Source organism: Pseudomonas sp. 382, from assembly GCF_002759075.1.
Lineage (GTDB): Bacteria > Pseudomonadota > Gammaproteobacteria > Pseudomonadales > Pseudomonadaceae > Aquipseudomonas > Aquipseudomonas vlassakiae.
Genome location: NZ_PEMX01000005.1, coordinates 172,240 through 261,396, shown reverse-complemented (window position 1 = coordinate 261,396; position 89,157 = coordinate 172,240). Strand labels below are relative to the sequence as shown.

Annotated in this window: 82 protein-coding genes and 1 pseudogene (1 of these 83 only partly in view); 43 read left to right on the top strand and 40 right to left on the bottom strand. The window is 63.2% G+C overall.

The window, feature by feature from the left end:
• From CQW31_RS09140 to CQW31_RS09115, 6 genes are all read left to right on the top strand, one after another.
• On the top strand, positions 1-99 hold a 99-nt coding region (locus tag CQW31_RS09140; RefSeq protein WP_143524211.1), incomplete at its 5' end, for an IS3 family transposase.
• A gap of 421 nt (positions 100-520) precedes the next feature.
• On the top strand, positions 521-2,194 hold the full coding sequence (gene leuA / locus CQW31_RS09135) for a 2-isopropylmalate synthase (protein ID WP_099814337.1): 1,674 nt from the start codon (positions 521-523) through the stop codon (positions 2,192-2,194).
• Positions 2,195-2,359: 165 nt separating this feature from the next.
• Positions 2,360-3,298, top strand: a complete 939-nt coding sequence (locus CQW31_RS09130; protein WP_054886226.1) for a DUF6384 family protein — start codon at positions 2,360-2,362, stop codon at positions 3,296-3,298.
• A 4-nt stretch (positions 3,299-3,302) separates the two neighbouring features.
• Complete coding sequence (locus CQW31_RS09125) at positions 3,303-4,700, top strand: hypothetical protein (RefSeq protein ID WP_099814336.1); 1,398 nt, start codon at positions 3,303-3,305, stop codon at positions 4,698-4,700.
• 36 nt (positions 4,701-4,736) lie between these two features.
• Complete coding sequence (locus CQW31_RS09120) at positions 4,737-5,879, top strand: merozoite surface protein 3b (RefSeq protein ID WP_099814335.1); 1,143 nt, start codon at positions 4,737-4,739, stop codon at positions 5,877-5,879.
• The gene (locus CQW31_RS09115; RefSeq protein ID WP_054886223.1) at positions 5,876-6,238 is read left to right on the top strand and encodes a DUF6384 family protein; all 363 of its coding nucleotides are present in this window, start codon (positions 5,876-5,878) and stop codon (positions 6,236-6,238) included. The genes CQW31_RS09120 and CQW31_RS09115 overlap by 4 nt, the downstream gene beginning before the upstream one ends.
• A gap of 62 nt (positions 6,239-6,300) precedes the next feature.
• Here CQW31_RS09115 and CQW31_RS09110 read toward each other — a convergent pair whose 3' ends face one another.
• From CQW31_RS09110 to zwf, 3 genes are read right to left on the bottom strand one after another with little or no spacing between them, the layout of a single operon-like run.
• Positions 6,301-6,981: a bifunctional 4-hydroxy-2-oxoglutarate aldolase/2-dehydro-3-deoxy-phosphogluconate aldolase gene (locus CQW31_RS09110; RefSeq protein ID WP_054886222.1), complete on the bottom strand. Its 681-nt coding sequence runs from the start codon at positions 6,979-6,981 to the stop codon at positions 6,301-6,303.
• A 17-nt stretch (positions 6,982-6,998) separates the two neighbouring features.
• On the bottom strand, positions 6,999-7,712 hold the full coding sequence (pgl, locus tag CQW31_RS09105) for a 6-phosphogluconolactonase (RefSeq protein WP_099814334.1): 714 nt from the start codon (positions 7,710-7,712) through the stop codon (positions 6,999-7,001).
• On the bottom strand, positions 7,699-9,168 hold the full coding sequence (zwf, locus tag CQW31_RS09100; RefSeq protein WP_054886220.1) for a glucose-6-phosphate dehydrogenase: 1,470 nt from the start codon (positions 9,166-9,168) through the stop codon (positions 7,699-7,701). Before zwf ends, pgl begins: the two co-directional genes overlap by 14 nt.
• 211 nt (positions 9,169-9,379) lie before the next feature.
• Here zwf and hexR point away from each other — a divergent pair, with 211 nt between their 5' ends.
• Positions 9,380-10,243, top strand: a complete 864-nt coding sequence (gene hexR, locus CQW31_RS09095; RefSeq protein WP_176510233.1) for a DNA-binding transcriptional regulator HexR — start codon at positions 9,380-9,382, stop codon at positions 10,241-10,243.
• Here hexR and CQW31_RS09090 read toward each other — a convergent pair.
• The 11 genes from CQW31_RS09090 to edd all read right to left on the bottom strand — a co-directional run bounded on the left by CQW31_RS09090 (position 10,236) and on the right by edd (position 23,529).
• Positions 10,236-11,090 carry a D-hexose-6-phosphate mutarotase gene (locus tag CQW31_RS09090; RefSeq protein ID WP_099814333.1) on the bottom strand — a complete coding sequence of 285 codons (855 nt, stop codon included), beginning with the start codon at positions 11,088-11,090 and terminating at the stop codon, positions 10,236-10,238. The genes hexR and CQW31_RS09090 overlap by 8 nt on opposite strands.
• A gap of 117 nt (positions 11,091-11,207) precedes the next feature.
• Complete coding sequence (locus tag CQW31_RS09085) at positions 11,208-12,551, bottom strand: carbohydrate porin (protein WP_099814332.1); 1,344 nt, start codon at positions 12,549-12,551, stop codon at positions 11,208-11,210.
• 41 nt (positions 12,552-12,592) lie between these two features.
• A complete protein-coding gene (locus tag CQW31_RS09080) occupies positions 12,593-13,747 on the bottom strand; it encodes an ABC transporter ATP-binding protein (RefSeq protein ID WP_099814331.1) in 1,155 nt (384 codons plus the stop codon).
• Positions 13,748-13,750: 3 nt separating this feature from the next.
• Positions 13,751-14,596, bottom strand: coding sequence for a carbohydrate ABC transporter permease (locus tag CQW31_RS09075; RefSeq protein ID WP_054886215.1), 846 nt, complete (start codon positions 14,594-14,596; stop codon positions 13,751-13,753).
• Entirely contained in the window at positions 14,589-15,497 is a 909-nt protein-coding gene (locus CQW31_RS09070; RefSeq protein WP_054886214.1) for a carbohydrate ABC transporter permease, read from the bottom strand. The genes CQW31_RS09075 and CQW31_RS09070 overlap by 8 nt, the downstream gene beginning before the upstream one ends.
• Positions 15,498-15,693: 196 nt before the next feature.
• Positions 15,694-16,980 carry an ABC transporter substrate-binding protein gene (locus CQW31_RS09065; RefSeq protein ID WP_099814330.1) on the bottom strand — a complete coding sequence of 429 codons (1,287 nt, stop codon included), beginning with the start codon at positions 16,978-16,980 and terminating at the stop codon, positions 15,694-15,696.
• Between the two features lie 103 nt (positions 16,981-17,083).
• Positions 17,084-18,334, bottom strand: a complete 1,251-nt coding sequence (locus CQW31_RS09060) for an AGE family epimerase/isomerase (protein ID WP_099814329.1) — start codon at positions 18,332-18,334, stop codon at positions 17,084-17,086.
• A gap of 101 nt (positions 18,335-18,435) precedes the next feature.
• Entirely contained in the window at positions 18,436-19,890 is a 1,455-nt protein-coding gene (locus tag CQW31_RS09055) for an ATP-binding protein (RefSeq protein WP_099814328.1), read from the bottom strand.
• Positions 19,871-20,596 (bottom strand): two-component system response regulator GltR, encoded by a 726-nt coding sequence (gene gltR, locus CQW31_RS09050; RefSeq protein WP_099814327.1) that lies wholly within the window; start codon positions 20,594-20,596, stop codon positions 19,871-19,873. Before gltR ends, CQW31_RS09055 begins: the two co-directional genes overlap by 20 nt.
• Before the next feature lie 150 nt (positions 20,597-20,746).
• Positions 20,747-21,706 carry a glucokinase gene (locus tag CQW31_RS09045; RefSeq protein ID WP_054885994.1) on the bottom strand — a complete coding sequence of 320 codons (960 nt, stop codon included), beginning with the start codon at positions 21,704-21,706 and terminating at the stop codon, positions 20,747-20,749.
• Positions 21,703-23,529, bottom strand: coding sequence for a phosphogluconate dehydratase (gene edd, locus CQW31_RS09040; protein WP_099814326.1), 1,827 nt, complete (start codon positions 23,527-23,529; stop codon positions 21,703-21,705). The genes CQW31_RS09045 and edd overlap by 4 nt, the downstream gene beginning before the upstream one ends.
• Positions 23,530-23,794: 265 nt before the next feature.
• Here edd and gap point away from each other — a divergent pair, with 265 nt between their 5' ends.
• The 6 genes from gap to CQW31_RS08995 all read left to right on the top strand — a co-directional run bounded on the left by gap (position 23,795) and on the right by CQW31_RS08995 (position 30,770).
• Positions 23,795-24,796, top strand: a complete 1,002-nt coding sequence (gene gap, locus CQW31_RS09035) for a type I glyceraldehyde-3-phosphate dehydrogenase (protein ID WP_099814325.1) — start codon at positions 23,795-23,797, stop codon at positions 24,794-24,796.
• A gap of 418 nt (positions 24,797-25,214) precedes the next feature.
• Positions 25,215-25,727 (top strand): RNA polymerase sigma factor, encoded by a 513-nt coding sequence (locus tag CQW31_RS09020; RefSeq protein ID WP_054885991.1) that lies wholly within the window; start codon positions 25,215-25,217, stop codon positions 25,725-25,727.
• A gap of 90 nt (positions 25,728-25,817) precedes the next feature.
• The gene (locus CQW31_RS09015) at positions 25,818-26,780 is read left to right on the top strand and encodes a FecR domain-containing protein (protein ID WP_099814324.1); all 963 of its coding nucleotides are present in this window, start codon (positions 25,818-25,820) and stop codon (positions 26,778-26,780) included.
• A gap of 125 nt (positions 26,781-26,905) precedes the next feature.
• The gene (locus tag CQW31_RS09010; protein ID WP_099814323.1) at positions 26,906-29,491 is read left to right on the top strand and encodes a TonB-dependent receptor; all 2,586 of its coding nucleotides are present in this window, start codon (positions 26,906-26,908) and stop codon (positions 29,489-29,491) included.
• A gap of 219 nt (positions 29,492-29,710) precedes the next feature.
• Positions 29,711-30,304, top strand: a complete 594-nt coding sequence (locus CQW31_RS09000) for a biliverdin-producing heme oxygenase (RefSeq protein ID WP_054885988.1) — start codon at positions 29,711-29,713, stop codon at positions 30,302-30,304.
• A gap of 52 nt (positions 30,305-30,356) precedes the next feature.
• Positions 30,357-30,770 (top strand): YbaN family protein, encoded by a 414-nt coding sequence (locus CQW31_RS08995; protein WP_054885987.1) that lies wholly within the window; start codon positions 30,357-30,359, stop codon positions 30,768-30,770.
• Here the strand turns inward: CQW31_RS08995 and arcD (CQW31_RS08990) are convergent.
• Positions 30,750-32,177 carry an arginine-ornithine antiporter gene (gene arcD / locus CQW31_RS08990; protein WP_054885986.1) on the bottom strand — a complete coding sequence of 476 codons (1,428 nt, stop codon included), beginning with the start codon at positions 32,175-32,177 and terminating at the stop codon, positions 30,750-30,752. The two genes, CQW31_RS08995 and arcD (CQW31_RS08990), sit on opposite strands and share 21 nt — an antisense overlap.
• A gap of 432 nt (positions 32,178-32,609) precedes the next feature.
• Here arcD (CQW31_RS08990) and arcD (CQW31_RS08985) point away from each other — a divergent pair, with 432 nt between their 5' ends.
• From arcD (CQW31_RS08985) to CQW31_RS08930, 12 genes are all read left to right on the top strand, one after another.
• Entirely contained in the window at positions 32,610-34,037 is a 1,428-nt protein-coding gene (gene arcD, locus CQW31_RS08985) for an arginine-ornithine antiporter (RefSeq protein ID WP_054885985.1), read from the top strand.
• Positions 34,038-34,070: 33 nt separating this feature from the next.
• Complete coding sequence (arcA, locus tag CQW31_RS08980) at positions 34,071-35,324, top strand: arginine deiminase (RefSeq protein WP_054885984.1); 1,254 nt, start codon at positions 34,071-34,073, stop codon at positions 35,322-35,324.
• A 69-nt stretch (positions 35,325-35,393) separates the two neighbouring features.
• A complete protein-coding gene (locus CQW31_RS08975) occupies positions 35,394-36,404 on the top strand; it encodes an ornithine carbamoyltransferase (RefSeq protein WP_054885983.1) in 1,011 nt (336 codons plus the stop codon).
• Between the two features lie 178 nt (positions 36,405-36,582).
• Positions 36,583-37,512, top strand: a complete 930-nt coding sequence (arcC, locus tag CQW31_RS08970) for a carbamate kinase (protein WP_054885982.1) — start codon at positions 36,583-36,585, stop codon at positions 37,510-37,512.
• Between the two features lie 53 nt (positions 37,513-37,565).
• Positions 37,566-37,934: a DUF5064 family protein gene (locus CQW31_RS08965; protein WP_054885981.1), complete on the top strand. Its 369-nt coding sequence runs from the start codon at positions 37,566-37,568 to the stop codon at positions 37,932-37,934.
• Between the two features lie 82 nt (positions 37,935-38,016).
• Complete coding sequence (locus CQW31_RS08960; protein ID WP_099814340.1) at positions 38,017-39,525, top strand: sigma-54-dependent transcriptional regulator; 1,509 nt, start codon at positions 38,017-38,019, stop codon at positions 39,523-39,525.
• A 273-nt stretch (positions 39,526-39,798) separates the two neighbouring features.
• Positions 39,799-40,182: a glycine cleavage system protein GcvH gene (gene gcvH, locus CQW31_RS08955; RefSeq protein ID WP_054885980.1), complete on the top strand. Its 384-nt coding sequence runs from the start codon at positions 39,799-39,801 to the stop codon at positions 40,180-40,182.
• 11 nt (positions 40,183-40,193) lie between these two features.
• Positions 40,194-43,049 carry an aminomethyl-transferring glycine dehydrogenase gene (gcvP, locus tag CQW31_RS08950; RefSeq protein ID WP_099814322.1) on the top strand — a complete coding sequence of 952 codons (2,856 nt, stop codon included), beginning with the start codon at positions 40,194-40,196 and terminating at the stop codon, positions 43,047-43,049.
• Positions 43,050-43,195: 146 nt separating this feature from the next.
• Entirely contained in the window at positions 43,196-44,572 is a 1,377-nt protein-coding gene (locus CQW31_RS08945; protein WP_099814321.1) for an L-serine ammonia-lyase, read from the top strand.
• Between the two features lie 26 nt (positions 44,573-44,598).
• The gene (gcvT, locus tag CQW31_RS08940; RefSeq protein ID WP_099814320.1) at positions 44,599-45,720 is read left to right on the top strand and encodes a glycine cleavage system aminomethyltransferase GcvT; all 1,122 of its coding nucleotides are present in this window, start codon (positions 44,599-44,601) and stop codon (positions 45,718-45,720) included.
• 357 nt (positions 45,721-46,077) lie between these two features.
• Entirely contained in the window at positions 46,078-46,290 is a 213-nt protein-coding gene (locus tag CQW31_RS08935; RefSeq protein WP_003257941.1) for a cold-shock protein, read from the top strand.
• A gap of 91 nt (positions 46,291-46,381) precedes the next feature.
• The gene (locus tag CQW31_RS08930; protein ID WP_099814319.1) at positions 46,382-46,870 is read left to right on the top strand and encodes an RDD family protein; all 489 of its coding nucleotides are present in this window, start codon (positions 46,382-46,384) and stop codon (positions 46,868-46,870) included.
• 48 nt (positions 46,871-46,918) lie between these two features.
• On the opposite strand, the gene lptG is transcribed toward CQW31_RS08930, so the two are convergent.
• Together lptG and lptF are read right to left on the bottom strand one after the other, a co-directional pair.
• The gene (lptG, locus tag CQW31_RS08925) at positions 46,919-47,980 is read right to left on the bottom strand and encodes an LPS export ABC transporter permease LptG (protein ID WP_054885974.1); all 1,062 of its coding nucleotides are present in this window, start codon (positions 47,978-47,980) and stop codon (positions 46,919-46,921) included.
• Positions 47,973-49,088, bottom strand: a complete 1,116-nt coding sequence (gene lptF / locus CQW31_RS08920; protein ID WP_099814318.1) for an LPS export ABC transporter permease LptF — start codon at positions 49,086-49,088, stop codon at positions 47,973-47,975. The genes lptG and lptF overlap by 8 nt, the downstream gene beginning before the upstream one ends.
• Positions 49,089-49,377: 289 nt before the next feature.
• On the opposite strand from lptF, the gene CQW31_RS08910 reads away from it, so the two are divergent.
• The 5 genes from CQW31_RS08910 (at position 49,378) to rlmF (ending at position 55,915) form a co-directional block, all read left to right on the top strand.
• Entirely contained in the window at positions 49,378-50,871 is a 1,494-nt protein-coding gene (locus CQW31_RS08910; RefSeq protein WP_099814317.1) for a leucyl aminopeptidase, read from the top strand.
• Between the two features lie 50 nt (positions 50,872-50,921).
• Positions 50,922-51,350, top strand: coding sequence for a DNA polymerase III subunit chi (locus CQW31_RS08905; RefSeq protein ID WP_054885971.1), 429 nt, complete (start codon positions 50,922-50,924; stop codon positions 51,348-51,350).
• 5 nt (positions 51,351-51,355) lie between these two features.
• Positions 51,356-51,727, top strand: a complete 372-nt coding sequence (locus tag CQW31_RS08900; RefSeq protein ID WP_054885970.1) for a hypothetical protein — start codon at positions 51,356-51,358, stop codon at positions 51,725-51,727.
• Between the two features lie 209 nt (positions 51,728-51,936).
• Positions 51,937-54,783 carry a valine--tRNA ligase gene (locus CQW31_RS08895; protein ID WP_099814316.1) on the top strand — a complete coding sequence of 949 codons (2,847 nt, stop codon included), beginning with the start codon at positions 51,937-51,939 and terminating at the stop codon, positions 54,781-54,783.
• Between the two features lie 178 nt (positions 54,784-54,961).
• Entirely contained in the window at positions 54,962-55,915 is a 954-nt protein-coding gene (gene rlmF / locus CQW31_RS08890) for a 23S rRNA (adenine(1618)-N(6))-methyltransferase RlmF (RefSeq protein ID WP_099814315.1), read from the top strand.
• A gap of 51 nt (positions 55,916-55,966) precedes the next feature.
• Here rlmF and CQW31_RS08885 read toward each other — a convergent pair whose 3' ends face one another.
• The gene (locus tag CQW31_RS08885; protein WP_027920195.1) at positions 55,967-56,248 is read right to left on the bottom strand and encodes an HU family DNA-binding protein; all 282 of its coding nucleotides are present in this window, start codon (positions 56,246-56,248) and stop codon (positions 55,967-55,969) included.
• 391 nt (positions 56,249-56,639) lie between these two features.
• Here CQW31_RS08885 and yejK point away from each other — a divergent pair, with 391 nt between their 5' ends.
• Positions 56,640-57,647 (top strand): nucleoid-associated protein YejK, encoded by a 1,008-nt coding sequence (yejK, locus tag CQW31_RS08880; RefSeq protein ID WP_054885967.1) that lies wholly within the window; start codon positions 56,640-56,642, stop codon positions 57,645-57,647.
• On the opposite strand, the gene CQW31_RS08875 is transcribed toward yejK, so the two are convergent.
• From CQW31_RS08875 to CQW31_RS08860, 4 genes are all read right to left on the bottom strand, one after another.
• On the bottom strand, positions 57,648-57,941 hold the full coding sequence (locus CQW31_RS08875; RefSeq protein ID WP_054885966.1) for a GIY-YIG nuclease family protein: 294 nt from the start codon (positions 57,939-57,941) through the stop codon (positions 57,648-57,650). It abuts the gene before it with no gap.
• A gap of 18 nt (positions 57,942-57,959) precedes the next feature.
• On the bottom strand, positions 57,960-58,430 hold the full coding sequence (locus tag CQW31_RS08870) for a nuclear transport factor 2 family protein (RefSeq protein WP_099814314.1): 471 nt from the start codon (positions 58,428-58,430) through the stop codon (positions 57,960-57,962).
• Between the two features lie 177 nt (positions 58,431-58,607).
• The gene (locus tag CQW31_RS08865; protein WP_054885964.1) at positions 58,608-59,888 is read right to left on the bottom strand and encodes an MFS transporter; all 1,281 of its coding nucleotides are present in this window, start codon (positions 59,886-59,888) and stop codon (positions 58,608-58,610) included.
• Positions 59,889-59,901: 13 nt separating this feature from the next.
• Positions 59,902-60,552 carry a FadR/GntR family transcriptional regulator gene (locus CQW31_RS08860; RefSeq protein ID WP_054885963.1) on the bottom strand — a complete coding sequence of 217 codons (651 nt, stop codon included), beginning with the start codon at positions 60,550-60,552 and terminating at the stop codon, positions 59,902-59,904.
• Between the two features lie 157 nt (positions 60,553-60,709).
• On the opposite strand from CQW31_RS08860, the pseudogene CQW31_RS08855 reads away from it, so the two are divergent.
• A pseudogene (locus CQW31_RS08855) lies at positions 60,710-61,681 on the top strand (alkaline phosphatase family protein); the annotation flags it as partial.
• 85 nt (positions 61,682-61,766) lie between these two features.
• Here CQW31_RS08855 and hisC read toward each other — a convergent pair.
• The 10 genes from hisC to CQW31_RS08805 form a co-directional block, all read right to left on the bottom strand.
• Positions 61,767-62,816, bottom strand: a complete 1,050-nt coding sequence (gene hisC, locus CQW31_RS08850; protein WP_099814313.1) for a histidinol-phosphate transaminase — start codon at positions 62,814-62,816, stop codon at positions 61,767-61,769.
• Between the two features lie 2 nt (positions 62,817-62,818).
• Positions 62,819-64,144 carry a histidinol dehydrogenase gene (hisD, locus tag CQW31_RS08845; protein ID WP_054885961.1) on the bottom strand — a complete coding sequence of 442 codons (1,326 nt, stop codon included), beginning with the start codon at positions 64,142-64,144 and terminating at the stop codon, positions 62,819-62,821.
• A 134-nt stretch (positions 64,145-64,278) separates the two neighbouring features.
• Positions 64,279-64,914 carry an ATP phosphoribosyltransferase gene (gene hisG / locus CQW31_RS08840; protein ID WP_054885960.1) on the bottom strand — a complete coding sequence of 212 codons (636 nt, stop codon included), beginning with the start codon at positions 64,912-64,914 and terminating at the stop codon, positions 64,279-64,281.
• Between the two features lie 161 nt (positions 64,915-65,075).
• Positions 65,076-66,341 (bottom strand): UDP-N-acetylglucosamine 1-carboxyvinyltransferase, encoded by a 1,266-nt coding sequence (gene murA, locus CQW31_RS08835; protein WP_054885959.1) that lies wholly within the window; start codon positions 66,339-66,341, stop codon positions 65,076-65,078.
• Positions 66,342-66,364: 23 nt separating this feature from the next.
• Positions 66,365-66,604 carry a BolA family protein gene (locus tag CQW31_RS08830; RefSeq protein WP_003255121.1) on the bottom strand — a complete coding sequence of 80 codons (240 nt, stop codon included), beginning with the start codon at positions 66,602-66,604 and terminating at the stop codon, positions 66,365-66,367.
• Positions 66,605-66,722: 118 nt separating this feature from the next.
• Positions 66,723-67,025, bottom strand: a complete 303-nt coding sequence (locus CQW31_RS08825) for a lipid asymmetry maintenance protein MlaB (protein WP_054885958.1) — start codon at positions 67,023-67,025, stop codon at positions 66,723-66,725.
• Complete coding sequence (locus CQW31_RS08820) at positions 67,022-67,669, bottom strand: phospholipid-binding protein MlaC (RefSeq protein ID WP_054885957.1); 648 nt, start codon at positions 67,667-67,669, stop codon at positions 67,022-67,024. The genes CQW31_RS08825 and CQW31_RS08820 overlap by 4 nt, the downstream gene beginning before the upstream one ends.
• Positions 67,670-67,678: 9 nt before the next feature.
• Positions 67,679-68,164: an outer membrane lipid asymmetry maintenance protein MlaD gene (gene mlaD / locus CQW31_RS08815; protein ID WP_054885956.1), complete on the bottom strand. Its 486-nt coding sequence runs from the start codon at positions 68,162-68,164 to the stop codon at positions 67,679-67,681.
• The gene (gene mlaE, locus CQW31_RS08810) at positions 68,164-68,961 is read right to left on the bottom strand and encodes a lipid asymmetry maintenance ABC transporter permease subunit MlaE (protein ID WP_054885955.1); all 798 of its coding nucleotides are present in this window, start codon (positions 68,959-68,961) and stop codon (positions 68,164-68,166) included. Before mlaE ends, mlaD begins: the two co-directional genes overlap by 1 nt.
• A complete protein-coding gene (locus CQW31_RS08805) occupies positions 68,961-69,770 on the bottom strand; it encodes an ATP-binding cassette domain-containing protein (protein WP_043213285.1) in 810 nt (269 codons plus the stop codon). Before CQW31_RS08805 ends, mlaE begins: the two co-directional genes overlap by 1 nt.
• A 246-nt stretch (positions 69,771-70,016) precedes the next feature.
• Between CQW31_RS08805 and CQW31_RS08800 the strand changes: the two genes are divergently transcribed.
• From CQW31_RS08800 to CQW31_RS08755, 10 genes are all read left to right on the top strand, one after another.
• Positions 70,017-70,991 (top strand): SIS domain-containing protein, encoded by a 975-nt coding sequence (locus tag CQW31_RS08800; RefSeq protein ID WP_054885954.1) that lies wholly within the window; start codon positions 70,017-70,019, stop codon positions 70,989-70,991.
• 14 nt (positions 70,992-71,005) lie between these two features.
• A complete protein-coding gene (locus CQW31_RS08795) occupies positions 71,006-71,530 on the top strand; it encodes an HAD family hydrolase (protein ID WP_054885953.1) in 525 nt (174 codons plus the stop codon).
• Between the two features lie 8 nt (positions 71,531-71,538).
• A complete protein-coding gene (gene lptC / locus CQW31_RS08790) occupies positions 71,539-72,111 on the top strand; it encodes an LPS export ABC transporter periplasmic protein LptC (RefSeq protein ID WP_054885952.1) in 573 nt (190 codons plus the stop codon).
• Complete coding sequence (gene lptA / locus CQW31_RS08785; RefSeq protein WP_027595608.1) at positions 72,098-72,622, top strand: lipopolysaccharide transport periplasmic protein LptA; 525 nt, start codon at positions 72,098-72,100, stop codon at positions 72,620-72,622. The genes lptC and lptA overlap by 14 nt, the downstream gene beginning before the upstream one ends.
• Positions 72,623-73,348 carry an LPS export ABC transporter ATP-binding protein gene (gene lptB / locus CQW31_RS08780; protein WP_060511298.1) on the top strand — a complete coding sequence of 242 codons (726 nt, stop codon included), beginning with the start codon at positions 72,623-72,625 and terminating at the stop codon, positions 73,346-73,348.
• Between the two features lie 176 nt (positions 73,349-73,524).
• Positions 73,525-75,018, top strand: a complete 1,494-nt coding sequence (locus CQW31_RS08775) for an RNA polymerase factor sigma-54 (RefSeq protein ID WP_099814312.1) — start codon at positions 73,525-73,527, stop codon at positions 75,016-75,018.
• Positions 75,019-75,096: 78 nt separating this feature from the next.
• A complete protein-coding gene (gene hpf / locus CQW31_RS08770; protein ID WP_003255135.1) occupies positions 75,097-75,405 on the top strand; it encodes a ribosome hibernation-promoting factor, HPF/YfiA family in 309 nt (102 codons plus the stop codon).
• Positions 75,406-75,417: 12 nt separating this feature from the next.
• Entirely contained in the window at positions 75,418-75,882 is a 465-nt protein-coding gene (ptsN, locus tag CQW31_RS08765) for a PTS IIA-like nitrogen regulatory protein PtsN (RefSeq protein WP_085673595.1), read from the top strand.
• A gap of 2 nt (positions 75,883-75,884) precedes the next feature.
• Positions 75,885-76,739, top strand: a complete 855-nt coding sequence (rapZ, locus tag CQW31_RS08760; RefSeq protein ID WP_099814311.1) for an RNase adapter RapZ — start codon at positions 75,885-75,887, stop codon at positions 76,737-76,739.
• A gap of 20 nt (positions 76,740-76,759) precedes the next feature.
• Positions 76,760-77,032, top strand: coding sequence for an HPr family phosphocarrier protein (locus tag CQW31_RS08755; protein WP_054885947.1), 273 nt, complete (start codon positions 76,760-76,762; stop codon positions 77,030-77,032).
• A 199-nt stretch (positions 77,033-77,231) separates the two neighbouring features.
• Here the strand turns inward: CQW31_RS08755 and CQW31_RS08750 are convergent, their stop codons facing one another.
• From CQW31_RS08750 to pmbA, 3 genes are all read right to left on the bottom strand, one after another.
• Entirely contained in the window at positions 77,232-78,608 is a 1,377-nt protein-coding gene (locus CQW31_RS08750) for a lyase family protein (RefSeq protein WP_054885946.1), read from the bottom strand.
• Positions 78,601-79,002 (bottom strand): FagA protein, encoded by a 402-nt coding sequence (locus tag CQW31_RS08745; RefSeq protein ID WP_082433612.1) that lies wholly within the window; start codon positions 79,000-79,002, stop codon positions 78,601-78,603. Before CQW31_RS08745 ends, CQW31_RS08750 begins: the two co-directional genes overlap by 8 nt.
• A 128-nt stretch (positions 79,003-79,130) precedes the next feature.
• On the bottom strand, positions 79,131-80,477 hold the full coding sequence (pmbA, locus tag CQW31_RS08740; RefSeq protein ID WP_099814310.1) for a metalloprotease PmbA: 1,347 nt from the start codon (positions 80,475-80,477) through the stop codon (positions 79,131-79,133).
• Between the two features lie 109 nt (positions 80,478-80,586).
• Between pmbA and yjgA the strand changes: the two genes are divergently transcribed.
• Positions 80,587-81,108: a ribosome biogenesis factor YjgA gene (gene yjgA, locus CQW31_RS08735; protein WP_027920225.1), complete on the top strand. Its 522-nt coding sequence runs from the start codon at positions 80,587-80,589 to the stop codon at positions 81,106-81,108.
• Between the two features lie 148 nt (positions 81,109-81,256).
• Here the strand turns inward: yjgA and tldD are convergent, their stop codons facing one another.
• The 5 genes from tldD to CQW31_RS08710 all read right to left on the bottom strand — a co-directional run.
• The gene (gene tldD / locus CQW31_RS08730) at positions 81,257-82,696 is read right to left on the bottom strand and encodes a metalloprotease TldD (RefSeq protein WP_054885944.1); all 1,440 of its coding nucleotides are present in this window, start codon (positions 82,694-82,696) and stop codon (positions 81,257-81,259) included.
• Positions 82,697-82,698: 2 nt separating this feature from the next.
• Positions 82,699-83,550, bottom strand: coding sequence for a carbon-nitrogen hydrolase family protein (locus CQW31_RS08725; protein WP_054885943.1), 852 nt, complete (start codon positions 83,548-83,550; stop codon positions 82,699-82,701).
• Between the two features lie 14 nt (positions 83,551-83,564).
• The gene (locus CQW31_RS08720; protein ID WP_099814309.1) at positions 83,565-87,380 is read right to left on the bottom strand and encodes a YhdP family protein; all 3,816 of its coding nucleotides are present in this window, start codon (positions 87,378-87,380) and stop codon (positions 83,565-83,567) included.
• Positions 87,381-87,462: 82 nt separating this feature from the next.
• On the bottom strand, positions 87,463-88,920 hold the full coding sequence (rng, locus tag CQW31_RS08715) for a ribonuclease G (protein ID WP_054887195.1): 1,458 nt from the start codon (positions 88,918-88,920) through the stop codon (positions 87,463-87,465).
• A 54-nt stretch (positions 88,921-88,974) separates the two neighbouring features.
• A protein-coding gene (locus CQW31_RS08710) for a nucleoside triphosphate pyrophosphatase (RefSeq protein WP_054887194.1) crosses the window boundary here: on the bottom strand, positions 88,975-89,157 show its final stretch. 417 nt of this gene lie beyond the right edge of the window; 183 of the gene's 600 nt are visible here — the last part of the coding sequence; its start codon lies off the right edge, out of view — the gene reads right to left on this strand; its stop codon occupies positions 88,975-88,977.

Genomic DNA, 89,157 nt, shown 5'->3' with positions numbered 1-89,157 from the left:
GGCCTGGACGAGTACATCCGCTACTACAACCATGACCGCATCAAACTGAAGCTCAATGGCCTGAGCCCTGTTGAGTACAGGGCTCAGGCTGCAGCATAGAACTGTCCAACTTTTAGGGGGCAGTCCAGGGTATCGCGCCGCTCCCGAAGGCTGCGCAATACCTGTGGGAGCGGGCGAGCCCGCGAAGGGGCCAGCACTGACACTCACACATTCCGCGTGTTGCGCCATGGAAAAATACTGCGCAAGCGTCAATAAGTACTCATAAACTTCCAGCTATAAAATCTCGCCATTGCGCTTTTTTTAAGCATTTCTCTCAATTTTTTCCCAACGCTTGCCATCCCCCAACCCACTGGTTAGGGTTGAGGGCATGAAAACCTTCAGCACCCTCATCCTGCTCCGACAACACCGCAGCCTCTGCCTGGTCAGCGCCCGACTACCAGGTTGATCGCATCGCCTCGCCTGTTCATCTCGTTATCGCTCGGCAGGCCCGATCTCGGCCGCACACAAAAGGATTGCTTCCATGACCATGCTCAAAGACCCATCGAAGAAATACCGCGCTTTCCCGACCATCGACCTGCCTGACCGTACCTGGCCGTCGAAGACCATCACCCAGGCGCCAATCTGGTGCAGTTCGGACCTGCGTGATGGCAACCAGTCGCTGATCGAGCCGATGGACTCGGAGAAGAAGCTGCGCTTCTGGAAGACCCTGGTGCAGGTCGGTGTGAAGGAAATCGAAGCCTCGTTCCCGTCGGCCTCGCAGACCGACTTCGACTTCGTGCGCATGCTCATCGAAGACGGCCACATCCCGGACGACACCACCATCCAGGTGCTCACCCAGGCCCGTGAAGACCTGATCGCCCGCACCTTCGAGTCGCTGCGCGGGGCGAAGAAGGCCATCGTCCACCTGTACAACGCCACCAGCCCGTCGTTCCGCCGCATCGTCTTCAACCAGGACAAGCAGGGCGTGAAGGACATCGCGGTGAACGCGGCCAAGCTGTTCGTCAAATATGCCGCCCAGCAGCCAGAAACCCAGTGGACCTTCCAATACTCGCCAGAAACCTTCAGCGCCACCGAGATGGAGTTCGCCAAGGAAGTCTGTGATGCGGTGATCGAGGTTTGGAACCCGACCCCCGAGCACAAGATCATCCTCAACCTGCCGGCCACCGTGGAAGTGTCCACGCCGAACATCTACGCCGACCAGATCGAGTGGTTCTGCCGCAACGTCAGCCGGCGCGACAGCGTGATCATCAGCCTGCACTGCCACAACGACCGTGGCACCGGCATCGCCGCCACCGAACTGGGCCTGATGGCCGGCGCCGACCGTGCCGAAGGCTGCCTGTTCGGCAACGGCGAACGTACCGGTAACGTTGACCTGGTGACCCTGGCGCTGAACCTCTACACCCAAGGCATCGACCCGCTGCTGGACTTCTCCGACATCGACGGCGTGCGCAAGGTGGTCGAAGAGTGCAACCAGCTGCCAGTACACCCACGCCACCCGTACGTCGGCGACCTGGTCCACACCGCATTCTCTGGCTCGCACCAGGACGCCATCCGCAAGGGCTTCGCCAAGCAGCAGGAAGGCGAGCTGTGGGAAGTGCCATACCTGCCGATCGACCCGGCCGACATCGGCCGCAGCTACGAGGCGGTGATCCGCGTCAACAGCCAGTCGGGCAAAGGCGGCATCACCTACCTGCTCGAGCAGGAATACGGCATCAGCCTGCCACGTCGCATGCAGATCGAGTTCAGCCAGGTGGTGCAAGGTGAAACCGACCGCCTGGGCCTGGAAATGACCGCCCAGCAGATCTACAGCCTGCTGCACAAGGAATACCTCCAGGCCAATGCCCCCTACGCACTGGTCAGCCACCGCCTGCAGGAAGAAAACGGCCACAGCGCAGTGGAAGTGGAAGTCGCCGGTGAAGGCGAAACCACCCTGCACTGGCGCGGCAAGGGCAACGGCGCCCTGGAAGCCCTGGTCGCCGGCTTGCCGGTATCGGTGGAGATCATGGACTACAACGAGCATGCCATCGGTGCCGGTACCAACGCCAAGGCGGCGGCCTACATCGAACTGCGCGTGGCCGGCGGCCGTCCGGTGCACGGCGTGGGTATCGACGAGAACATCACCACTGCCAGCTTCAAGGCCCTGTTCAGTGCGCTGAACCGCTCGCTGAGCCAGCAGGAAGCCAAGGCCGCATAAGCAGCCCCCGGCAAACCAGGCCCGCATCCTCGATGCGGGCTTTTTTTGCCTGTTTGCCAGCGTCCAGAGGCTGGCCACTGTTTTGCCTTGCGGTTTGGGTATACTGCGCCAGCCCTCTTCAACTCATGCAAGGAGCACCATGAGCCGCCGCCAGGAATGTACCCGATGAGCGTCCCGCTGAGCGAACAGATCGGGGCCATGGGCCTCGTCGACCAGCTGCGTCATCGCGAGATGGAAATCCAGGAACACCTGGACCTGCCCCGGCGTCGCGCCGAAGTGGCCGAGCGGATCCGCAGCTATTACCAGAACAATGGCATCGCCTTCGAAGACGCGATGATCGAAGAAGGCGTACGCCTGTTCTTCTCGCGCCGCCTGGTGTTCGAGGCCCCCACGCTGAACCTGGCCCAGCGCCTGCTGGTACGCCTGAACATGGCGCGCGGCACGCTGCTGAAGATCACCGCAATCGGCGCCGTGACAGTGGCCCTGCTGCTGGGCCTGAACTGGTCAGAGAACATCCGCGCGCAAAGAGAAACCGCGCAATTGGCAACGCACAGCCAGGCCCTGCAGCACCGGCAACAACAGATGCTTGAGCGCCTGAAGGCAGTGACACTGCCCGCTGAGGATCGCCAGGCTCTGACGGGCTGGGCCGTACAGGCCGGGAAAGACATCGCCAGCCAGAAGTTCAAAGTGGCAGAAAACACGCTCGGTGTGCTGGATGACTACCTGGACTACGCCGCCGAGCCTCTGACCCTCTCACTGGTCGACCGCCCCGGCGTCAAGTCCGGCGTGGAACGCTGCTACGAAGCGGCCGGCTGCAGCGCGAACAGCCTGCGAGGCAAAAGCTGGTACCTGATCGTCGAGGCCCTGGACGCCACCGGCAAGCCAACCCAGGTGCCAGTGACCAGCGTCGAGGACGGCAAGACCCGCTGGGCCGACCAGTTCGGCGTGCGGGTCAGCCATGACGAGTACCAGAAGCTGCGCCAGGACAAGCTTGACGATGGCCATATCAGCCAACGGGTCATCGGCGACAAGCCCGCCAACACCCTGGCCCTGCGCTTTACCCAGCGCACCAGCTCAAACCCCGACATGATCCTGCAATGGTGACGCCATGACCCCGACCGCCCTCGCCAAAGCACTTGAGAAGAACTCGCGCCAGGCCGAAAAGCACCTGCGCCAGGCCGAGGAGGCCTTGTATGCCGAGGCCGACCAGGAAACCCGACTCGAACACCTGATCGCGTCGAAACTGAGCGAAATCGCCGGCCTGCACCTGGAAGCCAACCCCGCGCAAGACCAACACACCCGGCAACTGCTCGAACAGCGTGAGCTGGAGCGTACGGCACTCGGCCAGCAACTCGAGCAGGTCGAACGGTCCATCGCCAGCAGCCTGGCGAAACAGCAGGCAATACGCCAGAACCTCGGCCAGCTGGATGCCAAGGCCCAGGCCCTGCTGGAAGAGGACCCGGCACATCGCCGTTTGCTCGAGCAGCTGGACGCCGCCGACCTGGCCGAACGGCAAGCCCAGGCCGGCTACACGGAAATCCGTGACGAATGCGCCAGCAAGCTGCAAGTCTACGCCACCCACCCCCTCTACTGCTTCCTCAAGGCACGCCAGTACGGTACCGAGCAGTACCGCCCCAAGCTTTTCCAGCGTGCACTGGACGACTACCTGGCCCGCAAGGTGGACTTTCGCGTCAACCACGCCAACGAGCAGATCCTCCTGGCCATGCAAGCCCGCAACGAGACCCTTGCCCAGACCCTCGGCGAGGCGCGCCAGCAGTTGCATGCACAACACCAGCAACAACTGGACAAGGCGCGCGAGAGCCTCGGCATGCAGGCGTCGATGACCCAGGAGCAAGACCTCGACACGTTGCTTGGCGAGGCCAAGGCCCAGGCCAGTGCGCTGCATGCGCAGCTGGCCGCCTTCAACGAGCAGCGTGACCCGCACCTGCAGCAGCTGCGCCAGGCGATCGCCAAGCGGCTCAAGGAGCGGCCTCTGGCCGAACTGATCGTCGAGGCGGCCAAGACCCCTGACCAGCGTGACGATGAACTGGTCGGCGATCTGCAATTGCTGCACGCCCGCCTGCGGGAACTGCAGCAGCGCCTGAGGGCCGCACGCGACGAGGCCGCCGACCAGCGCCGCCTCTACGAGCGCGCCAAGACCCTCGAGTACGCACTGCGTGACGACCATTACCGCGATCCGAGTAACGAATACGAGCTGCCCCAGCCAATCGAGCAGGTGCTGGCGGGCTATATGCAAGGCCAGTTCGACACGTACGCCGTGCAGAAGCTCCTCGACGAAAACCGCCAGTATGTGCCGCTGCACCGCCGCGGCGATGCCAGGAACCACCAGTGGGGCAGCGCATCGATTTATACCTCGGGCGACTTCGCTGGTTCGCGCAGCTCGTCCGGTAGTACTTTCCACACCTCGAGCAGTTCAGGTGGCGGGGGTTTCAAAACCACCCACAGCTCAGGTGGCAGCGGCTTCGGCACTACCGACAGTTTCTGACGCACTCCCCAGACAACCACTCAGGCAAGGACACCCATGAGCCAATACCTCCAACGCGCCCTCGACGGCCTGCGCCAACTCGGTATCTCCTTCAGCCAGCCAACCCAACCGGCCCCGGTGCTGGTACTGCTGGACAAGGTCGCGCACTACGACGAGCAACGCGTCACCGGCATTGCCGCAGTGCTGCAACAGGCGACGCTGTTCAACCAGACCGTGCGCGAACAGATCGCCGGCATGGACATCTCGCACCGCTACATGAACATCACCGACAGCTTCACCTCGATCCGCGAGGATGCAGCCGCGATGGCCTCGTGGATGGACGACGGGCGCCTGGACACCGTCGAACGCCTGAAGATGGCCTGGATGAACATGCGCCGCGGCTCTATCCCGAGCCGTTTCGAGGACATCCGCAAACATTACCTGGACGTGTGCGAAGCCGCCAGTGACCAGGTCACCCGGGAAGGCCTGATCCTTGAGTCGTACATGGACTTCCGCCTGGCCATGAAGACTGCCGAGGTCGACGCCCAGCAGGTGCTGACCCTCGCCGGGCAGTCGCTGCAGCAGCGCACCCAGGCCCTGGATGCCGCCAACGCCGCCGTGGCCGCCGCCGAAGGGCAGGAACCGGCCCAGCGCGCAGCCCTTGAGCTGGCCCGCGACGAGGCGGTACGCGCGCTGCAGAATGAAGACAAGAGCTACCAGATCGTCAAGGACATCGCCGACGACCTGCGGGTCGGCTACAACACCGCCGAGATGGTGTTCGCCCGCATCAGCCAGGTGCACGTGGTCAAGGAGCGCCAGTACCAGCGCATGATCTCGTTCTTCTCCACCAACGAAGTGGTGCTCACCAGCCTGGCCGTGTCGTTCACCGCCAACCAGGGCATGGCCGAGGCCACCCACACCCTCAACGCCACCACTGCCGGCATCAACAAGGGCCTCGAGGCCTTGGGCGAGCTGGGCAACAAGCAGCTCGGCGCAGCGATGAAAGCCAGCTATGGCTCGACCCTGCGGGTCGAATCGGTACGCGCGCTGGCCCAGGCCACCCTGGACTTCCAGAACGACATGAAAGGCCTGACCGAGACCTACCGTGCCGAGTCGACCAAGGCCGCGCAGGACATCGCCACGGCCGTCGAAGACGCCAAACGCGCCTTCTCCATCCTGCTGACCAAGGCCGCGCAGTGAAGCAAGGCTCGCTCAGCGAACAGATGGGGGCCATGGCCCTCGTCGATCAGCTGCGCCTGCAGCAACGGCAGGTGCAGGATCACCTGGACCTGCCGCGCCGTCGCGAAGAAGTGGCGCAACGTATCCGCACTTATTACCAGGCCCAGGGCATCGCCTGCGACGACGCTGTGATCGACCAGGGGGTACGGGCTTTCTTCGCCGAGCGCCTGGTGTTCAAGGCACCCGAGCTGTCTCGCCAGAGCCGCTCATGGTGCTGGCTGATCACGCGCCAGGGACGTATCGCGGTATTGCTGTTCCGTGCCTTGCTACTCATCGGCACCTTCGCCCTGGTGGCGAAGCTCGAAGCAGTGACCCGCTAGCGGGCGGCAAAAAAAAGGGGCGCCGACCAAGCGCCCCATAAGCCGTAAAGCACACAACAGATTCAGTTGGCGTCCAGCAGTGCCATCGCCTCGGCGCTGCACGCCTCGATACGCGCCCAGTCGCCGTTCTTGATCCAGCTGCTGTCGAGCATCCAGGTCCCCCCCACGCACATCACATTGCCCAGAGCCATGTAATTGCGCACGTTGGCCGGGTTCACACCGCCAGTCGGGCAGAAACGAATGTCGCCGAACGGGCCGGCGAAGGCCTTGATCGCCGCCACACCGCCGCTGATTTCCGCCGGGAACAGCTTGAAGCGGCGATAGCCCAGGGCATAGCCCATCATGATCTCGGATGGCGTGCTGATGCCTGGCAGCAGCGGGATCTCGCTGTCGACACCGGCTTCGAGAATGTCCTGGGTGATGCCCGGCGTGACGACGAACTGCGCGCCAGCGGCTTCCACCGCCGCGAACATGCTGCGATCGAGCACAGTGCCGGCGCCGACGCACAGCTCCGGGCGCTGCTCACGCAGCACCTGGATAGCCTTCAGGCCATGCTGCGAACGCAAGGTCACCTCCAGGGTGCGGATACCGCCCGCAGCCAGGGCGTCAGCCAATGGCAGGATGTCTTGCTCACGGGCAATGGTGATTACCGGGAGGATGCGCGCCTGTTCGCAGATGGCATCGATCCGGGCGGCTTTATCCGCCATCGAAAGCTTGGGCTGTGGGCGTTCAAGGGTGGTCATGACTGTGGATCCTTGGCTCATGGGCACCAGTAGATGTCCAGGGGGTCGTGAAGAAAGGCGCGAATCGGCATTTCGGAAAGGTCGTTGCCCGCCAGCGCGGCGCGCAGGGTAGCGAGTTTGCCCGGGCCTTGCACGGACAGCGCGATGAATGCCGCACTGGCCAGCAGCGAGCGCGTCATCGACAGGCGCTGGTGCGGCACGCTCGGGGCCAGCATCGGCAGGCAGCGGCGCTTGCTATTCAGCGCCAGGCCTTCGGCAAGGTTGGGGCTGTCGGGGAACAGCGAGGCGGTATGGCCATCGTCCCCCATGCCCAGCACCAGCACATCGATCGGCGGCAGTTCTGCCAGGGCCTGATCGGCGCTGACCGCGGCCGCCTCGAGGCTACCGGCCTGCCGATAGAGCCCGACGAAGCGGGCCTTGGCGGCAGCGCCCTTGAACAGGTGGCGGGCCAGCAGCCCGGCATTGCTGTCGGCGTGCTCCACCGGCACCCAGCGCTCGTCGGCCAGGCTGACGGTGACCTTGGTCCAGTCCAGCGACTCAACGGCCAACCTTTCGAGGAAGGGCACCGGGCTGCGACCGCCAGACAACACCACGCAGGCTTGCCCCTTGGCGGCAATGGCTGCACGCAGGCGTTCGGCCACGTCATGGGCCAAGGTAGCGCAGAGCGCCTTGGCTTCAGGCAGGTCGTGCGCCCGCACCGCTGCAGGCAGTTTCAATTCAGATATCGCCATACCACGCCCTCCCATCACGCGTGATCAATGCAATCGAGCTCATCGGCCCCCAGGAACCCGCCGCGTAAGGCTTGGGCGCATCGCCCGCGTTACGCCAGCCGGCGATCAACTGGTCACACCACTTCCAGGCGTACTCGATCTCGTCCTTGCGCACGAACAGGTTCTGGTTGCCCCGCATCACTTCGAGCAGCAAGCGCTCGTAGGCATCCGGGATCCGCGAACTGCGCCAGGTATCGGAAAAATTCAGTTGCAGCGGGCCACTGCGCAGTTGCATGCCCTTGTCCAGGCCCTGCTCCTTGGTCATCACCCGCAAGGATATGCCTTCGTCCGGTTGCAGGCGGATGATCAGCTTGTTACCGATCTGCAAACGCTGTTCCGGGGCGAAGATGTAGTGCGGGGTTTCCTTGAAGTGGATGACGATCTGCGACAGCTTCTGCGGCATGCGCTTGCCGGTGCGCAGGTAGAACGGCACACCCGACCAGCGCCAGTTGCGGATGTCGGCACGCAGGGCGACGAAGGTTTCGGTGTCGCTCTGCGCGTTGGAGTTGTCTTCCTCCAGGTAGCCAGGCACCGGCTTGCCATCGCTGTAGCCGGCGATGTACTGGCCGCGCACCACGCGGGTGCTCAACCCTTCCCCGGTGATTGGCGCCAGCGCCTTGAGTACCTTGACCTTTTCGTCACGGATGCTGTCGGCCGACAACTCGCTGGGCGGGTCCATGGCAATCAGACAGAGCAGCTGCAGCAAGTGGTTCTGGATCATGTCGCGCAGCTGGCCGGCCTTGTCGAAATAGCCCCAGCGGCCCTCGATGCCGACTTTCTCGGCCACGGTGATCTCCACGTGGGAGATGGAGTTCTGGTTCCACTGGGTTTCGAACAGACTGTTGGCAAAACGCAGGGCGATCAGGTTCTGCACGGTCTCCTTGCCCAGGTAGTGGTCGATGCGATAGACGCGGCCTTCCGGGAAGAAGCGCGCCACGGCATCGTTGACCCGCCGCGACGACTCCAGGTCATGGCCGATGGGTTTCTCCAGCACCACCCGCGTGCGTGGCGCCAGGCCGGCCTTGTCGAGGTTCTCGCAGATCGCGCCGTAGACCGCCGCCGCGGTGGCGAAGTAGGCGATCAGCGGCTGCTCGCCGGTCAGTTGTTCGGCCAGGGCCTGGTAGCCTTCGGGCTGCAGGAAGTCCAGGTGCTGGTAGCGCAGGCGGCCAAGGAAGCGCGCCAATGCAGCGGGCTCGATGTCAGCCTCGGGCACATGCCGGCGCAGGTGCGCTTCGATGGTGTTCAGGTGATCTTCGGCACTTCCGGCCTCGCGGGCCAGCGCCAACAGACGGGTGTCGGCGTGCAGGAGGTTGGCACGGTCGAGCTGGTAGAGCGCAGGAAACAGCTTGCGCAAGGCCAGGTCGCCGAGTGCGCCAAACAGGGCAAAGGTGCAAGGTTCGACACTGATCGCAGCCATGATGTTGGTTCTTTCCTAAAGTTGGTCTAGGAATACCGCTTTCACACACGGTTTTCAAGGGATAATGTAGTAAAAACCACAACATTACACTCAAACGTTACAGACAAGTGGTACGTCAATCGCGCCGACAGTACGATAGACGACCGTGCAAAAAGCCTGCTGCTCCCACAGCCGGCTGTCTTCCCGACCCAAGGACACACCCATGGACCGCGTGCGAAACCTCCTGGAACAGATCCAGGGACGCCTCGACGAGCTGAACAAGGCCGAACGCAAAGTCGCCGAAGTCATCCTGCTCAACCCGCAACAAGCCACCCGCTTCAGCATCGCCGCGCTGGCCCAGGCGGCCAAGGTCAGCGAACCGACCGTCAACCGCTTCTGCCGTTCGTTCGGCGTCAGCGGCTACCCGGAGCTCAAGCTGCAACTGGCGCAGAGCCTGGCCAGCGGTGCAGCTTACGTAAGCCGCGCAGTGGAAGCCGACGATGACCCGGCAGCCTACACCCAGAAGATCTTCGGCAGTGCCATCGCCTCGCTTGACAGCGCCTGCCAGCAACTGGACCCGCAACAGGTCAGCCGTGCCGTGGACATGATGATCCAGGCCCGGCAGATCCACTTCTTCGGCCTCGGCGCCTCGGCACCGGTGGCGCTCGATGCCCAGCACAAGTTCTTCCGCTTCAACCTCGCGGTATCGGCCCATGCCGATGTCCTGATGCAACGCATGCTGGCCTCGGTGGCACACACTGGCGACCTGTTCGTGATCATCTCCTACACCGGGCGCACCCGCGAACTGGTCGATGTGGCACGCCTGGCCCGGGAAAACGGCGCCTCGGTGCTCGGCCTGACGGCTGCCGGCTCACCGCTGGCCCAGGCCTGCAGCCTGAGCCTGCACATTCCGCTGCCGGAGGACACTGACATCTACATGCCGATGACCTCGCGGATCATCCAGCTGACCGTGCTCGACGTGCTGGCTACCGGTATGACCCTGCGCCGCGGTGTGGACTTCCAGCCGCACCTGCGCAAGATCAAGGAAAGCCTCAACGCCAGCCGCTACCCGATCGAGGACGACGAACTCAACTGAGCCGGTGCGCCTGCAACCGCAGGTGTGCACGCTGCCCCGGTGCCAGGCTCAGGCCCTCACCACTGCCACTGGCCGCCTCGACACAGACGAAGCCCTGGCATTCACGGCCGCTGACGCCCATCAGCGGCCGGTTGCCCGGGTGCCAGACCACGGTGTCGTCGCTGTCGCCCGTATCAATGCACAGTTCACGCTCCCAGGCCGGGTCCTGCAGCTGCACCCTTGGCGTACCCGGGTAAACCTTCTGGCAGCCGCCCTTGAGCTTGAGCGCGCCGTCTTCACGGCAGGCCTGGCGACTCAGGCGGTCATAGCCTTCGATATCCTCAAGCCCAGACAGCGCTATCTCGGAAACGTCACTGATGCGCCAGTAGGCCAGCAGCGCATGACTCAGCTGGCAAGGTTCGCTGTCCTGATGCTCGGTGCTCAGGCTCAGTTCCATACGGCTGCCAAGCCTGGCGTGCAGGTCCACCTGCCAATCGCACAGGTCCAGCCGCCACTTCAGGCTGACGCCCTCCTCGTCTTCACGGCTGTCCACCAGTTTCCAGTCCAGCAAGCGCGCCCAGCCATGGGCAGGCCACAGGTCTTCACTGGGGTGACGGCCATACCAGGGCCAGCACACCGGCACTCCACCGCGAATCGCGCCCACTTGCGGCCATTGCTCGGCGCACCACAGCCAGGGCCGCTCGCCGCTCGGCTGGAAGTGCAGCAGTTGCGCGCCCTGGCGGCTGAACACCGCCTGGCAACGGGGATGGTCGATGATCAGCACATCGCGCTGCTGGTAACGCTCCCACTCGAACGTCGGCCGGGGCCGCTGCGAGGAAAAGAAGCGATGTAGCGGATGTTCAGGCATGGTTCCAAGCTCTTGTTGTTTGAGATAGCGCTGTCTCGGCCTGTTCCCGACAACCACTGCAAGCCAATGGGTGCCGGGAGCCGAATTTGGATTGGCGTAAATTTACAACAAGTATGCTTAGAAAGACGACTGAATCTTCAAACCTGCGACCAGCGCGTTGTCCACTTCGTCCACAGCGCCCGGGCTCTTGATGTACTGCAGGTTGGGCCGTACGGTCAGCCAGTTGGTGACATGGAAGCCGTAGTAGAGCTCGGCGTTGTATTCGGTGCGCTGCAGCGGCACGAAGCCTGGGTTGTCGTAATCATCGATACCGCTCTGGGTGTTGAGCAGTTCGGCGCGCTTCTTGACGTCGTCATTTACGTGGATACGCGCCACGCCGAAACCGATATCGTCCTTGGGCCGAGCGTCGAAGGCACCTTTGTAGACCAGGCCGACCTGCTGGTAGTTGTCGACCACGTTGGTGGCCTTGTCATGCACGGTGAAGTTGGCGAACAGGCTCAGGCCACGGTTGATGTCGCCGCCATGGGCGGTGACCTGCTGCTGCGCCACTACCCACCAGCCGTGCTTGCTCGAGTGCGACTTGAAGGCCTCGCCGGTAACCGCCTGCGGGTTGCCGTTGACATCTTCGAACACGTCGTCGGCCTTGGCCGTGCTGTAGTAATAACCCAGGCGGTACTCGCCCGGCAGGCCATTGACCTTGGGTGACCAGACCATCTCCACCGGCAGGATCGCGCCTTTGGTGCCGCTGCCGCTGAGCTTGAAGCCGTTGCCGGTCTCCAGGTTGGACGGGTTCTGTTCGAAGGCACCGACCTGGACGAAAAATTCCGGGGTGATGTTGTACTTCACCCGCAGCGCCCACTGGCTGACTGGCCAGTTGTACCAGATACCGCCGACCCAGTTGCCCACTTGCGAACCGCAGAAGGCCAGGTTCTGGAAGTCGCAAGGGAAGCTGTTGAAGTCCTCGCCCTCACCGAAACGGCCAACTTTGACGTCCAGCGCGCCGTCGAAGTACTTCTGCTTGACCCACATCTGTGTAAGCCGCCAGGTCTGGCCACGGCCCCACACTTCCTGCACCGAGCTGAACTGCCCGGCACGCGGGTCGCTGATGCGGTCGTTGGACAGGTTGCGGCCACTGCGCTCAGTGATCGCCAGCTTGAATTCGGCATCGTGCCAGCCGAGGATCTTCTGCAGGTCCAGGTGTGCGCCAAGGGCGAACTGGTCGCTGTAGCGCGCGGTCTTGTCGTCGTTGTAGCCGCCATGCAGGCTGCCGGCCACCTCGCCGACATAGTCGAGGGTGAAGTCATAGCCCTTGTCCAGCAGCTCGGTGCGGGCGCCGCCCCAGTCGCCGGTCATCCATTTCGACTCGCTGGAGAATGCCTCGGCAGCCTGCACCCCGCTGCTGCCAACCACGGCGAGCAGGGCCAGTGAACCCAATGTGCTGATGCGATTGCGCTGTTCCATCCCTTTGCGTCCTCTTTTTTCTTATTGATGGTGTAGACGAGTTATCGGCCCTTGAAGTGAGCCACGTTGTCCTTTACGGCGGTATGACTGCTGGCCAGGTGCAAACGCTCGCCGCTGTCGGCGTCGAACAGCAACACCCGAGCCGGGTCGAACTGCAGATCCAGGCTGTCGCCTACCCGGCAGGCAATGTCCGGCGCCAGGCGACAGCAGACCTTGGTCTGGTTGAAGGTAACGAACACCAGCAGGTCCGGCCCGGTGGGCTCGATCACCTGCACTTCGGCGCGGATACCGGGCAGGCCATTGCCCTCGCCTGCGCCCAAGGCAATCTGTTCGGGGCGAATGCCGAGGATGATCTCGCGACCGTCGAGGTCATCATTGGCTGGCCCCAACGGCAGTTCGCAGCGGGCCTGGCCGCTGTCGAGCACCGCCAACAGGCGCCCGTCCTGTTTGGTCAGGCGTACCGGAATGAAGTTCATCGGCGGCGAACCGATGAAGCTGGCGACGAACTGGTTGGCCGGGTCGTTGTAGATCTGCTGTGGGGTGCCGAACTGCTGGATGATGCCGTCCTTCATCACCGCCACCTTGTCGCCCAGGGTCATGGCCTCGATCTGGTCGTGGGTGACATACACCGTGGTGGTCTTCAGGCGCTGGTGCATCAGTTTCATTTCAGTGCGCATCTCGACCCGCAGCTTGGCATCGAGGTTGGACAGCGGTTCGTCGAACAGGTAGATCTTCGGTCGCCGCGCCAGCGCCCGGCCCATGGCCACACGCTGTTGCTGGCCACCGGACAGTTGTGCCGGCTTGCGCGCGAGCAGGTGCTCGATCTGCAGCAACTTGGCCACCCGCGCCACCTCTTCGTCGATGGCGGCCTGCGGCATCTTGCGAATCTTCAGGCCGAATTCGATGTTCTCGCGCACGCTCATGGTCGGGTACAGCGCATAGGACTGGAACACCATGGCGATGTCGCGATCCTTGGGGCTCATGCCGCTGACGTCCTGATCATCGATGAGGATCGCCCCGCCGGTGATGTTTTCCAGGCCGGCGATGCAGTTCATCAGGGTCGACTTGCCGCAGCCAGAGGGGCCGACCAGGATCAGGAACTCGCCATCCTTGATCGACAGCTGGATGTCCTTGAGTGTGTCTGGCAGGCCGCTGCCGTAGGTCTTGTTCACATTGCGAAGTTCGAGCGTTGCCATGACTTACCCCTTGACCGCGCCGGCGGTGAGCCCGCGGACGAAATATTTGCCTGCCACCACGTAGACCAGCAGGGTTGGCAAGCCGGCGATCATCGCCGCCGCCATGTCGACGTTGTATTCCTTGGCCCCGGTGCTGGTGTTGACCAGGTTGTTCAGGGCCACGGTGATCGGTTGCGAGTCGCCACTGGAAAACACCACGCCGAACAGGAAGTCGTTCCAGATCTGGGTGAACTGCCAGATCAGGCAGACCATGATGATCGGTGTCGACATCGGCAGGATGATGCGGCGGAAGATGGTGAAGAAGCCGGCGCCGTCCAGGCGCGCAGCCTTGACCAGGGCATCGGGAATGCTCACGTAGAAATTGCGAAAGAACAGCGTGGTGAAAGCCAGGCCGTAGACCACGTGCACCAGCACCAGGCCGGTGGTAGTACTGGCCAGGCCCAGCTTGCCGAGGGTGAACGAGGCCGGCAGCAGCACGGTCTGGAACGGCAGGAAGCAGCCGAACAGCAGCAAGCCGAAGAACAGTTGCGAACCGCGGAAGCGCCACATCGACAGTACATAGCCATTCAGTGCGCCGATGGTGGTGGAGATCAGCACCGCCGGTACGGTGATCATGATCGAGTTCCAGAAGTAGCCACTCACCGTAGCCCAGGCCTTGACCCAGCCGATACCGGTGATCACGGCAGGCCAGCTCAGCAGGTTGCCGGTACTGATGTCTTCCGGCGATTTGAAGCTGGTGAGCAGCATTACCACTAACGGCACCAGGTACAACAGCACGGCGATCAGCAGCACCGCATGGATCGCGACGCGGCTCGGGCTGAGCGCTGGTTTCTCCGAAAGACTATGCATGGCGCTTGCTCCGCAGTTCCGAGTAGAGGTACGGCACGAGGATCGCCAGGATCGCCCCAAGCATCAGGATGGCGCTGGCCGAGCCCATGCCCATCTGGCCGCGGCTGAAGGTGAAGGAGTACATGAACATCGCCGGGAGATCGGAGGAATAACCGGGGCCACCAGCCGTCATCGCCGCCACCAGATCGAAACTCTTGATGGCGATGTGCGACAGAATCATCAGCGAGCTGAAGAACACCGGGCGCAGGCTGGGCAGTACCACGGTCCAGTAAATGCGCGGCAGGCTGGCGCCGTCGATCTGAGCGGCGCGGATGATCGACTGGTCGACCCCGCGCAGGCCGGCGAGGAACATCGCCATGATGAAGCCCGAGGCCTGCCACACGGCGGCGATCACCAGGCAGTACACCACCCGGTCAGGGTCGATCAGCCAGTCCAGGCGAAAGCCCTCCCAGCCCCAGTCGCGCAGCAGCTTGTCCAGGCCCATGCCGGGGTTGAGCAACCACTTCCAGGCGGTGCCGGTGACGATCATCGACAGCGCCATGGGGTACAGGTAGATGGTGCGGATGAAGCCTTCGCGGCGGATGCGCTGGTCCAGCAATACCGCCAGCAGCACGCCAATGGCCAGGCTGATGGCGATGAACAAGCCACCGAACAACATCAGGTTCTTGCTCGCTACCCACCAGCGGTCGTTGTCGAACAGCCGGGCGTACTGCGCCAGGCCTGCCCACTTGTAGGTCGGCAGAAAGGTCGAGGTGGTGAAGGACAGGACGAAGGTCCACAGGATGTAGCCGTAGAAGCCCACCAGGACGATGAACATGCTCGGCGCCAGCACCAGTTTCGGAAGCCAGCGCTGCAGCGCGTCCAGGGGGGAGGCCCGCAGTTGGGCGGTTGTTGTTGTCATGGGTCACCTTTCAGGCGCTGCCACACTTCCTGTGGGAGCGGCCTTGCGTCGCGAAAGGGCTGCGTAGCAGCCCCGGGGGCCGGTTGAGCGAAGCCGTTATGAAAGGACTGCGCTGCCTGGTTTTGGGACCGCTCTGCGGTCCTTTCGCGACGCAAGGCCGCTCCCACAATTCAGGCCGCGCAAGCCTTGAAGTCGCTTACTTGGCCGCCTTGATCGCCGCCGCCAGCTTCTTCGCCGCATCGGCCGGGTCGGCCTTGGGGTCGTTGATGTAGTTGGTCACCACATCGAAGAATGCGCCCTGCACGGCCAGCGTGGTGGCCATGTTGTGCGCCATGCTCGGCTGCAGGCCGCCGCTCTTGGCGTCGGCGAGGAAGTCCTTGGCGGAGGTCTGGGCGCAGGCGTCGAAGCCGTACTTGCCCATGTCGGCAAGCATGTCGTTGCGCACCGGGATCGAGCCCTTGTTGATGCTGAAGACCTTCTGGAAGTCTTCACCCAACACCTTGCGGGCGATGTCCTGCTGCCCGGCGGCAGTGCCCTTGTCGTTCTGCTTGAACACCACCAGCGAATCGATGTTGTAGAGGAATGCCTTGTCAGTCCCGGGGAACGGCACGCACTGGTAATCCTTGCCGGCCGTTTTCTTGGCCAGGGTCCACTCGCTCTTGGCCCAGTCGCCCATGATCTGCATGCCGGCCTTGCCGTTGATGACCTTGGCCGCTTCCAGGTTCCAGTCCTGGCCCTTGCCGTCAGGGTCCATGTAGGTAGTGACCTTCTTCAGCTCGGTGAGCGCCTTGACCATCTCGGGGCCGGTCAGCGCCGAAGCGTCCAGGTCGACCAGAGCCTTCTTGTAGCCCTCAGGCCCCATGACCGACAGCACCACGCTCTCGAACACGGTGCTGTCCTGCCATGGCTGACCGCCATGGGCGAGCGGGATGAAACCGGCAGCCTTGAGCTTGTCGGCAGCGGCGTAGAATTCGTCGAGGGTGGTCGGCGCCTTGTCGATGCCGGCCTTCTTGAATACCTCAGGGTTGATCCACAGCCAGTTGATGCGGTGGATATTGACCGGCACGGCCACATAGTCGCCTTCGTACTTCACGGTGTCGGCGACCTTCTTGTCGAGCAGCGAGTCCCACTTCTCCTCCTTGGCGACGTCCTTGAGCACGTCACTATCGAGCAGGCCGGTGGAAGCCCACTCCTGGATGTCCGGCCCCTTGATCTGCGCGACGCCAGGCGGATTGCCCGCCACTGCGCGGCTCTTGAGTACGGTCATGGCCGTGGCACCACCGCCACCGGCGACAGCACCGTCCTTCCAGGTGAAGCCATCTTTCTCGACCTGGGCCTTGAGCACATCGACAGCAGCTTTTTCACCACCGGAGGTCCACCAGTGCACCACTTCGACGCTGCCTTTGGAATCGGCGGCAAGGGCACTGAGCGGCAGGAGCGAAGCGAGGGAGATCGCGGTTGCGAGGCGGAGGGACGAATTCATCGGAATACCTTTCTTGTTGTTATGCCGGCAAGTCGATCGCTTGCATTGCATGGAGTCTAATCAGCGCGCCCGCCTCGTCAGGTAACGAAGCGATGCGCAAATGTCATCGTTTGGTTACATAACCAGCAACGGCAGTTGCCAGGCTTGGCGCCAAAGGCAGGCCCGGCAGCAGCACCGCCTGATAGGCGTGATACAGGTCCGGTTTGCCCGGCCATATGCTGCCGGCAGGGCGATTGTTCGCATCGAGTTCGTGGTGCCAGCTCCCGCCAGCACGGTCGATGAAATGGTTGTCGATGAAGCCCCAGAAACATTGGTACCACTGCTCGTAGCAAGCTTCGCCGGTTCTGCGCAACAGCGCGGCGGCAGCGGCGCATGCCTCGGCATGCACCCAGTGCAAGCGCTGCCTCACGACCGGCCGGTTATCCCAGTCCAGGGTGTAGACGAAGCCAGCTTGCCCATCGGCGTTCCAGGCGTGGCAGCAGGCACTGTCAAACAGGCCACGGGCGCAGGCCAGCAGCCAGTCGGGGGCGTGCAGCCCGGCCAGTTGCAGGCTGGCTTCCAGGTGCAGCAGTAGGCGCGCCCACTCCAGAGCGTGCCCGGGCGTGGTGCCATAAGGGCGGAAGTGGTCGGCCGGATGCTCAAGGTTGTAGTGCGGCACTGGCTGCCAGAACGCGTCGAAATGCTCGATGACCCGGTAACCGTTGGCCGTGGCATGGGTGTGGATGATGCGCTCGGCAATGCGTAGCGCCCGTTGCAGCCACAGCGTGATACCGGTGGCATCGGCCAAGGCCAGGAACGCCTCGGTGGCGTGCATGTTGCTGTTGGCGCCACGGTAGGCTTCCGGCAGCTGCCAGGCGCGGGAGAAGGTTTCACGCAGGGCGCCCTCCTGCTCACACCAGAAGTGCGCTTCGATTACTCCCACGACGCCCGCCAGCAATTGCTGAGCACCGGCAATGCCGGCCACCTTGGCGGAACTGGCGGCCAGCGCGACGAACGCATGCAGGTAGGCAGCCTTGCCACTGTCGTAGAGGCCTTCGGGGTGCGCGAACCAGCCATCGTAGCTGGCATCGCGCAGCACCCCGCGCAAGGCCGCAACGCCATGCTCGGCGTAGGCCAGGCAGCCTGGCACACCCTGGATATGCGCGAGGGCGAAGCAGTGGGTCATGCGTGCGGTGTTCATGGTTTCGGCGGCGGCACCCGGCGCGAGGTTGCCCGACGCATCGAGGTTGCCGAAGCCGTCTGGCAACTTCGATGCCTTGGCGAAAGCCAGCAGGCGCTGCCCTTCGGCCATGAGCCAGGCAGCATGAACCGGTGAATCCAGCCAGCTGCCCAGAGGGAGATCGTTGTGCTTCATGGGCCAGTGCGTTCCTTGCGTATCGTCGGTGCAGTCTAGCCAGCCGTCCTGGCCGGGATGTCACGAAGGACCGTGGTTGTGTCACCAGTCGGTGACACGCCTCAATCCATGCCTCTTGGCAGATACAACGTCACCCGCAAACCGCCTTCGCGCAGGTTGAGCAGGCTCACCTCGCCGCCATGACTGTGGGCTATGTTGCGTGCGATACCCAGGCCCAGCCCATAACCCTGCTGCTTGCCAGCCAGGCGAAAATGCGGCTCGAACACCTGCTCCATCTGCTGCTGTGGCACGCCTGGGCCCTGGTCATCCACCTGCAGGACGAAGCCCTCGGGGCTGTCGATGATGCGCAGGCGTGCCCGCTCGCCATACTTGATGGCATTGTCGATCAGGTTGCCGATGCAGCGGCGCAGGGCAAGTGGCTTGCCAGGGTACGGCGACACGGCTCGCCCCTCGAGGGTGATCCGGCCGTCCCCCAGGTACGGCTCGGCGAGCATCTCCAGTACCTGATTGAGGTCGATCGGCTCGATGTTCTCGTGGATGTCGGTGTCCTTTACACACTGCAGAGCCCCTTTGACCAGCAGCTCCAGCTCGTCGAGGTCCTGGCTGAACTTGGCCTGCAGACGCTCGTCCTCGAGCAACTCCACACGCAGGCGCAAACGCGTGATCGGCGTACGCAGGTCATGGGAAATGGCGCTGAACAACTGGGAACGCTCGGTCAGGTAACGGCTGATGCGCTCGCGCATGCTGTTGAACGCCCGCCCCACTTCGACCACTTCGCTGCCGCCGCCCTCGGCTACCGGCGCCACATCGGCGCCCAGTGACAACTCACGTGCAGCGCGTGCCAGGCGCTTGAGCGGCCAGCTCTGCCAGTGCACCAGCAAACCGATGAACAGCAGCAGCAAGGCGGTGGTCAGGACGATGAAGCCAATCTGCTGACGCGGCAGGCGTTCGGTTTCGAGGCTGGTATAGGGCTCGGGCAGCAAGGACGCGATGTACAGCCATTCGCCCTGGCCCAGGCGGATCTGGGTCACCAGCACCGGCGGATTGAGCGGCTCCAGGGTCAGCGAGTAATGTGCCCACGAGCGCGGCAGTTCATCGAGCTTCAGGCCGCTGTTGAAGATGCGCAGGTCATCGGGGGCGACGAACTCGACAGAAATCTCCATCTGCTCGCCGAGACGCTCGTGCAGCACTTGCCGGAACACGTCGATCACCACCTGCTTGCGCGGCGTGATGGGCAATACCGGCATATCCAGTGGCTTGTCATTGAGCGACACGAAAAAACGCGTCCCCCCCATGCTGCGCAGTTGATCGAGCACCATCGGCCGATAGGCCACCGGCAGCGAGCGGAAGTAGCTGACGCTGGCGCTCATGGAGTGAGCCAGGCTCGAGGCACTGGCGCGCAGGCCCTGCAACTGGCTGGCACGCAACTGGGCGACCCAGATCAGGCTCGACAGGCCCTGTGCCAACAGCACCACAAGCAGGGTCAGCAGCAGCATGCGCCCCAGCAGCGAGCGCGGCAGCAGGCGCCAGCGCCGCTCAGGAAGCGCAGCAGACATGGGCCGCCAGCAGGTAACCGCTGCCACGCACGGTACGGATCAGCCGCGGGGGCTTGTCGGTGTCGCGCAAGCGCTGGCGCAGGCGGCTGACGGCCATGTCGACGATGCGGTCCAGCGGCATCGGCTCGCGGCCACGGGTGGCATTGCCGATGGTGTCGCGGTCCAGAATCTGCTGCGGATGATCGAGAAAAAGCTTGAGCAGGGCGAAGTCGGCACCCGACAGCATCACCTCTTCACCATCGCGGTGGAACAAGCGATGGCTGATCGTATCCAGACGCCATTCATCGAAGGCCAGCACGGCACTGGCTGGCGCCGCCAGGCCGAATTCGCTGCGGCGCAGCAGGGCCTTGATGCGCGCCTGCAGTTCACGGGGGCTGAACGGCTTGCCCAGGTAATCATCGGCACCCAGTTCCAGGCCGATGACGCGGTCGGCTTCATCGGAGCTGGCGGTCAGCATGATGATCGGTACCCGCGACTGGCGCGGGTGTTGACGCACCCAGCGGCACAGGCTGAAGCCGTCTTCGTCAGGGAGCATGACGTCGAGGATCACCAGGTCGCAGGGGGTGTTTTCCAGGGCGCGGCGAAAGCCCTGGCCGTCAGCCTCGGCGTGGACCTGGAAGCCGGCGCGGCTCAGGTAGGTTTGCAGCAGTTCACGAATTTCCTGATCGTCATCGACCATCAGGATGGACTTTCCGGCAGTGCTCAAGGTATCCCGCCCTCATTGTTTGTCACAGGTCTTCGTTGCCTGCTATTGGGGCCGCTTCGCGCCCCTTCGCGGGCATGCCCGCTCCCACATGGTCTGGCGTAGAACCTGTGGAAGCGGGCGTGCCCGCGAAGGGGCGCAAAGCGGCCCCAGTCAGTGTTCCAGCGCCTGCTGTAATGCCACCCCCGCACCCAGCAGTCCAGAGAATTCTGCTGTCACCAGCCACACCGGCACACCCGCGAAGTAACCGCTCATGCAGCCCTTGTCGGCAAAGCTGGCGGCAAAACCACTGCGCAGGAACAGCTCGGCAAATCGCGGTATCACGCCGCCGACAATATAGACCCCACCACGCGCGCCCAGGGTCAGCACATTGTTACCAGCCACGCGCCCAAGGAACCGGCAGAACTGCTCGATCACCGCCAGCGCCCGTGGCTCGCCGCTCAACGCAGCATCGGTAATCTGCGCCGGGGATGTGTGTCGGGGCGTGTCGCCGTCCAGCGCGCACATCGCCTGATACAAGCGCACCAGGCCACCGCCGCTGAGTACGGTCTCGGCGCTGACGTGGCCGATCTGGCTGTGTATCTGCTGATGGATCGCCGCCTCCCGGGCATTGCCCACCGGCAGGTCGACATGCCCGCCCTCACCCGGCAGCGCTTGCCAGTGCTGCTCGCCCAGGCGCAACAGGCTGCCGACGCCAAGACCAGTGCCCGGGCCAATCACCAGCGCCGGCCGCAGCGGGTCTGCCCGGCCTGCGCAGACCTCACGGTACTCACCGGGTTGCAGGCGGGTCATGCCCAACGCCTGAGCAGAAAAGTCGTTGATCAGCAGCAGCCGCTCGACCTGCAAGGTCTGGCAAAACGCCTTGTGGCTGAGCCGCCAATGGTTGTTGGTGAAGCGGAATTCATCGCCATCGACCGGCCCAGCCACCGCCAGGCACACCGCTGCCAGGCCGCCACGGGCGATGCCGTGGCTTTCCAGGTAAGCCTCGATGGCCTGCTCCGGGCTGGTGTAGTCGGCCGCGGCGAAGACCTTCACCTGGCACAGCTGGTTGTCACGCCACAACGCAAAACGGGCATTGGTGCCACCGATGTCGCCAACCAGCAGGTCCTTCATTTGAGGTTCTCCAGGGCCGAGGTGAAGGCACTCGCGCCCTGCTCTGCCGGGCTGAACGCCATGCGCATGAAACCGAACAGCTCACGGCCGCAGCCCAGGTCGTTGCCCTGGGGCGCGGGCGGCAGGTCACGGCTGGCCAGTTCTTCTGCCGATATCATCACCCGCAGCGTACCTTCGACGCCATCGACCCGCACGATATCACCATCGCGCACGCGTGCCAGCGGGCCACCATCGAACGCTTCGGGGCAGACGTGGATGGCCGCCGGGATCTTGCCCGAGGCCCCCGACATGCGCCCGTCGGTCACCAGCGCGACCTTGTAACCACGGTCCTGCAGCACGCCGAGGAACGGCGTCAGCTTGTGCAGTTCGGGCATGCCGTTGCAACGCGGCCCCTGGAAGCGCACCACGGCAACGAAATCGCGCTCCAGCTCACCGGCCTTGAAGGCATCGGCCAGCGACTGCTGGTCATGGAACACGCGAGCCGGTGCTTCGACTACCCGATGCTCAGGCGCAACGGCCGAGACCTTCATCACGCCACGGCCAAGGTTGCCTTCCATCACCCGCAGGCCACCTTCGGCCGAGAATGGCCGCGCCACCGGGCGCAGGATGCTCTCGTCCAGGCTCTGCTGCGGCCCTTCGCGCCATACCAGCTTGCCGTCGTCGAGGAACGGTTCCTGGGTGTAGCGGCGCAGGCCGTGGCCAGCCACGGTGTTGACGTCCTCGTGCAGCAGGCCGGCGTCGAGCAGCTCACGAATCAGGAAGGCCATGCCGCCAGCGGCCTGGAAGTGGTTGATGTCGGCCTTGCCGTTGGGGTAGACGTGGGACAGGGTCGGCACCACCTCGGAAAGGTCGGCCATGTCCTGCCAGGTCAGCTGGATGCCCGCCGCCTGGGCGATTGCCGGTATGTGCAGGGTATGGTTGGTCGAGCCGCCGGTGGCGTGAAGGGCCACGATCGAGTTGACCAGTGCCTTCTCGTCGACGATCTCGCCCAGTGGCATGAAGCTGCCGCTGGCCTTGGTCATGCGCGTGACCTGTTGCGCCGCCTCGGCGGTAAGGGCATCGCGCAGCGGTGTGTACGGGTTGACGAACGAGGCGCCGGGCAGGTGCAGGCCCATGACCTCCATCACCAGCTGGTTGGTGTTGGCGGTGCCGTAGAAGGTACAGGTGCCGGGGCTGTGGTAGGACTTCATTTCCGACTCCAGCAGCTCCTCGCGGCTGGCCTTGCCTTCGGCATAGCGCTGACGCACGTCGGCCTTCTCTTTGTTGGAAATACCGGAAACCATCGGCCCACCCGGGACGAATATGGTGGGCAGGTGACCGAAGCGCAGCGCGCCCATCATCAGGCCAGGGACGATCTTGTCGCAGATGCCGAGCATCAGTGCAGCGTCGAACATGTTGTGCGACAGCGCTATCGCCGTGGACATGGCGATGACTTCGCGGCTGGCGATCGCCAGTTCCATGCCCGGCTCGCCCTGGGTCACGCCATCGCACATGGCCGGCACGCCGCCGGCGAACTGGCCGACCGAACCGACCTCGCGCAGGGCCTGCTTGATCTGATCAGGGAAATGCAGATACGGCTGGTGCGCCGAGAGCATGTCGTTGTACGACGAAACGATGGCGACGTTGGCCGCGTTCATCAACCGCAGGGTCTGCTTGTCCTCGGCACCGCAACCGGCCACGCCATGGGCGAAGTTGGCGCATTGCAGGCTGGCACGCATGGGCCCGTCACTGGCCGCGCCACGAATCAGCTGCAAGTAGCGTTCGCGGGTGGCACGGCTGCGTTCGATCAGCCGCTGGGTGACCTCAAGGATGCGCGGATGCATGTACTGGACTCCAGGCTAATTGTAAGGGCGGTTTACCGGGCGTTTCCCCTCCAAACGATTGCGGCCTAGGCTCAAGGCAGAGGGGCTCGCGATATCGGGGGAGGCACTGCGCACAACCACTCGTTGTATGTTTAAACAAAATACTGCCATCAAAAAGGCTTGTTTTCTATCGCCCAGTGAATAATCTTGTAATTCCAACAACAAAACCGTTTCAGTGAAGCTCCTTTTTGCCACAGGTTTCACTCGGACCGCCAGAGGTACTGCCATGACCCTACGTATCGCCATCAATGGATTCGGCCGCATCGGGCGCAATGTCCTGCGCGCACTGTATACCCAAGGCTACCGCCAGGACCTGCAGGTCGTCGCCATCAACGACCTGGGTGACAGCGCGATGAATGCCCACCTGCTCAAATATGACAGCGTGCACGGCACATTCGATGCGCAGGTCGAGGCCGACCATGAAAGCCTGACGGTCAATGGTGACCGTATCGCGGTCAGTGCCATCCGCAACCCGGCCGAACTGCCCTGGAAGGCCGAAGCGATCGACGTGGTGTTCGAATGCACCGGGCTGTTCACCGACCGCGCCAAGGCCGCCGCACACCTGGCGGCTGGCGCCGGCAAGGTGATCGTCTCGGCGCCGGGCAAGGGCGTCGATGCCACCGTGGTCTACGGGGTCAACCACGATATCCTGCGGGCTTCGCACCAGATAATCTCCAACGCGTCGTGCACCACCAACTGCCTGGCGCCGATCGCCCAGGTGCTGCACCGCGAGTTCGGCATCGAACAGGGGCTGATGACCACCATTCACGCCTACACCAACGATCAGGTGTTGACCGATGTCTATCACAGCGACCCATACCGTGCCCGTTCGGCCACCCAGTCGATGATACCGAGCAAGACCGGCGCCGCCGAGGCCGTGGGCCTGGTGCTGCCGGAGCTGGCCGGCAAGCTCACCGGCATGGCCGTGCGGGTACCGGTGATCAATGTGTCGCTGGTCGACCTGACCGTAAACCTCAAGCGCGAAGCCACCGTCGAGCAGGTCAACCAACTGTTCCTTGAAGCCAGCCGGCATTCCAAGGTGCTCGGCTACAACGCGCTGCCGCTGGTGTCGTGCGACTTCAACCATAACCCGCTGTCGTCGATCTTCGATGCCAACCATACCCGGGCCAACGGGCGGATGCTCAAGGTGCTGGCCTGGTATGACAACGAGTGGGGGTTCTCCAACCGCATGCTGGATAACTGTCTGGCATTGGCCAGCGCGCGCTGAGAAGCTCCTGACTCGAGATTTTTGCCGCCTCTAAGACCGAGCGCCGCCCGCGCGGCGCATCGCGGGCAAGCCCGCTCCCACATCTATTTCGGGCCAATGTCTCCTGTGCCGCCAACAGGGACCGCCTTGTTGGCATGACGATACATCTCGGTGGGCGCTGATGCCGCTCCACCTGTCTCCAGTCATGCACCAAGGCGGATCCTGTTGGCGGCACAGGAGTGACTGGCCCGAAACAGATGTGGGAGCGGGCTTGCCCGCGATGCGCCGCGCGGGCGGCGCTCGATCTCATAGGCGCTAAAAATCCCAAGGCAAACACCCCGGCCACACACGATCTTTACCTTTTCCTAACAATTCCAGCCTTGACCTGACCATAAGATGATAAGCATTATCATTCACCTTTCGTCGGCCAGGTCCCCCCGTGAGTCAGTCCCGGTTCAACTCCGTCTTCCTCGTCCAGCGTCTTTCCCTGCTGCGCACCCTGCAGCGCATGGTGGGCAACCCCAGCACCGCCGAGGACCTGCTGCAGGAAACCTACCTGCGGGTATCTCGTGCCTTGGGCGAGCGCCCGATCGAACATCTCGAGCCCTTCGTGTTCCAGACCGCCCGCAACCTCGCCCTGGACCACCTGCGCACGCGGCGGGTGCGGTCGCGCATGCTGGTCGACGATGTGCCCGACGAGGTGCTGCACAATGTCGCGTCTGCGCACGGGAGCAGCGAAGACGCCGCCCACGCCGAACAACTGCTCAAGCACTTGAGCGTCAGCCTCAACCAACTGACTGAGCGCCAGCAGCGCATCTTCATCCTCAGCCGCCTGCACGGCGCCAGCTACTTGGAGATTGCCGAGCAACTGCACGTCTCGGCCAGCACCGTTCAGAAGGAACTGAAACTGATCATGGCGATCTGCATGGGCGTGGCCGATCGGCTCAAATGAGCCGACCGCAGGCGTGCAGAATGTGGCGTAATCCTTGCCATGCTTCGCCCCAGCCTTGATCATTCGCAAAAATTGCCGCAAGGACCCACCGTGACCGACAGCCCCGTCACTCGCCCGCCAGCCACCGGGCCCGACGCCCGCGCCCGTGCGCTGGACGAGGCGCTGGACTGGCTCGTTCGCCTGCAGTGCGCCAGCGAAGCCGACACCCTCGCCTTCGAGCAATGGCTCAGCGCGGCCCCGGAAAACGCCGAGGCCTATGTCGAGGCCGAAGCCTTGTGGAACGGCGCCCCGCTGCGCCAGGCCGCCATGCACATGCACCAGCACCAGCGCCGCTCGCTGCGCGGGCGCCTGCGCGTGCACTGGAAGCCGCTGGCGACTGCCGCCATGCTGCTGGTCGGGCTGTTTACCTTCGGCAACCTGCCAGTGCGCCTGCAGGCCGACCACCTGACCGTGGTGGGTGAACGCCAGCGCCTGGAGCTGGATGACGGCGCCAAGGTCCTGCTCAACACCAACTCCGCATTCTCCAGCGACCAGCAGGGCGGCCGCCAGGTCGCGCGCCTGCTGCAAGGCGAGGCGTACTTCCAGGTGCCAGGTGGCGCCCAGTTGCCGCTGGAAGTGCAGGCAGGCCCCGTGCGCGCACAGGTACGCGATACCGATTTTGCCGTGCGCTACCTCGACGGCGAGGCACAGGTTCGCGTGCAACGCGGCGACGTCGACCTGCAGGGGGCGCGCGACCAGCGCATCCGCCTCAGTGCCGGCGACAGCATCAGTGTCGGCCCGCAGGGCTTCGGCCAGCGCCAGCGCCCGGACATGCACAAGGACCTGGCCTGGGTCGACGGCCGCCTGGTGTTCGAGAATTGCCCGTTGAGCCAGGTGCTGGCCGAAGTGCGGCGCTATTACCCCGGCTGGATCATCAACCGCAACGACCACCTCGGCGACATGGCGGTGACTGGCAACTACCGCCTCGATCAGCCGCTGGAAACCCTGCGCGCCCTGGCCCACATCACTTCGGCGCAGCTGCACGAATTCCCCGCCGTGGTGATCATCAACTGAGCGACAAGTTTTTTTACGCGATCGCGTGACCCCGCCCGTCTCGTTATAGCCAATGCAACTGATTCTTGTTTGAAAACAAGAACGGTCATCACCTATAACAGTTCGCGCGTCAGGGAGCGCTTTCGATGTCCACAGGTCCATCTCGCCCGTCCACCCTTCCCCGCCGTACCGGTCAGCTGTCGCTGCTGACACTGGCTCTGCTCGCCAGCGGTGCCTGCAGCCTGCCGGCGCTGGCCGCCGAACCGGCCCAGGCCAGCAGCCCGCGCATGGGCGACTACCGCTTCAGCATCGCCCAGCAGCCGCTGGTCGAAGCGATCAATGCCTTCAGCAAGGTCACTGGCTGGCAGGTCGGCTTCAGCGCCGAATTGGCCGACGGCGTGGCATCGCCGGGTGTACAGGGTTCGATGGCGCCGGAAGCTGCACTCAAGCGCCTGCTCCAGGGCACCGGCCTGGGCTTGCGCAAGATCAGCAACGGCAACGTGGTGCTCGAACGCCAGTCGGCGGGCAACGTCATCGCCTTGCAGCAGATGACCGTCAGCGCCACCCGCAGCGCCCAGGACGTGAGCCAGGTGCCGAGCACCGTGAGCGTGCAGACCCGCGAGCAACTGGACCGGCAGAACGTCAACAACATCCAGGAACTGGTGCGCTACGAACCGGGTGTGTCGGTGGGGGGCACCGGCCAGCGCAGCGGCCTGAACGGCTACAACATCCGCGGCATCGACGGTGAGCGCGTGCTCACCCAGGTCGATGGCGTGTCGATCCCCGACAGCTTCTTCTACGGCCCTTACGCCCAGACCCAGCGCAACTACGTCGACCCCGAGATCGTCAAGCGCGTGGAGATCCTCCGCGGCCCGGCTTCGGTGCTGTACGGCAGCAACGCCATCGGCGGCGCGGTGAGCTACTACACCCTCGACCCGGACGACATCATCAAGCCTGGCAAGGACGTCGGCGCGCGCCTGAAGACCGGCTACAGCTCGGCCGACGAGAGCTGGCTGACCTCGGCTACCGTGGCTGGCCGCACGGGTGATTTCGACGGCCTGCTGCACCTGAGCCAGCGCAACGGCCACGAGACCGAGTCCTACGGTAGCCACGGCGGCACCGGCCTGTCGCGCACCGAGGCCAACCCGGAAGACGTGCGTACCACCAACGTCCTGGCCAAGCTCGGCTGGAACTACGCCGACGATGCCCGCCTGGGGTTGACCTACGAGCGTTACAAGGATGACCGCGACCAGAACATCCTCAGCGCCGTCGGTGGCCCGTTCACCAACGGCACCGGCCTGGGCATGTACCGCAGCCGCACCGGCAACGACACCGTGACCCGCGAGCGCTTCGGCATCAACCATGAGTTCGGCCTGGACTCGCTGCTCGCAGACCACATCAAGTGGAGCTTGAACTACCAGGTGGCCAAGACCGACCAGAGCACCGAGGAAGTGTACTTCCCGTTCAACCGCACCGTCCTGCGCACCCGTGACACCACCTACAAGGACCGCCAGTGGGTGTTCGACGCCCAGCTGGACAAAGCCTTCAGCATCGGCGCTACCGACCACCTGCTGACCTACGGCACCACCCTCAAGCATGAGAAGGTCACCGGTTCGCGTAGCGGTACCGGCACCTGCCTGGCAGTCGGTGGCACCTGCCGCGCCATCGGCCAGGTCAGCACCAGCGATGCCCAGGCGCTGGTCAGCGACTTCCCGGACCCGACCGTGAACACCTACAGCCTGTTCGTGCAGGATGAAATCCGCTGGAACAACTGGACCTTCATGCCCGGCGCGCGCTACGACTACACGCGCATGGAGCCGAAGTTCACCGAGGAGTTCCTGCGTGGCATCCAGGGCTCAGGCACCGCCCCGAGCAGCCTCGACGACTCGGACAAGAAATGGCACCGCGTCTCGCCCAAGTTCGGCCTGACCTACGCCTTCAACGACAACTACACCTGGTATGGCCAGTACGCCGAAGGCTTCCGCACCCCGACAGCCAAGTCGATGTACGGGCGCTTCGAAAACCCGACCTTGGGCTACAGCGTGCAGGGCAACCCCGGGCTCGAGCCGGAAAAGAGCAAGAGCTACGAAACAGGCCTGCGTGGCAACTTCGACGCCGGCAACTTCGACGTGGCGGTGTTCTACAACAAGTACCGCGACTTCATCGACGAAGACGCCGTGCAGTCGGCCAACCTGGAAACCACGTTCCAGGCCAACAACATCAAGCACGCCACCATCAAAGGCGCCGAGCTCAAGGGCCGCCTGAACCTCGACCACTTCGGTGCACCGCAGGGCCTGTATACCCAGGCCTCGATCGCCTACGCCCATGGCCGCAACGATGACAACGGCCAGCCGCTGAACAGCGTCAACCCGCTGACCGGCGTGTTCGGCCTGGGTTACGAGCAGCCGAACTATGGCGGCCTGCTGAGCTGGACCCTGGTCAAGCGCAAGACCCGCGTCGACGACACCACGTTCTTCGCGCCGGACGGCCAGAGTTCGCAGTTCCGCACCCCGGGCTACGGCGTGCTGGACCTGAGCGGCTTCTACAAGGTGACCGACGACGTCACCGTCAACGCCGGGCTGTACAACCTGACCGACAAGAAATACTGGCAGTGGGATTCGGTGCGCGGCTACGACGGCCAGGGTGAAGCGGGCGTGACCCAGCCGGCCAACCTCGACCGCCTGACCATGCCGGGGCGCAATTTCGCCGTCAATGTGGTGTGGGATATCTGACTGTAGGAGCGGCCTTGCGTCGCGAAAGGGCCGCAAAGCGGCCCCAGGATATTGCAGCACTACTCAAATATCTGGGGCTGCTGCGCAGCCCTTTCGCGACACAAGGCCGCTCCTACAGAGCCAGCATCGCGAAACACCACAAAATCCCAGTTTTTTTACTGTACCCGCCCCGCTGTTTCGTCTTGTCACTAGACGCCCTCATTTACCAAGGACACACCCATGACCGACCGCCCAGCCCTGCGCTCGCAACGCCTGAACCAGGCCACTCACGCTCCGCACAGCGAGCTCGACGCCCTGGTCAAGTCCCACGCGCCATTCGACAGCCGCGAAAGCTTCGCCCGCTTCGTCGTCGCCCAATACCTGTTCCAGGCCGAACTGCAGGCCCTGTACAACGACCCAAAACTGAACGCCATCGTCCCCGATCTGGCCGAGCGCTGCCGCGCCGAACAGGCTCGCCTGGACCTCGCCGACCTGAACACCGATATCCCGGCCGCCCTGCCCGGCGCCCTGCACAATCCGACCCTGGGTGAAGCCATGGGCTGGATCTTCGTCTCGGAAGGCTCCAAACTTGGCGCTGCGTTTCTGATCAAGCGTGCCGCGGCCCTGCAACTGTCCGACAGTTTCGGCGCCCGTCACCTCGGCGAGCCGGCCGGTGGCCGTGCCGAAGGCTGGAAGCAGTTCACCCGCATCCTCGATGGCCTGGCGTTGTCGCCTGAGGAAGATGCCGCCGCCGAGCGCGCCGCAGTGGCCGCCTTCGAGCGCTTTACCGAACTGCTCAAGCATGCCTACGCCGCCGATGCCGCACTGGCCTGAAATGCATCAACCGGCCACCTCCCCGGTGGCCGGACGTTCATGCAGTGAGACCATGACCCGACCCGCCCGCTCTAAACTGTCCCGCCTGCTGTACGGCATCCTGGCTTACGTAAGCCTGGGGATAGGCCTGGTCGCCATCGTCATCCCCGGCCTGCCGACCACCGAGTTCATCCTGCTGGCTGCCTGGGCGGCGACGCGCAGCTCGCCGCGCCTGTCCGCCTGGCTGGAGAACCACCGCCTGTTCGGGCCGATCCTGTACAACTGGCGCAATGGCAAGGTGATCCAGCGCCGTGCCAAGGTCAGTGCTACCGTCAGCATGCTGCTGTGCGCAGGCCTGATGCTGGTCTTCCTCGATCACCACTGGCCAGTATTTCTGGCAATTGCCGGCATGACCCTGGGCAACCTGTGGATCTGGTCGCGACCTGAGCAGCCCTGCCCCGCTGCTTCACAGGCTCAACAGCCCTGAATACAGCAGGTAGGCAGCCAGTGCCGCCCCCGCCAGCACTGCCGCAAAAATCAGCTTTTCCCAGGCGGTGAACAGCGCCTGCCCTTGCTCGCGCTTGGCCCGGGCAAACAGGATGACCCCTGGGGCGTAGAGCAGCGCCGACAGCAGCAAGTACTTGAGGCCGCCCGCATACAACAGCCACACCGCGTAGAGCAACGCCAGCGCTGCCACCAGCAGGTCCTTGCGCCGCAGCCCTGCCTGCCCTTCGTAGCTTTCCCCGCGCCAGGCCAGCAGCACCGCGTACGCCGCCGACCACAGGTAGGGCACCAGAATCATCGATGACGCCAGGTAGATCAGGCTCGTGTAAGTCCCCGCTGAAACCAGCGTGATCAGCAGGAAGCCCTGGATCATGCAGTTGGTCAGCCACAGGGCATTGGCCGGCACGTGGTTGGCGTTTTCCTTGGCCAGGAAGCGCGGCATGGTCTTGTCGCGTGCGGTGGCGTAGAGGATCTCGGCACACAACAGTGCCCACGAGAGCAACGCCCCCAGCAACGACACGGCCAGGCCAAGGCTGATCAACAGGCCGCCCCAAGGGCCGACGATATGCTCCAGCACCGAGGCCAACGACGGATTCTGCAACCCGGCCAGCTCCGGCTGGGTCATTACGCCCAGCGAAAGCACGTTGACCAGCACCAGCAGCGCCAGCACGCCGAGAAAGCCGATCACCGTGGCCTTGCCGACGTCGGAACGGCGCTGAGCCCGCCCGGAATACACACTGGCACCTTCTATACCGATGAACACGAACACCGTGACCAGCATCATGTTGCGCACCTGGTCCAGCACATTGCCGAACTGTGGGTTGCTCATGCCCCAGATATCACGGGTAAAGATGTCCGCGCGGAAAGCAAAGGCGGCGATGACCACGAAGATCAGCAGCGGCACCACCTTGGCCACGGTGGTCACCTGGTTGATGAACGCCGCTTCCTTGATGCCTCGCAGCACCAGGAAATGCACTGCCCACAACAACAACGAGGCGCAGCCGATTGCAATCGGCGTATTGCCTTCGCCAAACACCGGAAAGTAGAAGCCCAGGGTGCTGAACAGCAGCACGAAGTAGCCGACGTTGCCCAGCCAGGCGCTGATCCAGTAACCCCAGGCCGAGGAGAACCCCATGTACTCGCCGAACCCGGCCTTGGCGTAGGCGTAGACCCCCGAATCCAGTTCGGGCTTGCGGTTGGCCAGGGTCTGGAACACGAACGCCAATGCCAGCATCCCCACCGCAGTGATTGCCCAGCCGATCAGCACGGCTCCGACGTCGGCGCGTGCTGCCATGTTCTGCGGCAGCGAGAAGATCCCGCCGCCAATCATCGAGCCGACCACCAGTGCGATCAGTGCACCCAGACGCAGCTTTTGTCCCGGTTCGCTCATGGGGCTCCCTTTTTTCCGAGCTGTCATGCGTTTGCAACAGACATGGGCGCCATATAAAAGCGATTACTTATATGGCTAAAACCCTTACACCTATAGCACTCATAACCACAATGTCTATAAACCTGCGCCCTTAAAAACTAGCACCTGCCCAGCAACTAGCAAAGCATCTGATAAAACTCGATATTCCTGTGAAAAATTTGCGAAAGCGCTAAAAGCGGCTAGCTTCAACACTCGCAGGCTAAACAGAGCGTTTGCTCTAGTCGTACATGGAGGTGCCAGCTCGCAAGGCCTGCAGCATGGCTATCGGCACTTCCAGGAGCCGCGCGAAGGAAATTTCCTACCCTCGCGTAGCCAAGAACTGACACAAGTCAGGTCGTGGCCCCGGCGTCAGATTTATTCTGTCGTCAACTTTCTCCTGGCAGGAGTTGTTAAATGTCTGATTCATCCGGAAAACTAAAGCTCGGCGCGTTAGTTGCACTTGTAGTCGGCTCGATGATTGGCGGCGGGATCTTCTCGCTGCCGCAAAACATGGCCGCCAGTGCTGGCGTGGGTGCAGTCCTGATCGGCTGGGCAATCACCGCAGTCGGCATGCTGACCCTTGCGTTCGTGTTCCAGACCCTGGCCAACCGCAAGCCTGACCTGGATGGCGGTGTGTACGCCTATGCCAAGGCCGGCTTCGGCGATTACATGGGCTTCTCTTCAGCCTGGGGCTACTGGATCAGTGCCTGGCTGGGCAACGTCGGTTACTTCGTGCTGCTGTTCAGCACCCTGGGCTACTTCTTCCCGATCTTCGGCGAAGGCAACACCCCGGCGGCGATCATCGGCGCCTCGGTGCTGCTCTGGGCCGTTCACTTCCTGGTACTGCGTGGCATCAAGGAAGCGGCGTTCATCAACCTGGTCACCACCGTGGCCAAGGTCGTGCCCCTGGTGCTGTTCGCCCTGATCTGCCTGTTCGCCTTCAAACTCGACATCTTCACCGCCGATATCTGGGCCGTGGGCACACCCGACCTGGGCGGCGTGATGAACCAGGTTCGCAACATGATGCTGGTCACCGTGTGGGTGTTCATCGGCATCGAGGGCGCAAGCATCTTCTCTTCCCGGGCGGAAAAACGCTCCGACGTGGGCAAGGCTACGGTCATCGGCTTCATCACCGTGTTGCTGTTCCTGGTGCTGGTCAACGTGCTGTCGCTGGGCATCATGACCCAACCGGAACTGGCCAAGTTGCAGAACCCGTCGATGGCCGCAGTGCTTGAACACGTGGTCGGCCACTGGGGCGCGGTGCTGATCAGCGTCGGCCTGATCATCTCGCTGCTCGGGGCCCTGCTCTCGTGGGTACTGCTGTGCGCCGAGATCATGTTCGCCGCTGCCAAGGACCACACCATGCCGGAGTTCCTGCGCCGCGAGAACGCCAACCATGTGCCGGCCAACGCCTTGTGGCTGACCAACGCCATGGTGCAGATTTTCCTGGTCATCACCCTGTTCTCCAACAGTACCTACCTGTCGCTGATCTACCTCGCCACCTCGATGATCCTGGTGCCGTACCTGTGGTCGGCGGCTTATGCCTTCCTGCTGGCACTGCGCAGCGAAACCTATGAGCAGGCCCTTGCCGAGCGGCAGAAGGATCTGATCATCGGCGGCATCGCGCTGCTATACGCCATCTGGCTGCTTTATGCCGGCGGCGTGAAATACCTGCTGCTCTCGGCCCTGCTCTATGCCCCTGGCGCGATCCTGTTCGCCAAGGCCAAGCGCGAGGTGGGCCAACCCATCTTCACCAACGTGGAAAAACTGATCTTCGCAGCCGTGGTCATCGGTGCCCTGGTGGCAGCCTTCGGCCTGTATGACGGCTTCCTGACCCTTTGACCCACGTCTTCGTTCAATTGGAGGAATGAAACCATGTCCGCTGAAAAACAGAAGTACGGTGTCCACTCCGAAGCCGGCAAGCTGCGCAAGGTAATGGTTTGCGCCCCCGGGCTGGCGCATAAGCGGCTGACGCCAAGCAACTGTGACGAGCTGCTGTTCGATGACGTGATCTGGGTCGATCAGGCCAAGCGTGACCATTTCGACTTCGTCACCAAGATGCGTGAACGCGGCGTCGATGTGTTGGAGATGCACAACCTGCTGACCGATATCGTCCAGCAACCCGAAGCCCTGAAATGGATCCTCGACCGCAAGATCACCGATGACACCGTTGGCGTGGGCCTGAACAACGAGGTGCGCAGCTGGCTCGAAGGCCAGGAGCCCCGCCACCTGGCCGAATTCCTGATCGGCGGCGTGGCCGGCCAGGACCTGCCACAGAGCGCAGGCGCCGACGTGGTCAAGATGTACAACGACTACCTGGGCCATTCCAGTTTCATCCTGCCTCCGCTGCCCAACACCCAGTTCACCCGTGATACCACCTGCTGGATCTACGGCGGGGTGACGCTCAACCCGATGTACTGGCCGGCGCGACGCCAGGAAACCCTGCTGACCACCGCCATCTACAAGTTCCACAAGGAATTCACCAACGCCGATTTCCAGGTGTGGTATGGCGATCCGGACAAGGACCACGGTCAATCCACCCTCGAAGGTGGGGACGTGATGCCGATCGGCAACGGCATCGTGCTGATCGGCATGGGCGAGCGCACCTCGCGCCAGGCCATTGGCCAACTGGCACGCAACCTGTTCGCCAAGGGCGCGGTGAAGGAAGTCATCGTCGCCGGCCTGCCGAAGTCGCGTGCCGCCATGCACCTGGACACCGTGTTCAGCTTCTGCGACCGCGACCTAGTCACGGTCTTCCCGGAAGTGGTGAAAGAGATCGTGCCGTTCATCATCCGCCCGGACGAAAGCAAGCCCTACGGCATGGACGTGCGGCGCATCGACAAGTCGTTCATCGAGGTGGTCGGCGAGCAACTTGGCGTCAAGCTGCGCGTGGTCGAGACCGGCGGCAACAGCTTCGCCGCGGAGCGCGAACAGTGGGATGACGGCAACAACGTGGTGGCCATCGAACCTGGCGTGGTTATCGGCTACGACCGCAACACCTACACCAACACCTTGCTGCGCAAGGCCGGCATCGAGGTCATCACCATCAGCGCCGGCGAACTGGGCCGGGGCCGTGGCGGCGGCCACTGCATGACCTGCCCGATCGTGCGCGACCCGATCGACTACTAACGCCCATTACCCCCGGCCGCCCTCACGAAGCGGCGGCCGGTGCGTTCACCAAACTCAAGGAGAAAAGTCATGGCGTTCAACATTCACAACCGCAACCTGCTCAGCCTCGAACACCACACCACCCGCGAGCTGAAGTACCTGCTGGACCTGTCCCGCGACCTCAAGCGCGCCAAATACACCGGCACCGAGCAGCAGCACCTGAAGGGCAACAACATCGCCCTGATCTTCGAGAAGACCTCAACCCGTACCCGCTGCGCCTTCGAAGTCGCCGCCTATGACCAGGGCGCCAACGTTACCTACATCGACCCCACCTCCTCGCAGATCGGCCACAAGGAAAGCATGAAGGACACCGCCCGCGTACTCGGGCGCATGTACGACGCCATCGAATACCGCGGCTTCAAGCAGGAAATCGTCGAAGAACTGGCCAAGTACGCTGGTGTGCCGGTGTTCAATGGCCTGACCGATGAATACCACCCGACCCAGATGATCGCCGACGTGCTGACCATGCGCGAGCACAGCGACAAGCCACTGCACGACATCAGCTACGCCTACCTGGGCGATGCCCGCAACAACATGGGCAACTCGCTGCTGTTGATCGGCGCCAAGCTTGGCATGGACGTGCGCATCGCCGCGCCCAAGGCGCTGTGGCCACATGAAGACCTGGTCGAGCGTTGCCACAAGTACGCCGAAGAGAGCGGCGCGCGCATTACCCTGACCGAAGATCCCAAGGCTGCGGTCAAGGGCGTCGACTTCATCCACACCGACGTCTGGGTGTCGATGGGCGAGCCGATCGAAGCCTGGGGCGAGCGCATCAAGCAGCTCAAGCCCTACCAGGTGAACAAGGAGCTGATGAAAGCCAGCGGCAACCCACGGACCAAGTTCATGCACTGCCTGCCGGCCTTCCACAACTCCGAGACCAAGGTCGGCAAGCAGATTGCCGAACAGTATCCGGATCTGGCCAACGGCATCGAAGTGACCGATGACGTGTTCGAGTCGCCGGCGTGCATTGCCTTCGAGCAAGCGGAAAACCGCATGCACACCATCAAGGCGATCCTGGTTTCGACCCTGGCTGACCTGTAAGGGCTGACTCGCCAGGCCGGGCAACCCGGATCCCTGTAGGAGCGGGTTCACCCGCGAAGGCGCCAGCCCAGACAGCACCGCTGGTGCTGCTGACGCCTTCGCGGGTAGACCCGCTCCCACAGGGGGCGGTGTTCGCCCGCCGAGTAGCGCTCATTTCTTTAGATAAAGGACATTCCCCATGCGTATCGTTGTTGCACTGGGCGGCAACGCCCTCCTGCGCCGTGGCGAACCCATGACCGCTGACAACCAGCGCGCCAATATCCGCACGGCCACCGAACAGATCGCCAAGATCCATCCTGGCAACGAACTGGTCATCGCCCACGGCAACGGCCCGCAGGTCGGCCTGCTGGCCCTGCAAGGCCTGTCGTACAAGCCCGACGAGGCCTACCCGCTGGACGTGCTCGGCGCCGAGACCGAAGGCATGATCGGCTACATGATCGAACAGGAGCTGGGCAACCTGCTGGACTTCGAAGTGCCGTTCGCCACCCTCCTGACCCAAGTGGAAGTGGATGCCAACGACCCGGCCTTCAAGGACCCGAGCAAGTTCATCGGCCCGGTCTACAGCAAGGAAGAGGCCGAGCGCCTGGCCAAGGAAAAAGGCTGGGTGGTCAAGGCCGACGGCGACAAGTACCGCCGCGTGGTCGCCAGCCCGAAACCCAAGCGCATCTTCGAAATCCGTCCGATCAAGTGGCTGCTGGAAAAGAGCAGCATCGTGATCTGCGCCGGCGGTGGCGGCATCCCCACCATGTACGACGAGAACAAGAAGCTCAAAGGCATCGAGGCGGTGATCGACAAGGACCTGTGTTCGGCGCTGCTGGCCGAACAGCTGGAAGCCGACCTTCTGGTAATCGCCACCGACGTCGATGGCGCCTACATTGACTGGGGCAAGCCGACGCAGAAAGCCATCGCCCAGGCCCACCCCGACGAACTCGAACGCCTTGGCTTCGCGGCCGGCTCCATGGGGCCTAAAGTGCAGGCTGCCTGCGATTTTGCCCGCCACACTGGCAAAGTGGCGGTGATCAGCTCGCTGGAAAACATCGAGGGCATCGTCAAAGGCACCGCCGGCACCCGCGTGAGCACCGAAAAGCCAGGTATCAGCTACCGTTGATTGCAGTGGGCGGGCTTACGGGGCCCGCCATTCACCTTCCGGAGGAGTTTGCCATGGCCCAGTTCCACCCCGGTCATGTACATATCGAGCGCACTGCGCTGACCAAGAACGACCACAGTTACGATCTCAACATCGAGTACGAAGCGTTTTCAGACCCCAAGGAAGGCAGAGGCATCCAGTTCCGCATGCATGGCAGCATCGAGGGCAAGACCGTCGATGAAAAGTTCTTCCTGGCCAAGGACCAGGTGCTACCAAGCTTTCTCATGGTCGCCTCGCGCAAGGCCCAGTCCTATCTCGCGCCGCACCAGAAGTTCGAAACGCTGGGTTCGCCTCACAAGCTGTACGACGCCATGTTCGAAGACATTCGCCAGAAGCTGGACGTAAAATCGGGCGACCCGATCAAGCCTGAACACCTCGAATGAGGGCATGATCCTGGGGCCGCAAAGCGGCCCCGACGATGTTGAGGCATACTATCGCCTTCCCCGGCCACAACTCCCGCCCACCATGCGCATCCACGTCAGCTTCATCGACCGCGTCGGTATCACCCAGGAAGTCCTCGCCCTGCTCGGTGCCCGCAACCTCAACCTGGATGCCGTGGAAATGGTCCCGCCAAACGTCTACATCGACGCCCCGACCCTCAGCCCGGCGGTGCTCGAAGAGCTCCACGACGCACTGTTCGAAGTCCATGGTGTGCAGTCGGTGGACGTGGTCGACATCCTCCCCGGCCAGCGCCGCCACCTGCAGCTCGACGCCCTGCTCGCCGCCATGAGCGACCCGGTGCTGGCGGTCGACAGCGCAGGCAAGGTGCTGCTGGCCAACCCGGCGCTGATCGCCCTGTGCGGCCGCGAATCCGCCGGGCGCTCGGTGGGCGAACTGTTTGACGATGCCGACCTGCTGCAGGCCTTGCTGGACAACAACTTCCACCTGCCAATGCGCGAGATGCAGCTCAACGGCCAGAGCCTGCTGCTGGACGCCTCGCCAATCACCAACGCCGGCGGCCTGCTGACGCTGTATGCACCCAACCGCATGGGCGAGCGCCTGTCGGCCCTGCACCACGACCATGCCGAAGGCTTCGATGCGCTGCTGGGCGAATCCCCGGCGATCCGCACCCTCAAGGCCCGCGCCCTGCGCGTGGCAGCCCTCGACGCGCCGCTGCTGGTGCACGGCGAAACCGGCACCGGCAAGGAACTGGTGGCCCGCGCCTGCCATGCCATCAGCAGCCGTCAGGCAGCGCCTTTCCTCGCCCTGAACTGCGCCGCGTTGCCCGAGAGCCTGGCCGAGAGCGAACTGTTCGGCTACGCCCCCGGCGCCTTCACCGGCGCCCAACGCGGCGGCAAGCCGGGGCTGATGGAGCTGGCCAACCAGGGCACGGTGTTTCTCGATGAGATTGGCGAAATGTCGCCCTACCTGCAGGCCAAGCTGCTGCGCTTCCTCAGTGACGGCAGCTTCCGCCGGGTGGGCGGCGACCGCGAGGTGAAGGTGGATGTACGCATCATCAGCGCCACCCACCGCGACCTCGAACGCATGGTCGCCGAAGGCACTTTCCGTGAAGACCTGTTCTACCGGCTGAATGTACTCAACCTGCAGGTACCGCCGCTGCGTGATCGTGGCCAGGACATCCTCATGCTGGCGCACTATTTCATGCAGCAGGCCTGCACGCAGATCCAGCGCCCACCTTGCCGTCTCACCCCGGCCACCCATTCGGCGCTGCTGGCAAACCCTTGGCCCGGCAACGTGCGGCAACTGCAAAACGTGATTTTCCGCGCGGCGGCGATCTGCGAGAGCAATCTGGTGGATATCGGAGACCTGGACATCGCCGGCACTTCGGTGGCGCGTGGGCAGGATGGCGACGTGGCCAGCCTGGAGCAGGCGGTGGGCGATTTCGAGCGTGAACTGCTGCAGCGCTTGTATGCCAGCTACCCGTCCACCCGGCAGCTGGCCGGGCGGCTCCAGACTTCGCATACCGCGATTGCACAACGGTTGCGCAAGTACGGCATTGCAAGCAAGAGCTGAAATTTGGCTGACCGTATCGATTTCACTACATCGTAGCGTTTTCGATACAAGCTCTTCTAAGGGCGCGTTTACAAGGGCTTGATAGGCCAGCCGTTTTTGACCCAGCCTCATCTGTATCGTTTTCATTCCACGACAATGAAAACGGGCTTCAGATAAAATTGTAAGCTGTTGATTTGTAAGGTTTTTTGCTGAGTGGCAGCATTTTTGCTATGGGAATCCTAACCAAGAGCGCGGACCCACCGCGCCCAACGCCCTGCTTCCCGAGGATTCCCCATGAGCGAGTTGCGTTTCACCGAAGATCACGAATGGCTGCGCGTCGAAGCCGACGGTAGCGTCACCGTGGGCATCACTGCCTACGCCCAGAACGCCCTTGGCGATGTGGTCTATGTGCAACTGCCCGAGCTGCAGCAGTACGAAAAAGGTGCCGAAGCCTCCACCGTCGAGTCGGTCAAAGCCGCCAGCGGCGTGTACATGCCCCTGGCTGGTGAAGTGGTCGCCGTCAACGAAGACCTCAACGACAGCCCCGAACTGGTCAACGAAGACCCGCTGGGCGAAGGCTGGTTCTTCCGCTTCATCCCCGCAAACATGAGCGAAGTAACAGCCCTGCTGGACCAGGACGCCTACGACCGCCTGATCAAAGCCAACGACGACGCCTGAGGAATCCGATCATGACTATCAACCTCGGCACCGCCAACGAATTCATCGCCCGTCACATCGGCCCGCGCGCCGCCGACGAGCAGGCCATGCTCGCCACCCTGGGCTTCGACTCGCTGGACGCCATGAGCGCCGCAGTCATCCCCGACAGCATCAAGGGCACCAGCGTGCTCGGCTCGGAAGACGGCCAGAGCGAGGCCGATGCCCTCGCAGCGCTGAAAGCCATCGCCGGCAAGAACGAACTGTTCAAGAGCTACATCGGCCAGGGCTACTACAACACCCACACCCCGGCCCCGATCTTGCGCAACCTGCTGGAAAACCCAGCCTGGTACACCGCCTACACCCCGTACCAACCAGAAATTTCCCAAGGCCGCCTGGAAGCGCTGCTGAACTTCCAGACCCTGATCAGCGACCTCACCGGCCTGCCGATCGCCAACGCATCCTTGCTCGACGAAGCCACCGCCGCTGCCGAAGCCATGACCTTCTGCAAGCGCCTGTCGAAAAACAAGGCCAGCCACGCCTTCTTCGCCTCCGTGCACTGCCACCCGCAGACCCTCGACGTGCTGCGCACCCGTGCCGAGCCACTGGGCATCGAGATCGTGGTCGGCGACGAGCGTGAACTGGGCGATGTCAGTGCCTTCTTCGGCGCCCTGCTGCAATACCCGGCCAGCAACGGCGAAGTGTTCGACTACCGCGCAGTGGTCGAGCGTTTCCACGCCGCCAACGCCCTGGTCGCGGTTGCCGCCGACCTGCTGGCCCTGACCCTGCTGACCCCGCCGGGCGAATTCGACGCCGACGTGGCCATCGGCAGCGCCCAGCGCTTCGGCGTGCCACTGGGCTTCGGTGGCCCGCACGCGGCCTACTTCGCCACGCGTGATGCCTTCAAGCGCGACATGCCCGGCCGCCTGGTCGGTGTGTCGATCGACCGCTTCGGCAAGACCGCTCTGCGCCTGGCCATGCAAACCCGTGAACAGCACATCCGCCGCGAGAAGGCCACCAGCAACATCTGCACCGCCCAGGTGCTGCTGGCCAACATCGCCAGCATGTTCGCCGTGTACCACGGCCCGGCCGGCCTCAAGCGCATTGCCGAACGCACTCACGCGCTGACTTCGATTCTGGCTGCCGGCCTGAAAACCCTGGGCCTGGAAGTGGTGGGCGAAACCGCCTTCGATACCCTGACCCTGGCCACCGGCAGCGCCACTGCCAGCCTGCACGACAAGGCCCGCGCCCAGCGCATCAACCTGCGCCAGATCGACGCCGCTCACCTTGGCCTGTCACTCGACGAAACCAGCACCCAGGCCGACGTCGAGGCCCTCTGGCAACTGTTCGGCGCTGACCAGGCCCAGCCTGACTTCGCCGCCCTGGCCGCCAGCACCGGTTCGCGCCTGCCGGTCGCCCTGCTGCGCCAGTCGGCGATCCTCGAGCACCCGGTGTTCAACCGCTACCACAGCGAAACCGAGCTGATGCGCTACCTGCGCCGCCTGGCCGACAAGGACCTGGCGCTGGACCGCAGCATGATCCCGCTGGGCTCGTGCACCATGAAGCTCAACGCCGCCAGCGAAATGATCCCGGTGACCTGGGCCGAATTCGGCAACCTGCACCCGTTCGCCCCGGCCGCGCAGAGCCAGGGCTACCTGCAGATGACCAACGAGCTGGAAGCCATGCTCTGCGCCGCCACCGGCTACGACGCCGTGTCGCTGCAGCCCAACGCCGGCTCCCAGGGTGAGTACGCAGGCCTCTTGGCCATCCGTGCGTACCATCGCAGCCGTGGCGAAGGCCACCGCGACATCTGCCTGATCCCGTCTTCGGCCCACGGCACCAACCCGGCAACCGCGCACATGGCCGGCATGCGCGTGGTGGTCACCGCCTGTGATGCCCGTGGCAACGTCGATGTCGAGGACCTGCGGGCCAAGGCCATCGAACACCGCGAGCGCCTGGCCGCGATCATGATCACCTACCCTTCGACCCATGGCGTGTTCGAGGAAGCGATCGGCGAAATCTGCGCGATCATTCACGACAACGGCGGCCAGGTTTACATCGACGGCGCCAACATGAATGCCATGGTCGGCCTCTGCGCGCCAGGCAAGTTCGGCGGCGACGTGTCGCACCTGAACCTTCACAAGACCTTCTGCATCCCGCACGGCGGTGGCGGTCCGGGCGTCGGCCCGATCGGCGTCAAGTCGCACCTGGCGCCGTTCCTGCCAGGCCACGCTGCGCTTGAAAACACCGAAGGCGCAGTGTGCGCAGCGCCGTTCGGCAGCGCCAGCATCCTGCCAATCACCTGGATGTACATTCGCATGATGGGCGGTGCTGGCCTCAAGCGTGCTTCGCAAATGGCGATCCTCAACGCCAACTACATCGCCCGCCGCCTGGAAGAGCACTATCCTGTCCTGTACACCGGTGGCAACGGCCTGGTCGCCCACGAATGCATCCTCGACCTGCGCCCGCTCAAGGACACCAGCGGCATCAGCGTCGATGACGTGGCCAAGCGCCTGATCGACTTCGGTTTCCATGCACCGACCATGTCGTTCCCGGTGGCCGGCACGCTGATGATCGAACCGACCGAAAGCGAGTCCAAGCAAGAACTGGATCGCTTCTGCGATGCGATGATCCAGATTCGCGAAGAGATCCGTGCGGTGGAAAACGGCAGCCTGGACAAGGACGACAATCCGCTGAAGAACGCCCCGCACACCGCGGCCGAGCTGGTTGGCGAATGGGCCCACGGCTACAGCCGCGAGCAGGCGGTGTACCCACTGCCGAGCCTGGTGGAAGGCAAGTACTGGCCGCCGGTCGGCCGGGTCGACAACGTGTTCGGCGACCGCAACCTGGTCTGCGCCTGCCCGTCGATCGAGAGCTATCAGGACGCCTGAGGCGGCCTTTAGGAAGCTGGGGCCGCTTTGCGGCCCAATCGCGACGCAAGGCCGCTCCCACAGGGACCGCGCCGCTCTTTGTGGGAGCGGCCTTGTGTCGCGAAAGGGCTGCGTAGCAGCCCCAAAGATCTTCAGGAGGAACCACCATGTCACTGAGCGTCTTCGACCTGTTCAAGATCGGCATCGGCCCCTCCAGCTCCCACACGGTCGGCCCGATGCGCGCCGCTGCACGCTTTGCCGAAGGGCTGCGCCGCGATGGCCTGCTGGCCAGCACCGTTTGCGTCAAGGCCGAGCTGTATGGCTCGCTCGGTGCCACTGGTAAAGGCCACGGCAGCGACAAGGCGGTATTGCTCGGTTTGCAAGGCGAACATCCTGATACCGTAGACACCGAATCCATCCCCGCCCGCCTGCAGGCCATCCGCGCCAGCGGCGAGCTCAGCCTGCTCGGTGAGCAGACCATCGCTTTCAATGAAAAGCAGCACCTGGCGATGATCCGCAAGCCCCTGGCCTACCACCCCAACGGCATGATCTTTCGTGCATTCGATGCAGCCGGGTTGCAAATCCGCAGCCGCGAGTACTACTCGGTGGGCGGCGGCTTCGTGGTCGACGAGGACGCTGCCGGCCAGGACCGCATCGTCGAGGACAGCACACTACTGCCCTACCCGTTCAGGACCGCCAAGCAACTGCTCGGCCACTGCACCGCGCAGCACCTGTCGATCAGCCAGGTGATGCTGGCCAACGAGGCCGCCTGGCGCCCGGAAGCCGAGACCCGCGCCGGGCTGCTGCGCATCTGGCAAGTCATGCAGGACTGCGTCGAGGCCGGCTGCCGCCATGAGGGCATCTTGCCCGGCGGGCTCAAGGTCAAGCGCCGCGCTCCGGCGTTGTACCGCCAGCTCAGCCGTCACCCGGAGGCCAGCCTGCGCGATGCCCTGTCGGTACTCGACTGGGTCAACCTCTACGCGCTGGCCGTCAACGAGGAAAACGCCTACGGCGGGCGTGTGGTTACGGCACCGACCAACGGCGCGGCGGGCATCGTCCCCGCAGTGCTGCACTACTACATGCGCTTCGTCCCGGGTGCCAGCGAGGATGGCGTCGTGCGTTTCCTGCTTACCGCTGCGGCGATCGGCATCCTGTACAAGGAGAACGCCTCGATTTCCGGGGCCGAGGTCGGCTGCCAGGGCGAAGTCGGCGTGGCCTGTTCGATGGCCGCAGGCGCCCTGTGCGAAGTGATGGGCGGTACCCCGCAACAAGTGGAAAACGCTGCTGAAATCGGCATGGAGCACAACCTGGGCCTGACCTGCGACCCGATCGGCGGCCTGGTTCAGGTGCCCTGCATCGAGCGCAATGCCATGGGCTCGGTGAAAGCCATCAATGCCGTGCGCATGGCCCTGCGCGGCGACGGGCAGCACTACGTGTCGCTCGACAAGGTGATCCGCACCATGCGCCAGACCGGCGCCGACATGAAAAGCAAATACAAGGAGACCGCCCGCGGCGGTCTGGCCGTCAACATCATCGAATGTTGACCCGACAATAAACCAAGGAGTCATCGATGTCCGAAACACTGCAAAAGACCCCGCTGCACGCCCTGCACCTGGAACTGGGTGCCCGCATGGTGCCATTCGCCGGCTTCGACATGCCGGTGCAGTACCCGCTGGGCGTGCTCAAGGAGCACCTGCATACCCGCGAACAGGCCGGCCTGTTCGACGTCTCGCACATGGGCCAGATCATCCTGCGTGGCGCCGACGCGGCCAAGGCGCTGGAGTCGCTGGTACCGGTGGACATCATCGACCTGCCTGCAGGGATGCAGCGCTATGCCATGTTCACCAACGAGCAAGGCGGCATCCTCGACGATCTGATGGTCGCCAACCTCGGTGATGACACCCTGTTCCTGGTAGTCAATGCCGCTTGCAAGGATCAGGACCTGGCACACCTGCAGAAACACATCGGCGCACGATGCGACGTGCAACCGCTGTTCGAGGCCCGCGCTCTGCTTGCCCTGCAGGGCCCGGCTGCGGTCAAGGTGCTGGAGCGCCTGGCGCCGGAAGTGGCTGGCATGACCTTCATGCAATTCCGTGCGGTGAAACTGCTGGGCGAAGACTGTTTCGTCAGCCGCTCGGGCTACACCGGCGAAGATGGCTACGAGATCTCGGTGCCGGTCGGCGCTGCCGAAGCCCTGGCGCGTCGCCTGCTGGCCGAACCCGAGGTACAGCCTATCGGCCTCGGTGCCCGCGACTCGTTGCGCCTGGAAGCCGGCCTGTGCCTTTATGGCCACGACATGAACACCGAGACCACGCCGGTTGAAGCCAGCCTGCTGTGGGCAATTTCCAAAGTACGCCGTGCCGATGGCGCACGTGCCGCCGGCTTCCCGGGTGCCGAGGCCATATTTGCCCAGCAGCGCGATGGCGTGGCGCGTAAACGTGCGGGCTTGTTGCCGCAGGAACGTACGCCAGTACGTGAAGGCGCGGATATTGTCGATGCAAACGATAAACCCGTAGGCAAAGTATGCAGCGGCGGCTTTGGGCCGACACTCGGCGCCCCTGTAGCAATGGGTTATATCGATAGTGATCTGGCTGTAATCGACACCCCACTCTTTGCCGTGGTGCGCGGCAAGAAGGTTGCCTTGAAAGTCAGCAAAATGCCTTTCGTTGCACAGCGTTACTACCGTGGTTGAAGGTAGCGCCTGAGGTGTGCGGGCAGGTGCTACATATTCGATTTCGAACCTGCCCAATAACTTTTGAACATGGCGCCAGGCCAGGCGCCACGGCGTTTCCGACAAATTTGTCGGTTATCGGCAAAAGGCGAATTTTCTATACGACCAAGGGCTTGTTTTTTTCTCGGGAGTTGGCGTAGAGTCAGTGCACTGTGTTTGCATGGGTCGCAACAGTTCGTGACCTGGGCCAGTAGCCGAGATTTGCTACAACCCGTTCGACGTCTCTTACTTTCCTGCAACCCAGCCCAGTACTCTTTCACTCATATATAACGTGAAAGAAACTGTCATCAAAATTCAAGCTTCATAGGAAATAAGACAATGGCTGAGCGTCAGAACGGTACCGTCAAGTGGTTCAATGACGAGAAAGGTTACGGTTTCATCACCCCAGAAAGCGGTCCGGATCTGTTCGTGCACTTCCGCGCCATCGAAGGCAACGGCTTCAAGAGCCTGAAAGAAGGCCAGAAGGTTACCTTCGAAGCAGTCCAAGGCCAAAAAGGCATGCAGGCTGACAAGGTTCAGGTCGCCGGCTAAGCCGCCCCGACTTCGAAGAAAAGCCCCTGCCATGTGCAGGGGCTTTTTTTTGCCCGTAGAATAGCGGCTTCGCCATTCGGAGCTGTTTTGCATGTCCAAGCCTCTGCTCTCCCCCCAGGGTGATTTCCCACCGGTCGGCCTGGGCCGACGCCTGGCGGCGATGTTCTACGATTTCCTGCTGTGCACGGCACTGCTGATCGTCACCGCCGGGGCTTACAAGCTGATCCAGATGGCGATCATCGGCGAAACCCGCATGCGTGAACTGACCGAAGCCGGCGCGCTGGATGGCGACCCGCTGCTCTCGACCGTGCTGCTGTTCGCCCTGTTCGGCTTCTTTGCCAAGTTCTGGACCCATGGCGGTCAGACCCTGGGCATGCAGGTGTGGGGCGTGCGCGTGCAGAACGCCGATGGCAGCGCGATCAGCCTGTGGCAGGCACTGCTGCGCTTCGTGGTGTCGATTGCATCCTGGCTGTGCCTGGGGCTTGGGTTCTTCTGGTCGTTGATCGACAAGCGCAAACGCGGCTGGCACGACATCTACTCTGAAACCCAGCTGGTGCGGGTGCCGAAGCAGAAAAAGTAGACGCAAAAAAGCCGACCCTGAGGTCGGCTTTTCAGCTGTTGCAGACCGTCAACCGGCCCGACGCAACAACCACACGCCAGCCAGGGCACAGATGCCCGCCGGAATCACTACCGCCAGCAGCGGCGGGAAGCCGAACACCTGGCTCGACGGGCCCAGCAGGTCCTGGCCAATGCGGAAGGCGAAGCCCACCAGCACGCCGGTGAACACGCGTTGGCCGAGGGTGACCGAACGCAGCGGGCCGAAGATGAAGGAAATTGCCATCAATACCAGTGCTGCAGTCACCAGCGGCTGCATCACCTTGGTCCAGAACGCCAGCCAGTAACGGGCGTTGTTCAGGCCCTGGTCGGACAGGTAGTGGATGTAGTCCCACAACCCGGTAATCGACAACGACTCGGGGGCCATGATCACGGTATTGAGCAGTTGCGGCGTCAGCGAAACGTCCCAGCGCTCGGTCGGCGCCTTCACCACTTCGGTGTGGTCACCGCGGAAGAACGTGGTGCTGATGTCGCTGAGCGTCCAGTGATCATCGTTGTACTGAGCGCGACGGGCAAAACTCGACGTCTGGATCTTGCGCTCGTTGTCGAAGGTGTAGCGGGTCACGCCCAGCAGCAGGCCATTGGGCTGCACCGAGTTGATGTGCACGAACTCTTCGCCCTGGCGGTGCCACATGCCATGCCTGGAGCTTTGCGCTTCACCACCGCCCTGGGCCAGGGAGCGGTCGGCCTGGGCCTTGTTCTCGGTGACCGGGGCAACGTATTCACCAACCAGCACGCCGACCAGCATCAGCACCAGCATGGGCTTCATCACCGCCCAGACGATGCGGCCGATGGAGACACCGGCAGCGCGCATGATGGTCAGCTCGCTGTTGCTGGCCAGGCTGCCGAGGCCGATCAGGCAGCCGATCAGTGCCGCCATCGGCAGCATTTCGTACAGCCGACGAGGTGCCGTCAGCAGGACGAAATTGCCCGCGTCGAGCAAGGTGTAGGTATCGCTCAGTTCACCCATCTCGTCGATGAAGGCGAACAGCGAGGCCAGGCCGAGGATGATCCCCAGCACGGCCAGAATGGCCAGCAGCACGCTCGTGCCGATGTAGCGGTCGAGTTTAGCCACGGGCCACCTCCGCGCGACGAGCAGCCATTTTCAGGCGCAGCGGTTCCCAATACATCAGGGCCAGGCCGATCATCAGGAACAGGCCATGCACCCACCAGATACCCAGGCCAATCGGCAGTTTGCCCTTCTCCAGGGCGCCGCGTACGGAAATCAGCATTGTCAGGTAGGCCATGTACAGAAGAATCGCCGGCAGCAGCTTGAGGAAGCGGCCCTGGCGCGGGTTGACCTTGGCCAGCGGGACCGCCATCAGGGCCACGATGAACACCAGGATCGGCAGCGAAAGGCGCCATTGCAGCTCGGCACGCTCACGCAGGTCGCTCTTGCCGAACAGCTCAAGGGTCGGGATCGCTTCGCGATCGGTCACGTCTTCGGCAACTTCCGGCTTTGGCAGCAAGACACCATAGGTGTCGTACTTGATGGCACGGTAATCGGCCTGGCCCGGGTTACCGTCGTAGCGGTAGCCGTTCTCCAGCACCAGGTAGCGATTGCCATCGGCCTGGATTTCCTGATGGCCTTTTTCGGCGACCAGCACCGACGGCGCACGGTCCTTGGTCTTGTCCTGGTTGAAGCGCTTCTCGGAAATGAACACCCCGCCCAGCTTGACGCGGTCGTCCGACAGCTGCTCGGTGTAGGTAACCCGCGAACCGTCGCGCAAGGTCTGGAAGCGGCCCGGCACCAAGGTGTCGAACTCGGTCATGGCATCTTGCTGGGCAACGATCTTCTGCACCTGGGCCACGCCCAGTGGTGACAGGCTCAGGCTCAGCCAGGCAACCAGCAGGGCGACCACTGCCGCCGGCGCCATGGTCAGGGCCAGCAAACGCTGCTGGCTCATGCCGGTCGCCGACAGCACGGTCATTTCGCTTTCCAGGTACAGCCGGCCGTAGGCCAGGAGAATGCCGAGGAACAAACCCAACGGCAAAATCAGCTGCAGGAAACCTGGCATGCGGAAGCCCATGATCAGGAACAGCACGCTTGGGTCGAGGATGCCCTGGGCCGCCTGGGCCAGGTACTTGATGAAGCGCCCGCTCATGATGATCACCAGCAGCACGGCGCTGACGGCGCTCAAGGTCACCAGGACCTCGCGGGACAGATAACGAAAGACGATCAAACCAGACACTCCTGGGTTGTCAGGGGCGGACTGCCAAACATTGGCCTGTGACAGCCAGGACCAAAGCCGGTTCGCCTAAGGCGAACCTCCATGTAAAGTGCGCGCATTATCCTGTGATTGGCCGCGCCTGTCACTTGGCTGCGCATGAAGGCCAACATCGGGGTTGTCAGCACGCTGGCGGGAGGCTCAAACTGGCAGCTTTTCCACTGGCCTGCGGCAACGCGGCCAGGCCCGTCCAGAGCGCGAAAACGCATAGCGCCAACTGCATAGATCATTCGGGGACCCTGACATGGAACTGGTTGTAAAAAGCGTAGCTGCTGCATCGGTAAAAACCGCCACTCTGGTCGTACCGGTGGGTGAAGGGCGCAAGCTCGGGGCCGTTGCCAAGGCCGTCGACCAAGCCAGCGAAGGCGCCATCAGCGCAGTACTCAAGCGTGGCGACCTGGCCGGCAAGCCTGGCCAGACCCTGTTGCTGCAGAGCGTGCCGGGCCTGAAGGCCGAGCGCGTGCTGCTGGTCGGCAGCGGCAAGGACGATGCCCTCGGCGACCGCGCATGGCGCAAGCTGGTCGCAAGTGTGGCCGGCGTGCTCAAGAGCCTCAACGGTGGCGATGCCGTGCTGGCCCTGGACGACATCGCGGTCAACAACCGTGACGCCTACTACGGCAAGTACCGCCTGCTGGCCGAGACCCTGCTCGACGGCGAATACGTGTTCGATCGTTTCAAGAGCCAGAAGGCCGAACCGCGCGCCCTGAAGAAAGTCACCCTGCTGGCCGACAAGGCCGGCCTGGCCGAGGTCGAGCGCGCCGTCAAGCACGCCAGCGCCATTGCCACCGGCATGGCCTTCACCCGCGACCTGGGCAACCTGCCGCCTAACCTGTGCCACCCCAGCTACCTGGCCGAGCAGGCCAAGGAACTGGGCAAGGCGCACAAGGGCCTGAAGGTCGAAGTGCTGGACGAGAAAAAGATCAAGGACCTGGGCATGGGCGCGTTCTATGCCGTGGGCCAGGGCAGCGACCAGCCACCACGCCTGATCGTGCTCAACTACCAGGGCGGCAAGAAGGCCGACAAGCCGTTCGTGCTGGTCGGCAAGGGCATCACCTTCGATACCGGCGGCATCAGCCTCAAGCCAGGCGCTGGCATGGATGAGATGAAATTCGACATGTGCGGCGCCGCCAGCGTGTTCGGCACCCTGCGCGCGGTCCTCGAACTGCAGCTGCCGATCAACCTGGTGTGCCTGCTGGCCTGCGCCGAGAACATGCCGAGCGGCGGTGCCACCCGTCCGGGCGACATCGTCACCACCATGAGTGGCCAGACCGTCGAAATCCTCAACACCGACGCCGAAGGCCGCCTGGTGCTGTGCGACACCCTCACCTATGCCGAGCGCTTCAAGCCACAGGCCGTGATCGACATCGCCACCCTGACCGGCGCCTGCATTGTCGCCCTGGGCAGCCACACTTCCGGTCTCATGGGCAACAACGACGACCTGGTCGGCCAGCTGCTCGACGCCGGCAAGCGTGCCGATGACCGTGCCTGGCAGCTGCCGCTGTTCGACGAGTACCAGGAGCAACTGGACAGCCCGTTCGCTGACATGGGCAACATCGGTGGGCCCAAGGCGGGCACCATCACCGCTGGCTGCTTCCTGTCGCGCTTCGCCAAGGCCTACAACTGGGCGCACCTGGACATCGCCGGCACGGCCTGGATCAGTGGCGGCAAGGACAAGGGCGCTACCGGTCGCCCGGTCCCGCTGCTGACCCAGTACCTGCTGGACCGCGCTGGCGCCTGATGCCGTGAAGCCGGCGGTGCCCGTGGCATCGCCGGCTGGCAGAGCACACCATGAGCAAAGTCGATTTCTATATCCTGCCCACCGACTCGCTGTCGGCACGGCTGGACTTCGCCTGCAAGCTGTGCGAAAAGGCCTGGCGCCTTGGCCACCGGGTCTACCTGCACTGCCAGGACGCCGAACAACGTACCGAACTGGATCAACGCCTGTGGCGCTTCAAAGGCGAAGCCTTCGTGCCCCACGACCTGGCCGAAGAACACACGGATGCCACGGTAGCCTTGGGCCTTGCCGACGATGCTGGCGAGCACCGTGACCTGCTGATCAACCTGGGTGCCGCTGTGCCGGGGTTCGTCGGCCAGTTCGAGCGGGTTGCCGAGATCGTGGTCGAGGAGCCCGGCATTCGCCAATCGGCCCGCGAGCGGTTCCGTTTCTACCGTGAACAGGGCTATGCTCTGCAAGACCACCGCTTACAGCGACTTTAACGACGATGGACAAGCCTTCCGCCCTACCCGATTCCGCTCATCTGCTGGATGATCTGGAATCGATTCGCCAGCTGCTCGGCGATGCCGACCTGCAGCCGCCGCTGCTGACCGAAACGGTCGAGCAGATTCCCCTGTTGCTCGACGTGCCTGCCGGTAACGCGGCGCCAGCGCCTGAAGCCGAGCCCGCAGCAGCCGAACCCGAGGATGATCCGCAGACCCGCCGCCAGGACACCCTGCTGCACCTGGAGAGCGAGTTGCGCGCCGCCGCGCAGATGATCATGCAGGACGTGATCAACGACTTCACCCCGCATATCGAGAACGAGATCAAGCGCCGGCTGGATGCGCGGATCGAACGTCTCATCAAGCGTTCCGAGTAAACCTGAAAATTTGCGGCGCCTGCTTCGCGGGCACGCCCGCTCCCCCAGGTAAAGCGCAACCGTCATATCTGCGCGGTACCTGTGGGAGCGGGCGTGCCCGCGAAGCAGGCGCCACTGTTCCGACAGTTATCAGCAGCTTGTCGCCTGCGGCCCCCAGCTTGGTTATACTTCCCGGCTTTCCCGAATAAATGCACAGGGTCCCGCCGCGCATGGATAAGACCTACCAGCCGCACGCCATCGAAACTTCCTGGTACAACACCTGGGAGTCCGAAAACTATTTCGCTCCACAAGGTGCAGGCGAGTCCTACACCATCATGATCCCGCCACCGAACGTGACGGGTAGCCTGCACATGGGCCACGGCTTCAACAACGCGATCATGGACGCGCTGATCCGTTTCCGCCGCATGCAAGGCCGCGACACCCTGTGGCAGCCAGGTACCGACCACGCCGGTATCGCCACGCAGATGCTGGTCGAACGCCAGCTCGAAGCCAAGGGCCAGAACCGTCACGACCTTGGCCGCGAGAAGTTCCTGGAGAAGGTCTGGGAATGGAAGGATCAGTCAGGTGGCAACATCAGCCGCCAGATCCGTCGCCTGGGTTCGTCGGTAGACTGGAGCCGCGAGCGCTTCACCATGGACGACGGCCTGTCCGAAGCAGTCAAGGAAGCCTTCGTGCGCCTGCATGAGGACGGCCTGATCTACCGCGGCAAGCGCCTGGTCAACTGGGACACCAAGCTGCACACGGCCATCTCCGACCTCGAGGTGGAAAACCACGACGAGAAGGGCCACCTGTGGAACTTGCGCTACCCGCTTGCCGATGGCGCCAAGACCGCTGAAGGCAAGGACTACCTGGTCGTCGCCACCACCCGCCCGGAGACTTTGCTGGGTGACGCCGCCGTTGCCGTCAACCCGACCGACGAGCGCTACCAGGCCCTGATCGGCAAGTTCGTCGAACTGCCGCTGGTTGGCCGCCGCATCCCGATTATCGCCGATGACTATTGCGACCCGGAGTTCGGCACCGGCTGCGTGAAGATCACCCCTGCCCACGACTTCAATGACTACGAAGTCGGCAAGCGCCACAACCTGCCGCTGCTGAACATTTTCGACAAGAACGCCCTGGTGCTGTCCGCCGCCCAGGCCTTCAACCTCGACGGCAGCGTCAACGAGCAGGTCGATACCAGCCTGCCGGCCCAGTACGCCGGCCTCGATCGCTTCGTCGCACGCAAGCAGATCGTTGCCGACCTGGATGCCCAGGGCCTGCTGGTGAGCATCGACGATCACGCCCTGAAAGTGCCGAAAGGCGACCGTTCGGGTACCGTCATCGAGCCATGGCTGACCGACCAGTGGTACGTTTCCACCAAGCCGCTGGCAGAGCCGGCCATCGAAGCCGTGGAAGATGGCCGCATCCAGTTCGTGCCCAAGCAGTACGAGAACATGTACTTCTCCTGGATGCGCGACATCCAGGACTGGTGCATCAGCCGCCAGCTGTGGTGGGGCCACCGCATTCCGGCCTGGTACGACGAGGCCGGCCAGGTCTATGTCGGCCGCAATGAAGAAGAGGTCCGCGCCAAGCACAACCTCGGCAGCGAAGTGAAACTGCGCCAGGACGACGACGTGCTCGACACCTGGTTCAGCTCGGGCCTGTGGACCTTCTCGACCCTGGGCTGGCCGGAGCAGACCGAGTTCCTGAAGAAGTTCCACAGCACTGACGTGCTGGTCACCGGCTTCGACATCATCTTCTTCTGGGTTGCGCGCATGATCATGCTGACCATGCACCTGATCAAGAACGAGGACGGCACCCCGCAGGTTCCGTTCAAGACCGTGTACGTGCACGGCCTGGTGCGCGATGGCCAGGGCCAGAAGATGTCCAAGTCCAAGGGCAACGTGCTCGACCCGCTGGACATCGTCGACGGTATCACCCTCGATGCCCTGCTGGAGAAACGCACCAGCGGCATGATGCAGCCCAAGCTGGCCGAAAAGATCGTTAAGCAGACCAAGGCCGAGTTCCCGGAGGGCATCGCCAGCTACGGCACCGACGCCCTGCGCTTCACCTTCTGCTCGCTGGCTTCGACCGGCCGCGACATCAAGTTCGACATGGGCCGCGTCGAAGGCTACCGCAACTTCTGCAACAAGATCTGGAACGCAGCCCGCTACGTGCTGGACAAGGGCGAGGACTGCGGCCAGAACGGCGAAGCCTGCGAGCTGTCGCTGGCTGACCGCTGGATCATCTCGCAATTGCAGCGCACCGAAGCCGAAGTGACCCGCCAGCTCGAGCAGTTCCGCTTCGACCTGGCCAGCCAGGCGCTATACGAGTTCATCTGGAACCAGTATTGCGACTGGTACCTGGAGCTGTCCAAGCCGGTACTGTGGGACGAAAACGCTCCGGTCGAACGCGCCCGTGGCACCCGTCGCACCCTGGTACGCGTGCTGGAAGTGGCACTGCGCCTGGCGCACCCGTTCATGCCGTTCATCACCGAAGAAATCTGGCAACGCATCGCGCCGCTGGCCGGTATCGAAGGCAAGACCATCATGCTGCAACCATGGCCGGTGGCCAATGAAAGCCGCATCGATGCTGCCGCCGAAGGTGATATCGAATGGCTCAAGGAGCTGATGGTCGGCCTGCGCAACATCCGCGCGGAGATGAACATTGGCCCGGGCAAGCCACTGCCGCTGTTCCTGAAGAACGCCAACGCCGATGACCAGCGTCGCCTGCAGGAAAACGAAGCCCTGCTGAAGAAGCTGGCCAAGGTCGAATCGTTCACCGTGCTCGGCGATGCCGACGAAGCACCGCTGTCGGCCACCGCACTGGTTGGTGACTTGCAGGTGCTGGTGCCGATGGCCGGCCTGATCGACAAGGACGCCGAGCTTGCTCGCCTGAGCAAGGAAATCCAGCGTCTGCAGGGTGAAGTCCAGCGCGTGGGTGGCAAGCTGTCGAACGCCGCCTTCGTCGACAAGGCACCGCCTGCGGTGATCGAGAAGGAACGCGCCAAGCTGGCCGAGTCCGAACAGGCCCTGGCCAACTTCACCGAGCAGCATGCGCGGATTGCAGCGCTGTAATCACTAGAGAGACCGTTGGGGCCGCTGCGCGGCCCTTTCGCGACACAAGGCCGCTCCCACAGGACGGCGCCAAACCTGAAGGCGCCGCTATCCTGTGGGAGCGGCCTTGTGTCGCGAAAGGGGCGCGAAGCGGCCCCGGGCTCCTCAAGCCACCGCTCGTATAGGGCTGGACACTGACATGACTCCGAACAAACCCACCCTGCACCCGCGCAACCGCCACCAGGGCCGCTACGACTTCCCCAGCCTGATCAAGGCCCACCCTGACCTGGCCCGCTTCACCATCACCAACCCCCACGGCAAACCCAGCATCGACTTCGCCAACCCGGAAGCCGTGCGCGTGTTCAACCGTGCCCTGCTCAAGGCGCAATACGGCATCCAGCACTGGGACATCCCGGCCGACTACCTGTGCCCGCCAATCCCCGGCCGTGCCGACTACATCCATGTGGCCGCCGACCTGCTGGCCGAGGACAATGCCGGCGAGGTCCCCGGAGGCGCCCAGGTTCGCGTGCTGGATATCGGCGTGGGCGCCAATTGCATCTACCCGCTGCTCGGCCATAGCGATTACCGTTGGCGCTTCATTGGCTCGGACATCGACCCGGTAGCGCTGGCCTCGGCCAAGGCCATCGTCCAGGCCAACGGCTTGAGCAAAGGTATCAGCCTGCGCCAGCAAGCCAACCGCAAGCACATCCTCAGCGGCCTGCTGCAAGCGGATGAACGCTTCGACCTGACCCTGTGCAACCCGCCCTTCCACGCCTCGCGTGAAGAAGCCACCCGTGGTAGCCAGCGCAAGTGGAAGAACCTTGGCAAGCAGGACCCCAAGCGCAAGTTACCGGTGCTCAACTTCGGCGGGCAGAACAACGAACTGTGGTGTGAGGGCGGCGAGATTCGCTTCGTCACCCAGCTGGTCGACGAAAGCGCGCAGTACGCACGACAGGTACTGTGGTTCACCAGCCTGGTGTCCAAAGCCAGTAACCTGCCTGGCATCGAGGCAGCGCTGAAGAAGGTCGGCGCCAAGGTCGTGCGCATCGCCGAGATGGGCCAGGGCCAGAAGCAAAGCCGCATGGTCGCCTGGAGCTTCCACGACGACAGCGCACGCCACGCCTGGCACGCCAGGCGCAAATCGCAGGCATGAAAAAACCGCGCCCGGGCAAGCCGGGCGCGGTTTCGTCAATGCGTCAAAAGATCACTTGTTGACGGCGTCGGTCAGGCCTTTGGCCGGAACGAACTTGACGACTTTCTTGGCAGCGATTTCGATGGCAGCGCCAGTCGAAGGGTTGCGACCGGTACGGGCAGGACGCTCGGAGACTTTCAGCTTGCCGATGCCTGGCAGGGTGATTTCGGCGCCGTTTTCCAGTTGGTCGGCAACGATCTGGCCCAGCTGCTCCAGCGCGTTACGAGCGGTGGTTTTTGGCGCGTCGATGGCTTCAGCGATATCGGCAATCAGTTGGTCTTTGGTCAATGCCATGGTGGTGTTCCTTCCCTATCATTCAGTAGTTATGCGGCGTGCTACGACGTTATCGGGCCAGCCCCTGTGTTCTGGAGGGCCGCGCCAATCGCGAATGTAGATACGTAAATCGGCGTTTGGTTCGACACGGCATGAGCACGCTGCCAGCAATGCGCCACATGAGGGGCGCAAGACGGCGCAAAGCTACCACAGGAATGGATAAATATCCGCTACCCGCTTCGATTTAGTGCAGGTTTTTCGGGGGTTTAAGCCGAAAACCCGTGAATTTGGACAAAAAACGAACAACCGGCATTTCCGCCAACATCCGGCCACTGCAGCGCCTGTTCTCTGGGGTAAACTGGACAACTTTTGCAGCGCGGCCTGTGGCCGCCCCAGACTCACCGAGAATTCCATGCCAATCCGTCATTGCATCGTTCACCTGATCGACAAGAAGCCCGATGGCAGCCCCGCCGTGCTCCATGCACGGGATACCGAGCTGGGCGCATCGGACGCCATCGAAAACCTCCTGGCCGACCTCAACGAAAGCTACAACGCCAAGCAAGGCAAGGCCTGGGGCTTCTTCCACGGCGAGTCCGGCGCCTACCCACTGAGCGGCTGGTTGAAACAGTACCTGGAAGACGAAAAGGACTTCACCGCGTTCAGCCGGACGGCGGTCGAGCACCTGCAGAAACTGATGGAAGAGTCCAACCTCTCCACGGGCGGCCACATCCTGTTCGCCCACTACCAGCAAGGCATGACCGACTACCTGGCCATCGCCCTGCTGCACCACAGCGAGGGCGTGGCGGTCAACGCCGAGCTGGACGTGACGCCGTCGCGCCATCTCGACCTCGGCCAGCTGCACCTGGCAGCACGCATCAACCTGTCCGAGTGGAAGAACAACCAGAACTCCAAGCAATACATCTCGTTCATCAAGGGCAAGAACGGCAAGAAGGTGTCGGATTACTTCCGCGACTTCATCGGCTGCCAGGAAGGCGTCGACGGCCCGGGCGAAACACGCACCCTGCTCAAGGCCTTCAGCGACTTCGTAGAAAGCGAGGACCTGCCGGAAGAAGCCGCCCGCGAGAAGACCCAGACCCTGGTCGAATACGCCACCACCCAGACCAAGCTGGGCGAACCGGTGACCCTGGAAGAGCTGTCGAGCCTTATCGATGAAGACCGCCCGAAGGCGTTCTACGACCACATCCGCAACAAGGACTACGGCCTGTCGCCGGAAATCCCCGCTGACAAGCGCACCCTCAACCAGTTCCGCCGCTTCACCGGGCGTGCCGAAGGCCTGTCGATCAGCTTCGAAGCGCACCTACTGGGTGACAAGGTGGAGTATGACGAGGCCGCCGGCACCCTGATCATCAAAGGCCTGCCGACCACGCTGGTGGACCAGCTCAAGCGTCGCAAGGACTGATCAGCCGGCCACATAGGAGGCCACCAGCGCCTCCTTGGCCGACTTGCGCAACTTCTTCACCAGACGTTCCTGGCGCAGCGCCTCGCCTTTGTCCGGCCACTGCTCGACATAGACCAGCGCCTGCGCCGGGCTGGTCTTGAAATAGCGGGCACCCTGGCCCTTCTGGTGGGCAGCGAAACGGCGTTGCGGGTTATCGCTGATACCGCAGTACAGCGAGCCATTGGCCGCCCGCACCAGGTACACGTACCACGGTTTGCTCTGCGGGTTTTCGGCGACTTCGTTGACGATGCTCATGGCCGACAGCTTAACCGCTCATCTTGCTTGCTGGAACGCTCGCAGCCCGTTGAAAGCCTGCTGGCGCACCTTGTTCTGCAGCATCGGCGACCAACCCAGCAACACCCCTGGCGCTCCTAGCGCCTGACGCGACCAGCGCCACAGGTCGAAGCTGTCGTCGTGCTGGCAGATCAGCCCATCGCGAATGACGAAGCGCGCCTGGATATCATTGAACACGGTACGGCCAGTCTGGCTGAACAAGTAAGTGGCCACCCAGTGCGCACAGCCGCTGCGCTCATCGGCACGGACTTGGTCGAAGGTCAGCGAGAAATCCTTGGCACGGGTGGTCAGCATGCGCCACATGTCACCCGCATCACGGCCGCGCAGGGTGCCGAACACCGGGTCGCTGAAGACGATGTCGTCGCTGTAGCAGGCTACCATCGCCTCGGCGTCCAGGCGCTGGAAGGCCTGATAGAAACGAGTAATCAGGTGGCGGTTGGCGTCAGTCATGGAAGCAGGTCCGTCCTGGGAATGGAAGCTGCACGATAATCTGCACTGCTTTCTTTCGCCAGTACCGGCCTCTTCGCGGGCACGCCCGCCCACAGGCCAGGCGCAAGTCTTGAAGCCTGTGATGACCCTGTGGGAGCGGGCGTGCCCGCGAAGAGGCCTGCGAGGCCACCCTTCATGTCAAACTTTTTCGCTGGTCACCCGCACATGCAAGGCTCGCCCGGCCCCCAAGCCAAACACGATGGCCCCCACACCCAACACCGCAAAGATCCAGCCCACCGCCGCCCAGCCTCCGGTCAGGTCATGCACCAGGCCGACCGCAAACGGGCCCATGGATGCCAGCGTATAACCCACGCCCTGAGCCATGCTCGACAGGTTCGCCGCCACATGGGCATCCTTCGAGCGCAGCACGATCAACGTCAGGGCCAAGGCGAAAGTACCGCCCTGCCCCAGCCCCAGCAGCACCGCCCAACCCCACAGCCCGTCGATGGGGGCATACAGGCAACCGAACAGCCCCGCCAAGGTGACCAGCATGACCATCACGATGGCCAGCCGCTGGTCCTTGCCGCGGGTCGCCAACCAGGGGGCGCCCAGCGAGCTGACCAGCTGCACGATGACCGAGCCGGACAGTACCAGGCCCGCTTCGGTCGGGCTCAGGCCACGACCAATGAGGATCGACGGCAACCAGCCAAAGACAATGTACGCCAGCGACGACTGCAGCCCCATGTACAGAGTTACCTGCCACGCCAGCGGGTCACGCCACAGCCCGCTTACCCGGTAGGCGACCTTGTGCAGGCCGTGCCCCTGGCGGGCTTGCGGTGACCAGACGAGCATGGCCAGCAGCGCCGGTAGCATCCAGAAGCCCAGGCCAAGGGCCCAGCTGCCACCGAAGTGTTGCGTCAGCGGCACGGTAGCCCCTGCCGCCATAGCCGCGCCCAGGCACAGGGCCATGGTATACACCCCGGTCAAGGTGCCCGCGTGCTGCGGGAAATCGCGCTTGACGATACCGGGCAACAGCACACCGATGATACCGATGCTGGCCCCGGCCAGAATGCTGCCGACGAATACGCCGACCGCCCCCAGGGCACTGCGCACCACGATCCCCAGCGCCAGGGTCAACAGGATGCCGAGGATCACCCGCTCGCTGCCGAAGCGGCGCGCGAGGACGGGTGCCAGCGGTGCAAACAGCCCGAGGCAGAGCACCGGCAAGGTGGTCAGCAGGCCGGCCTCGGAGGCATTCAGGCCCAGCCCTGCAGAGACCTGCCCGAGCACCGGCGCCATGCTCGACAATGCCGGGCGCAGGTTCAATGCCACCAGCACCAGGCCCAGCAGCAACAGCCACGGGCGCTTGAGCCTCGGCGGTTGCTGTTGCACCAGGGCATCGTCGGCCTCGGCGTCGATCAGTAGTTCTTCCAGTTCACGCTCGCGGGCAGGCGCGTCTCGGGTCAATCGTTCAGCCATGGCCTTCTCGTTTTCAAGATTCAATAAGCGTCCGGCTCAGGGCCTTGGCCCGCTCCGGGTCGCGTTGTTCGATGGCGTCGAGGATCTGCCCGTGCAGGTCGAAGGTCGCCTGGCTGCGTGGCACGGTCGCCATGTTGTGTTGCAGCGCTGCGGCCACCACACCGGAAAAGTAGCGATACAGTTCGCTCAGTGCCGGGTTGTGCGCGGCGTCGATCAGACGTTGGTGAAACACCAGGTCGCAGCTGACATAGGCATCGACATCCCCGTGAAAATGCCCGGCACTGCCCGCCAGTGCCGCGCGCAGGCCCTGCAGGTCCTCGTCGGTACGGCGCAACGCTGCCAGGCCGATAGCCTCGGATTCGAGGATGTGCCGGGTTTCGCGGGCCTGCTCCAGCGTGCAGCGCGACATGGCCAGCACGGCCTGTAGCGGGTCTTGGCAGGTGCGCAGGTAGCTGCCGTCACCTTGGCGGATTTCCACCAGGCCGCTGAATGCCAGCACGCGCATGGCTTCACGCACGGTATTGCGGCTGATACCCAGCTGCAGTGCCAGTTCCGGCTCGGTCGGCAGACGCTGGCCGACTTGCCAGTGGCCTTGCAGGATGCGCTCACGCATGCGTTCGACCGCCAGTTCGACCAGGGAGCGCTTGGTCAATTCGCTGCTCATTTCAATTCAACCAATCATCCGATGAATTCGCAGAGCTTAATGGAACGCGTTCCAGACATCAATTCAACTGGCATTTCTACCAGTTGCCAGCCGAGGGCCTGATTGCAACGCTTGGCTGACTTCCATCAAGGCACTGTTCATGTCCATCGTCAAAGTACTGCGCCTGTCTGCGCTGATTACCGCCGGTCTGCTACTCGGCCTGCTGTTCAAAGGCTGCGACGCCAGCCAAGCGCCATTGCAACCCAAGACGCTCATCATCGGGATGGACGGTGTACAGCTGCAGCGCTACGAAGAACTGGGCGACGAAACCAACCTGCAGCGCCTGTTCTACGGCAAAGCCTATGCCGGAGGTGTCACCGGCCGCGCCAGCGAACAAGCGACTGACAGTGGGCCCGGCTGGATAACCCTGCTCACCGGCGTATGGGCCAACAAGCATGGAGTGACCTCAAATGCCGAATCCTTGCGGGTCAACCCGCAGTTCCCAAGCCTGTTCAAACGGCTGCGTCATGCCCTGCCAAATGCCTACCTCGCCAGTGTCGTCAACTGGTCGCCGATCAACACGGCCTTCCTGCTGGAGGACGCGCAAGGCAACAATGTACGCGAAAGCGGCCTGAGCGATGAGCAAGTCACCGCCCGGACCCTGGACATCCTCGAACACACACCAGCCGACTTCACCTTCATTCAACTCGACGAGCCAGTTGAAGCTGGCCACACCAGTGGTTTCGGCTCGGCCTACCTGTTCGCACTGCGTGAAGCCGACGACAGACTGGGGCGGCTTTTGGACAAGGTCGAGGCGCGGGCGTACAAGAATCCGCAGGAGGACTGGCTGGTGATCGTCTGCAGCAGCGACGGCAGTGATTATCAGGATTCAAGCCACGGCGAAGTGACAGAACAGGAGAAGACGGCGCTCATTGCCAGCAACAAGCCCTGGAACGAGGAATGGATCCGTCCCGGCAGTGCAGATGACACCCCGCGTCATGGCTCTGCCGCGCTGACGTCGGTCGCCCCGACTGTGCTCAGGCACATGGGGCTAGACCTGCTGCCGCAATGGGAGCTCGATGGCACGCCACTCCCAGTCGTTAGCGGTGCACGCAACGCACGGGCTACTGGAGGCGATGCCAAGGCACGGTGATCACAGAGAAAAATCACCGCGTGTCGAGAAAGTGCTGCCCCACCAGCAGGAGCGGCGCACCCGCTCCTGCTGCTCACCGCAATCAGTCCAGCGCGTCGACCAACGCCTGGTTCATCTCTGGCGTGCCGATGGTGATACGCAGGAACTGGGCAATCCGCTCCTGCTTGAAGTGACGCACGATCACCCCTTGTTCACGCAGGCGCGCCGCCAACTGCGCGGCATCCTGCTGCGGGTGGCGGGCAAAGATGAAGTTGGCCGCCGATGGCAGCACCTCGAAGCCCTTTGCAACCAGCTGCTCGACCAATGTCTCACGGCTGTCAATCACCTTGCGGCGGGTTTCCTCGAAGTAGGCCTGATCTTCGAACGCCGCCGCTGCCCCGACGATGGCCATGCGGTCGAGCGGATAGGAGTTGAAGCTGTTCTTGATCCGCTCCAGCGCCTCGATCAGGTCCGGATGGCCGACGGCCAGGCCCACTCGGAGTCCAGCCAGCGAACGCGACTTGGACAAGGTCTGGGTGACCAGCAGGTTGTCGTAGCGATCGACCAGGCTGATGGCAGTCTCGCCGCCAAAGTCAATGTAAGCCTCATCCACCACCACCACCGAATCACGGTTGGCTTGCAGCAGCTGTTCGATCGCTTGCAGAGGCAGCAGGCAACCGGTGGGTGCGTTAGGGTTGGGGAAGATGATCCCGGCATTGGGCTTGGCGTAATCGGCGACGCGGATCTGGAACTGCTCATCCAGCGCCACCTGCTCGAAGGCAATGCCGTAAAGGCCGCAATAGACCGGATAGAAGCTGTAGCTGACATCCGGGAACAGCAGTGGACCGCGATCGTGCTGGAACAGACCGTGGAAGATGTGGGCCAGCACCTCGTCCGAGCCGTTGCCGACGAAAACCTGGGCCGGGGTGACGCCGTAGTACTCGGCCACGGCGTGCTTGAGCCGGTCGCTGTTCGGGTCCGGATACAGACGCAGGTTATCGTTCAGCTCGCCGCGCATGGCCTCCAGCGCCCTGGGCGAGGGGCCATAAGGGTTCTCGTTGGTGTTCAGCTTGACCAGGCGGGCCAGCTTTGGCTGTTCGCCCGGCACGTAAGGCACCAGCGCCTTGACGAAGGGGCTCCAGAATCGACTCATGTTCAGTTCCCCTTGTCTTGGGTCAGGATACGGTATTCAGCGCTGCGGGCGTGGGCGGTCAGCGACTCGCCACGGGCCAGCACCGAGGCGGTGTGGCCAAGCTCGGATGCGCCCTGTTCGGAACAGAAGATGATCGACGAACGCTTCTGGAAGTCATACACCCCGAGCGGCGACGAGAAGCGTGCGGTGCCGGAAGTCGGCAACACGTGGTTGGGGCCGGCGCAGTAATCGCCCAGTGCTTCGCTGGTGTGGCGACCCATGAAGATCGCGCCCGCGTGGCGAATCTGAGGCAGCCAGGCCTGCGGGTCGGCAACCGACAGCTCCAGATGCTCGGGAGCGATGCGGTTGGCCACTTCGATGGCCTGCTGCATGTCGCGCACCTGGATCAGCGCCCCACGGCCGTTGACCGACTTTTCGATGATCTCGGCCCGTTCCATGGTCGGCAGCAGCTTGTCGATGCTGGCGGCCACGCGGTCGAGGAAAGCGGCATCCGGGCTGACCAGGATGGCCTGGGCGTCTTCGTCGTGCTCGGCCTGAGAGAACAGGTCCATGGCGATCCAGTCCGGGTCGGTCTGGCCGTCGCACACCACGAGGATTTCCGACGGGCCGGCGATCATGTCGATACCGACCTGGCCGAACACGTGGCGCTTGGCGGTAGCCACATAGATGTTGCCAGGGCCGACGATCTTGTCTACCTGCGGCACGCTTTCGGTGCCATAGGCCAGTGCGGCAACGGCCTGCGCTCCACCGACGGTGAACACGCGGTCGACGCCGGCGATGCAGGCAGCGGCCAGCACCAGTTCATTGACCTCGCCACGCGGGGTCGGCACCACCATCACCACTTCGGTGACGCCAGCGACCTTGGCCGGAATCGCGTTCATCAGCACCGACGAGGGGTACGACGCCTTGCCGCCGGGCACGTACAGGCCGGCACGGTCCAGCGGGGTGACCTTCTGGCCGAGCACGGTGCCGTCGGCTTCGGTGTACTGCCAGGAGTCCTGCTTCTGCCGTTCGTGGTACATGCGTACGCGATTGGCGGCCTTCTCCAGGGCTTCACGCTGGCTGTCGGTGATGCGGGTCAGGGCCAGTTCCAGGCGCTCGCGGCCAAGGATCAGGTCATCGATGCTTTTGGCGTCAACACCGTCGAAGCGCTGGGTGAATTCCACCAGCGCGGCGTCACCGCGCTCACGCACCGCCTTGATGATGTCGAGCACGCGCTGGTTGACCGCGTCATCGGACACACTTTCCCAGCTCAGCAGATGATCCAGATGTCGGGCGAAATCCGGATCAGCGGCGTTGAGACGGGCAATTGCAGTGGACACGGTCATGGCGAGGGCCTCGATTATTAGCGAATGCTCAGGCGCCCTAGGCTACCAGTCCATCCGCGCGGGCACCCGAGAAAAATGGCTATGACGCGGATAGACGGGCGCGACAGCCGAAGCCGCGCGCAGTAGGTAGAGAATTAGCCGCGGTGTCGCGATTCGACCGCTCCGCGCAGCGTGTCGATCAGGCTCTGGATGCGGGCGTGCTGCATCTTCATGGAAGCTTTGTTGACCACCAGGCGCGAGCTGATCGTGGCGATCAGTTCCTGAGGCTCCAGGCCGTTGGCGCGCAAGGTGTTGCCAGTGTCGACCACGTCGATGATCTTGTCGGCAAGATTGATCAGCGGTGCCAGCTCCATCGAACCATACAGCTTGATGATGTCGACCTGGCGGCCCTGCTCGGCGTAATAACGCTTGGCGACATTGACGAACTTGGTGGCGACGCGCAGGCGGCCCTTCGGCTCGGGCGCACCGACCGCACCGGCGGTCATCAGCTTGCACTTGGCGATCTGCAGGTCCAGCGGCTCATACAGGCCCTGGCCGCCGTACTCCATCAGCACGTCCTTGCCAGCCACACCGAGGTCGGCGGCACCGTGCTCGACATAGGTCGGCACGTCGGTGGCACGCACGATCAGCAGGCGCACGTCGTCCTGCGTGGTGGGGATGATCAGCTTGCGGCTCTTGTCCGGATTCTCGGTCGGCACGATACCGGCCTCGGCCAGCAACGGCAGGGTATCGTCGAGAATACGGCCTTTGGAAAGCGCGATGGTCAACATTGGAACGTCGGTCCTTAAGCGGCTACTGCCGGCCGGGCTGCGACAGCCCGACCGCATTCAATTCGTTGTGGGAGCGGGCTTGCCCGCGAACACCGGTAAAGCCGTTGCCATGCAACGCGGCGGCTTCTTCGCGGGACAAGCCCGCTCCCACATGCAGACTATCAGCCCGGTACGCGGCGGATCTTTGCGCCGAGCATCTGCAGTTTTTCTTCGATGCACTCGTAACCACGGTCGATGTGGTAGATGCGGTCGATCAGGGTATCGCCTTCGGCGACCAGCGCCGACAGTACCAGGCTGGCGGATGCCCGCAGGTCGGTGGCCATGACCGGAGCACCCTTGAGTGCCGGCACGCCGGTGACGATCGCGGTATTGCCTTCAACCTGGATCTGCGCGCCCATGCGGTGCATTTCGTACACGTGCATGAAGCGGTTTTCGAAGATCGTCTCGATGACCGCGCCGGTGCCCTCGGCGATGGCGTTCAGCGAGATGAACTGCGCCTGCATGTCGGTCGGGAAAGCCGGGTACGGCGCGGTACGCAGGTTGACGGCCTTCGGCCGCTTGCCGTGCATGTCCAGCTCGATCCAGTCTTCACCGGTGGTGAGGTCGGCGCCCGCTTCCTTCAGCTTCTCCAGCACGGCTTCGAGGATGGTCGGGTCGGTGTCCTTGACCTTGACGCGACCGCCGGTCACGGCAGCGGCGACCAGGTAGGTGCCAGTCTCGATACGGTCAGGCATGACGCGGTAATGTGCCGACGCCAGGCGCTCGACGCCATCGATGGTGATGGTGTCGGTACCGGCGCCCTGGACCTTGCCGCCCATGGCGTTGATGAAGTTGGCCAGGTCGACCACTTCAGGCTCACGCGCGGCGTTTTGCAGCACGCTGCGGCCTTTGGCCAGGGCAGCAGCCATCATGATGTTCTCGGTACCGGTCACGCTGACGGTGTCGAAGAAGAAGTGCGCGCCGCGCAGGCCGCCTTCAGGCGCCTTGGCCTTGATGTAGCCGCCTTCGACTTCGATCTTCGCGCCCATGGCCTCGAGCCCGCGGATGTGCAGGTCGACCGGGCGCGAACCGATGGCACAGCCACCTGGCAGGGCCACTTCGGCTTCACCGAAACGCGCCACCATGGGGCCGAGCACCAGGATCGAGGCGCGCATGGTCTTGACCAGCTCGTAAGGGGCTACCAGGGTCTTGATGGTACGCGGGTCGATTTCCACCGCCAGCTTTTCGTCGATCACAGGCTCGATGCCCATGCGCCCGAACAGCTCGATCATGGTGGTGATGTCGTGCAGGTGAGGCAGGTTTCCCACGGTGACCGGGCCATCGGCAAGCAGGGTCGCTGCCAGGATCGGCAGGGCCGCGTTCTTCGCGCCGGAAATGCGGATCTCGCCGTCGAGACGAGCGCCGCCAGTAATAATCAGTTTGTCCATTGGTGTCTCGCCGCCACGTTGGCTCAGGTGCGCTCAGCCCAGGCTGCGCTGCTGAAAAATTTCATGGTTACCGCATGGATGCTGCCATTGGCGATCCACGGATTCAGGTGAGCATAGATCGCCTGCTGACGTTTGACCGGGCTCAGGCCAGCCAACTCGTCGCTGATCACGTTCAACTGGAAGTTGCAGCCTTCGCCTTCAACTTCGACCCGGGATCCCGGCAATTTCTCTTCAAGGAAGCTCTTAACTTCTACGGCCTGCATGCTCAACCTCAATCGGCGCCCGATGCGCACGGGTCGGCCATCATACAAAAAAGCCCCTCGCCTGCGAAGCCCAACGAAAGGGCGCGCGACCGAGGGGCCTCTCATCACTGCCAAGCCATCAGCTTGCCAGCACCTCATCGAGGTCATAAACCCCGGCGATTTCCCGCATGTCGTCAGGCATGCCACGCACCTCGACGGCCTTGCCGGCGGCCTGGGCGTCACGAATGAACGCCAGCAGCAGCGACAGGCCAACGCTGGTGGAGCGCACCACGGCCGAGCAGTCCAGCAGCAGACGCGCTTCACGGCAGGCGCCGATCAGCGCCTTACCCTGCTTGCGCAGGGCTGGCCCGCTGCGGTAATCCAGTTCACCGGCCAGGCACAGCACGCCAGGCTCGGCCATGGTTACAGCGGCCTCGCTCATTTGACGGTCTTCTCTGGCGAGTTGTCGGCAGCTTCCTTGGCCTTGGCCACTTCGCCGGCCCAGCCGTCGATGGTCTTGTCCAGATCGTTGCCATTACGCTGCATGGCATCGGCGAACTGGTCGCGGAACAGCTTGCCGATGTTGATGCCGTTGACGATGACGTTGCGTACCTTCCACTCGCCGCCAAGGTTCTCCAGGGTGTACTGCACCGGATAGACCGCCCCGTTGTTGCCGGTCACCTTCATGCCCACACTGGCGCGCTTGCCGTCATCAGCCTTGGCCGGGTCGACGCTGATGCCCTGGTTGTTGTACTCCAGCAGCGCGTTGCCATAGAACTGGAACAGGCTGCGCTTGAAGTTCTCCTGGAAGCGCTGAATCTGCGCAGGAGTGGCCTTGCGCGAGTACTTGACGGTCATGATGCTTTTCGAGATGCCTTCAGCATCCACTACCGGACCGAGAATGCGGTTGAGCGCATCGTAGAAGGCATTCGGGTTGGTCTTGTACTGCTCTTTGTTGGCCTTGAGGTCGCTGAGCAGCTCAGTGGTAGTGCTCTGGACCACCTCGTGCGGCGACTGCGCGGCCAGGGCCATCAGGGGGAAGGCCGCCAGCAGCACCAGCAGGCCACGTCGCAGGATCGAAATCATGGAAACTCCTTAATTAGCCGGTTGCGCTTCTTTTGGTTCCTTGCCAACGGAGTTGAGCAGGAACTTGCCAATCAGATCTTCCAGCACCAGCGCCGACTGTGTGTCATGGATGGTCGAGCCATCCTTGAGTACGTCTTCTTCACCGCCCACGCTGATACCGATGTACTTCTCGCCAAGCAAGCCGGCGGTCAGGATCGAAGCAGTGGAGTCGGTCGGCAGGTTGTTGACCGCCTTGTCCAGCTGCAGCGTCACACGACCGGTGTAGGAATCACGGTCCAGATCGATGGCGGTGACCTTGCCGATGGTGACACCGGCCATGGTCACTTTAGCTCTGACCGTCAAACCCGCGATATTGTCGAAGTACGCATAAACTTTATAGGTATCGCTGCTCGGGCTGGCCGACAGCCCGCTGACACGCAGGGCCAGCAGCAGCAGCGCCAGGATCCCGGCCAGGAGGAACAGGCCGACACCGATTTCCAGGGTGCGGTTTTGCATCAGAAATCTCCAAACATCAAGGCGGTCAAAATGAAGTCCAGACCCAGTACTGCCAATGAGGCATAGACCACGGTCTTGGTGGTGGCGCGGCTGATCCCCTCTGAGGTGGGTTCGCAGTCGTACCCCTGGAATACGGCAATCCAGGTCGTGACGAAGGCAAACACCAGGCTCTTGATCAACCCGTTGAGCACGTCGTCGGTAAAGGAAACACTATTCTGCATGTTGCCCCAGAACGAGCCTTCGTAGACGCCCAGCCAGTCGACCGCGACCCACGAACCGCCCCAGATGCCGACCACGCTGAAGATCAGCGCCAGCAGCGGCAGCGAGATGAAACCGGCCCACAGGCGTGGCGCAACGATGTACTTGAGCGGGTCGACGCCGATCATTTCCAGGCTCGACAACTGCTCGGTGGACTTCATGTTGCCGATTTCGGCGGTCAGCGCGGAACCGGCGCGGCCAGCGAACAGCAGCGCAGTGACCACCGGGCCGAGCTCACGCAGCAGGGTCAGGGCGACCATCTGCCCGACCGCCTGCTCGGAACCGTACTTGGTCAGGATGCTGTAGCCCTGCAGGGCAAGCACCATGCCGATGAACACGCCGGAAACGACGATGATCGCCAGCGACAGCACACCCACCGAGTAGAGCTGCTTGGTCAGCAACTGGAAACCGCCACCAATGCCGCCACGGCCGATCAGTGCATGGAACAGGAACAGGCACGAGCGCCCGAGCACGGCCAACACGTCGATCGCCGAGCGCCCGAGCAGGCGGATACGTTCGAGTAAGGATTTTCTGCGCATCACCGCGCCCCCAGCAAATCGGCGCGGTAGTCAGGCGCGGGAAAGTGGAATGGCACCGGGCCGTCCGGATCGCCTTTCATGAACTGGCGAATGCGTGGGTTGTCCGAGCCCATCAGCTCGTCGGGCGTCCCCTGGCCCAGCACCTGGCCATCACCGACCACATATATGTAGTCGGCGATACTGGCGGTTTCGGCCAGATCGTGGGAGACCACGATACTGGTAATACCCAAGGCATCATTGAGCAGACGGATCAAGCGCACGAGCACACCCATGGCGATCGGGTCCTGGCCGACGAATGGTTCGTCGTACATGAGGATCTGCGGATCCAGGGCAATCGCCCGGGCCAGCGCCACCCGACGCTTCATGCCACCGGACAATTCGTCCGGCATCAGGTCGATGGCACCGCGCAGGCCAACCGCCTGCAGCTTCATCAACACGATGTCACGGATCATTTCGTCCGAAAGCTGGGTATGCACGCGCAAAGGAAAGGCGACGTTCTCGAACACATCGAGATCGGTGAACAACGCACCGCTCTGGAACAGTACGCCCATCTGCTTGCGGGCGTCGAACAGGTCGCTGCGCGAGAGGCTCGGCAGGTTCTGCCCGGCCACCCACACTTCTCCGCTCGACGGCCGTAGCTGCGCGCCCATCAGGCGCAGCAGCGTGGTCTTGCCGCAACCCGACGGCCCCATGATCCCGGTGACCTTGCCACGCGGGATACGGATGTCGACATTGCTGAAAATGCTGCGCGAACCGCGCTTGAAGGTGACTCCCTTCAACTCGACCGCGTAGGCGCTATCCACACTCATCTAGACTCCTTGCTGATGCAGCCTCGCACTTATTGACGCTGGCCCTCATCGTGAAGGCACAGCGCCCTTGGCAGGCCGAATAGCGGCGAACTATAGCACTGCTGACCTCACGCCCCCAAGGGCATGGAACAGGTCGTTCAGGCCAGCGACAGGCATTGATGGCATTTGAGAAAGCAATCGAAAGGATGAGGCTTTTTTGTATTGCGGCTATAATCGCCGCCTTTTAATCAGGCATTGCTTTTCGACATGAGCCAATCCAGCGAGCTGATCCACTCCGCCCAGCGCACCCTGCGCCTGGAACTCGAGGCCGTTCAAGGCCTGGTGGCCCGCATCGACGCCAATTTCGTCAAGGCCTGCGAGCTGATCCTGGCGAGCAAGGGCCGGGTCGTGGTGGTCGGCATGGGCAAATCGGGGCATATCGGCAACAAGATCGCCGCCACCCTGGCCAGCACCGGCACACCAGCATTCTTCGTGCATCCGGCCGAAGCCAGCCATGGCGACATGGGCATGATCACCCGCGACGACGTCATCCTGGCCCTGTCCAACTCTGGCAGCACTGCCGAGATCGTGACCCTGCTGCCGCTGATCAAGCGCCTTGGGATCCAGCTGATCAGCATGACCGGCAACCCGGACTCGCCCCTGGCCCAGGCCGCCGAGGTCAATCTCGACGCCAGCGTCACTCAGGAAGCCTGCCCGCTGAACCTCGCCCCGACCTCCTCTACCACTGCCGCACTGGTACTGGGTGATGCGCTGGCCATCGCCCTGCTCGAAGCGCGCGGCTTCACCGCCGAGGACTTCGCCTTTTCGCACCCTGGCGGCGCCCTGGGTCGCCGCCTGCTGCTCAAGGTCGAGAATGTCATGCACGCCGGTGAGGAATTGCCCCAGGTACAGTGCGGCACGCTGCTCAAGGACGCACTCCTTGAAATGTCCCGCAAAGGTTTGGGCATGACCGTGATCGTTGGCAGCGATGGCAAGCTGGCCGGGATCTTCACCGATGGCGACCTGCGCCGCAGCCTGGACCGCAACATTGATGTGCACACCACACTGATCGATCAGGTAATGACCGTGCATGGCAAGACGGCTCGCGCCGAGATGCTGGCGGCAGAAGCCCTGAAGATCATGGAGGACCACAAGATCAGCGCCCTGGTGGTCGTGGACAAGGACGAGCGCCCGACCGGCGCCCTGAACATGCACGACCTGCTGCGCGCCGGCGTGATGTAAAGGAGAACGAACCGATGACTGAAGATCTCATGCAACGCGGCAAGGCGATCAAACTGGCCGTTTTCGACGTCGACGGCGTACTGACCGATGGCCGCCTGTACTTTCTTGAAGATGGCAGCGAATTCAAGACCTTCAATACCCTGGATGGCCAAGGCATCAAGATGCTCATGGCCTCGGGCGTAACCACGGCGATCATCAGCGGACGCAAGACTCCGGTCGTCGAGCGCCGGGCGAAAAACCTCGGTATCCCTCATCTTTACCAGGGCCGTGAAGACAAATTGGTCGTACTCGACGGCCTGCTCGCCGAACTGGGCCTAAGCTATGAACAAGTCGCCTATCTGGGTGACGACCTGCCCGACCTGCCGGTAATCCGCCGGGTAGGCCTGGGGATGGCCGTAGCCAACGCCGCACCGTTCGTTCGCCAGCACGCCCACGGCGTAACCCTGGCACGCGGTGGCGAAGGTGCCGCACGCGAGTTCTGCGAACTGATCATGCACGCCCAGGGCACCCTGGACGCTGCCAACGCCAACTACCTTTAAGGCTGCCCATGTTCAGCAAGAAAGCCCGCAATATCGCGCTGCTCGCGGTTGTTGCCGCCCTGCTCGCGGCAATCGGCTACTGGAATGTCAGCCCTGAAAGCTTCCTCGACAAGCCAGTCGCCCAGGTCGACGAAAGTGCCATCGATTATTACGCGATCAACGCGCATAGCGTGCAGTTCATGCCTGATGGCAAGCTGCAATACGAGATGACCGCCGACAAGGTCGAGCACCTGAGGGCCAGTGAAGTCACCCTGCTGACCACCCCCGACCTGCACATGTACCGCGGCACCGAATACCCTTGGCATGTGCAGAGCGAACGCGCAGAGGTCAACCCGGATGGTACCGAGGTCGAGCTGATCGAGAAGGTCCGCGTGCAACGCATCGACGAAAAGCAGCGTGAATTGATCGTTACCAGCTCGCGCATGACCGTATTCCCGCAGAAGCAATATGCGCAGACCGAGCAAGCCGTTAGAATCGACGGCGCCGGTGGCACGACTACGGGTAAAGGAATGAAAGCGTATTTGAAAGAAGGCAAGATGGACTTGCTCTCTAACGTAAGAGGACAGTATGAGGCTCGTTAAAACCCTCCCCCTTTTGCTCAGCCTGAGCGCAGCACTGGGAAGCGCGAGCGCCTTCGCCCTGCCGACCGACCGTGACCAGCCTATCCGCATCCAGGCCGACAACGCGCACCTGGACGACAAGCAGGGCGTGGCCACCTATACCGGCGATGTGATCATCACCCAGGGCTCGATGATGATCAAAGGCAATACCGTGACCATGACCCGTGCCGCCAATGGCGACATCGATGTGGTGACGTCGGTGGGCAACCTGGCCTACTTCGAGCAACAGCAGAGCACGGCCAAGCCCGACAAGATGAAAGGCTGGGCGGTGACCATCCAGTACCAGGCGCAGAAAGACACGGTGATCCTCACCGACCGCGCCAAGGTCGAGAACGAAGGCAACACCACCGAAGGCGAGAAGATCGTCTACAACACCAAGACCCAGGTTGCGACCGCTGGTCGTGGCGGCAACGTGACTCAACCACGTCAGCGCATCGACATGGTGATCCAGCCGAAGAAGAAGGCCGAGTAAATGGCAACCCTCAAAGCCCAGCACCTGGCCAAGAGCTACAAGGGGCGGCAAGTCGTGCGTGATGTCAGCCTGTCGATCGACAGCGGGCAGATCGTCGGCCTGCTCGGCCCCAACGGCGCCGGCAAGACCACTTGCTTCTACATGATCGTTGGGCTGGTCCAGGCCGATCAGGGGCGCGTACTGATCGACAACCTCGATGTCAGTCACCAGCCCATGCACGGCCGCGCCCGCGCCGGTATCGGCTACCTGCCGCAGGAAGCCTCGATCTTCCGCAAGCTATCGGTAGCCGACAACATCATGGCCATTCTCGAGACCCGCAAGGACATCGACCGCGAAGGCCGGCGCAAAGAGCTGGAAAGCCTGCTGCAGGAGTTCCACATCAGCCATATCCGCGACAACCTCGGCATGAGCCTTTCCGGTGGTGAACGCCGCCGCGTCGAAATTGCCCGCGCCCTGGCGACCGCACCGAAGTTCATCCTGCTGGACGAACCGTTTGCCGGCGTCGACCCGATTTCCGTGGGCGACATCAAGCAGATCATCCATCACCTCAAGGCCAAGGGGATCGGTGTACTGATTACCGACCACAACGTCCGTGAAACCCTGGACATCTGCGAGACCGCCTACATCGTCAACGATGGCCGACTGATCGCTGAAGGGGACGCCGAGACCATCCTGGCCAACGACCTGGTCAAGGAAGTCTACCTGGGCCACGAGTTCCGGCTCTGACCCTCGGGACGTGCCTGGAGCACTGGCATTAATGCCCTGCAGGGGCTTAAGTTGTTACAGTGCTCTAGGCAAACGCTACAATTTGAGGCATAAATCTTGCTTGAATTTGGCGCTTTGGCGCCCTCGTGTAGTGGATGGCGCATGCGCGCCGGCGAACAAGGTATTAAGCCCCTGCCATGAAACCATCGCTCGTCCTAAAAATGGGCCAGCAACTGACGATGACCCCGCAGTTGCAACAGGCCATCCGCCTCCTTCAGCTTTCCACCCTGGACCTCCAGCAGGAAATCCAGGAAGCGCTGGAGTCCAACCCTATGCTCGAACGTCAGGAAGACGGCGACGACTTCGACAACAGCGATCCGATGGCGGACAACGTCGAGAACAAGCCGGCCGCCGAAGTCCCGGACAACAGCTTCCAGGAAAGCACCGCCAGTGCCGAAACCCTGGAAGACGGTGAGTGGAACGAGCGAATCCCCAACGAGCTTCCGGTCGATACCGCCTGGGAAGACATCTACCAGACCAGCGCCAGCAGCCTGCCCAGCAATGATGACGACGAGTGGGACTTCACCACCCGCACATCGGCCGGCGAAAGCCTGCAGAGCCACCTGCTGTGGCAGTTGAACCTGGCACCGATGTCCGATACCGACCGCCTGATCGCCGTCACCCTTATCGACAGCATCAACGGCCAGGGCTACCTCGAAGATACCCTGGAAGAAATCTGCGCAGGCTTCGACCCGGAGCTGGATATCGAGCTTGACGAGGTCGAGGCGGTGCTGCACCGCATCCAGCAGTTCGAGCCAGCCGGCGTCGGCGCCCGCAGCCTGGGCGAGTGCCTGTTGCTGCAATTGCGCCAGTTGCCCGCCAGCACGCCCTGGATGAGCGAGGCCCAGCGCCTGGTCACCGACTTCATCGACCTGCTCGGCGGCCGCGACTACAGCCAGCTGATGCGCCGCATGAAGCTCAAGGAAGACGAACTGCGCCAGGTGATCGAGCTGGTGCAGAGCCTCAACCCGCGGCCCGGTTCACAGATCGAGTCGAGCGAACCGGAATACGTGGTTCCCGACGTGATAGTGCGTAAGGACAGCGACCGCTGGCTGGTCGAGCTGAACCAGGAAGCGATCCCGCGCCTGAGGGTCAACCCGCAGTATGCCGGCTTCGTTCGCCGCGCCGATACCAGCGCCGACAACACCTTCATGCGCAACCAGTTGCAGGAGGCGCGCTGGTTCATCAAGAGCCTGCAAAGCCGCAACGAAACGCTGATGAAGGTCGCCACGCAGATCGTCGAACACCAGCGCGGCTTCCTCGACCACGGCGACGAAGCAATGAAGCCGCTGGTCCTGCATGACATCGCCGAAGCGGTGGGTATGCATGAGTCGACCATTTCGCGGGTGACCACACAGAAATACATGCACACCCCGCGTGGCATCTACGAACTGAAATACTTTTTCTCCAGCCACGTCAGCACCGCCGAAGGCGGAGAATGCTCGTCTACGGCGATCCGCGCGATCATCAAGAAACTGGTTGCTGCGGAAAATCAGAAAAAGCCATTGAGTGACAGCAAGATCGCTGGTTTACTGGAGGCACAAGGCATCCAGGTAGCCCGTCGCACCGTCGCCAAGTACCGCGAGTCCCTCGGCATCGCACCGTCGAGCGAGCGCAAGCGACTGATGTAGCCCCCGGATGTGCCACAGCGTTTGTGGGGCAGGTGCAATACCTGCCTCTTTATGCACGGGCAACAAAGGAGAAGCTGTATGCAAGTCAATATCAGTGGACAGCATGTAGAAGTCACTCAGCCACTGCGCGATTACGTGCTTGAAAAGCTCGCTCGGGTGGAAAGTCACTTCGACAAGATCACCAACGTGCAGGTCATCATGAAGGTCGAGAAGCTGCAGCAGAAGGTCGAGGCGACCCTGCAGATTCCCGGCGGTGAAGTGGTTGCCAACGCGGAACACGAAGACATGTATGCAGCGATCGACGCCTTGGCCGACAAGCTCGACCGCCAACTGAAAAAACACAAGGAAAAACAGCAAAGCCTGCTGCAAGGTGCAGCTGCGCGCTGATCCCTCTCATCCATGATCCGACTTGAAACCATCCTGACCCCCGGCCGTTCCCTGGTGAACGTGCCGGGCGGCAGTAAGAAGCGCGCCCTGGAAAAGGTCGCCAACCTGATTGCCGAGCAAGTACCTGAGCTTGCGATGCAAGACGTCTTTGAAAAGCTCATCGCTCGCGAAAAACTGGGCTCGACCGGCTTTGGCAATGGCATTGCCATCCCCCACTGCCGGCTTGAAGGCTGCGCTTCCCCGGTGAGTGCCCTGCTGCACCTGGATGCGCCGATCGACTACGACGCCATCGATGGTGCTCCGGTGGATCTGCTGTTCGTCCTGCTGGTACCAGAGGCGGCCACCGATGCCCATCTTGAACTGCTGCGCCAGATCGCCAGCATGCTCGATCGCAAGGAGGTCCGCGATAGACTGCGTGCCGCCGGTAGCAGCGAGGCACTGTACCAGGTTGTCCTGGACGCACAGAACGAGCACTGAACATGCGCCTGATCATCGTCAGCGGCCGGTCTGGCTCCGGCAAAAGCACCGCCCTCGATGTCCTGGAAGACAACGGCTTTTACGTCATCGACAACCTCCCGGCCGGGCTTCTGCCACAGCTGGCCGAGAACGCGTTGATCAATACTGAACTGCTGCAACCTAAAGTGGCGGTTTCGATCGATGCACGCAACCTGCCCAGCCACCTGTCGCGCTTCCCCGAGCTGTTGGAGGAGGCCCGTGGGCGCCACATTCAGTGCGATGTGCTGTTTCTCGATGCCGACGAAGACACGCTGCTCAAGCGCTTCTCGGAAACCCGCCGTCGCCATCCGCTGACCAACGCCGACCGTTCGCTGGCCGAAGCCATCCGCGTCGAAAGCGAACTGTTGGGGCCGATTGCCGACCTTGCCGACCTGAAAATCGATACCACCAGCCTCAACCTTTACCAGCTGCGCGATTCAATCAAGCTGCGCCTGCTCAACCAGCCTGAGCCTGGCACCGCCTTTCTGGTCGAGTCGTTCGGCTTCAAGCGCGGGATGCCGGTCGATGCCGACCTGGTGTTCGACGTACGCTGCCTGCCCAACCCCTACTGGAAACCGGAGCTGCGCGAACATTCCGGCCTGGAGCAGCCAGTCATCGACTACCTTGCTGCACAGCCGGACGTCGAAGAGATGTTCAACGACATCTCCAGCTACCTGCTCAAATGGCTGCCACGCTTTGCCGCAAGCAACCGCGCCTATGTCACCATCGCCATTGGCTGCACTGGAGGCCATCATCGCTCGGTCTACATCACCGAGCGCCTCGGCCAGCTGTTGCAGCAATCCCTGAAAAACGTCCAGGTCCGCCACCGCGACCTCTAGCCCACAGGATCCACCGCACGATGCCCGCCCGCGAAATCACCATCATCAACAAGCTGGGCCTGCATGCCCGGGCGGCAGCCAAGTTCGTCGGCGTGGCCGGCAAATACCCCTGCCAGGTCCGCATCGGCCGCGCGCCCGACAAGCTGATCGACGGCAAGAGCATCATGGCGGTGATGATGCTGGCGGCAGGCAAGGGCACCCAGGTGCACCTGATGACCGAGGGCGAGCAGGATGACGAAGCCCTGGAAGCGCTGGTGGCGCTGATCAACAACTACTTCGACGAAGGTGAATGAAGGCCGCTGGGGCCCGGCCAGGCCGGAGGCGGCACCAATCAGCAATGCCTTGAACCGTGCCGCCCTGCCAGCACCAGCGCTATCGCCAGTCCAGCCAGGCGATACCGCGGGCCAGCAGCAACGCCGTGCCGGCGATTGACAGCAAGCCGCCCAGCGCCAGCCGGAGGGCGTGTTCCCACAAGTCCAGGCCCAATGGCGATCAAATGCCACCAGCGGTGAGTTTTTCCGGGTCCAGCAGTGCTTCGAGCTGATCGCGCGACAGGTCGGTATGTTCCAGTGCTACATCGATGATCGGGCGGCCCTGCTGGTAAGCGGTCTTGGCGATTTCGGCGGCCTTGAGGTAGCCGATGATCGGGTTCAGCGCGGTGACGAGGATCGGGTTGCGCGCCAAGGCTTCCTTGAGCTTGCCCTCGTTTACCTTGAAGCTGGCAATCGCCTTGTCGGCCAGCAGGCGGCTGGCGTTGGCCATCAGCTCGATGCTCTCCAGTAAGTTGCGGGCGATCACCGGCAGCATCACGTTCAACTCGAAGTTGCCCGATTGCCCGGCCACAGCGATGGTGGCGTCATTACCAATGACCTGGGCGGCGACCATGGCAGTGGCTTCCGGGATGACCGGGTTGACCTTGCCCGGCATGATCGACGAACCCGGCTGCAGGCCCTGCAGCTCGATTTCGCCCAGGCCAGCCAAGGGGCCTGAGTTCATCCAGCGCAGGTCGTTGGCAATCTTCATCAGCGCCACGGCGGTGGTCTTGAGCTGGCCAGACAGCGCCACGGCGGTGTCCTGGGAGCCGATCAGCGCGAACAGGTTATGGCCAGGGGTGAACTCAACGTTGGTAAGCCCGCTCAGTTGGCGCGCAAAGCCGGCGGCGAACTGTGGGTGGGCGTTGATCCCGGTACCCACTGCGGTGCCACCCTGGGCCAATGCCTGCAGGCTCGGCAGGGTCGCTTCGAGATGTGCTCTGGCGCCATTGACCTGCGCAGCCCAGCCATCGAGCACCTGGCTCATGCGCACTGGCATGGCGTCCATCAGATGGGTGCGGCCGGTCTTTACATACTGATGCACCTGGCGTGACTTGGCCTCGATCACCTGAACGAGGTGGCTCAACGCCGGCAGCAGTTGCTCATGCAGCGCCAGCGCGGCGCTGACATGAATGGTGGTAGGGATGATGTCGTTGCTGCTCTGGCCACAGTTGACGTGGTCATTGGCATTGACCGGCTCACCGAGCACCCGGCTGGCCAAGGTGGCGATCACCTCGTTCGCGTTCATGTTCGAGCTGGTCCCCGAGCCGGTCTGGAACACATCCACCGGAAAGTGCTGGATGAAATCTGCGCCCAGCAATTGCTCGACCGCCTCGACGATGGCCTGGCCCTGCCCTGGCGACAGCTGCTCCAGCTCGATGTTGGCCCGGGCCGCAGCGGCCTTGGCCAGCAACAAGGCGCGGATGAACTGGGCGGGCATGCGCTGGCCGCTGATCGGAAAGTTATCTACCGCGCGCTGGGTCTGCGCGCCATACAGGGCCCTGGCCGGCACCTGCAGCTCGCCCATGCTGTCACGCTCGATACGGGTATCACTCATGTTCAAATCCTTGCATCAGTTCATCGGGAGAAATCGACGGCAGCAGCCGGCAGTTGGCCAGCTGCAAGGCATAAGGCTGCCAGCGCAGGTTCCCCTCGTGGCGATCGAGGTTGCGCAGGTCCAGCAACGGTCGCCAGGCCTGGTCCAGGCACAGGCAGCGCCAATGCCACGGCAACATGCGGTCGCAGGCGGTATCCAGCAGCAGGCGGAAGGAGGTCAGCGCCACGGTCCATGGCGAAGTTTCGGTGCAGCACACCAGGTAACGGCCTTCGGCCAGGTAGTGCTCGATCAGGCGCGGCTCATCAGGTTCGAGGGCGCAGCGGATCCGCCGGCTGAGCCAGCGCCAGTTTTCCAGGTAAGGCAGTTCGCGCAGGACGGGTTTCATGAACATCATCGCCAAGTTGCAAGATAATGATATTCATTATTGATTGATAAACAGAATCAATTCAAGCATCAGCCCAGCAAAGAAAAACCCGGCACGATGGCCGGGCTTAATTGACGCTGGGCATTCCTGCCCCGATGTCAGCTACCAGCGACCGTCATTCGCTCGATCAGGACCGACCCCGTGTGAATATTGCTACGGGTTTCGAGATCACAGCCAACTGCAACAATTTGCTGGAACATGTCTTTCATATTGCCGGCGATCGTCACTTCCTGTACGGCATGTTGAATCTCGCCGTTCTCGATCCAGAAGCCCGCCGCACCCCGCGAGTAGTCGCCAGTCACCATGTTCAGCCCATGGCCCATCAGCTCGGTCACCAGCAGGCCACGGCCCATGCGCCGGATCAGCGCCGCCTGGTCTTCGACGCCGTGAGTGACATACAGGTTGTGCACGCCCCCGGCGTTGGCAGTGCTTGGCAAGCCGAGCTTACGTCCGGAGTAGGTACCCAGCAGGTACGACACCAGCTCGCCTTTATCGACGAACGGCTTCGCGTAGGTCGCCAGGCCGTCACCGTCGAATGCGGCGCTGCCCAGCGCGCGAGGAATGTGGGGGCGCTCGTCGAGTGTCAGCCAGGACGGGAACAGGCGCTGTCCGATAGCGCCATCGAGGAACGACGACTTGCGGTACAGGTTGCCGCCCGAGATGGCCGACAGGAAACTGCCGAACAGGCCACCCGCCAGCTCGGCGGAAAACAGCACGGGCACTTCACAGGTCGGCACCGGCCGCGCACCAAGTCGGCTGGCTGCGCGCTGCGCGGCGCGAGCGCCGATGCTGCGCGGGTCGGCCAGCATGTGGCCCTGGCGGTTCACGTCATACCAGTAGTCACGCTGCATCTGGCCTTCGCCTTCAGCGATCATCACGCAGCTCAGGCTGTGCCGGGTCGAGGCGTAGCCACCGATGAAGCCGTGGCTGTTGCCGTACACGCGGCAACCCTGGTGAGTGTTCAGGGTGGTGCCATCGGCATTGAGGATCCGCGTGTCAGCGTCGAATGCCGCCGCCTCGCAGGCCTGCGCCATCTCGATGGCCTTCTCCGGCTCGATGTCCCAGTCGTGATAGAGGTCGAGGTCGGGGATTTCGCGGGCCATCAGCGCGGCATCAGCCAGCCCTGAGCACTCGTCCTCGGAGGTGTGTTTGGCAATCGCCAGAGCAGCGGCCACGGTTTCCCGGATGGCATCCGGGCCACTGGCCGAAGTGCTGGCCGAGCCCTTGCGCTGGCCTACATAGAGGGTGATGCCGAAGCCCTGGTCGCGGTTGAATTCGACCGTCTCGACCTCGCGCTGACGCACCGTGGTGGACAGGCCCTGCTCCAGCGACACCGCCACTTCGCAGGCACTGGCGCCTTGCTTGCGTGCTTCTGCAATGATCGCCTCGACCTGCTCTTGCAACGCTGGCAGGTCCTTGGGGCCTACGCTCTGGACTGCACTCATGGTTTTCTCCACTCAAATTCTGCGTTCGGCGAGGGTCATTCTACGACCGGGCACGGACAAGCGGCCCCCGACTGGTTATCATGGCGGCGATTTCTAGCGGACTGCCACCATGGTTGATTCATACGACGACGCCTTCGACGGCGAAAAAAGCAAAACCCAGATCAAGCGCGAACTGCATGCGCTGGTCGAACTCGGCGAACGCCTGACCACGGTCAAGGCCGACACCCTGGCGCGCCTGCCGCTCACCGACGAGCTGCGCAAGGCCCTGGCCGACGCCAGCAAGCACACCGCCCACGGCGCACGCAAACGCCACATGTCGTTCGTCGGCAAGCTGATGCGCGACCAGGACCTGGACGCCATCCACGCCGTGCTCGAGCAGATCGACAGCTCCAGCCGCCAGTACAACGAGCGCTTCCACAACCTGGAACGCTGGCGCGACCGCCTGATCGACGGTAACGATGAAGACCTCGAGCGTTTCGTCAACGAATACCCCGAGACCGATCGCCAGCAACTGCGCTCGCTGATTCGTCATGCCCAGCACGAAAAGGCGCGGAACAAACCGCCTGCCGCTGCGCGCAAGGTGTTCAAATACATCCGCGATCTCGACGAGATGCAGCGCGGGCTGCGCTGACTGCCGACAGCGGGCTCCTGTAGGAGCGGCCTTGCGTCGCGAAAGGGTTGCGGAGCAGCCCCAGCCATTTCTGCTGTATCGCTGAATCCCGGGGCCGCTCTGCGGCCCTTTCGCGACACGAGACCGCTCCTGCAGGCAGCCCGCATCCTCAAGCGCCAGTACCGCCCACGGTAATCGCATCGAGCTTCAAGGTCGGCTGCCCGACGCCTACCGGCACCGATTGGCCGTCTTTGCCACACGTCCCCACCCCACTGTCCAGCGCCAGGTCGTTACCGACCATCGACACCCGGCTCATGGCCTCCGGCCCGTTGCCGATCAGGGTCGCGCCTTTCACCGGGGCGGTGATCTTGCCGTCTTCGATCAGGTAGGCTTCGCTGGTCGAGAATACGAACTTGCCACTGGTGATATCGACCTGGCCACCACCGAGGTTGGCGCAGTAGATACCCTTCTTCACCGAAGCAATGATTTCTTGTGGATCGCTCTTGCCGGCCCGCATGTAGGTGTTGGTCATGCGCGGCATCGGCAGGTGCGCATAAGACTCGCGGCGACCGTTGCCGGTAACCGCCATGCCCATCAGGCGTGCATTGAGCTTGTCCTGCATGTAGCCCTTGAGGATGCCGTTCTCGATCAACGTGGTGCATTCGGTCGGCGTGCCTTCGTCATCGACACTCAATGAGCCGCGGCGCCCCTCGAGGGTGCCGTCGTCGACGATGGTGCACAGGGGCGAAGCCACCTTCTCGCCGATCCGCCCACTGAATGCCGAGCTGCCTTTGCGGTTGAAGTCGCCTTCCAGGCCATGGCCGACCGCTTCATGCAGCAGCACGCCCGACCAGCCGGACCCCAGTACCACTGGCAAGGTACCGGCCGGGGCCGGGATGGCTTCGAGGTTCACCAGTGCCTGGCGCAGCGCTTCGCGGGCATAGCCCATGACGCGGTCTTCAGTGAAGAAGCGGTAGTCGGTACGCCCACCGCCCCCCTGCCCGCCACGCTCGCGGCGGCCATTCTGCTCGACGATGACGCTGACGTTGAAACGCACCAGCGGGCGCACATCAGCGGCCAGGCTACCGTCGGCGGCGGCAATCAGGATGCGCTCCCAGACGCCGGCCATGCTTACGCTGACCTGCTGGATTCGCGGATCGAGGGCACGGGTGGCCGCATCCACACGCTTGAGCAGCTCGACCTTCTCGGCACGGCTGAGCACATCCAGCGGATTGTCCGGCGCATACAGCGCCGTCACGTCCTGGCTGCGGAACGCCTGGACCGTGCCGTTCTGGCCGGCGCGGGAAATCGAGCGGGCCGCACGGGCCGCCGAGGTCAGCGCTTCGAGGTTGATGGCATTGCTGTAGGCGAAGCCGGTCTTCTCACCGGACTGGGCACGCACACCGACACCCTGGTCCAGATTGAAGCTGCCTTCTTTGACGATGCCGTCCTCCAGTGCCCAGGTTTCCGAGATCTGCCCCTGGAAATACAGGTCCGCCGCATCGATGCCGGGGCCTGCCAGCTCGCCCAGCACGCTCTGCAGGCTGTCGAGGGTGAGTCCGCCCGGGGCCAGGAGTTGCTCGCTGACGGTGGATAACATCTGGCTCATAGTCACTCCGAGGTGTGCGCAGGCCGCAAGGCGTCCTGCGAGAAAAAGCGCCGGTGCGTGGTTACCGGCATGCGCGCCCGAATGGACGCCTGTTCATCAATGTCACGCTCGGCGAGCAAAACCGCTTCGCCTTGCGCCTGTTCTGCGACGATCCGCCCCCAAGGGTCGACGATCGCGGCGTGGCCGTGGGTTTCCCGCGGGCCTGGATGGGTACCGCCTTGAGCTGCCGCCAAAACATAGCACTGGGTTTCAATGGCCCGGGCGCGGATCAGAACTTCCCAATGCGCTGCGCCTGTGACCGCAGTAAAGGCAGCCGGTGCCGTGATCAACTCCGCGCCTGCGCTGCGCAAGGCGCTGTACAGCTCGGGGAAGCGCAGGTCGTAACACACGCTGAGCCCCAATCGGCCTAGCGGCGTATCGGCCACCACCACCTGCGCACCATGGGCATAGTCATCCGACTCGCGGTAGCGACCACGGTTGTCAGCCACATCCACGTCGAACAGATGCAGCTTGTCATAGCGCGCCACCACTTCGCCGTGTTCGTCGATGAGCAGCGAACAGGCATGGGCCTTGGCTTCAGGCTGGCCTTGTGGTGGCAGCGGCAAGGTACCGGCGACAATCCATAATCTGAGGTCACGTGCGGTACGTTTCAACCACGGCAGGATCGGGCCTTCGCCCATGGCTTCGGCGCGGCCGATGGCGGCGGCATCCTTGCGGCCCATTGCCGCGAAGTTTTCCGGCAGCACCGCCAACCGAGCGCCGCCCAGGGCTGCCTGTTCGAGCAAGGCGCCTGCACGCTGCAGGTTGGCCAGCACATCGTCCTGGCTGACCATCTGGATGACCGCTGCCTTCATGGGCACTCCTGCAATTATTTATCGAACGGTTTCACAAACGTGATTTTAGGCTCTTTCACCGGCCCTTCGACGCGATAGTGCACACTGGCAAAACGCGACACACGGTCGCCGATCAGCCGGTCGACCAGGAACAGCGCGCCCCCGACCGCAGGCGCACCGACAATCAACGCGGCCAGTGGCAGGTTGTTGGTCACCGGCAGGGTCACCTGCAGGTTGGCAGCGACCCGATCGCGCACCAGGTCGAGGGTGCCATCGAGCTCAAAGTTGCTCGACGGCCCGGTCACGCTGATTGGCTCGCGGGTCACGTAGACGCCGCTACTGGCCACCAGCAGGCCCTTGACCCGGTCATAGGCCAGGCCCTTGTCGAACAGGTCGGAGAAGTCCAGGCGCAGGCGCCGGCCAATCGAGTTGAAGTTAAGCAGGCCGAACACGCGCAGGGCCTGTGCGCCACCCTCCACCTCGACGAACTGACCGCTGCGCAAGGCCGCATCCATGCTGCCAGAGAAGCGCTTGAGGCCGACCCAGGCGGGCGAACCCGGCCAACGGCCATCCACATCCAGGCGGAAATCGCGACTGGTCACGGTCGGGGCGAACCCCCAGGCCTTGAGCACATCGGCGAGGTTCTTGCCATCGAGCCGGCCTTTGTACCAGCTGCTGGTAGCCCCCGTTTCGCCTTCCCAACCGCCACTGCCATCGACATGCAAGCCTTTGAAGTCAAGGTCGATGTCTTGCGCAGCCACGCCCCGAGCGGTGGGGCGCAACTTCAGCGCGACATTGCCGAACAGGTCGTCGCCGCGGTACAGCTTGTCGATGCTCAGGTCCAGCGCCGGCACCTTGCGTGGGTCGAACGAGGCCAACGGGTCGGGGCCTTCTTCCGATTGGGTTTCAGCGGGGTCGGCGGGCGGTAGGCGCAGTGTCTGCAGGCGCACCACCATCGGTGCAGCCTTGGCATCTGGCAGGCGCGCGTTACCGATGACTTCCTTGCTGTCCAGGCGCAGGTCCCAGGCTGCGCCCCCCCGGGTCAGGCGCACGACGGCCTGGTTCAGGTTCATGCCGAAGGCCTTCAGCTGGCCGATGCTCAGGTCGACGCTCTGCAAGTTCTGCCGGGCATTGCCACCGGGGTCGTCACCAGCAAAGCGAGCGGCCTGTTCCTGCCAAGGGCCCAGGTCCAGGCTTTCCAGCCGCCCCTTGACCCGCAGCCCCTGAGCCGCTGGCAGCTGCGCCTGCCCGGAGCCAAGCAACAGTTCGCCACGGCCCTGGCCCAGCTTGTCGGCCGGTGCGGCGTAGGCGAAACGGGCCAGGTCGGCGTAAGCCGCATCGAATCGCCGCTCAGGCCCTTGCAGGTTCATGCTGAAACGACTGTCGCGGGTCTCCGCCGCCGCCTTGCCGAACGGAGCCGGCAGGTCGATGGCCAAGCCCTTGAGCGAAGAGCTGACGCTCAAGCTGTTATCACGACTGCCCAAATTGACTTGCAACTGGTACGGCAGGTCGCCTGAAGCGGGCAAGGTCTGCCTGAACTGCAACCAGTCGGTCAGGGACTTCAGCGAAGCCTGGCCGCTGGCGCTGATGCGCGTCTGCATCTGCTCGGGCTGGCCCTCGGCGCTGATCTGCGCAGTGACCGGCTTGCCGAACACCTGCAAGCTGATGTTCTTGCCGCTCAGCCCCTTGTCGAAGTCAAAGCTGAAGTCACCCTTGAGGCGCGTCAGGTCCAGGCTGGGCGGGGTCACCTTCAGACGTGCATCGGCAGTGGCGAAGTCCACCAGCACTTTTGGCCGCTCGCCATGGGCCAAGGGTACGTCGAGCTTCACATTGCCCTTGAGAGGGCCCTCGCCTTCCCAGCCGGCGAAGATCTCGCCAGTCCCGATCGGGGCTTCCTTGAGGATTTTCAGACCATCGCCAAGGCTGCCGTCGAAATTGCCGTCGAGGTACAGATGGCTGTGCTGGCCGCTGTCGACATGGGGAATATTCACGCTGACGTCGCTGACCTTGGTGTCGAGCAGCAAGCCCTTGCTGGCCTTGATGCGCACGCCGCTGTCTTCGATCAGCACATCGCCGTCCACCTGCTGCACCTGCGGCCAGCCTGGCTGGAAGTCGAGTGCGGCGTCGTGAACCTTGAAGAACAGGCTGATGCTGCGAGCCTCCGGGGTGGCGCCGTGGTTCAACGAACCCTGGTACTGGAAGTAGCCCTCATCGACGTTGCCCTTGACGATGGCGCTGCGCAGCCATTCGTCGAGGGCCGGGCTCAGCACTTCGGGCAGGTACTTGGCGGTATAGCGGCCATCGCCTTCGGTCAGGCCGACCCGCAGGTCCATGTAGCTTTCGGTGCCTTCGTCGAACAGCAGGCGAATCAGGAAATCGCCAGCGATCTTGCCCTCCTCGCCCAGCACCTTGAGGTAGGGGGCGATGAGGGTGAAACCATGCTTGTCGAGCGCCCAGGTCAGGCGCGCATTGGCCTTCTGGTATTGCCAGGGTTTGGCGAAGATCGGGTACAGGTGCAGCATGAATGCGTCAGTATCCAGCCGCAGCTCGCCATGCCCGAGGTCGCCGCTGATGCTGCCGCTGACATTGCCAGCTGCCGGTGCGCCATGATAGGCATCGAAACCGACCCTCTCCAGGTTGGCTGCGAACTGCAGCCGCTGGTCGCCCTCGGCGTTTGGCCGTGCTTCCAGCCGAACGTTGCGCAGCGCCCCGGTGACGTTCAGCCCATCGACCACGGCCATGAGCTTGTCCGACAAGGGTGCCAGGGCATCGATCAGCGGGGTCAACGGGGTGAGGTCAAGGCGGTCGGCCTGCACCTGCCAGGTTTCGTCGGCCGGGTCGTCGCCCAGGCGCTGGTTCACTTGCAGGTGCGATTCCCAGCGGCTCTTGCCGATGCTCGCCGCGAGTGAATCCACCAGCACATCGAAACCCTGATCCCGGCGCTGGAACCAGGCGGTCAACGCGAGGTTGTCCAGGGCCACCGCCTTGCGCTCGGCGTAGGCACCGCGCAGTTGCGGTGCATTGAGGCGCACCACTGCCTGCTGCAACTGGCCCTTGCTCCAGTCGACCCAGAACTCGCCACCGGCCTTCAGCGCTTCCGCCCGCCACTGGCCCAGCAAAGCGGGAGGCAACCACCGCGCCCAGTCGCTTTGCGGCAGGCTCAGGTAAGCCTCGACCGCGCCATCGCGCCAGGCTTTGGCATTTGCCCGGCTGCGCAGATTGAGCGCCAGCGGCTGGCCGTCGGGCAAGGTCGCCCGCAGGTCGAGGGCCTGGCGTGAAGCCCCGGCTTGCAGGCCGACGCTGACATAGGTAAGGGTCAACGGGTCACGCTGCCAGGGCTGCAAGGTGACCTGGCTGTCGAACACATCGATGCGGCCCAATTGACGCAAGCGCTGCAGCAACTCGGCAGGATCCAGCGGCGCGTCATCCTTTTTTGGCAACCCTTCAAGGGCCCAGCCACCCTGCTCGTCCTCGCGCAGAATCAGTTGCAGGCCACCGAGTTCGATGCGCGCCAGGCGCACTTCGCGGGAGGTCAGGCTGGCCCACAGGTCCGGTACCACCTTGACGTCATCCAGGCGCAGGGCCGATGCGCCCTCGCCCAGTTGCAGGTCACGCACGCGCAACACCGGCGCCAGGCCGCTCCAGCGCCCTTCCAGCGCCCCGACATGCACGGGTAGACCAAGCGCCTGTTCAGCCTTGCTCTCGACATCGCCACGGTATTCGGCCACCAGCGGCACCAGCTCGCGACCGAGGCTGACATACAATGCCACCAGCACCGCGAGCAAGGCACAGATGCCCAGCCCCCAACGGGTCAAGGCGACAAGAACGCGGTTCAGACGTCCCATGGCCATGGCCCTCCAGGTCGTTTATCCATGATGGCCCGACGTGCCGGGCTTGCCAGCCAGCGCCATCCGGGGCGGGTATCAGAAAGCCTCAGAGCAGCACCACATCGTATTGTTCCTGCGAATACATCGACTCGACCTGAAAGCGAATGGTTCGGCCAATGAAGGTCTCCAGTTCGGCAACGTTGCCGGACTCTTCGTCCAGCAGGCGATCGACCACCTTCTGATTGGCCAGCACACGATAACCCTCAGCCTGGTATGCACGGGCTTCGCGGAGGATCTCGCGGAAGATCTCGTAACAGATGGTCTCGGGAGTCTTCAGCTTGCCGCGCCCCTGACAGGCGATGCATGGCTCGCAGAGAACCTGTTCGAGGCTTTCACGGGTGCGCTTGCGGGTCATCTGCACCAGGCCCAGCTCGGTGATGCCGATGATGTTGGTCTTGGCATGATCCCGCTCCAGCTGCTTTTCCAGGGTGCGCAGCACCTGGCGCTGGTGCTCTTCGTCTTCCATGTCGATGAAGTCGATGATGATGATCCCGCCGATGTTGCGCAGGCGCAGCTGCCGAGCGATGGCCGTGGCGGCTTCGAGGTTGGTCTTGAAGATGGTTTCTTCCAGGTTGCGGTGGCCGACGAACGCACCGGTATTGACGTCAATGGTAGTCATCGCTTCGGCCGGGTCGACCACCAGGTAGCCGCCGGACTTGAGCGGCACCTTGCGCTCCAGGGCGCGCTGGATTTCGTCCTCGACCCCGTACAGGTCGAAGATTGGCCGCTCGCCTGGATAATGCTCCAGCCGATCAGCGATCTCCGGCATCAGCTCGGCGACGAACTGCGTGGTTTTCTGGAAGGTTTCCCGCGAATCGATACGAATCTTCTCGATCTTCGGGTTGACCAGGTCACGCAGCGTGCGCAAGGCCAGGCCGAGGTCTTCATAAATGACCGTGGGCGCGCCGCAGGTCTGGATCTGGCTGCCGATCTGCTCCCACAGGCGGCGCAGGTAACGGATGTCCTGGAGGATTTCTTCAGCCCGCGCCCCCTCGGCAGCGGTGCGCAGGATGAAGCCCCCTGCGTCCTTGATGTTCTCGCTGTCCATACAGTCGCTGACCACCTGCTTGAGGCGCTCGCGTTCGGCTTCGTCTTCGATCTTCAGCGAAATGCCGACATGGCTGCTGCGTGGCATGTACACCAGGTAACGCGAGGGGATCGACAGCTGCGTGGTCAGGCGCGCACCCTTGGTGCCGATCGGATCTTTGGTCACCTGCACCACCAGGGCCTGGCCCTCGTGCACCAGTGCGGTGATGTTCTCCACCGCCGAGCCTTCGCGCTGGGATATTTCCGACGCATGGATGAACGCCGCGCGCTCCAGGCCGATGTCGACGAATGCCGCCTGCATGCCCGGCAGCACCCGCACGACCTTGCCCTTGTAGATATTGCCGACGATGCCGCGACGCTGGGTGCGCTCGACATGCACTTCCTGCAGCACCCCGTTTTCCACCACCGCCACGCGTGATTCCATCGGGGTGATGTTGATCAGGATCTCTTCACTCATGGCAGGCTCTCGTCAAAGGTCTCGGGTAATGATGGATCGCTATCGGATGTCTGGCTAGCGCTGTGCCGATACCCCATGTTGCTGCCAGCATGGGATCGAAAACGCCGCGAGCAAGCGGGCAGTTTCGAACAGCGGAAGGCCGACCACGGCCGAGTAGCTGCCCTCAAGCTGCTGCACGAAGACTGCACCCAACCCCTGAATCGCGTAGCCGCCTGCCTTGTCCAGTGGCTCGCCGGT

Coding starts and splice junctions, on each gene's coding strand:
- leuA (WP_099814337.1), top strand. CDS start 521: ATGACCATGCTCAAAGACCCATCGAAGAAATACCGCGCTTTCCCGACC.
- CQW31_RS09130 (WP_054886226.1), top strand. CDS start 2,360: ATGAGCGTCCCGCTGAGCGAACAGATCGGGGCCATGGGCCTCGTCGAC.
- CQW31_RS09125 (WP_099814336.1), top strand. CDS start 3,303: ATGACCCCGACCGCCCTCGCCAAAGCACTTGAGAAGAACTCGCGCCAG.
- CQW31_RS09120 (WP_099814335.1), top strand. CDS start 4,737: ATGAGCCAATACCTCCAACGCGCCCTCGACGGCCTGCGCCAACTCGGT.
- CQW31_RS09110 (WP_054886222.1), bottom strand. CDS start 6,981: ATGACCACCCTTGAACGCCCACAGCCCAAGCTTTCGATGGCGGATAAA.
- pgl (WP_099814334.1), bottom strand. CDS start 7,712: ATGGCGATATCTGAATTGAAACTGCCTGCAGCGGTGCGGGCGCACGAC.
- zwf (WP_054886220.1), bottom strand. CDS start 9,168: ATGGCTGCGATCAGTGTCGAACCTTGCACCTTTGCCCTGTTTGGCGCA.
- CQW31_RS09090 (WP_099814333.1), bottom strand. CDS start 11,090: ATGCCTGAACATCCGCTACATCGCTTCTTTTCCTCGCAGCGGCCCCGG.
- CQW31_RS09085 (WP_099814332.1), bottom strand. CDS start 12,551: ATGGAACAGCGCAATCGCATCAGCACATTGGGTTCACTGGCCCTGCTC.
- CQW31_RS09080 (WP_099814331.1), bottom strand. CDS start 13,747: ATGGCAACGCTCGAACTTCGCAATGTGAACAAGACCTACGGCAGCGGC.
- CQW31_RS09075 (WP_054886215.1), bottom strand. CDS start 14,596: ATGCATAGTCTTTCGGAGAAACCAGCGCTCAGCCCGAGCCGCGTCGCG.
- CQW31_RS09070 (WP_054886214.1), bottom strand. CDS start 15,497: ATGACAACAACAACCGCCCAACTGCGGGCCTCCCCCCTGGACGCGCTG.
- CQW31_RS09065 (WP_099814330.1), bottom strand. CDS start 16,980: ATGAATTCGTCCCTCCGCCTCGCAACCGCGATCTCCCTCGCTTCGCTC.
- CQW31_RS09060 (WP_099814329.1), bottom strand. CDS start 18,334: ATGAAGCACAACGATCTCCCTCTGGGCAGCTGGCTGGATTCACCGGTT.
- CQW31_RS09055 (WP_099814328.1), bottom strand. CDS start 19,890: ATGTCTGCTGCGCTTCCTGAGCGGCGCTGGCGCCTGCTGCCGCGCTCG.
- CQW31_RS09045 (WP_054885994.1), bottom strand. CDS start 21,706: ATGAAGGACCTGCTGGTTGGCGACATCGGTGGCACCAATGCCCGTTTT.
- edd (WP_099814326.1), bottom strand. CDS start 23,529: ATGCATCCGCGCATCCTTGAGGTCACCCAGCGGCTGATCGAACGCAGC.
- gap (WP_099814325.1), top strand. CDS start 23,795: ATGACCCTACGTATCGCCATCAATGGATTCGGCCGCATCGGGCGCAAT.
- CQW31_RS09010 (WP_099814323.1), top strand. CDS start 26,906: ATGTCCACAGGTCCATCTCGCCCGTCCACCCTTCCCCGCCGTACCGGT.
- CQW31_RS09000 (WP_054885988.1), top strand. CDS start 29,711: ATGACCGACCGCCCAGCCCTGCGCTCGCAACGCCTGAACCAGGCCACT.
- CQW31_RS08995 (WP_054885987.1), top strand. CDS start 30,357: ATGACCCGACCCGCCCGCTCTAAACTGTCCCGCCTGCTGTACGGCATC.
- arcD (WP_054885986.1), bottom strand. CDS start 32,177: ATGAGCGAACCGGGACAAAAGCTGCGTCTGGGTGCACTGATCGCACTG.
- arcD (WP_054885985.1), top strand. CDS start 32,610: ATGTCTGATTCATCCGGAAAACTAAAGCTCGGCGCGTTAGTTGCACTT.
- arcA (WP_054885984.1), top strand. CDS start 34,071: ATGTCCGCTGAAAAACAGAAGTACGGTGTCCACTCCGAAGCCGGCAAG.
- CQW31_RS08975 (WP_054885983.1), top strand. CDS start 35,394: ATGGCGTTCAACATTCACAACCGCAACCTGCTCAGCCTCGAACACCAC.
- arcC (WP_054885982.1), top strand. CDS start 36,583: ATGCGTATCGTTGTTGCACTGGGCGGCAACGCCCTCCTGCGCCGTGGC.
- CQW31_RS08965 (WP_054885981.1), top strand. CDS start 37,566: ATGGCCCAGTTCCACCCCGGTCATGTACATATCGAGCGCACTGCGCTG.
- CQW31_RS08960 (WP_099814340.1), top strand. CDS start 38,017: ATGCGCATCCACGTCAGCTTCATCGACCGCGTCGGTATCACCCAGGAA.
- gcvH (WP_054885980.1), top strand. CDS start 39,799: ATGAGCGAGTTGCGTTTCACCGAAGATCACGAATGGCTGCGCGTCGAA.
- gcvP (WP_099814322.1), top strand. CDS start 40,194: ATGACTATCAACCTCGGCACCGCCAACGAATTCATCGCCCGTCACATC.
- CQW31_RS08945 (WP_099814321.1), top strand. CDS start 43,196: ATGTCACTGAGCGTCTTCGACCTGTTCAAGATCGGCATCGGCCCCTCC.
- gcvT (WP_099814320.1), top strand. CDS start 44,599: ATGTCCGAAACACTGCAAAAGACCCCGCTGCACGCCCTGCACCTGGAA.
- CQW31_RS08935 (WP_003257941.1), top strand. CDS start 46,078: ATGGCTGAGCGTCAGAACGGTACCGTCAAGTGGTTCAATGACGAGAAA.
- CQW31_RS08930 (WP_099814319.1), top strand. CDS start 46,382: ATGTCCAAGCCTCTGCTCTCCCCCCAGGGTGATTTCCCACCGGTCGGC.
- CQW31_RS08910 (WP_099814317.1), top strand. CDS start 49,378: ATGGAACTGGTTGTAAAAAGCGTAGCTGCTGCATCGGTAAAAACCGCC.
- CQW31_RS08905 (WP_054885971.1), top strand. CDS start 50,922: ATGAGCAAAGTCGATTTCTATATCCTGCCCACCGACTCGCTGTCGGCA.
- CQW31_RS08900 (WP_054885970.1), top strand. CDS start 51,356: ATGGACAAGCCTTCCGCCCTACCCGATTCCGCTCATCTGCTGGATGAT.
- CQW31_RS08895 (WP_099814316.1), top strand. CDS start 51,937: ATGGATAAGACCTACCAGCCGCACGCCATCGAAACTTCCTGGTACAAC.
- rlmF (WP_099814315.1), top strand. CDS start 54,962: ATGACTCCGAACAAACCCACCCTGCACCCGCGCAACCGCCACCAGGGC.
- CQW31_RS08885 (WP_027920195.1), bottom strand. CDS start 56,248: ATGGCATTGACCAAAGACCAACTGATTGCCGATATCGCTGAAGCCATC.
- yejK (WP_054885967.1), top strand. CDS start 56,640: ATGCCAATCCGTCATTGCATCGTTCACCTGATCGACAAGAAGCCCGAT.
- CQW31_RS08875 (WP_054885966.1), bottom strand. CDS start 57,941: ATGAGCATCGTCAACGAAGTCGCCGAAAACCCGCAGAGCAAACCGTGG.
- CQW31_RS08870 (WP_099814314.1), bottom strand. CDS start 58,430: ATGACTGACGCCAACCGCCACCTGATTACTCGTTTCTATCAGGCCTTC.
- CQW31_RS08865 (WP_054885964.1), bottom strand. CDS start 59,888: ATGGCTGAACGATTGACCCGAGACGCGCCTGCCCGCGAGCGTGAACTG.
- CQW31_RS08860 (WP_054885963.1), bottom strand. CDS start 60,552: ATGAGCAGCGAATTGACCAAGCGCTCCCTGGTCGAACTGGCGGTCGAA.
- hisC (WP_099814313.1), bottom strand. CDS start 62,816: ATGAGTCGATTCTGGAGCCCCTTCGTCAAGGCGCTGGTGCCTTACGTG.
- hisD (WP_054885961.1), bottom strand. CDS start 64,144: ATGACCGTGTCCACTGCAATTGCCCGTCTCAACGCCGCTGATCCGGAT.
- hisG (WP_054885960.1), bottom strand. CDS start 64,914: ATGTTGACCATCGCGCTTTCCAAAGGCCGTATTCTCGACGATACCCTG.
- murA (WP_054885959.1), bottom strand. CDS start 66,341: ATGGACAAACTGATTATTACTGGCGGCGCTCGTCTCGACGGCGAGATC.
- CQW31_RS08830 (WP_003255121.1), bottom strand. CDS start 66,604: ATGCAGGCCGTAGAAGTTAAGAGCTTCCTTGAAGAGAAATTGCCGGGA.
- CQW31_RS08825 (WP_054885958.1), bottom strand. CDS start 67,025: ATGAGCGAGGCCGCTGTAACCATGGCCGAGCCTGGCGTGCTGTGCCTG.
- CQW31_RS08820 (WP_054885957.1), bottom strand. CDS start 67,669: ATGATTTCGATCCTGCGACGTGGCCTGCTGGTGCTGCTGGCGGCCTTC.
- mlaD (WP_054885956.1), bottom strand. CDS start 68,164: ATGCAAAACCGCACCCTGGAAATCGGTGTCGGCCTGTTCCTCCTGGCC.
- mlaE (WP_054885955.1), bottom strand. CDS start 68,961: ATGCGCAGAAAATCCTTACTCGAACGTATCCGCCTGCTCGGGCGCTCG.
- CQW31_RS08805 (WP_043213285.1), bottom strand. CDS start 69,770: ATGAGTGTGGATAGCGCCTACGCGGTCGAGTTGAAGGGAGTCACCTTC.
- CQW31_RS08800 (WP_054885954.1), top strand. CDS start 70,017: ATGAGCCAATCCAGCGAGCTGATCCACTCCGCCCAGCGCACCCTGCGC.
- CQW31_RS08795 (WP_054885953.1), top strand. CDS start 71,006: ATGACTGAAGATCTCATGCAACGCGGCAAGGCGATCAAACTGGCCGTT.
- lptC (WP_054885952.1), top strand. CDS start 71,539: ATGTTCAGCAAGAAAGCCCGCAATATCGCGCTGCTCGCGGTTGTTGCC.
- lptA (WP_027595608.1), top strand. CDS start 72,098: ATGAGGCTCGTTAAAACCCTCCCCCTTTTGCTCAGCCTGAGCGCAGCA.
- lptB (WP_060511298.1), top strand. CDS start 72,623: ATGGCAACCCTCAAAGCCCAGCACCTGGCCAAGAGCTACAAGGGGCGG.
- CQW31_RS08775 (WP_099814312.1), top strand. CDS start 73,525: ATGAAACCATCGCTCGTCCTAAAAATGGGCCAGCAACTGACGATGACC.
- hpf (WP_003255135.1), top strand. CDS start 75,097: ATGCAAGTCAATATCAGTGGACAGCATGTAGAAGTCACTCAGCCACTG.
- ptsN (WP_085673595.1), top strand. CDS start 75,418: ATGATCCGACTTGAAACCATCCTGACCCCCGGCCGTTCCCTGGTGAAC.
- rapZ (WP_099814311.1), top strand. CDS start 75,885: ATGCGCCTGATCATCGTCAGCGGCCGGTCTGGCTCCGGCAAAAGCACC.
- CQW31_RS08755 (WP_054885947.1), top strand. CDS start 76,760: ATGCCCGCCCGCGAAATCACCATCATCAACAAGCTGGGCCTGCATGCC.
- CQW31_RS08750 (WP_054885946.1), bottom strand. CDS start 78,608: ATGAGTGATACCCGTATCGAGCGTGACAGCATGGGCGAGCTGCAGGTG.
- CQW31_RS08745 (WP_082433612.1), bottom strand. CDS start 79,002: ATGATGTTCATGAAACCCGTCCTGCGCGAACTGCCTTACCTGGAAAAC.
- pmbA (WP_099814310.1), bottom strand. CDS start 80,477: ATGAGTGCAGTCCAGAGCGTAGGCCCCAAGGACCTGCCAGCGTTGCAA.
- yjgA (WP_027920225.1), top strand. CDS start 80,587: ATGGTTGATTCATACGACGACGCCTTCGACGGCGAAAAAAGCAAAACC.
- tldD (WP_054885944.1), bottom strand. CDS start 82,696: ATGAGCCAGATGTTATCCACCGTCAGCGAGCAACTCCTGGCCCCGGGC.
- CQW31_RS08725 (WP_054885943.1), bottom strand. CDS start 83,550: ATGAAGGCAGCGGTCATCCAGATGGTCAGCCAGGACGATGTGCTGGCC.
- CQW31_RS08720 (WP_099814309.1), bottom strand. CDS start 87,380: ATGGCCATGGGACGTCTGAACCGCGTTCTTGTCGCCTTGACCCGTTGG.
- rng (WP_054887195.1), bottom strand. CDS start 88,920: ATGAGTGAAGAGATCCTGATCAACATCACCCCGATGGAATCACGCGTG.